The sequence below is a fragment of the Arthrobacter sp. Rue61a genome, from assembly GCF_000294695.2.
Lineage (GTDB): Bacteria > Actinomycetota > Actinomycetes > Actinomycetales > Micrococcaceae > Arthrobacter > Arthrobacter aurescens_A.
Map to the genome: position 1 here is coordinate 791,507 of NC_018531.1, position 115,343 is coordinate 906,849.

The window sequence follows — 115,343 nt, forward strand, 5'->3', positions numbered from 1 at the left end:
CATGGACGCGTAGCTGACCACTCCCACGGCAGAGCAAATGGCGACCAGCAGGGCCATGGCCACCAGGACCAATCTGGTGCGCAGGTGCCACGTGGAGGGGTTGAGCCAGCTGCGCTGTGTCTCTAAGGCCGCACCTGACCTTTTGGCCACTCCTGAAAGTGTGCTCAACGCCTAGTCCGCGGGCTTGATGACGTATCCGGCACCGCGGATGGTGTGGATCATGGGCGGGTGGTTCGCTTCGATCTTCTTGCGAAGGTAGGAAATGTAGAGCTCCACGATGTTGGCCTGGCCGCCGAAGTCGTAGTCCCACACGCGGTCCAGGATCTGGGCCTTGCTGACCACTCGTTTGGGGTTTTCCATGAGGTATCGCAGGAGCTCGAACTGGGTGGCGGTGAGGGAGATGTCCTCGCCGCCGCGGGTTACTTCCCGGGTGTCTACGTTGAGGGTGAGGTCACCCACCACCAGCTCGGCAGTGTCCATGGCGGCCACCCCGGAACGTTGGACGAGGCGGTGAAGGCGCAGGAGCACTTCCTCCATGCTGAAGGGCTTGGTGACGTAATCGTCCCCGCCGGCAGCCAAGCCGACAATGCGGTCCTGCACGGCGTCCTTGGCGGTAAGGAACAGGGCCGGAACTTCCGGCGCGAAGGTGCGGATGCGGTTGAGGACCTCCACGCCGTCGAAGCCGGGGAGCATGACGTCGAGGACCAGCACGTCCGGCCTGAAGTCCTTGGCCAGCTTTACTGCCCCCGGACCGTCGCCGGCTACCGCCACGGACCACCCCGCCATGCGCAGGCCCATGCTCATGAGCTCGGCAAGGCTGGGTTCGTCGTCCACCACCAGGGCGCGGATCGGTGAGCCGTCCGGGTGGGACAGCTGGGGAAGGTTGTTGGTCATGGAGTGCGAGGAGGCCATGAGACAACTCTCCGTTCTGCCGGTAAGCCAGCGCTATGCCCGTCCTGTGAGGACGCTGTGAACTCCACCCTAGCGAGGTGGGAGTGCAGGGCCACGTAAGTCGGCGGCGGAACTTTATCTCCCGATTCCCTCTGTTTTCTACAGCTTGTAGCAGATTTCGGCCAGAAAATCGGCGAGAAAAGCAGCCTGCGATTGGACAACAAGTGTTTCAGATCGTGAGATTCCGCCTGAGGGGAGTTCACTGCAACAGAGGTGCTCAAAATGCCAGAAGTGTCGAAGAAAATTCAGCAGAGGAGCAATAATCCCTACTTCACCCGAATGAAATGGCGTTCATTTATGACGCCTGCGGAATTGTGATTTGCAGCACAATAGACCTCTACGTCTCAAAATGTGGACGTTTCCGCGCTTTGTTACTTGCGTGTTGCCATTGTTACGTTGCACACTTCCAATGTGAACAAGAACTCAACAGCACCTGCAGCCGCAGCAACCTGGCCCAGCACACCCGCTGGCCATGATGACCGCTGTTGTCGAATGCAAGCCTAACTTTCCACCCCAAGAAGTTTCAGGCATTCGCCCCCTTGCCCAGCGTTGGGCGCCCCTCCCCAAACTCATTGCGGGGACAACCAGCATTCGAAGCCGCGATGACGGCTATTCACTTTTGAGGTAAGCACTCCATGTCAGTTGCATCTGGATACGTCCACATCTCCGTCCGTAACGCCAACAAGGCCGCGTCAAACGCAGGGCTTCGCCCCGGCTTCGGCAACCGTCCCGGCTACTCTCCCGCTCCACAAGGAGCCGGGCAGCAGGCTCCGGGATACGTGCCGCAGGGCTACAACCCCAACTCCTACGGCCAGTTGCGCGCAGTCCCCACAGCAGAGCCGGCGCCCATGACGGCGCCCACCCCTGTGATTGCCCAGTCGGACAAGCTCCGCCCCGTTGCCAACGACAACGTAGCCCGCGGGTTTGTCCTCTACATGGGCATTGACGAAGAAACCGCAGCCGCTGCAGGAACGTCCATCGCCAAACTCGCCCAGGAAATCCGGGCATACGCTCAGTCCCTCGTGACCGGCGCGGAGAGCTACGCCGCCGTCGCAGTTGCCCCCGCCGGGGCACCCGGCTCGGCACTCGACGTCGTGCGTTCCACCTTCGGTGACCCCACCGTTGCCGCACGCCAGCGCACCGAGGCCGCACGTCCGGCGCCGCAGCAGGAATCCCGTCCGTCCGGCGTGCTGATCGACCTCGCACGCCGCGAAGTGCACCTCGACGGCGAATCCCTGAACCTGACGTTCAAGGAATTCGAACTCCTCAACTACCTCGTCGAGAACGGCACCCGCACCGTGGGCCGCGACGAACTCCTTGAGGGCCTGTGGCGCAACGCCGAAGAGGTGCCCAACGAGCGCACCATCGACGTCCACATCCGCCGCCTCCGTTCCAAGCTCGGCCGCCTTGCCAACACCGTCCGCACGGTCCGAGGCCAGGGCTACCGCTTCTACGAGCACCCCGAAGTTATTGTTTGGGCAGCACCCGAATACTCGATCTAGTCTCAGCACATAGCGCCCGTCTCCCGTGAGGAGGCGGGCGCTTTCGCTTTGGCGGGACGATCCCGCGGCAGGGCTGCGTGCCGCCACCACCCACATTGGCCGCGGAACCCGCTCAACACACCCGCTGCGCCGCGTGTCTGGGGTGCTGGGAAGTCAAAGTTGGTTACGGCGGACCGGCTGCTCTCTTCCAAAGAAGGTCAGGAAGCCCCGGGCCGAAGAGAACGTGGGCGGATAGGGTTGGGGTATGAGTGACCATCACATTAAGCGCCTGGTGATCATGCGGCATGCCAAGGCAGATTGGCCCATGGGCGTGCCTGATCATGAGCGTCCCTTGGAGGAGCGCGGGCACCGGGAAGCTCCGCTGGCCGGAAAATGGTTGCTCAAGCACGGCGTGGTTCCCGATTTCATTCTGTGCTCGTCAGCGTTGAGGACCCGGCAGACCTGCACCTGGGTGTGCGATGAGTTGGGGGACAAAGCTCCGACGCCCAAACTCGAGGACGGCCTGTACTCCGCCTCGGCCAACCGCATGTTGACGGTCATCAACCATGTTCCGGACACCGTGACCACGCTGATGGTGATCTCGCACATGCCCGGAGTCCAGGATCTGGCCATGCATTTGGCTTCCCGCGATTCGGACCACGACGCTTACATGGACGCCGCTACCAGTTACCCAACGAGTGCGTTGACGGTCATGGAAACGGAAAAATCGTGGGCTGAGCTTGATGGGCAGGACGCGCGGCTGACGCACTTCAAGGTGCCCCGCCACTAACCCAAACTGGCTGGCATTAGTGGTTGTTTTCAGGGCTCAGAACAATCACTATTGCGAGTTGCTTGGGTCCCCGTAGGCCAGCTGCGGCATGCACATGCAGCGGATCTCGAACACCGGCAGGCCCGCCGCTTCTTCGCCGTGCCCTGTTGCGATCAGGTATTCGCCGTCGAACATGTACACCGGCAACTGCGGCGCCATGTACTCGTTGTAGCGGCTTGGGTACACCCACTGACCACGGATGTCGAAAGCGGGAAGCGCATAGGGATCCCGCCGGTTATGAGCGCTCGGATACAGTGCGTCGTCGATCATGATGTAGCTGACCAAGCCATACGTGTGATGGTGGTTCATGTCCGTGGGAAAGAGGATTGCTTCCACAGTTGGGCCCCTTCAAAGATTTCGACGACTGCACCCCGAGCGGCGCAGATAGCTAGGTAAGGTTAGCCTAAGCTAACGACTCTCCGGTCGTCGAATGTTCCACTGTGTGACCTTGATCGCTCCTGGTCAGCCCTGCGGCAGGGGTAATTCGGCCGCTATTTCGCGCAGCATGCTCACAGCTAAGCGAATGTTGGGGCTGGCCGTCATGGTTTTCCGGTACACCACGCCCACGGACCGTTGCTGCACAGGCCGGATCACCGGAATGGCAACCACGCCGGCGGGAAGCGGAGGCCTGCCGAGCCTCGGAACGAGTGCCACGGCCACGCCCTGTTCCACCATGGCGATGTGGGTGGAGAAATCGGGATCGTAAACGCGGATATCGGGGACCTTGCCCAGCCCGGCGAAGATCTGCAGCAATGCTTCGTTGCAGATGGCTCCTGCCGGGGTGCTGATCCAGGTTTCGTCCAGCAAATCTTCACGCTCGACGGCGGCGCGTCCGGAAAGTGCGTGGGTGCTGTTGACGAGGACATCGGCTTGGTCGATGCAGAGGTCCTCATGCACCAGGTTCTCCGGGATCACCAGGGGCACGGAGTTCCAGTTGTGGACCACCGCGAGTTCTGCTTCGCCTGAGGCCACCCTGTGGACCGCCTCGCGGGGGTCCTCGGCCAGAACGGTGACCTCCAGGGCGGAGTGGGCAGCGGCCATGCGCCTCAGCATGGGTCCCACCAAGCCGCGGCAAGCCGTGGAAAACGCAACGAGCCGCAGGAGTCCCGAAGGTTTCGCTGGGTCGGCGAGCAGGGTGGCCTGCAGCTCTTCAAGCTCGCCCATGATCCTCCGGCCATAGCCGGCCAAGGCCAAGCCCCGCTCGGTGAGGAGTACCCCGCGGCCATTGCGTTCCAGCACGGAGACGCCGGTTTGCTTCTCAAGTTTCTTGATTTGCTGCGAAATGGCCGAAGGGCTGAAACCCATCACGTCTGATGCTGCCACTACTGAGCCGTGCTGTTCCACGGCCACCAAGGCCCTCAGTGATGAAATATCGATCATGAAGCAAATCTACGCTGTTCCATGTCGAATTCAACGCTGGTGCTTCAACCAAAAGAAGGCCAGAGTGTACTTGTGAACCTTCGCCACTCTGCCCTAGCCGTCCTAGTCGCTGTCCTGTGGGGCATCAACTTCGTCGCGATCGACCTCGGCCTGCACACCAACGGCAGGGAGGTCCCGCCGCTGCTCTTCGTCGCCATGCGCTTCTTGTTGGTGGTCTTTCCCTTCATCCTGTTCATCCGCAAACCAGACGTCGGCTGGAAGGCGATTCTCGGCGTCGGGCTCTTCATGAGTGCCGGCCAATTCGGCCTCCTGTACCTGGGCATGGCCTTGGGGATGCCCGCAGGTTTGGCCTCCCTGGTGCTTCAGGCGCAAGTGTTGTTCACCATCTTGCTCGCGGCCAGATTTCTCGGAGAGCGGCCGAGCCGCCGCCAACTGGCAGGCGTGGCACTGGGTATCGGGGGCTTGGCAGTGGTGGCATGGGGGCGCAGTGCCGTGGCGCCGGTGCTGCCGCTCATGATCGTTCTGGCCGCGGCGTTGTCCTGGGCGATCGGCAACGTGGTGGCCCGGCACACGAAAGCGGCTTCCGGCTTGGGCCTGGTGGTGTGGTCCGGTGCCGTGGTGCCGGTCCCGTTGGCTGGCCTCTCACTGTTGGTGGATGGGCCGGGCGCCGTGTGGTCAACCATCATCGACCTGCAGCCGGCCACCATCCTGAGCGCAATCTACACGGCCGTGTTCGCGTCCCTGATCGGCTACGGCATCTGGAACCGTTTATTGTCGCTGTATCCGAGTTCCGACGTCGTGCCGTTCACGCTTCTTGTCCCTGTGGTGGGGATGACGGCCGCGTGGCTTGTCTTGAACGAGATTCCCACGCTGACCGAGATCCTGGGCGGATTGATCCTGCTCCTGGGAGTTGCCACCGCCGTCCTCGGAGCCGGACGCAAAATCCGCCCGGAAACTCCCGTTGTGAGGCCCGCTCTGCGCCTCTAAATCCCCCGAAGGCATGCAGAGCAGGCCACGCAACGCAAGGAATTAGCGCAGGTTGAAGATGGTCCGGTGCCAGTCCTTCTCGGTAACACCCTCCAGTTCGAACATCACATGCTTGACCTGGGTGTACTCCTCAAAGGAATAAGCGGACATGTCCTTGCCGAAACCGGATTGCTTGAAGCCGCCATGGGGCATCTCGGAGATGATCGGGATGTGGTCGTTGACCCACACGCAGCCGGCCTTGATCTCGCGGGTGGCGCGCAATGCCCGCTGGAGGTTGTTGGTCCAGGCAGAAGCGGCCAGCCCGTAGACGGTGTCGTTGGCCAACGCGATGGCTTCATCATCAGTTTCGAACGGGAGGACTACCAGGACGGGGCCGAACACCTCGTCCTTGACGATCTCCGAGTCCGGCGCCGCATCAACTACCAGTGTGGGCCGGTAGAAGGCGCCATTTTCCAGGCCCCCACCCGTGGGTGAGTAACCACCGGCCATCACCTTGCTGTAACTGCGGGCCCGGTCCACCATTCCGGCCACGTGGTCCCGCTGCTTGAAGGAAACCAAGGGGCCAAGGTCGGCGTCGGTATCCACGGGAGTGCCCAAGACGATCCCATCAAAGCGGGCGGCGACCTTGGCCACGAATTCCTCGTACACGCTGCGGTGCACGATTGCCCGGGTGGCTGCGGTGCAATCCTGGCCGGTGTTGATCAGCGAGCCGGCCACAGCGCCGTGCACAGCGGCGTCAAGGTTGGCGTCATCAAACACCACGAAAGGCGCCTTGCCGCCCAGTTCAAGGTGCACGCGCTTGGCATTGACGGCGGCGGCCTCCAGAACCGTGCGGCCAACCGTGGTGGAACCCGTGAAGGAGACCATGTCCACGTCCGGGTGACGCATGAGGGCTGCCCCGACTGTGGCGCCGTCGCCCACCACCACGTTCACCACGCCGTCGGGCAGTCCCGCGTCGGTGAGCGCCCGCGCGAACATCAGGGACGTCAGCGGCGTGATCTCGGCGGGCTTGAGAACTATGGTGTTGCCGGCGGCGATGGCCGGAAGAATCTTCCATGCGGCCATTTGCAGGGGGTAGTTCCACGGTGCGATGGACCCCACCACTCCGATGGATTCCCGGCGGATGGATGACGTGTGCTGGGGGGAATACTCTGCGGTGGCCTTGCCTTCGAGGTGCCGGGCGGCTCCTGCGAAGAAGTCGATGTTGTCGATGGTGCCGGGGACGTCGAACTCCCGGGTCAGCCGCAGTGGCTTACCCGTCTGCGAACTCTCAACGCTGGCGAACTCCTCCGCACGATCTTCGAGGATACGGGCGAATTTCTGCAGAATGCCTGCGCGTTCGCCGGGCGCGGTGCGGGACCATGCCGGGAAAGCGCCGCGGGCCGCTGTCACTGCCGACTCAAGGTCCGCCAGCGAAGCGAGTTCAACCGTTTCCACCACCTCTGAGGTGGCCGGATTGATGATGTCGAGACTGCTGCCGGAGGTTCCGGACAGCAGTTTTCCGTTGATGAACTGGTGCATGTGGGTACCGTGCTTTCCCTGCCGGGCGTCGCTGTCCGGGCAGTGCTGAGCGGACGACGCCGGATGGTGGCGTCGTGCGGGGAGGGTGGTTGCGTTGCTGGCCAAGCAGGCGGTCAGGCCTGCGTGCTTTCGCGTTCGGCGCTGTCCAGGATGGCTGCAAGGCCGGCTTGGAACGCTTTGAGAGAATCGAGGTTTTGCAGTGCAGCGTGGTGTTTTTCAAGGAGCGGGTGCCCGGTGATGCGCGTGAAAACTCCGGGGTTGAGCCAAGGATCGTGGCCCTCGGAATCAGGGAGCCGTTGGATTTCAACCGCAATCCCTGCGCCGAGTGCCAAGGTGTAGCTTTCCAGGGCTGCGTAGTAGTGCACCACGCGGTCCTCTTCCAGCCCGGCGTCGGTGAGGCATTGCAGGACGAACTCGATCGCTTTCAACTCACCGGGACCGTAGGTGTCCGTGGCGAACGACTCGCTGCCCAAGGAGGGGTGTTGCATGAAGGACCTGAGGAGTTCGTCGAGGTAGGCCTCCAGCCGGGCACGCCATCCCTGGTTGCGCGCCGTGGCCTGTGTTCGTTCCACGGACAGCATGAACAGCTGGTCCAGTGCTGCCCTGACGATCGCGTCCCGGTTCCGGAAATGCCGGTAGACGGCGGTGGCGTCCACGTCGAGTTCCTGTCCCAACCGGCGGACCGTCAGCCGTTCGCCGAGTTCCTGGCTGGAAATCCGCAGGACGGCGTCAATGATGGTGGCTGGGTCCAGGCGCGTGCGGCGGTCCGTCGACTGTGCTTGCTGCACCATCAGTTGTCCGCCTTCCATGCGATCCCGTTCCCTGTGATCCCGGGTTGATTATCAAACTACATGATTCATGGCGTCCTCCTTTCAATGATCAGTCAAAGACTTTGTCAGCAGTGATGTCAACACTGTTGACTTGAGTGTGACTTGGCTCATAGTGTGTCTCGCAGAGTTGATTTTCCCCACGAAAGGACTCGAACGTGCACGCAGAGATTTTGTTAGAGAACGGATGGGTGTACACCGGCAACGACGCCGGACCCGTCCAAGCAAATCTGGCCATAGCCGAAGGCCGGATCATCGCCATCGGAAAACCCGACGACGTCAACGGAACCGTCACGGCCGATACCCGCAGGGTGGACCTGCAGGGGCAGCTGGTGGTGCCTGGATTCCAGGACGCCCATATCCACCCCATCTTCGCCGGGATCGAGCTGCTCCAATGCGACCTGACGGAGGCCACCAGCGCTGAAGAGGCCGTGGCCAGTGTGGCCCGCTACGCAGCAGACAACCCCGACGAACCTTGGATCCTGGGCGCTGGATGGTCCATGGATTTCTTCCCGGGCGGCACCCCCACCCGGAGACTGCTGGACGCCGTAGTGCCGGACAGGCCCGTCTACCTCGTCAACAGGGACCACCACGGGGCATGGGCCAACACCGCCGCCTTTGAGGCGGCGGGCATCAGCGCAGAAACACCCGATCCCGAGGGCGGACGGCTGGAACGCGAAGAAGACGGGACACCGGCCGGGACCCTCCATGAGGGAGCCATGGATTTGTTCAACGCGGTCAAGCCGGCGGTGCCGTATGACCTGGCGTACCAAGGCTTGCTCGCCTCCCAGCAATTGCTGTTGTCGCAGGGCATCACCGCCTGGCAGGACGCCTGGGTTCCCATCCCGGAGGGCGACCATGCCGACCACTTGGACGTTTACATGGACGCAGCGAAGGCCGGAGACCTGAAAGTCCGGGTCACCGCATGCCAATGGTGGGACAGGACCGCTGGAATGTCCCAGCTGGACTTGATTACCAAGAGGCGCCAACGTGTAGCCGAAAACTTCGACCACCACCGGCTCAACGCCAACACGGTCAAAGTAATGGTGGACGGGGTGGCAGAAAATTACACAGCCGCCATGCACCACGTTTACCTGGACCACCACGGCCACCACACGGACAACCGCGGCATCGAATTTTTTGAACCTGATGAACTGAAGGAATACGTCACCGCGATTGACGCATCAGGCATGCAGGTCCACTTCCACGCACTTGGAGACCGTGCGGTGACCGACGCTTTGGATGCGCTGGAGGCAGCACGGGATAGCAACGGGGCCAACGACAACCGGCACCACTTGGCGCACCTTCAGGTGGTCCGCAGCGAGGATGTTGCCCGTTTCGCCGAGTTGAAAGCCGCAGCCAATGTGCAGGCTCTCTGGGCCTGCCACGAAGAACAGATGGACACCCTGACCCTCCCGTTCCTTGAACCGGGCGCCGAGGACAGGCACTACCCCTTTGGCGAACTTGCCTCCGCCGGCGCCCGCTTGGTGGCGGGAAGCGACTGGCCCGTCTCCACTGCGGACCCTCTCGCAGCCATCCACGTCGCAGTAAACCGGACAGCGCCCGGGGAGGACCAGCCCCCGCTCGGACCGGAATCACAGAAACTCAACCTTAAACAGATCCTGGATGCCTACACGCAGGGATCGGCGTGGATCAACCACCTGGAGGCGGAGACGGGAACGCTGGAACCGGGAAAACTTGCCGACCTCGCCGTTCTGGACACCAACGTTTTCCGCCTCCCGGCCGAGGAACTGTACCGGGCGGTGGTGACGCAAACGTGGATTGGGGGCGAATGCGTCTATGACCGCGCAACCGCCCGCCACACCGTGCCCGCCTCGGTGATGCCATGAAGCCGCCAACAGCCCCACCGCCTGCGCCTCCCACTGCGTACGGTGCCGTGCGTCTCAAACAGCGGACGACGCCGTCGCGTATCACAGCGGTTGGCGTCGCCGCCGTCGTGGCCGGCCTGGCCCTGGGCGGCTGCGGCGTCCGGCCCGCCGGCGTGACGGACGCCGCGGGCGGAGCCAAGTTCACCCTGTCCGACTCCACTCCGGCCCCCACCAGGGAAATCGACAACTTCAACTGGGCCATGTACGCGGAACCGTTCTCCTTGGACTACGCGTACGCCTTCGACTACCCGGACAACACTGTCCTGTCCAACGTGTGCGAGTCCTTGTTCCGCTGGAACTCTGACCTTTCCACATCGCCGGGCCTGGCCACGGGAGTGGAGAACCCGGATCCGCTGACGTGGATTTACACCATCCGGCAGGGTGTGAAGTTTCACGACGGCAGCGAGATGACAGCGGACGATGTTGTGGCCTCCCTGAGCCGGCACGTGGACCCCGAAGTAGGTTCCTTCTGGGCATCGGCCTACCAGAACGTGGAATCCATCGAGAAGACGGGTGACTTCGAGGTCACGGTCACCACCACCCGGCCGGACTATGTGTTCAACAGCTCCTTGGTGGGGGCCACGGGTGTGGTTGAGTCTGCCAAAACACTGGAAGCTGCGGGCAAGGACTACGGCAATTCAAGCACCGGCGTGAACTGCACCGGACCCTTCCAATTCGAACAATGGGAAGCCGGGGAAAGCATCACCCTCAAGCGCTTCGACGACTACTGGGATCCCGAACTCAAAGCGAAGTCCCAGCGGGTCACCTTCAAAATGCTGCCCGATGCCACCTCCCGGATCAACGCGTTCCAGACCGGCGAAATAGACGGTGGCTTCGCGATCCCGTCCAATGCCATGGACATCCTGAAAGCCAACAAAGACGCCGGATCGCTCTACTTCGGCGAGGACACCTCGGTGCAAAGCATGGTTTTCACCAACCTTGGCGGCACGTTCCAGGACGTCCGGGTTCGCAAGGCGCTGATGATGGCCATCAATCGTGAAGCCTTGATCAAGGCGGCCGAACAGGGCTATGCGAAGAAGACAGAAGCGTTGACCACAAAGAGTGTGTGGAAGGACGTGCCAGCCGCGACATCGGACGAGGCTTTTGACGGCCTGCTGTCCACACCCTACGACGTTGAAGAAGCCAAGAAGCTCGTCAAGGAAGCAGGGGCGGAGGGCAGCAAGTTCGTCTTCGCCACTGCCTCCCTCAATGCAGCCTTCGACATCACCGCAAGGGCCATCGCGTCCGCGGCCAAGGAGATCGGCCTGGACCCGGAAATCCAGACCATGTCCAACGACAAATACACCACGCTTTTCTCCGATCCCGAGGCCCGCAAGAACGTGGACCTCCTGGTGACGTCCTGGTACCTCTCCAGCACCGAGCCCTTGGAAATGTACAGCGTGCTGCGCACCGGGGATTTCAGCAACTACGGCGGCTGGAGCAACCCGGAATTCGATGACCTGGTCAATACCGCGTACACCATGCAGGACCCCGAGGCCCGGGGCAAACTCACGGGCCAAGCCGCCAAGCTGGCCGCGGATGACGTGGTGTGGGGTCCTCTCTATGAGACCGTCACGTCCATGTGGCTGGGCAAGCGCATCACCGGGGCGGACCCGTCCATCAACTACATGTACTTCCCGTGGGCAGCCCGGATAGGAGGTCTCTGACATGGCCGTTATGGATCAAGCGCAGGCACCCGCACCCCCACAGGGGCCGGCAGGCAAGCGGGCCAAAGGCAGGGCAGTCCGCCCTGCGGTCTTTATCGCCAAGAAAGTTCTGGCACTGGTGGCCACACTCTTTGTCGCCTCACTGGCCGTGTTCTTCTCACGCTTCCTGGTTCCCGGCGATCCCGCACGCTTCCTGCTGAGGGGCCGCAGCCCCAAACCCGAGGCTCTGGAAGAAATCACCCGGCAGTTCGGCCTGGATAAACCAGCCTGGGAACAATACCTCAACTGGCTCGGCGGCATTCTCCAAGGAGATTGGGGCCGGTCACTGACCTACCGCCAGGACGTCTCAGACGTCTTGCTCGGACGGTTGCCCACCACCCTCCAGCTCGTGGCGCTCGCCGCGGTTTTCATCACTGTGTTGGGATTGTTCGCCGGCATTGTGGCCAGCCTGAACAAGGGCTTCGGGGACCGCTTCATCCTCATCACCCTCACTGCAGCGGGCGCAGTGCCGCCGTTCGTCGCAGCCATTGCCCTGGTAGCGCTCTTCTCCGTGGGCTTGGGCTGGTTCCCTTCCTTTGGAAGCGGCGACGGCGGATGGGACCGAATCTGGCATCTCACCCTCCCGGCGCTCGCCTTGGGCATCACCTACATCGCCATGGTGGCCAGGGTGACCCGCTCATCCATGAACGAGCAACTGCTCCGCGAACACGTGGAAGTGGCGACGAGTCGCGGACTCACCCGCGGATCCGTGGTGGCACGCCACGTCCTCCGCAACGCTCTGGGGCCCATCCTTACCGTGAGCGGTGTTCTCGTGGCCGGACTCTTGGTTTCCAGTGCCATCATCGAGCGGACGTTCGGGCTCTCCGGCATAGGACAACTCCTGGTGCAGTCCATCGACCGGCTCGATTTCGGCGTCGTCCAAGCCATCGTCATGGTGGTGGTGGCGGCCTTCGTTCTGGTCAACACCGTGGTGGACCTCGTCCAACCCCTCATTGATCCGCGGATCGCGGCCGGAACGGAGTCCCGATGACGTTAGCCATCCAGCTGCCGCAGGCAGGCTTTCGCCGTTACGGAAGCCTCCTGTCACCGATGGCGTGGGGTGCGCTTGCCGTCGCTGCCGCCGTCGTACTTCTCTCACTTTTCGCCCCGGTCCTGGCGCCGTACGACCCCGACTATGTGGACCTCAACAACGTCCTGGCCGGTCCCAGCGGGCAACACCTGCTGGGGACCGACGCGCTGGGCCGTGATCTGCTCAGCCGGCTCATGCATGGCGGGCGGACCTCGCTGCTGGGGCCCACCATCGTGGTGATCGGATCTACTGTGCTCGGCCTGCTGCTTGGCTTGGTTGCCGGCTGGTCAGAGGGCTGGCTGGGCAAGGTCCTCGGCAGGCTTTTCGATCTGTTGTTCGCTTTCCCTGCACTGCTGATGGCCATGCTCGCCATCGCCTTGTTCGGCAAGGGGCTCTTCGCTCCCATCCTGGCGATGACCATCGCTTATGTGCCGTACGTGGCCAGGCTGGCCCAATCCCTGGTGGTTGCCGAGCGCAGCAGGCCCTACGTCCAGGCGTACCGGGTGCTCGGATTCCGGACGCCCTGGGTGGTGCTGGGACGGGTTCTCCCCAACCTGATTCCCACTGTTGGCGCGCAGTCAACACTGAACTTTGGCTATGTGCTGGCCGACCTCGCGGCGCTCTCCTTCATCGGGCTCGGCGTGCAACCGCCCACCAGCGACTGGGGCGCCATGATCGAGGAATCCCGTGGCGCCCTGCTGGGCGGCTACATCCTCCCTGCCTTCTGGCCCGCGTTGGTAGTGGTCCTGGTGGTGGTTGCCGTCAACGTCATTGGCGAGGAACTCTCAGACCGCATCGGAGGAAAACTTTCATGAGCCAGCTTTTGCAGATCGAAAACTTTACGCTCGGTTTTCCGGGCAGGCCGCCGCTGCTGGACAGCGTCTCCCTGCACGTGAACGACGGCGAAGCTGTCGCCTTGGTGGGGGAGTCCGGCTCAGGTAAATCGCTGACTACCCGGGCCGCGCTGGGGCTTTTTCCTGGTGGCTCGCAGTCTTCCGGCGTTGTGTCGGTTCAGGGCCTCGACACCCTGACGGCGAGCAATCAACGCCTCAGGGAGCTGCGGCGTGGCCACGCGTCCATGATTTTCCAGGACCCCAGGGCCGGTATCAACCCGGTCCGGACCGTGGGGGACTTCCTCACGGAAACCCTGCTGAGGCTCGACGGTTCATCCCGGGCCGAGGCCACTGAACGGGCCGTGAAGCAACTGGAGCAGGTGGGTCTCCGGCGGGCCAGCGAGCTCATGGACCAGCACCCACACCAGCTCTCGGGCGGCATGCTCCAACGCGTCATGATCGCAGCAGCACTCCTGAACTCACCGGATCTGTTGCTGTGTGACGAACCCACCACCGCCCTGGACGTCACTACCCAGGCGGGGATCGTGCGACTCCTCCGCGAAGAGCAACAATCGCGGGGAATGGGCATGCTGTTCATCACGCACGACCTCAACCTTGCCGCCAGCTTGTGCGAACGCGTCTACGTTCTTCGTCGGGGTGAAGTGGTGGAGCACGGATCAACCCGGACTGTTTTCCTGACTCCCCAGCAGGACTACACACGGCAGTTGGTGGAGGCTACCCCTGTCATTGAGGTGGGCGCTTTGGCTGCACCGGCGGTCCCGGGGTCACCCCTACTGAAGGTTTCAGGGCTATCCAAAACGTACCAACTGCCCCGCGGCGACACTATTACCGCCTTGGATGCCGCCGATTTCAGCCTGCCGGAGGGTGGGTCCTTGGGCATCGTGGGGGAGTCCGGTTCCGGAAAATCCACCCTGGCCCGGTTGGTGGTGGCACTGGAAACCGCTACCTCCGGTGAACTTACGCTGCGGGACATCCCCCGGCCGCGCCGGGCCCTGAAAGCCTCCGAACGGAAAGTCCTGGCCAAGGATGTCCAAATCGTTTTCCAGGATCCCTACCTTTCTTTGGACCCGCGCATCCCTGTGGGGAACGCTGTGGCCGATGTCTTCCGCCTGCATCAGAAACAAGGACGCAAGGAAGCCAAGGACAGCGCCCGCGAGCTGCTGGGGCGGGTGGGCATCGGACCCGAACGTTTCGATGCCCGGCCCCGAGCCCTCTCCGGTGGGCAGCGGCAACGCGTTGCGCTAGCCAAAGCGTTGGCTGCCCGCCCCCGGCTCCTGGTTTTGGACGAGGCCACCAGTGCCCTGGACGTCTCGGTCCAAGCCCAGGTTCTGGAGCTCGTGGAGGAACTGCGTGACCAGCTCGGACTGACCATCCTGTTTGTCACCCATGACTTGGCTGTGGTCTCGCGCCTGTGCTCCGACCTCTTGGTAATGCATCAGGGACGGATTGTGGAGCAAGGACCCACGGCTCGCATCCTTGAGGACCCCGGGGACGACTACACGCGGAACCTCATCGCCTCCCGTCCCCGGCCATTGTGGGACGCCGAAGCGGTCACTGCCTAGGGCAGACCGGCCACCAACTAGATTCCCGGCGCCTCCTCAGCGCGCCCAGAAACAGGAGAATTTCCCGTGAATACCACCGTTTTCGAACGGAACGTCCCGCAAGCCGCCGTCGTATCCCGTGCCTTGGCAGGTGCGGCCCACCGGCCGTTCTGGATCGACGACCTCAAGGACTCCGCCACGCGCTACCCTCAACTCGAGGGCGACGCTGCCGCAGATCTCGTGATTGTCGGCGGCGGCTATACCGGCCTGTGGACAGCGCTGCGGGCGAAGGAACGCGATCCTGGCCGAACAGTGATCCTGCTGGAAGGGGAGCGTGTGGCATGGGCAGCTTCGGGCCGCAATGGCGGCTTCTGCGAGGCGAGCCTCACCCACGGCCATGAGAACGGCAAGAACCGTTGGCCGGAAGAATTGGAGATTCTGGACCGCTTGGGCATGGAGAACCTGGACCGCATGCAGGAAGCCGTGGAGAAGTACGGCATGGACTGCGAGTGGGAGCGGACGGGCGAACTCAACGTTGCGGTAGAACCTCATCAGGTGTCCTGGCTCCAGGAGGACGACAGCCCCGGCAGCGTCTTCCTGGACCAGGAGGCTGTGAGGGCCGAGGTCAACTCACCAACCTACCTGGCGGGCCGCTGGCATAAGGATTCCGTGGCAATGGTCCATCCTTACAAACTGGGGCTCGAACTGGCGCGCGTGGCAACAGAGCTGGGCGTGGTGATTCACGAGGGCACACGCGTGCGCGAGCTGAAGGACCACGAGCAGGGCGTCACGGTGGTCACGGAGCGGGGCAACGTAGAGGCGGGACACGTGGTCCTGGGTACCAACGTGTTTCCGTCGCTGCTGAAGCGCAACCAGTTGATGACGGTGCCCGTGTACGACTACGCACTCATGACCGAGCCCCTCACTGCCGAACAGCTGGAGTCAATCGGCTGGGGCAAACGCCAAGGAATAGGGGATGTCGCCAACCAGTTCCACTACTACCGGATCACCAAGGACCACCGGATCCTGTTCGGTGGCTATGACGCCCTCTACTTCTGGGGCCGGCGCGTGGACCAGCGGCACGAACACCAGCCTGCGACGTGGGAGAAAATCGCCTCCCACTTCTTCACCACGTTCCCGCAATTGGAAGGCCTGAAGTTCACGCACAAGTGGGCCGGACCCATCGATTCGAGCACACAGTTCTGCGCGTTCTTCGGCACTGCGCGGAAGGGGCGGGTAGCGTACGCGGCTGGCTTCACGGGACTTGGGGTGGGCGCCACAGCCTTCGCTGCCGATGTTCTCCTGGACCTCCTGGCGGGCCTCGACACCGAACGAACGCGGGTTGAAATGGTCAGGAAACGGCCACTGCCCTTCCCGCCTGAGCCGCTGGCCTCCCTGGGCATCAACCTGACGCGTTGGTCCATGGACCGGGCCGACCACAACCAAGGGAAGCGGAACCTCATCCTCAAAGCCCTCGACGCCGTCGGGCTGGGCTTCGACTCCTGACCCCCTTCGTTGTGGGGCCTGCTTTGCACGTTTAGATCCCGCGTTAGCGTGCAGATCGGGCCTCGCAACGCAGGGGTGGGAAGGTGAGCTAGCGTTTGGGGGCCGGCTTGCGTTGAGTGGAAGCGCTCGACGCCGGACGCTTGGCTGCCGTGGTTGGCGTACGCGGTGCGGGACGCTTCACTGCAGGGGGCTTGGCTGCATTGGATGGACGTGGAGACGAAGCAGCCGGACGTTTGGCAGGGGTAGGCGGACGGGAAACTGGTTTGCGCGGCGCCGGGGTTCGCTTCGCAGACGTCGGGGGTCGTTTGGGAGGAGCCGCAGCCCGTGAACCGAACGATGGCACCACAGCACCTAGAAACAGCACGCCCAGCGTCCCAAACCCTGCCACGGCGGCCAAGTAGAAGTAGATGTCTGAATCCTGGGTGCTGGCCGGGCTGCCCAGCGCTGCACTGCCCAAAGCGTTGGCGTCCTGGTTGAAAGCAATTCCCCACATTCGCAGGAACGCGATGCTGCACCCGATGAACAAGCTCGTGCCCGCTGCACCAAGGAGGACCACCAAGTAGCGTCGCCGGTTGAAGACCTGCACGATGGACGCCAGGTAGCAGATCAGCACGGAACCCAGGAAAAGGTACAACACCAGTTCCTCAAGCACAACAGCGGCCAGAACCAATAGCCCGAGCGAGACGAATGCGGACACCACCGCAAGCTTCCCACTGTTCCCCATGTGACGCATGAGGTTAATCATCGCCGACCAAGTAGCCACGCCACGCCGTCGTACATTGCAGTTGGATACCGTTGCGGGGCCCGCTCTGCGCCCTAAAAGCCAAACATAACGCGCAGAGTGGGCCTCACAACGGGCTGCCCATACCTACTTGATGACGTACCCATGCATGATGGTCATCACGGCTGCCACGCTCTGCTCGCGAGTGCGTTCAGGGTTGTACGTCTGCCGGTCCAGGCCCACCACGAAGATGGCCCCGAAAATCGCTGCTTCCAAAGAGCCTCGGGCAATGCTCTGATCAACCTTGTAGCCGGACGCAACGCTCTCCACCGCCGAGCCGATCACAGCCAGAAGTTCAGCCCGGAGCTCGGCAAATACGGCACTCCACTCGCCGGGAGTGCGCCAGTTTTCACTGACCCACAGGCGGGCGAAGGAGGGGTAGTCGTCCATGAACTCCATAGCCTGTCCCACCATGTTGTTCATGGATTCCAGCGGATCACTGCTATTACCCCGAACGTCCTGCAGCCGCACCAGCATGATGTCCACACCGTGCCGCAGCAACTGCGCGATCAGATCGGATTTGCTGCCGAAGTTGTAGTAGACAGTTCCCTTGGACACCCCGGCGGCGGCCGCAATTTCATCCACGGTCACCCCCGCAGCGCCGCGCTCGCCGATCAGCTCCATGGAAGCCTCGAACAGGCGCTGCTTGGTGGCGTTGGTGCGGCCCGGGCGGAGTTTCTTCTCCGACAGGCCGGAGTCGGTTGCGGAAGGGAGCGGCTCGGTGGTGCTCATACTGCGATCTCCGGCTTCAGGGTCTTGAGGGTCCACACCTTGTGTTTGCGGACGGCGAGCGTGGACAGCGCCATTCCCAGCAAAGTGTATCCAAGCAGGCCAAGGACCGTGGGCCAGATCATGCTGAGCTCACCACCGTAGATCAGGTGACGCATGCCGGTCACCACGTATCCCATGGGCAGGACCTCGTGCACCACGTGCAGCGGCATGGGCGTGGTCTGCCACGGGAACGTACCGCCCGAGGAAACGAGCTGCAGGACCAACAGGATCAGCACCACGAACTTTCCGGGCGTCCCCATCAGCGCCACGATGCCTTGGATGATCGCGCTGAATGCCATCACCGCGGCCAACATGAACAGCCACATTCCGATGGGATGTGCGGGGTTCAAGCCGAGGCCAAGGTTCACTACCAAGGTGAGGATGGTGGCCTGCAGGACCGAGACCACGAAGAACGGCAGCCAGCCTCCGACGGCGATCTTCCAGGCGGGGGCGTTCGATGCCAGGGCCCGTTGGGTGATGGGTCGCATGGCCTGGACCAGCATGAACACGCCGATCCACAGGGCGAGCGTCAGGAAGAAGGGTGCCAGCCCGGCGCCATAGGATCCAGCCTTTGCCTGGGACACGTTGTCCACGGCCACCGGATCCGCGATCACCTTGGACACACTGTTTTTCTGCTCATCGTTCGGGTTGGGGATGTCTCCCGCGCCCTTGGCGAGCTCTGTGGCCAGGGTATGCGAACCATCGGATGCGGTCACTGCGCCGCTGGCGAGCTGGCCTGCACCGTCGTCCAACTGGTGGGCACCGTCGTCGAGTTTGGCGGCACCGTCCAAGGCGGTCTGCTGCCCGGCGGCCAACGTTGATGCACCAGCGTTCAGCTGCCCGGCCCCGTCGGCGGCCTTCGAGATGGCGTCGGTGAGTGCCGGTGTCGCGGCGGCGAGCTTGGATGCTCCGGCGCTCACAGCGGCTGAACCGTCGGAGAGCTGCTGGATCTTCGCAGCATCGCCTGTGATCTTGGTCTTCGCGTCCGTCACGGGGCTTGACGCTGCGGCGGCGTCGAAGTCCGCCAAAACCTTGTCGGCCTGTTCCTGCGTCAGGACACCGGCACTAACCAGCCGGGCGTTTGACTCGAGCACACGGGTTCGGAGGCCCTTGTCTGCCGCTTCGAGCTGCCCGACGACGTCCTGGACTTTCGTGTTCAGCTCGGCGTTCCCGGCGGCTACTTGGGCGGCGCCATCAGCGAGCTTTTGGGAGTCCGTTGGAAGGGTAGCGGTCTTGTTCTTGAGCTCTGTGAGGCCGGAACTGAGCTGGCTGGCGCCGGTGTTCAGCTGCACAGCGCCATCGCGCAATTGGGTTTGCCCGGCGACGAGTTGGTCCGCGCCGATGACCAGTTGCGTGGTGCCGTCGTGCAGGGTCGCGGCGCCATCACTGAGTTTCCCCACACCCGTGGCCAACTCCGAGGCACCATCGGCGGCTTTCACGATGGACGCATGGATGGTGCCAAAACCGGTGAGGAGCTGGTTGGCGGTTTCCTCGCCCACTTCCTTGGCGACAGTGGAGTGCACAGCCGTTGTGAGCTTGTCCACGATGGTGCTCAGAAGGTAGTTATTGGCATCGTTGGTGGTGACGTGCAGCATGGCCTGGTTGGCGGCGTCGAAACTGCCGGGGGAGACCAGGTTGGCCGAGAAATCCTTGGGTATGCGCAGGGCGAAAGCGTACTCACCCGTGCGGACACCGGCATCCGCATCCTCAGCGCTGGAGACCTGCTTCCAGTTGAAGACGTGACCGTCCACCAGGCTGTCTGCCACCTTCTTGCCGGCCTGCAGTTCCGTGCCGTCTTTTGAGGTGGCACCCGTGTCTTCTACCACCAGCGCGGCGTCGATCTGGTTCAGGTTGCCGTACGGATCCCAGTTCGCGTAAAGGTACACCGCGCCGTAGAGCAACGGAACCATGGTGAGGGCGAGGATGGTCAGCTTGGGCAGGAGCCCGCCGGTCATGCGCTTGAGTTCGGAGCGGGCCAGCCGCAGAACAGTCACTTTGCAGTCCTTTGAAGGTTTTCGGATTCAGCGTGGGCAGCCGATGTTGTTTCAGACGCCGGTTGGGCGGCATGCTTGGCTTTGGGCTCAGTTTCGGGCTCGGTTTTGGGCTCGACGACGGCCGCTGGCTTGGGCTGGGTGGGTGCGGCTTCAGCTTCCGGTTCAGGCGGGTGCGAGACGGAGTTGCCGATCACCGCAGCGGCGCCGGTCCAGTTGTCCGGGAGGGCACCCACGACGGCGACGACGGCAAGCGGCCGACCGGCGTCGGACGCCAATGCCTGAAGTCGGGGCAACCATGCCGAGGGGTCAGCGCTGTGGCGGTCCGGGGAGTCCACCACGAGGAGGTCCGTGGCCGGATCTGCCAGGGCCAGCGCGGTGAGGAGTTCCAAGCGGCGAGCGGCGGGAATTTGTTCTATCCAGAGACCAGCGATGTCTTCAAAGCTGTTGACCTTCAGCCACGGTTTGCTCAGCAGCGCGCCGCGGTAACGGCGGGGGATGAGGGAGAGGTCTTCGGTGACGAGGTCGCGGACGCTGAGGTGTTGCTCGGGTTCGTTGACGCCGGGGGAGTCCACCAAGGCGCTGGAGAGGCGGATCTTCTTGGTTTTGGTGGTGGCGTCCCAGCTGAGGATCCCGTTGCTTGGCTTCATGCGGCCGCTCAGAGCCAACGCCAAAGCGGTCCTCTGGTCCTGGCCCTCTCCAGCGACGAGCAGGAGTTCGCCGCGGCGGACTTGAAGTGACGTTGCCGGAAGGAGATCGTCCCGGCGGCCGTTGATCTGAAGTTGCTGTACGGACAGCACAATGAAGCCTTTCGCAGAAATGGTGTCTGCTGAAAGTCTAACTAAACTGACTGGTCAGTTCAAATAGAGGTTTAGAGGCCGTACTTCTCCAGAAGCCGCAGCCACACTTCGCTGACGGTGGGATACGACGGAACTGCATGCCAGAGCCGATCCAAGGGAACCTCACCCACAATGGCGATGGTCGCGGAGTGCAGTAGCTCGGCCACGCCCGGACCCACGAAAGTAGCTCCGAGGATGACCTTCCGGTCCTCGTCAACCACGATCTGCGCCCACCCCTTGTAGTCCGGGGAGTGCAGCTGGGAACCGGACACGTCGATGGGGAGCTCAACGCCCGTGACGTTCTTGCCCTGCAGCAGTGCCTGTTCCAGGCTCGGGCCTACAGATGCCACCTCGGGATCGGTGAAGACGACGCTGGGGATGGCGTGATCGTTGGCCGTGTGGGCCCACGGGCTCCACGGTTTGGGTGTCCCGGTGAGTTTGCCGTTGGCCCTGGCCACAATTGCGTCACCGGTTGCTCTGGCCTCGTACTTGCCCTGATGCGTCAGGAGCACCTTGCCGGCTGCATCCCCCGCGGCGTAGAGCCACAGTCCGCTGGTGCCGTCACTGGCAGGGCCTTCCACCAGGCCGCTGGCATCCGTTGTGAGTCGGAGGGGTTTGCCGTCCTGTGCTTCAACGCCCACGTTTTCCAAGCCCAGATTGACCAGGGCGGGGTGCCGTCCGGAGGCGACCAGGAGTTTATCGGCTGTGATGGTTTTGTCGTCGAACGTAACTGTCAATGAGCCGTCGTCGTTCTTCTCCACTTTCTCCACATCAGTGTGAAGATGAACAGCCACGCCGTCGGCACGAAGCCCGGCCAGCACCAGGTTCGCGGCTTCCTCCGTGTAGCTGCTCAGCAAGCGGCCACGGGCGATGAGCGTGACATCCGAGCCGAACCGGGCGAATGCTTGCGCCAATTCCACACCCGCCACCCCGCCGCCAAGGACCACAAAGCGCTTCGGAATTTCCTTGGCTGCCGTGGCGCCGCGGGTAGTCCAGAAAGGTACGTCCTTCAAACCGTCAATGTCCGGGATGGTGGGGGTTGAACCCGTCGCGACCACCACGGCATGGTGAGCTTTCAGAGCGTAATTGTTGCCGTCGAGTCCATCCACCTGGACCTCGCGAGGCCCTGTGATGCGGCCACGTCCTCGGATCAACTCGATCCCGGCGCTGTCCAGCCATTCAACCTGGCTGCCGTCCTGCCAATTATTGGTGAACCAGTCCCGGTGCTTCAGTGCGGCCTCGGCATCCATGGTTCCAGTGATCGCCTCTTTGGCGCCGGGCACCACTTGCGCGGCGTGAAGCACGCTGCCCGGACGAAGCAGCGCCTTGGAAGGAATGCACGCCCAGTAGGAGCACTCGCCGCCCACCAACTCGCTCTCGATAATCACCGCCGTCAGGCCGCCGCGAACCACCCGGTCCGCCACGTTTTCTCCCACGGCGCCAGCGCCGATCACGATTACGTCGAATTCCCGGGAGCTCTCGGCAGTCATGGGGAAAGCCTACGCCGCTCCCTGAGCGTTGTGAGGCCTGTTCTGCAGGGTTTGCGTGGGTTTTAGGGCGCAGAGGGGGCCTCGCAACCTGATCTCCCGTCCATATATTGGGATGAGTATCTCAAAATATGGAAGTCCTGTTTAGGCTTCGATGCATGGGAGATGAACTGAAGCCTTTTGTTGACTGGAATTGGTGTGCCCGCAACCTCGGGATCGTCGTCTTCGTGGACGCGCGCTGGTACTTGGACGGATCTTCGGGGAAGGACGCCTACGACGCCGGACATCTCCCGGGCGCAGTGTTCGTGGATATGGATCGTTGGCTGTCCGGGCCCGCTACACCCGAAGCCGGCAGGAACCCGCTACCCGAGCCGGAAGTGTTTGCCCAGGGGATGCGTGAAGCCGGTATTGGTGATTCTGACACCGTAGTGGCGTATGACGACGCCGGGGGAGTCATCGCGGCCCGGCTGGTCTGGATGCTCCGATCGACGGGACACCCTGCGGCGATCCTGGATGGGGGCATTGGCAACTATCCCGGGGATCTCTCCACAGAAACACCGCTACGCCGGACCGGGAGCTTCACCGCCAAAGCCTGGCCTGCAGACCTGCTGGCAGACATTTCGGAAGCTTCCTCTGACACCTTCCTCGCAGTGGATGCGAGGAATCGTGACCGTTTCGAAGGCCGCCAAGACCCCATCGACCCCCGCCCCGGACACATACCCGGCGCCGCGAACGTCCCCTGCCGTGAGAACCTCGATTCCACGGGAAACTTGCTCCCGGAGCCGCACATTCGCACGAACTTCGAGCGCGCCGGAGTCCTGTCCGCAGAGGGGACTATTGCCTACTGCGGATCCGGAGTGACTGCGTGCCACAACCTGTTGGTGATGGAGCAGTTGGGAATGGGCTCCGGCCGGTTGTTCGTTGGCGGATGGTCCCAGTACTCCCGCGCGAACGACAGGCCAGTGGAGACGAAAATCTAGCTTGTGAGGCCTGCTCTGCGGGCCTGCAGGGGGTTTTTGGGCGCAGAGCGGGCCTCGCAACGCAGGGCTACGCGTGCATCGCGCCCTTGAACCAGCCCGTAATCGACGCCGGGTGAGTGATGGCCGTGCCCACCACCACGGCGAATGCCCCGGCATCGAGGGCTTGGCGGGCGTGGGCCGGGGTGTGGATGCGGCCCTCCGCGATGAGTGGCTTGTCCAGGCCGGCGGAAGCGATGTGCTCCAGGAGTTCCAGGTCCGGGCCGTCGGTCTTGGAGCGCTCGCCCGTGTAACCGGCCAATGTCGTCCCAATCAGGTCCGCACCCGCTTCGACCGCAGCCACTGCGTCATCGAAGGACCCACAATCGGCCATGACCAGTGCATGCGAATCCGCGTGAATTCCCGCGACGGTCTCAGAAAGCGAAAGCCCATCCGGGCGGGAACGCCGCGTCCCGTCAATGGCCACAACATGCGCACCCGCATTCGCCACCGCCAAGGCGTGACGAAGGGTGGGGGTGATGAAGACGCCGTCGTGCCCGTCCTTCCAGAGGCCAATGACAGGAAGCTCGACGGCGGCACGAGTGAACTGCACGTCGGCCAACCCCTGGACGCGGATCGCCGCAGCGCCCCCGATGACGGCGGATGCCGCTACTTGGGCAGTGGTCCGGGGATCACGCATGGGCTCTCCGGGGTACGCCTGGCAAGAGACGATCAGCTGGGAACGGAGGGCTTCGAGGCCTTTGGGCGTGAGGATCATGACGTCTCCAATTACTTTCGGACTACTTAAGGACGAGTTTTGCGGCGCCAACAATGGCGGCGGTATTGCCGAGAGTCGCCCGCACCACGGGCACGGAAACCAAGGGAGCCAGCAGTTCCTGTCGCAAGGCAAACTCCATAGGCTTCCACCAGAGCTCGCCGGCGTCGGCCAAGCCACCGGAGATCACCACGGTTTCAGGGTCCAGGACGTTGATGAGACCGCCTACTGCTTGTCCGGCTGCTGCCGCGCCGACGCCGATGGCACGCAAAGCGGCGGCGCGGTCCCCAGCAGAGCCCGCGGCAGCACCGCCGTCGTGGTCTTCAGAAGCGGCCAGGGCAAACACGTCCCGCGTGTCCGCCGCATCCACAGCGGAACCGCCAAACCGCAGGAAAGACTCGTAAATCGCGGGCCCCGAAGCGATGGCCTCAACATGCCCGGAACCACCGCACACGCAGGGGAGCGGAGTCCCGTCAAAGGCGGCGTAAGGAGAAGCGAAGTGCCCCACATGCCCGCCAACAAAACGGTGACCCAAGACAGGAGCGCCGTCCAGCACAAAGCTTCCGCCGACTCCCGTTCCGAACGCCACCATGAGCGAACTTGAGGATCCGGCCGCAGCGCCGAGCCATGCTTCGCCGAGGGCGTGGGCATGGACGTCGTTGACGGCGCGCACGGCCGAAGGATGAAGCGACAGACGGGACGAAAGCCCGGAAACAAGCTCAGTCCCTGCCCAGCCAAGAATCGCATCCGTCGCAGACACCACGGTCCCGGAAGAAGCGTCAATGACCCCGGCGGAGCCGATACCGACGCTGGACACTGAATGTCCGGCGTCGGCAGCGCGCTCCACCAAGCCCGCAATCAGCGCAGCGGTGGCGTCGAGGATCGCTTCGCCACCAGCCCGGTTCAACGTCGGAATGGTCTCCGACATGAGCACTTCACCTGCAGGGGAAACAACCCCGGCGGCAGTCTTGGTGCCGCCGAGGTCAACGCCGATCACGTGGGTCATGAAGCTTAGACCAGCCCGTTCCGCTCCAGGATTTCGCGAATCGCGGCAGTCTCGGAATCGTTCAAGGAAAGCATCGGCGAGCTCATGGTGTTGGACTCGATGACACCCATCACCTGCAGTGCCGACTTGAACGCACCCAGACCAGCGGCGCCGCCGGAGACGCGGCCGTTGGGGGTGTAGACGATCTCGAAGACGTCGGCCAAGCGGTCCTGCTCCCTTGCCGCGAGAGCCCAGTCGCCGGCCTGTGCGGCGTCGAACAGGCGACGGTAACCGGCAGGGTCAACGTTGCCGAGGCCCGGGACAACACCTTGCGCGCCGCCCAGGAGCGCGCCGTCCACCACAACCTCGTGACCGGTGAAGATGTCGAAGTTGGGGATGTCCTTGGCTGCGAGGAGCAGTTGGCGGAAGGAAACGTCGTCGCCCGAGGAATCCTTGACACCGGCAATGACGCCGTCACGGCCGAGGCGAACCAACAAGTCGGTGGGCAGCTTGAAGTGCGTGCGAACCGGGACGTCGTACGCGAAGATCGGCTTCTCGATGGCGGCGTGGATGCTGCGGAAGTGGGTTTCGGTTTCCGCGGCGTTGCCGATCGCGTAGTACATGGAGGTGACCACGATCGCGTCGGCGCCAAGGTCAACCACCTTGCGGGCTTCCTCGATCACGCGGTTGGTGGTCTGCTCGTTGGCGCCCACGATCAGCGGAACTGCTCCGGCGTTGGCGTCGGCGATGGTGGAGACCACCAATTCACGCTCTTCGTTGATCAGGTAGGGGACTTCGCCGGAGGAGCCCAGGACGAAAAGGCCGGAGACACCACCGTCGATCAGGTGCTTGGTGACGTTCTTCAGCGACGCGGTGTCGATGCTGCCGTCTGCGTGGCGGGGAGTGATGACCGGGGGGATGACGCCTTGGAACTGAGTGGACACAGAATTCTCCGTTGTTTGTAGCTTGTGAAGGGAAAAACTAGATGTGAAGCAGGCTCGGCGCGGCGCCCAGGAGCTTCTTGGTGTAGTCGTTGCTCGGGTTGTCGAAGACTTGCGCGGCTGAGCCTTGCTCAACGATCTTGCCGAAGTACATGACGCAGATCCGATCCGAAACGTAGCGGACGGTCTGGATGTCGTGCGAGATGAACACCATGCCCAGGTTCAGCTGGGTCTTTAGATCGGACAGCAGGTTCAGGACCTGCGCCCGGACGGAAACGTCCAAGGCCGACGTCGGCTCGTCCGCCACGATGATGTCCGGGTCCAGAGCCAGTGCACGGGCGATGGCCACGCGCTGGCGCTGCCCGCCGGAAACCTGCGACGGCGTCACTTCGGCTGCCGATTGCGGCAAGCCGACCAGCGCCAACAGTTCCTTGACCTTGGCGGCTCGGGAGGCCGCGTTGCCGATGCCGTGGATCTGCAGCGGATCCGTGAGGATGTCCTGGATGGTCATGCGCGGGTTCAGTGCGGTTGCCGGATCCTGGAAGACCACGGAGACGGAGCGACCAAACTGCTTGCGCATGGCAGCGTTCCGCTTGATGGCGGGCTTTCCGTGGAACAAGACCTTGCCCGACGTCGGCGGCTGGAGTCCCACGAGCACTGACGCGAGTGTGGACTTGCCGCAGCCGGACTCACCGACGATGCCCACGGTTTCGCCGCGGCTGATGGTGAAGTCCACGCCGTCCACGGCTTTGACGATGTTCGGCCGGAACAAGCCGCCGGTCCGTGCATGGTGATAGACCTTGACGTCCTTGAGTTCGATGACCGGCTTGGAGCCTTGCTGTGTTGACTGGCTCATTTCGCGTCCTCCTTCAGGTGGCTCGCCCAGAAGTGGTCGGCATCGTCGCCGTTCGCCGAAGCAACGGTGGTGAGGACCAGCTTCTGGTGGGGATCGGCGCCGGGCCTCAACGAGCGGGCCGCGAAGCGGTCGCCCGTAGCGAAGTCGCGAGGCGACGGGACCGTGCCGGGAATCTGGTGCAGGCGGACGGCGTCGGCCTCGATGGAGAGGACCGCGCCCAGCAGGCCCCGGGTGTACTCGTGCTTGGGGTTCTGCAGGAGTTCGGATGCCTGTGCGGATTCCACCACCTGGCCGGCGTACATCACCGTGATGCGGTGTGCCAAGGATGCCACCAAGGCAAGGTCGTGGCTGACGAAGACCATGGCGAAGCCCAGCTGCTCGCGGAGTTCGTTGAGCAGGTCCACAACCTGCTTCTGGACAGTGACATCCAGGGCAGTAGTGGGTTCATCGGCAACAACAATCTTGGGCGAGCGGGACAAAGCCATGGCAATCAGCACGCGCTGGCGTTGGCCGCCGGAAAGCTCGTGCGGGTAGCTGGCGAGGGTCCGGACCGGGTCCAGTTTCACCATTTCCAGAAGCTCTGCCGGCGTCTTGCGGCCACCACGCTTGGTGAGCTGCTCCATCTGGTCCTTGATTTTCATGGACGGGTTCAGGGAGCTCAGGGCGTCCTGGTACACCATGGCAATCTGCTCGCCGCGGAGACCCTCGTAGGCCTTGGGGTTGCTGTGCTTGGTGTTGGCATCCAGGAGTTCCTTGCCATCGAACTTGATGGAGCCGGTGACCTGGGCTGTTTTGGGCAGCAGCCCCATGACGGCCAGCGAGGTGATGGACTTGCCGCAACCGGATTCGCCTACCAAGCCCATGGTTTCGCCTTCGCGGACCGTGAACGTGACGTTGTCCACGATCGCGATGTCGCCGAAGCGGCCCGGGAAACGGATGGACAGGTTTTTCACTTCAAGCACGTTGCGGGCTTCGGGAGAAACCTGCGGGAGTCGGTCCGTGCGCTTCGCTTCAATGGCTGCCAGCAGTTCCAACTCGCGGTCCAGCAGGAGATGCGGGTTGGCGGCGGCCAGCTTCACATCGGTCAGCACGGCTGAAGCGCCCACATCAGACGTGACGTCACCAACGGAAGCCGCGCGGACGCCGTCGAGCTCGTGTTCCTCCACCACGGAGGGCTGGGCCACAGATGTGGCAACTTCGGTGTCCACGGCGACAACTGCAGCGGAACCGTCGTCGTCCTTCACTACCGGCGCGCGCCGCAGCTTCGGATTGACCATGGCGTCGGTGAGGCCTTCGGCCAGGATGTTCAAGGACAGCACGGTCAGCAGAATGGTCACACCGGCGAAGGTGGTGGCCCACCAGCCGCCGGACAGGACCAGGTTGCGGCCGTAGGAAATGACGTTGCCCCATGACGGTGCAGGGTCCTGAACGCCAGCGCCCAGGAAGGAGAGGGAGGCTTCGAGGATGATGGCGTCGGCCACCATGACCGTGGCGAACACCAGCACGGGCGCGGCAGTGTTGCGGACAATGTGCTTGACCAGGATGTAGAAGCGGCCGGCACCGATCACGCGCTCGGCGCGGACGTAGTCTTCGCCGTACTGGGCCAGCACGTTGGCGCGGACGACGCGGGCCAGTTGCGGGGTGTAGATGATGGCGATCGCGATGATGATGGTGGGCACCGAGTTACCGAACGCGGCCAACAGCACGGCCGCCAGCGCGATGCCGGGGAATGCCATGAGGATGTCCATGAGCCGCATGATGATCTCGTTCACGGACTTGCTGGAGGTGGCCGCGAAGGAACCGAGGAGTGCACCGGCAAGGATGGCCAGGGCAACCGCTCCGAGGCCGATCATCAGCGACGACTGTGCACCGAAGAGGAGACGCGAGAAGATGTCACGGCCCAAGCGGTCGGTGCCGAAGAAGTGCTCTGCACCCGGCGGGGTGGCTGGAATGAACGTCTCCAGAGGATCGTGCGGTGCAATGACCGGGGCGAAAATGGCCGCCAGGACAATCACGATGAGGAAGAGCAGGGCGATACGGGAGCCCCAGGGCAGGGCTTTGAAACGAATGCCCGGGGCACTTAGCCGTTCTGCGAGCTTGCTGCGCATGAGCTATACCGTCCTGATTCGGGGGTTGATGAGCAGGTAGAGAAGGTCCACCACGATGTTCACCAGAACGAAGGTGACAGAGATGGTGAGCACCACGCCCTGGACCAGGTTGACGTCCAGGTTGGTGATGCCGTTGAGGATCAGTTGTCCCATACCGGGCAGGGCGAAGATCATTTCAATCACGACGGCGCCGCCCAGCAAGTAGCCGACGCGCAGTCCCAGCACGGTCACCGGGGTGACGAGGGCGTTGCGGAGGACGTTCTTGGAGACCACCTCGCGGTAGGGGACACCGTTGCCGATGGCTGTACGGACGTAGTCGCGGTCCAGTTCTTCCACCATCGACGTACGGACCACTCGGATCAGCGACGCTGACACAGGGATGCCGAGCGCCAAAGCCGGGAGGGCCATCGAGTTGAGCCAACCGCCGAAACCGGATTCCGGCGTCGCAATTCCGCCTGAGGGGAACATCGGGTTGGCACCGAGAGCGAACCACTGGATGAGGAGGATGCCCAGCCAAAACGACGGCGTGGCGATCGCGGCGATGGAGAAGACTCGGACCAGCTGGTCCTGCCATTTATCGCGGTACAGGGCGCCGAGGATGCCGAACGCGAGCGAGAGCACTATCGCGATAAGCACGCCCAGGAAGGTGAGCTGCAGCGTCAGGGGGAACGCCGAGCCGATCATGGAAGCCACCGATTTGGCCGGCGGGGTGGTGACGCCGAGGTCGAACTGCAGGAGCTTGCCGAGGAATCGGAAGTACTGCAGGACCAGGGAATCGTTGAGGCCATTTTCCTGGCGGTACTGCTGTTTCGCTTCTTCGCTGGCACCGTCGCCGAGGGCGGAGCTGGCCTGGTCGCCGGGGGCGGCCTGCAGAACGAGGAAGACGAGCAACGTGATGCCCAGGATCATCAATGGCAATGCTGCAAGCCTGCGGCCAAGCAGACGCAATATCGTGACCAATTTATTCTCCGGTTGGTTGGGTGCTGCTGGTTGTGGGGCCTGCTCTGCGGGCTATTTGGGGGATTTAGGCCGCAGAGCAGGCCTCACAACTCGAAGGGTGCTTAGGCAGTTCGTCCGACGTCGATGAACGACAGGCCGGTGGTGGGCAGGGGCTGGAAACCGTTGAGTTTCTTCTCGTCCCAGGCACTGGGGAGTTGGCGGTGGAAGACCGGGTACAGGGGAACTTCGTCTGAGACCATGTCCACGATTTCGCCCACGATCTTCTTGGCCTCGTCACCGGAAGCCTGCGAGCCCTTGTTCATGAGTTCCTGCAGCTTGGTGCGCTCCGGCGTGGTCCAGAAGGCACGCTTGTCCATCCAGGTCGCACCCGAGTAGAACCAGCTCAAAAGGAGGTCCGCGTCGTTACCGAAAACGGAGGGATCGCCGGGGGCAGCAACCACGGAGAAATCACCCTTGCCCACGCGGTCGCTGTACAAGGCGCCGGACTGGAGGCTCTTGACGGTGACCTTGACGCCGGGGATCTTGTTCCAGGATTCGAGGATCAGCGGTGCAACATCCTTGACCCAGGCGGTGTCCGTGGTGAGGAGTTCGAATTCGAGGCTGGTGACGCCTGCCTGCTTTAGCAGCTCCTCGGCTTTGGAGGTATCGAAGCCGTAGACATTCTTGGCCTTGACGTAGTCCGGGTGGCCTTCCTGGAAGTAGGACGTGGCAGCCTTGGCGTTGCCGAACAGGGCCTTCTTAATGATGGCTTCCTTGTCCATGCCGTAATGCAGGGCTTGGCGGACCAGCTTGTTGTCGAACGGGGCCTTGGCGCAGTTGAACATGAGGAACAGCAGGCCGAACGACTGGACGGATTCAACCTTGACCTTGGACTTCAGGCCGTCAACGTCCAGGTAGGGAACGTCTTCGATGGCTTGGACGCGGCCGGACTGGACTGCGGTAACACGGGCTGCTGCGTCGGACAGCAGCAGCCAGGTCATACCCTTGGCCAGTGCAGGCTTGGGGCCGTTGTAATCGGCGAAAGCTTCAAAAACGATCTTGTCGTCCTTGACCGCTGAGACGAGCTTGTAGGGGCCGGAGCCGACGGGCGCGGCGTCGAAGGCCTTCAGATCGGTGGCGAGTGCCTTCGGAACGATCTTCACCACGGAGATGCGTGGCCCGAAGCCCGGGAAGGCGTACTTCAGGGTGAACTCCACCGTCTTCGCGTCCAGAGGCTTGACGTCCTGGATGAAGGGAATGAACTGGGAGAACAGGGACTTGTTCGCCGGATCCATCACCCGGGTGAAGGAGAAAGCGACGTCTTCGGTGGTGACGGGGGAGCCGTCATGGAACTTCGCACCTTCGCGGATGGTCACCTGGTAGGTGGTGTCGTTGACCTTCTTGGGGTCCGACGCTGCGAGGGCGTTGTAAGGCTGGCGGGTTGCCGGGTGGAGTTCAAGGAGGCCCTCGAAGATGTGCAGGTTGGCTGCCATCGGTGTGGCGCCGGACGAGCTCAGGGGATCGAAGCCGGTGGACAGGGCGTAGGAAATGCCTGCCTCGATGATGAGGTCCTTGTTGACGGCCGCCGTGTTGGTGGTGGCGCCCGTGGTGGTGCTGGCAGCGCCGCCGCACGCAGAGAGGCTTGCCGTGAAGGCGGCTGCTGCACCAACTGCGCCGCTTAGCTTCAGGAAGTTCCGGCGGCTGGCGTCGTTGACCAGCGGCAGGCTGTGGATCGTCTTGCTCATAGGGTGCCTCACCATTCGCGTTTCGTGGGTTATCGGATGTAGGACGTCCGATGCTCGTATGGAAACTGTAAGGGCGGTCACAACGGAACGTCAAGTGAGAATTGGCGCCTGGGTCTCTGCCGCGCGCCTGGCGGTTTGCCGGCTGCGGCCGGTCCTGGTGGGAAATCTCAGGGAATTCCCGTACATAGCTATGACGGAGGTGGGACATCCGATATTGTATGTTGCGTGCCACTCGTTCTTGGGTGGGCACTAAGCTCGCCTCAATATTAACACCGCACTTGTTTCCAACGCTGGCTTTAGCCGGTGGCGGGGGGAGGTGCATCGGCAAGGAGAAAGCCATGACAACTTCCGGTGTAGTTCCGCAGGCGCGGTTCAGTGCACAGGCCCGGCTGCGTGCATTGCAGTCGGACATTATGGAATTGATCCTTGAGCGTGAGCTGGAGGCCGGCGATCCATTGCCCACGGAGAGTGAGCTCTCTGTCGCCTTGGGCGTGGGGCGCAATACGCTCCGTGAATCCCTCAAGGTGCTTCAGGCGCTGGGCGTCATAGAGATCCGGCACGGGTTCGGCATGTTCGTGGCACCTAGCAACTTCGACGCCCTCGCGGACGGACTTACGTTCCGTGGCAGGCTCTCCCTGCGTCACCAAGGACTTGAAGCCTTGCAATTGGTGGATGTCCGCCAGGCGTTGGAGTCCGGACTGATTGGCTCCTCCATTGACGTCATGACCAAGGAGCAACTCACCTCCATCGAAGAAGCCGTGAAGCAGATGGAAGAGCTGGCCGCCGAGGGCGAGAACTTCGTTGCCGCCGATGCCGAGTTCCACCGCCGACTCTTCGAACCCCTGAACAACGAACTCCTGATCAACCTCATGGGGGTCTTCTGGAAGGTCTACCGGAAGATTCATGTGGAGATCGGCCCAGGCAACGAGGATCTGGCAAAAACCGCCGCCATGCACCGCAACATCTATGCTGCCGTTGCCGCCGGCGACAAAGTTTCTGCCTCGGAGTTGCTCAACCGACACTTCGACGGCATCCGGCGCCGCATCGGCGAGGCCGTGGGGGACTGAGCCTCCGCGCCTAACGCAAGGGCCGCCGTCGTACTTCTATGAAAAGTACGACGGCGGCCCTTGCGTTTGCGGGGTGGCTCACCTCATCCGCGCAAAACAAAAGACCCGCACCGGCGAACCGGTGCGGGTCTTGATCTGTGCGCCCAAAGGGATTCGAACCCCTGACCTTCTGTTCCGTAGACAGACGCTCTATCCAGCTGAGCTATGGGCGCATTTCGTGTGATTCTCGGCGGTCTGTTTCTCTGACCCCCTCGAACCTCAATAAACTTTACAGAAGTTCATGTGAAGTTCCAAATCGAAAAGCTGTAATCTACGCAACTAGACCGGTCTACGTGACCTTCGTCACTTAAAATGAGCTTTGTCGATCCCGAATCCTTGATTTCTAGCGGTTTTCCCTCCACGCCTCTTTGGATGTCCGATGTCTGACAGCGGATTGGTCTGGTCCGCGGCCCCTATCGTTTAGGACACACCACTGAACCCGAGGAAGGGAACCGCAATGGGCGATCTGGCGCGACTGCCGCTGCTTGAGAAGGCACCTACTACGCATGCACGCCTGCTGGCCTGGGTTGAGGAAGTTGCCGAGCTGACTCAGCCGGACCGCATCCACTGGGTTGATGGCAGCGAAGCAGAAAACAAGAAGCTCACCGACGAACTCGTCGAAGCCGGCACGCTGAAGCGACTGAACCCGGAAACGTTCCCGAATTCCTTCGCGGCGTTCTCCGACCCCGCAGACGTTGCCCGTGTGGAAGAGCAGACCTTCATCTGCTCCGAAAACGAGCGCGACGCAGGCTTCACCAACAACTGGATGGCCCCGGCCGAGATGAAGCAGAAGCTGCGCGGACTATTCGCCGGCTCCATGCGCGGCCGCACCATGTACGTCATTCCGTTCGTCATGGGCCACCTGGATGCCGAGGATCCCAAGTTTGGCGTCGAGATCACCGACTCCGCCTACGTTGTCGCCTCCATGCGCATCATGGCCCGCATCGGCACTGACGTCCTGGATCGCATCACGCAGACTGACGCTTTCTTCGTACCGGCCCTCCACTCACTGGGCGCACCTCTGGAAGCCGGCCAGGCCGACGTCGCATGGCCGTGCAACACCGACAAGTGGATTGTGCACTTCCCCGAAGAGCGCTCCATCTGGTCCTTCGGCTCCGGCTACGGCGGAAACGCCCTCCTTGGAAAGAAGTGCTACGCGCTGCGCATCGCTTCGGTGATGGCCCGTGACGAAGGCTGGCTGGCCGAGCACATGCTCATCCTCAAGCTGACCTCCCCCGAGCAGAAGACCTACTACATCTCCGCCGCTTTCCCGTCCGCTTGCGGCAAGACCAACCTCGCGTTGCTCGACCCCACCATCAAGGGCTGGAAGGTTGAGACCCTGGGTGATGACATCACCTGGATGCGCTTCGGCAAGGAAGGCGAGCTCCGCGCCGTCAACCCCGAGGCCGGCCTGTTCGGCGTCGCTCCCGGCACCGGCTGGGGCACCAACCCCAACGCCATGCGTGCCATCGCGAAGGGCAACAGCATCTTCACCAACGTCGCCCTGACCGACGACGGTGGCGTCTGGTGGGAAGGCATGACCGAGGAAACTCCGGCACACCTGACCGACTGGCGCGGCGAGTCCTGGACTCCGGACTCTGACGCCCCGGCCGCGCACCCGAACTCCCGCTTCTGCACTCCGATCGACCAGATCGACATGCTGGCCGAAGAGTACTTCAGCCCGGAAGGCGTGGAACTGTCCGCGATCCTGTTCGGCGGCCGCCGCAAGACCACCATCCCGCTGGTCACTGAGGCTCGCAACTGGTCCAACGGCATCTTCATGGGCTCCACGCTGTCCTCCGAAACCACGGCTGCTGCCGCCGGTGCCGTTGGCGTCGTCCGTCGCGACCCCATGGCCATGCTGCCGTTCATCGGCTACGACGCAGGTGACTACCTGAACCACTGGGTGAACCTGTCCGCCAAGGCCAACCCGGAGCGTCTGCCCAAGATCTTCCTGGTCAACTGGTTCCGTCGCACGGCTGAAGGCGGCTTCGCCTGGCCTGGCTTCGGCGACAACGCCCGTGTGCTCAAGTGGGCCATCGAGCGCCTCGAAGGCAAGGCCGACGCCGTGGAGACCCCGATCGGTTTTGTACCGACCGGCGAATCCATCGACCTCGAAGGCCTGGACATGACCCCGGCTGAGGTTGAGTCGGCTGTTCGCGTTGACCCTGCCGAGTGGGCAACCGAGCTGGCGTCCATCGAGGAATGGTTCGCCAACTTCGGCGAATCCCTCCCGGCGGCACTTCAGTCCGAGCTGGACGGTCTCAAGACCCGTCTGGGCTAGACCTCTTAGGAACAACGGCGTTCTTAAGTGAACGACGACGGCCCGTCACCTTTCGATTGAAAGGTGACGGGCCGCCGTCGTGCTGCGCCTTAGTTGGCGAGCCACACGTCCGGACCAAAGACTTCGTAGTGGATGCGGGTAGCCGGAATGCCGGCATCGATGGCTTCGTCGCGGATCTTTTTCATGAAGGGGAGAGGGCCGCACAGATAGAGCGAGGCATCTGCGGGCATGTCGACTTCGCGCAGCGACATGAAGCCTTCCTTGGAACCTTGTTGGGGACTTTCAAGCCATAACTGCAGCTCGGCATCGATTTTGGCGGCGTCTGCAGTCATCTGGTCACTGAGTGCCCAGTTTTCCATGGTCTTTTCGGCATGAAGAACCATGACCTGCCGATCGGTGCCCGTCGCCGCGAGCGACCGCAGGATGGACGCCGTTGGAGTGCAACCGATACCCGCGGAGGCCAGGATGACGGGACCAGCGCCTTCCCTGAGGGTGATTTCGCCGTAGGGGTTTGAGATCTCGAGGATGTGGCCGGGTTCGACGCCGGCGTGCAGGGCGGTGGACACCTCGCCGCCGTCGTTGAGCTTGGTGGTGAACACGCGGCTGCTGCCTGCTGTGCCGGAAAGCGAATACTGGCGCACCTGGCGTAGTCCGTCGGGAAGTTGGACCTTGACGCTGACGAACTGACCGGGTTTTGCCGCCGTTACCGGGGTGTCGTCCGCCGGTTCCAAGGTGAATGTCATGGCATCCGTGCCTGCCGGCTCCTTGTTCACCACACGCCAGGGCATCCACATTCTGTGGTTTGCCTGGGATGCGTAGAGGTCCTTTTCAAGCTTGATCAGGGCATCTGCCATGAGCCAGTAGACCTCTGTCCATGCTTCGGCGATCTCCGGAGTGATGACCTCGGCCAAGTCCGCCGCGATGGCTGCGAAGAGATGCTCGTAGACCACTCCGTACTGATCCTCCGTGATCCCGAGGGACGCGTGCTTGTGGGCAATGCGGGAGAGTACTTTTTCGGGGAGGGTGTCCGGGTTGTTGATCAGGTGGGTCGCGAAGGCCGCGATACTCCCGGCGAGTGCCCGCTGCTGATCTCCTGAGCGTTGGTTGGAACGGCTGAAGAGTCCATCGAGCAATTCAGGATGCGCGGCGAAGAGCCGATTGTAGAAGTCGACGGTGATCGCGCTGATCCGTGACCCAACCAAAGGCAGGGTGGCTTCGACGATGGGGCGGGACTTTTCCGAGAGCATGGTTCTCCTGGGTGTAGGGGCCGGTTTGCCCGGCCGCATATATAAGCATTGAGAATGCGTATATTTATATTCCAATTTCTACACCGCGTAGAAGACTTCTGCAAACCGGGGAGGTGCAAACCGGAAAGGTGCGTAAACCGGAAAAGGCTGGCGCTCGTTCGGCGCATTGCTGGTGCCCGTGATGGCTACGACAGCGTGGCGGGGGTCCTGAACTCCGGCTTGAGCCCGATGGATTGGAACACCGGGATCATCTGGCGTGCATGGGGGAGGGAAGAGATCACCACGGTATCGAGCTCGCGGTAGAAAGCTTCCCTGGCCTTATTCATCGCGTGACGCAGTCCGCACTCATTGATGAGGGGGCAGGCCTTCGTGGGCGATTGGCACTCCGCTGGATCCTGCCGGCTGTCGAGATGCCGCAGGAGCTCACCAACGGTAGCCTTTCTTCCGGCTTCATTGAGCCGGGAACCGCCAAGCCGTCCGCGTTCGACGTCGATAAATCCGAGGGCTCGCAGGCGGACCATCGCCTTGCTGACATGGTTGTACGGCGTCCCCACAGCATCGGCCACCGCTTGTGTTGTCAGCAGTGTGCCTTCGGGAGCCGCGGCCAGCACCATGATGGCGCGGAGACTGACATCTGCGAAGGCGTTGATTTTCATGGGATCAGCTTACGGATTAGGTCTAGTCCACCCAGATGGATGGTTCGTGGGTATCAGGTTCCATGGCGCTAAAGGCGAATCCGTCCACTGTGGGCGTGTACGGAATAATGGCCGCACGGACTTCGCCATCCCTGTGCTCGGCTGCACCATGAATGCCGTCAGAACCATGGTCCGGCAGATTGACGTCGCTCACAACTGCTACAGCCTTAAAATCATCGCGGCCTTGGCGCAGCAGGTCATGGATGTCGGTCAACATCTGTCCTGCATCCACTTCGCCATTCTCGTCCGGCTCGCCCGGGGCAATCATCACTATGCGTAGTTCACCATCGTTGGACAGTGTGACTCCGAACGGGAAGAAGCCGCCGTTCTGCTGGATGTGCTCCTGCGCGGTCCCGAGTGCAGTGCCCAGTGTCTCGCGGAGTTCGCGGTCCTGGACTGATTCGGGGGCATCGGTGGAGGCGGTTTCGCTCATGCCAGCCAGTCCCTACGCCCGGACCAGCGCCAGGACGCGGTCGCGGATCTTTTCCATGGTGGCTTGGTCCTTGGCTTCTGCATTCAGGCGAAGGAAGGGCTCAGTGTTGGACGGGCGAAGGTTGAACCACCAGCTACCGTCCTTTGCTGTGAACGTGCTGCCGTCCATGTGGTCGATGTCGATGTCTTCGGTTTCGAAGTCGACGCGAACGCGCTCGACGGCGCCGGCCTTGTCTTCGATTTCGGAGTTGATCTCGCCGGAGGAGACGTAGGGCTCGTACTGGCGGCCCAGCTCCGAGAGAGGTCCGTCCTGCTCACCCAAGGCGGCAAGGACGTGCATTGCGGCAAGCATGCCCGTATCCGCGTTCCAGAAATCCCGGAAATAGAAGTGCGCCGAGTGCTCCCCGCCGAACACGGCGCCTTCCTCCGCCATGACAGCCTTGATGAAGGAGTGTCCTACGCGGGTACGGACGGCACGGCCGCCGTCCTTGGCTACGAGCTCTGGCACGGCCTTGGAGGTGAGGAGGTTGTGGATGATGACGGGGGTCTCTTCCCCTGCGGCCTGGGCCCGGGCGATCTCACGCCGGGCCACCATGCCCGTGATCGCTGACGGGGAAACGGGCTCGCCCTTTTCGTCGATGACAAAGCAGCGGTCCGCGTCGCCGTCGAACGCGAGGCCAATGTCGGCGCCGTGCTTGATGACAGCGGCCTGCAGGTCGCGCAGGTTTTCCGGCTCCAGAGGGTTGGCCGGGTGGTTGGGAAATGAACCGTCCAGTTCAAAGTAGAGCGGGATGATTTCAAAGGGCAGAGCCGGGAGCAATTTGTCGCCCAAGACAGCCGGGGTGGTCAAACCAGCCATGCCGTTCCCTGCATCCACCACGATCTTCAGCGGGCGGGACCCGGACAGGTCCACCAGTTTGCGCAAGTATTCGGAGTAGTCCTTCAGGACGTCGTGCACGCCAATCTCGCCGCGAGTGACCGCCGCAGGGATGGTGCCGGTGTTCAGGTACTGCTCAGCGAGGGCTTGGATTTCCTTGAGCCCACTCTCGGAAGAGATGGGCTGAGCGCCGGCCTTTGCCATCTTGATGCCGTTGTAGGCGGCCGGATTGTGGCTTGCCGTGAACGTGGCACCGGCAGCGTTGAGGGCGCCACATGCGTAGTAGAGCTCGTCGGTAGAGATGAGGTCGAGCAGTTGGACGTTCGCTCCGCGCGTTGCTGCACCGTTGGCAAAGGCGCGGCTGAACTCCGGCGATGAGGGACGCATGTCGCCGCCAACAAGGACCGTTTCGCCCTCGAGTCCCAAGACATCGATGAAGGCAGCGCCTACGGCCTCGACGATTTCAGCCGTGATGGACTCACCCACGATGCCCCGGACGTCGTACGCCTTGAAGGAAGCCGAGAGGTCGAATGTCTTGTTCTGCTCGATAGTCACGGGCTCAATCCTACTGTGGCAACGCAGTTGGGGTTGAACCTGAAGAGATGACCTGTGGATAGTGGTTGTCCACATAGCAGGACGGCCCGGTTCTGGCTGTCAGGGTCGGCTGGAATACTGGGTTGATGGCCAACAACTCCCCAAACGCTGCCGTTTCCGTGCAATCACCTACACATCAGCAGGCGCTGGCGTGCCTTCGTGAGTTGGTGGGCCACCCCGAAGCCCGGTTCCATAACGGGCAGTATGAAGCCATCGAGGCGTTGGTGGACGCGGGCCGCCGAGCGTTGGTAGTACAGCGGACAGGATGGGGAAAGTCAGCGGTTTACTTCGTGGCGTCATTGCTGTTGCGTCGGCGTGGCTCCGGTCCAACGCTGATTGTGTCGCCGTTGCTTGCGCTCATGCGTGACCAGGTAGCCGCAGCTGCCCGGGCGGGCGTGCGGGCCGTCGCCATAAACTCCGCCAATGCCTTGGAGTGGGACACGGTCCTTGCCCAGCTGGCCGCGGACGAGGTTGATGTCCTTCTGGTCTCCCCGGAGCGGCTCACCAACCCCTCTTTCAGGGAGAATCAGCTTCCGGAGCTCATTCGCCGAACCGGGCTACTGGTGATTGACGAGGCCCACTGTATATCGGACTGGGGCCACGACTTCCGCCCTGACTACCGCCGCATCGCGGACCTCATTGCACAGTTGCCTGAGTCTGTTCCGGTTTTGGCAACCACAGCCACCGCCAATTCCAGGGTGGTTCACGACATCGAAGAACAACTTGGCGCCGGAGTGTTGACCATACGAGGCGCACTGGGTCGCGAATCCCTTCGGCTCGGTGTCCTGACGCTGCCCGATTCCAGGGATCGGCTGGGGTGGCTGCTGACGCACCTTGCGGACATGCCCGGCAGCGGCATTATTTACACGCTCACGGTCTCGGCGGCCGAGGACACCGCACGGCTTCTTGCGGAGGCCGGGCACAACGTTTTGTCCTACACGGGAAGAACGGACCCGGCGGACCGGGAGCGTGCCGAACAACTCCTGAAGGACAACCAAGTGAAGGCCCTCGTGGCCACTTCCGCCCTGGGAATGGGATTCGACAAGCCGGACCTGGGCTTCGTGATCCACCTCGGCGCTCCGTCGTCACCGGTTGCCTACTACCAGCAGGTTGGCCGTGCGGGACGTGGAGCAGCCAACGCCGACGTCCTGCTCCTGCCGGGCTCCGAAGACCGCGAAATCTGGCAGTACTTCGCCACAGCATCCATGCCATCGGCAGAGAAAGCCGAGGCTGTGCTGGGCGTGCTGGGGGAGGCAGGCTCAGCCTTGTCCACCGTCGCGCTGGAAGCCAGGGTGGATCTTCGCCGTACGCCTTTGGAACTCCTCCTCAAAGTCCTGGCAGTCGATGGAGCAGTAGAACGCGTTGGGGGCGGTTGGCGATCAACCGGCCAGCCGTGGAACTATGACGCCGAACGCTACGCACGCATCGCCGAAGCCCGCGTGGATGAGCAGGATTCCATGGTGATCTACCAGGACACGGCTGGCTGCCGCATGGAATACATCACCTCGGTCCTGGATGACGAAACTGCAGCTTCCTGCGGACGCTGCGACAATTGCGCCGGCCGCTGGTTCCCGGTGGACGTGGCGGCGTCGGCAGCCGACGCCGCGGGACAAACCCTCCGGCGTGCCGGCATAGCCGTGGAACCCCGGCTACAGTGGCCCAGCGGCATGGACCGCCTCGGTGTTGCAGTCAAGGGAAAGATCAAGCCCGACGAGAGCGTTTCAGAAGGACGCATCCTGGCCAGGCTTACTGACCTGGGCTGGGGCGGAGCTTTGCGGGAGCTGTTCGCTGCCGGGGCTCCGGACCACGCCGTGGATCCTGCCATGCTGCAGGCCTGCGTCCAAGTACTGCGCGAGTGGTCTGGGGCCGAAGGCGGAACCCCGTGGAGCGGCGTCGGACGACCTGCGGCGGTTGTCAGCATCCCGTCGCGCAGCAAGCCACAGTTAGTGGAATCCCTGGCGCAGGGGATTGCCGGGATAGGGCGGATGCCGTACCTCGGGCAGCTGCAGCCCCAGTACGGAGGACCAACAGGAGCCCGCGGCGGCAACAGCGCATACAGGCTGGCCGGTGTCTGGGACAGGCTCGTTGTGGGCCCCGAGCTTGCCCAGGCCTTGGCGGGCACGGGCGGACAGCCCGTGTTGCTGGTGGACGACCTCATAGACAGCCGCTGGACCATGACCGTATCCGCCCGTGCCTTGCGACAAGCCGGCGTGAGCGCCGTTCTGCCACTGGCGCTGGCCCAAGCCGGATAAGGCAGGGTAGTTGGGCGTGGTCGAACTACGTCATGTTGTGATCGCTCCCACTGCACGTCTATAGGATCGAGCAAACACGCCTGCTTGCCTGCCCGGATCACGGGCCACCAGCCAGAACTTGGACCGGAGCCATGAGCACAAAACCCAACACCGACGTCGAAGCGGCCAACGAAACCAGTTGGCGGCCGCGGCTGGCCCTGTTGGTGGCGGCAACGTTCTTCATGGAGTTCCTCGACGGGACCATCCTCACCACGGCCATCCCCAGCATCGCCTCCGACTTCAGGGTGGCGCCGGCAGACATCAACATCACCATGACCGCATATCTGGTGACGGTGGCCATGGGCATCCCGCTGAGCAGTTGGCTTGCTGAGCGGTTCGGCGCTCGCCGGATCTTCTGCCTTGCGATATCGATATTCACCATTGCCTCCCTGCTCTGTGCGATCAGCACGGACCTGACCATGCTCACGCTCAGCCGTGTGGCCCAAGGCATGGGCGGGGCCATGATGGTTCCCGTCGGCACTCTGGTGGTGTTGCGGGGTACTCCCAAGTCCGAGCTTCTTCGCGCCACTGCGTACCTTGTGTGGCCAGGCCTGCTGGCTCCGGTCCTGGCTCCCATGGTGGGCGGTGCCCTGACCACCTTCCTGTCATGGCACTGGATCTTCATCATCAACGTCCCTCTCGGCCTGGCCGCATTCATTGCAGCTCTCAGGCTGGTGCCGCGAACACAGTTTGATGCCAAGCGCCGGCTCGACTGGTTCGGGCTACTGCTCACTACGCTGGGCGTGGGTGCCCTCGTAGTTGGGCTGGAGACCTTGGGAGGGCACGCGTCCAATGTGCTTGCCGTGGTGGTGGTCGCTGCCGGAGTGCTGTCCTTGGCTGGGGCAGTCTGGTGGATGAGGAAAGCCAGCGTTCCCCTGTTCAACCTCAGCGTCTTCGGCACCAGGACTTTCAGGGCGACTTCCACCGGCGGCTTCATTTACCGGCTGACCATCAGTTCCGTTCCGTTCTTGTTGCCCTTGATGTTCCAGGACGGATTTGGCTGGGATCCGCTGAAGGCCGGCGTGATGGTGGCGGCAGTCTTCGTGGGCAACATAGGGATCAAGCCGGCCACTACGCCGCTCATCAGGCGTTTTGGGTTCAAGCCCGTGCTTGTCTTTGCGTCATTCGCGTCAGCCGTGACGTTTGCGTTGTGCGCTTTCCTGGACGCCCAAACACCTGAGCCACTGATCTTTGCTTTGCTGCTGCTCAGCGGTGCGTTCCGCTCCATCGGCTTCTCTGCCTACGCTTCGGTGCAATACGCGGACATCGTCCCGGGTCAGTTGCCCTCAGCCAATGCCATCTCCGCGACGCTCGTTCAATTGGCGGCGGCTGCGGGCATCGCGGTGGGCGCCCTTTTCCTGCGCCTGTTCGAAACCACGCAGGTGTTCGGGGGGGAGCACGTGGCGGCCTACAAGGGGGCATTTGTTGCCATGGCCATCCTGATGCTGATCAGCACGGTGGACAGCCTGACCCTTCACCGTCACGCCGGGGCCGAAGTCAGCGGCGGAGCAAAGCGCGGCTGAGCAGCGGCTTCATGGAGAAGAGCCTTAAACGCAAAAGGTCCCGGTTCGAAAACCGGGACCAATTCGCGGAGACGGGGGGATTTGAACCCCCGGTGGAGTTGTGCCCCACACTTCATTAGCAGTGAAGCCCATTCGGCCGCTCTGGCACGTCTCCCTTTGCTATTGCTAGCCCACCAAGGATACGCAGAAGGTGCCTTCCAGCGCAAAACGCCCCGGCCAAGCCGCCCGTTTCGTTGGTTCCGTGCCAGCCATGCCGTTCGCACGGCACAGTTCGCAGGGAACCGTCGAATCGGGCTTCAGCGAACTGTTAGTTGCTCCCAGCCAGCGAACGCCACAGGAAGTGGTTGCTCCGGGCCTGAAGCGCTGCGGCCTGCCTGTTGTCGGAGGCCCCCGCATGGCCGCCTTCCAGGGCTTCATGGAACCATACGTTCGGGATGCCCATGGCTTGCATTCGCGCCGCCATTTTGCGGGCCTGGACGGGTCCCACACGATCATCGGACGTGGCGGTCCAAATGAAGGTCTCCGGGTATTCCACGCCGTCGTGAAGCAAATGGTACGGCGAGAAGGTGCGGATGAAATCCCATTGCGCGGGGACATCCGGGTCACCATATTCGGCGATCCACGAGTATCCGGCGGAGAGCTTGGTGTAGCGGCGCATGTCCAGGAGCGGCACTCCGCAGGACACAGCGCCGAACAGTTCCGGATATTGGGTCAGCATGTTGCCTACCAGGAGGCCGCCGTTGGAACCACCTACGCAACCGAGTCGACGGCGGCTGGTGACGCCTCGCGAGATGAGGTCCTTCGCCACGGCCGCGAAGTCCTCGTACGCGCGGTGCCGGTTTTCCTGGAGGGCTGCACGGTGCCAGGAGGGACCGTATTCGCCGCCGCCGCGGATGTTGGCAACAACGTAGACGCCGCCGCGTGAGTGCGCGGCAGCACCGTCGTCGGAGGATGCGCCCAAGGTGCGGCGCTCCAGCCAGGCCCGACCCATGGTTCCGCTGTATGCCGGAGTCCGCGAAACCTCGAACCCGCCATATCCGGAGAGCTGAGTGGGGTTTTGCCCGTCCAGCACCAGGTCCTTGGAAGCGACCTGGAAGTAGGGGACCTTGGTCCCGTCGTCAGACACCGCGAAGTGCTGCTGGACCTCGTAGTCGGCTTCGTTGAAGAACGACGGCGACCGCTTGACTTCGGCGTGCTGGCTCGCCACGCCACTGGCCTCCGAACCACCACCCGCCGAAGCACCACCCGACGAAGCACCACCCGACGACGCAGCACCGAGCGTCCCCCGGGTCAATGTGGTGGGTGTCGTGAAGCCGGTGGCCACCAGCCAAAAGTCGTTGCCTTCAGGGCCAGCGTCTTCGTCATCCACGGCGTAGGCGTTGACGTCGTGCAGGGGCGGGCACGCGTCCAGGACGGTGGACGTCCAGCCGCCTTCGGAGTCGGGACGGGATGGGTCCAGCACCCGGATCTCGGAGGACACATCGCGCAGGAGGTTCAGCAGGAGGTAGTCCTTGGTCCAGCTCCACGACTGCAGCGACGTGTGGGCATCCGGCGTGAACAGGACCAGCAGTGAACGGGTCCCTGCCAGATAGGACTCGAAGTCCGCGGCCAGCAAGGACCCGGCAGGGTAGAGAACACCGGCAACATCCCAGTCCTTCTGCGGACGGAACAGCAGCCAATCCCGGTGGGCGCTGATGTTCACATCCGTGGGAACGTCGATGACCACCCAGGAGTCGTCGCGCAGCAGCGATGTACTGCGGTTGTAGAAGTCGATGTAGTCCACGGCGAAAGTCCGCTCGTAGCCAGGCGTGGAGTCGTGGGCCACCATGGCCAGCATGTGGTCCTCGGGGATTTCGAAGAGGCGCTCGGCGTCGGCAAGGGACTGGCCACGGCGGAGCTTCACGCCGGTCCGCGCATAGGACGAGGTAGTTGCTGGCAGGCCTTCGGCTGTGCTGGATACGAGCAAAGTGTCGGCGTCCAGCCAGCTGACGTTGCCCTTGGCGGTGGGCAGATCAAAGCCACCCTCCACGAAGGTGCGGGATTCGACGTCGAACTCGCGGTGGCGGTCAGCGTCGCCGCCGTCGGGAGATAGCGAAACCATGGCCAGGCGGTACTCGGAGCCGTCGGCTGGACGGAGGAAGCCAACGCCGTGGAAGACCCACTCGACGCCTTCAGCGGCGGCGAGGGCGTCGATGTCCAGCAGAACGTCCCACTCGGGTTCTTCGGTGAGGTAGCTTTCCCAGGTGGTGCGGCGCCAGAGGCCCTTGGGGTGTTCCTGGTCTTTCCAGAAGTTGTAGTAGAAATCGCCTCGTTTGGAGACCATGGCGATGCGATCGGTGGAGTCGAGGACCTCCAGGATGCCGGCCTCAACGGCCTCATATTCGGCGTCCTCCAAGAGTTCCTCGGTGCGGGCGTTCTGCTCGCGGACCCACGCCAGCTGCTCTTCGCCGTGGATGTCCTCGAGCCAGACGTTTTCGTCCGTGGGTTCGGGCGCGACGTCCGCTGCGTGGCGGGGGCCGGAGGCCGGCGCAGCGTCATTCTCGGGGAGTGGCGTCGGATCAGCTTCTGTGGTGGTCATCGCCCCATCCAAGCAACACTGTTCAACGGTAAGCAAGTCACGCAGAAGTTAGGCTTGAGCGTGGCTAAATCCCAAACCAACCGTGTTGCCCTGATTGGGGCCGGCCCTCGGGGCACCAGTGTCCTTGAGCGGTTGCTCGCGAATTGGGCTGCGGACAGCCCGCACGGCACCACGTTGCACATCGACGTCGTGGATCCTTATCCGGCCGGTTCGGGTCATGTGTGGCAGCCGGAGCAGTCACGACTGTTCCTCATGAACACCCAGTCGTTCTATCCCACGCTTATTCCGGAGGACCCCCAGCTCGCACCGCCGCTCGCGGGTGGTTCGTTCGATCAATGGCGTGAGGCCCGTCGTCGTGATGGCATGGGACTGAACGACGCCGAAAAGGCGGAGCTTTCCACCCTCGAATCGCACAACTTTCCCAGCCGCGCGATCTACGGGCGCTACCTTCGCCAGACTCTGGACGGATTGCTGGAACGGCTGCCCGACGGCGTCAAGGTCACCTTCCATGAGACGCTCGCCGTTGCTGCGCGCCCCGTAGCGGACGGGTTCGACGTCGAACTCGCCAGCGGTGCGACGCTCACCGTCGGTTCCGTGGTCCTCGCCCTGGGTCACATCGAGTCCCGGCTGAACCCTGAGCAGCGGTCCTTCAAGAGTGCCGCGGACGAACAGGGCCTGCTGTACTTCCCGCCTGCTCCGCCGGCTGACGTTGATTGGCAGGCTGTGCCGGACAATGAGCCCGTGCTGGTCCGCGGCATGGGCTTGAACTTCTTCGATGTCATGGGCCAGTTGACGGAGGCCCGCGGCGGCAAGTTCGTTGAGGCTGGTTCGCCCGGCGCGGGCATCCTCGAGTACCGGGCATCGGGCAGGGAGCCCCGGATCATTGCTGCGTCCCGCAGGGGCACCCCGTATCGTGCCAAGGCGGGGCTGGCGGGCTACTACCCCAGCAGCATCACCATGCGCTACCTGACGGAAGATGCCGTGGACCGGTTCCGTGCAGCGGGTATCCAGCCGGGCTTCGATCATGACCTTTGGCCTCTGCTTCACCGTGATGCACTCTGGGCCTACTATTCAACGCTTGCACGGTCCCAGCCCGCCGCGATCAAGGACCCCGCACAGTTCCTGGCTGACCTGGAGGACGCGCTCCAACCACATGCGCACACCACGGCGAACTGGGAAATAAAGGTGGGAGACGTGGTGGAAAAGCACGTTGTTACCTCCCGCCGGCTGAACCTGAGAGGGCTCGCGGCGCCGCTCGCAGGCCGTACCTTTGCTTCCCGGAGCGAGTTGGATGCCGCAATCACGGCCTACCTTGACGATGATGCCCGACGATCTGCACTCGGCGAGGCGGACCCCGTCAAGATGGCCATCGGCGCCCTCCACACCGGCCGGGCCATCCTCAAATCCGTCGTGGCGGATGGCGGAATCACCGATGAGTCCTGGCTGGCGGGTTTGCGCGGCTGGTTCGAGTCGTTCGTGGAAGGCCTCGCCAGCGGAGCGCCAGCCCTGCGATCGGAGCAGTTGGCCGCTTTGGCGCGTGCCGGCGTCGTAAGTTTCGTGGGACCGGATCCGAAGTTCAGTGTGGACCGGGGTGTTAAGCTGTTCCGGGCGGTTTCGCCGTGGGTTCACGACGGTCCGGTTGAAGCGCGGACGCTTATCGAGGCGATGTCGCCGGCAAACAGGGTGGGCATCAACCTCTCGCCGCTGCTGGAACAGCTCATGTCCGACGGGCTGGTCCGCACCAAGATCATGATGAGTGTTGAGGGCACGCCCATGCAGACCACCGGCCTGGACGTGGAACCCCATCCTTACAGGCCTCTGGCTGCCAACGGATCCATCACCAGGAACTTGTATGTCCTGGGCCTGCAATTGTCCGCTTCGCAGTGGGGGACGGCCATCGCTGCCGAGGCCAGGCCGCGCACCGGACCCGCCTACGCGAGCGGCCAGCGGACGCTCCGCGATGCTGATGAGATTGCGCGTAGCATTCTGGGCCGCTAGGGACGTGGGGTTGCACCTCTACCCGACCTTGGCTACTGTGTGAGCTGCATCACCCACTTGGGTGTGCGCGCTTTTGATCTGCGGCGGGAGAGTCCTGCCGGTACATCCCGTCAGGCGCCGTAGGAGCAAACCCTCCCCAGGAATCTCTCAGGCCCATGTACCGCCGCGGCGAGGCAACTCTGGAAAGCAGTCCGGTCACCGGGCTCACCGAAGGTGCAAGCCTTCCTGCCCTGCAGGAAGGCGGAAACTCTCAGGTCCACGTACAGAGCGGGGAGGAACCCGAATCAATGTGGCACCCCGTGCCGCCTGAACGATGGAGTTCCTTTGACGATTCAGCGCCCGCCTTCCACCGGCACAGATTCACCCCACCTCGAGCGACAACTCAGCAACCGCCACATCCAGCTCATCGCCATCGGCGGAGCCATTGGCACCGGCCTCTTCATGGGATCCGGCAAGACCATTTCCGCTGCCGGCCCATCCGTCATCTTCGTGTACATGATCATCGGCTTCATGCTGTTCTTCGTTATGCGCGCCATGGGCGAACTGCTGCTCAGCAACCTCAATTACAAATCCTTCAGCGACTTCGCCGCCGACCTCCTGGGACCGTGGGCCGGCTTCTTCACCGGCTGGACGTACTGGTTCTGCTGGGTGATCACCGGGATCGCGGACGTGATCGCAATCGCGGGGTATTCCCAGGAACTTTGGCCCTCCCTGCCCCTCTGGGTGCCGGGCCTGATCACCATCGGCATCCTCCTGCTCCTGAACCTCGCCACCGTGAAAGCCTTCGGTGAGACGGAGTTCTGGTTCGCCCTCATCAAGATCGTGGCCATTGCGGCGCTCATCATCGTTGGCCTATTCATGATTTTCAGCGGCTTCCAGTCCGACGCCGGACCGGCCAGCTTCACCAACCTGTGGAGCCACGGCGGCTTCTTCCCGAATGAATTCATGGGCTTCGTGGCCGGCTTCCAGATCGCCGTCTTCGCGTTCGTGGGCATCGAACTCGTGGGCACAACAGCTGCCGAGGCCAAGGACCCCGAGAAGAACCTCCCCAAAGCCATCAACTCCATCCCCATCCGCGTGCTGCTCTTTTATGTGGGCGCGCTGATCATCCTCATGTCCGTCACCCCGTGGACCCAGTTTGCTGCCGGACATAGCCCCTTCATCGCCATGTTCTCGCTCGCTGGTCTCGGCGCAGCGGCCACCATCGTCAACCTGGTGGTGCTGACCTCGGCCATGTCGTCGGCCAACTCTGGCATCTACTCCACGTCCCGCATGGTGTTCGGACTCGCGCAGGAAGGCGACGCACCCAAGGTTTTCGGCGCGCTGTCCGGACGCAAAGTGCCCCGCAACGCCCTGTTCCTGTCCTGCATCCTGCTGCTGTCCGGCGTCGTCCTCATGTATGCCGGCTCGGACATCGGCAAGGCGTTCGACATGGTCACTACGGTGTCCGCTGTGTGTTTCGTCTTCGTCTGGTCCATCATCCTGGCGAGCTACCTTGCCTTCCGGAAGCGCCGCCCGCACTTGCACGAGTCCTCGGCGTTCAAGATGCCCGGTGGAGTGGTGATGGTGTGGGTGGTGTTCGCGTTCTTCGCCTTCGTCCTCTGGGCTCTGACCACGCAACCGGACACGCTCACGGCCCTGTTGGCCACGCCCGTGTGGTTCATCATTCTGGGTGTCGCCTGGTTGATTCTCCGGCGCCGTCCCGCGCACTTGGCCCGTTACGAGGAGTTCAAGGCTGAGCTCCAGCGGGATGCAGAAAGGGACCGGGAACCGGAACCCGTGAACAAGTAACCGCGCAGGCCCAAAAGGCCGCAAACCAAAGGCAGGACCCCTCACGAAGAAGATCGTGAGGGGTCCTGCCTTGTACCGGCCTCGCGGGTACTGGCCTCTCGGCCCTGTGGCTCAGGGGCGGCTAGCCCCTCAGGCACCTCTGGTACTCCAACCAGGCAAAGCCGTACCGGATCCATCCCACGATGTCGTACCACTTGGACGGCTTGACGGGTGCGGTGCACTGCGGCGGGTTGGTGCCGCTTTCCGCTACGTTCACCAGCGTTTTCACCACGGTTCCGCTCTCGACGGCGGTCAGCACCAACGTGCCGGTGCCTGCAGCTGCCGCGGCGGGAACCTTGAGGTCCACCGTGGCGGTGCCCGCGGTCACCGGGACCGAACCGAGTGCCGATTCCGAGCCCTTGCCATCGACGAACACTGCATTCAGCGTTGCGTTGGCCGGGCTGCCGATGGAGGTGAGGTTCAGCTTGGAGATGGCCAGCGTAATGGACTCTCCGGCCTTGACCTCAGCCGCCGTGGAGTTGGCCACGGCAACGGAACGGCGTGCGAAGTCGGGCGAAACAGGGTTGTGCTCGCGCAGGTACTTGATCCACGCATCGCGGTCCACCAAGCCCGTGTCTTTGGTGTTGGTCCCTTCCTTGAAGACCCGGAAGTTGTCACCGCCGGTAGCCAGGAAGCTGAACGTCCCGATCCTGTACTGCTTGGCAGGATCGAGCACAGCACCGTTCACCCAGATGCCGGTGATGCGGTCACCTGCGGCGCGGGCGGCGTCGTAGGTGTAGCTGACGTTCTTGGACACGCCCAGCTGCTGGTAGGGGCGGCTGGGAATGGTGCCGTCGGCGTTGGTCTGCCACTGCTGCTCCAGGAGCGTCTTGAACTGAGCGCCGGTCAGCGACGTGGTCCAGAGATTGTTCACGAACGGCAGGACCGCGTTGGCCTCGGCGTAGGTGATGGTCCCGTCCGGTGCGTAGTACAGCTCATTACGCAGGCCTCCGGGGTTCACGACGCCGATCTCCGCCGCACCCAGTTCGGGAGCCTTGAGTGTATCCACCAGGGAGTCCGCCACCAGGTTGCCGAGCGTGGATTCGTTCGCGCGATCGTCCCGCTTGGGGGCGCCGCCGGCGGGATCCGGGGTGAAGGCCGTGGTGATATCAGCTGTCACCGCGCCTACCGGCTGGTTGCCGATCTCGGCAGCCTGGGCGAGGGCCTTGTCCACGATGGTTTTCACTGCCGCCACACGCGGGTAGGTGGCAACGAGGCTTTCAGCGGTCTCGGTAGTCCGGTCCACGATGGCGGCCTTGTAAGAGGTCACGGACTTGCTTGCGGTGTCCACTGTGAGGGTCACGCTGCCTACGTTCTCGCCGTAGTTGCCAGTCTGCACAATGGGGCGGGTCTTGCCGGTGGGCTGGCCGTTGGCGTCCAGGATCGGAGCGTCCCAGGCGTATTCCTTGTGCGTGTGTCCTGTGAAGATCGCGGCGACGTCGGGAGTGGTTTCGTTGACCAGCTTGGCGAACGGCCCGCCGGCTGCAACTTCCTGCTCCAACGTGGCGCCCTCGGGTGTTCCGGAAGCAGCGCCGTCGTGGTTTTCCACGATGATGAGGTCTGCCAGGTTGTCGGCCTTGATCTTCGCGGCAACCCGGTTGATGGCTTCCACAGGATCGCCGAACTCCAGATCCGCGATTCCGGCCGGGGTCACCAGGGACGGAACTTCCTGCGTGACAGTACCGATCACTGCTACCCGCATGCCGTTCATGTCCATCACCTTGTACTCCGGCAGGACCGGGGTGCTGGTGCCCTTCTGGTAGACGTTCGCGCCCAGGTAGGCGAACTTCGCGTTGGTACCTCCAGCTGTGACGCGGTCGCGCAGGTCCGCCCAACCGCCGTCGAACTCGTGGTTGCCTACAGCGGAAGCCTGCAATTCGAGCGCGTTCAAGACGTCGATGGTGGGTTGGTCCTTCGCCACCGAAGAAGCGAAGAGGGAAGCACCGATGTTGTCACCGGCCGAAATGAAGGCCGTAGCGCCGGGAGCAGCTGCAGCGCGGAGCTTTTCCACCGTTCCGGCGAACAGGACGGTGTTTGAGTCGATCCGCCCGTGGAAATCGTTGATACCCAGGAACTGCAGGTCGACGGTTGCCGGTTGGTCCGCAGTCAGGTTCAGGCCCACCACCACAGGATCGTGGTCACTGGCCCGGAACTCGTCCTGGGCATAGTAGTTGGTCACATTGTTGTTATACCTGCTGTACTCCAGCGCGACGGACTCCACGGAGTTGATGTTCCAGATGTCTGTTCCGGTCACCACCTTGTGGGCGGCAGGAGAAGCGAGGATGTGGTCCAGCGAGCCAACCATGCCTCCGAAGAGGTACGAGTGCTTGCCTGTACCCACCTCAAGGTCGGTGTAACCGGCGCCGGTGAGGACGTTGATGGGATCTTCCTTGGCGTAGGCGTTGAAGTCGCCGATCAGGAAGACCTTGTCCGTGCCCTTGGACGCCTGGAGGTCCTTGGAGAAGGCGAGCAGGGATTCAGCCTGCTTTGTGCGTGCGATGTTCGACGCGCCCTGGCCCTTGTCCGTGTCATCCGGGGTCGCGGCGGAGCCCTTGGACTTGAAGTGGTTCACGATCGCGATGAACTTTTTGTCATCGTCCCCGCCAACCGGCTTGAAGAGCTGCGCGAGGGGCTTGCGGGCACTTGCGAAGGCCACGGTGTCGTTGTGGATGATGGACTCGCCCACGGGCTCGGCCGCTGCCTTCTTGTAGATGAATGCTGTGCGGATCATGTCCTCGTCGCTCAGCGGGGGAGCGTTGGCGGGTGTGCGCACGTAGTCCCAAACACCGGGTGTCTTGACGTTGAGGGCATCCACCAGCTTGGACAAGGCGTCGTCGCGGTTCTTGCCGAACTGCGCCGAGTTCTCGATCTCTTCAAGGGATACGACGTCGGCGCCGGACTTGGTGATGGCGGCAACGATCTTGCTCTGCTGGCGCTCGAAGTTCTCCGCGTTGGCAGCACCGCGGGCGTTGCAGCCTTCCTTGACCGTGATCGGGTTGCCCTCGCGGTCGGTGTAGAAGACGCAGCCGGCCAGCTGGTCACCGGTGGTGGGGAAGTAGTTCAGCACGTTGAAGGAAGCCAGCTTGAGGTTGCCCCCCACGTCGGCGGGACCTTCGGGCCGGGAGGCGGTGAAGCTCGCCGGCTGGACAGAGTCAGCGTTGGCCGGGCTCAGCGCAGTCAGGGGCTGGAACTTCCAGGAGTTGTTGCCGTAGCCCAGGATGACGTCAGTCCGGAACTGCGCCGGGGAACCGACGCGGACAGGATCGGACGTGGTCAGGTAGGGCAATTGCTGGGCCTTGGTGGTGGCGTCCTTCAAGAAGTTGGTGGACGCACCGTCGTCGAGCTTGATCCCGCGCAGCGCGTTGTCCGCTACCACAGCGGCATACTCCGGCGAACCGTAGGTGGCTACCGCCGTCGGCTGTACCAAAGGCGATGTGCCGGCCGCGAGGCCGATCTCGCCGTACTGGTTCAGGGAGTAGTTGTCCGAGACCGTAAAGTCACCTTGCGGGGCCAGGAGCATGCCTTCCAGGCTTTCCCGGGCGGCCTCATTGGCTGGCAGCGTGAACGGCGTGGACTTAACCTCCGGCGCGGCTTCGGTCAGCTTCTTTAACCCCGCCGCCTCAACGGTCAGCTGGGTTTGGCTGGCGAATTCGCTGACCACACCGGTGAGCTGCACGTAGTCGCCCGGTTGGACCGTTGGCGCCGTCGACGGCGAATAGACGAACAAAGCGTCCGACGCCGTCCTGGCCGCCCCCGCGTTGTCCCCGCCACTTCCGGCGGTTTGGACGTAGTAGCCGTTGAAACCGCCGGTCGCATAGACAGCGGTGACCTTGCCGCTGGTTGTCACGGTGCTGCCAACAAACGGGCTGGCTGTACCGGTTCCTTGAATCTCGGCGATGGTCTTGACCCCGGGCTCGGGCTGGGGGTCAACGGGCGGGGTTCCGCTGCCGTTGGAGGCGGTGGGGGTGATGGTGGCGCTGAGGCTGAAATCCGCCGCGTTGGAGTCGGTGTCCGCACCATTGGTGCGGTTGAGGCTCTTAACGTCCGAGTTGACGGTGGGTGCGGTGGCAACGGCGGTCTCAAAGGTGTTGGAGGTGCCGTAGCCCAGGAGGTCAGCGATGGCTGCGTTGCCCGTCACCGACCCCGTCGGAAGGGGAGTGACGGCAGTGGCCTGCTTGGCCAGGATCAGCGTCCCGGTAGTTCCGCTGGGGTTCAGCGTGCCGGCTGCCTGGACATCGGCTTTGGGTAGTTCCGGCGCCGTGGACGTTCCGCTGTTGGTGGCGCCTTGGACCAGGAAATATCCCTTCGCGGGGATGCTGCCGGTCAGGGGCGTGATCCCCGTGGGCGCTGTGCTGGTAGTGGCAGACCGGTACTGCAGCGACCAGCCCGCCAGGCTGACCGGTGCGTCCGAGGAATTGTAAAGCTCCACGAACTTGTTCTTGAAGGCCGCACCGTTGCTGCCACCGCTGAGGTAGGCCTCGTTGATCACCACGGGCGATGCGCCGGCTGCGAGCTCATCAGCTGCAAAGGCCGGTACTGCCGTCAGCGGGGCGGTAATCAGCCCAGCCGACAGGACAGTGCCCGCCAAGGATTTCCAATGCATAAATTTCATCCGCTTGAACTTTCATCAGTGAGCCCTGTGGAGCTCCATGAATGGCGCCCACTGTCTTGTGAAGTGGGCGAGTGCCGGAAGTTACTCCCGGGTAAAGCTGCCTCGGACCTAGCTGAACACGAACGGATGAATGGAGGGTTGACCTGGGGTCAACAATGAGGGACCGTGCAACGGCCCAATAGCCCGACGACTAGGCGGTCTGGCCCAAGTCCTGGATCACCTTGAAAACGGCGCCGGTCGGGTCCGATAACGTGGCCAAGCGCCCGAAGGGTGTGTCCTCGGCGGGCTGCATAATGGTGGCACCGAGGGACGCGGCTCGCTCAGCAGTGGCGTCCGTGTCTTCCACCGCGAAATACACACTCCACATGGAGGGGACCTGCTCGGGCAGGAAACCGGAGGCATCCATGATGCCCGCCTTGGCGTCGTCACCGGCACCCAGGGTTGTGTATCGGAATTCCGGAGTGTCGCTCATGACCTCCGTGTCCCAGCCGAAGACCTTCTGGTAGAAAGTGACCGCGGACTCGTAGTCCTTGGAAAGCAGTTCATGCCAGGCGGGAGCTCCGGCCTCAGCCGCCACCTCATAGCCCTTCATTTCACCGAACTGCCAGGCGCCGATTGCGGCGCCTGAGGCATCCCCGTACATGGCCATGCTGCCTTGCTCGGGGACCTCCATGGGTTCAAGGAGCACCCGGCCGCCGTTGGCGGCAGCGGCCTCGGTGGTTGCTTTGATGTCGTCGGTGCGAAGGTAGGTGGACCAAACGTCCGGCATGGCCCCCATGTCCGCCTGCTTCTCCATGATGCCCGCAACCATCCGGCCATCCTTGGAAGCCGTGATGTAGCCGCCGTACTTTTCCTGGTCTCCGGTTTCATAGGTCCAGCCGAAAAGTGCCGTGTAAAAGGCCTTGGCCTTCTCCGTATCGGACGTCACAAGGTCGATCCAGCAGGGGGAACCGGGAGTGATGTCAGGCTTGGGCATGGGTAAGGCTCCTGTGGTTGTGCCGCGGCCAAAACTGCGGCTGATGTCTGTGTGGTGTGGAGACAGACAGAACACTATGCGGGGCCTCTGACAGTTTCAATGATCTTCCGGTTGTGAGTTATCAGTTCCGCACGGGAACCCTGGCTCAGACGCAAGAATGCCCCGGGTCCTGGGACCCGGGGCACCTCATTCGCGGAAGGTAAGGGATTTGAACCCTTGGTACGGGGTTACCGCACACTGGTTTTCAAGACCAGCTCCTTAGGCCGCTCGGACAACCTTCCTCGCCTAGTAGTGTTTCATAGGGAGTTGGCTGTTCCAAAACATCACGTCTTCCGGCCCCTGCCCCGGGGTCTGGAGACAAGCAAGAAACCGGGAGTTCGTCATGAAAGCCGTCTACATCTCAGAGCCAGGCGGGCCCGAAGTCCTCGAAATCCGCGAGGTCCCCTCTCCGGTGCCCGGCGAGGGCGAGGTGCTGATCGACGTCGTGGCTGCGGGCCTGAACCGTGCGGACGTCCAGCAGCGGCGTGGCTTCTATCCGCCGCCCCCGGGCGCCTCGGAAGTTCCTGGCTTGGAGGTCTCCGGCCGCATCGCCGCTTTCGGCCCCGGCGTCACCAAGGCATTCTCTGTGGGGGACAAAGTAGTGGCACTGTTGTCCGGCGGTGGCTACGCCCAGCAGGTCGCCGTCCCGGCGGAGCAGGTTCTCCGGATTCCCGACGGCGTGGACCTGATTACGGCCGCCGCGCTGCCCGAAGTTGCCGCCACGGTGTACTCGAACCTGATCATGACCGCTCAGCTGCAACCCGGCGAGACTGTGCTCATCCACGGTGCAACCGGCGGCATCGGCACCATGGCCATCCAATTGGCCAAAGCCTATGGCGCAAAGGTGGCAACCACGGCGGGCACTGACGAGAAAGTAGGCACCGCCAAAGCCTTCCTGGGTGCCGATATCGCCATCAACTACACCGAAGAGGATTTCGCTGAAAGCCTCAAGGCGCATAACGGAGGCAAAGGCGCGGACGTGATCCTCGACGTCGTGGGTGCCAAATACCTGCAACAGAACATCGAGGCGCTCGCCGACTACGGACGACTCATCGTCATCGGCCTGCAAGGCGGAACAAAGGCCGAGATTAACCTCGGCCAGCTCCTCAGCAAACGGGCTGCCGTCATCGGAACAGCCCTCCGGCCGCGACCGGTTACTGAAAAGGGAATCATCATGTCCGCCGTGCGTGAGTCGGTGTGGCCCATGCTCACCGATGGCCGGATCAAGCCCCTTGTGGCCAAGTCCTTCCCCTTGGATCAAGTCCGGGAAGCGCATGAATACTTTGACTCCGGCGAGCACGTGGGCAAGGTCCTCCTGCTCCTCTGAATCGTCCAACCAACCGCAGCGAGGAGCCTCATGTCCATCCGGCACAGCTTGCTGGCCCTGCTTCAGGACCAGCCCCGGTACGGCTATGAGCTGCGCGTCGAATTCGAGGACAGGACCGGGGCAGCCTGGCCGTTGAACATCGGCCAGGTGTACACAACGCTGGACCGGCTGGAGCGCGACGGCCTGGTCAGCAAAGACGGCGACGACGGCGGCGGGCACGTCGTGTACAGCATCACCGACGCCGGGGCTGAGGAAGTCGAAGCGTGGTTCGCCGGCGCAGTGGACCGGGGCAATCCTCCGCGAAACGAAATTGCCATCAAGTTGGCGCTCGCGGTGTCGCTTCCGGACGTGGATACCTCTGCGGTGATCCAGTCCCAACGGGAAGTCTCGGTCAAGGCTCTGCAGGAACATACGCAGGCGAGAAAGGCGGTCTCCGCCAACCAACGATCGTCGGATACCGCCTGGCTCCTGGTGCTCGATTCACTGATTTTCCAGGCCGAAGCGGAAGTTCGATGGTTGGATCTCTGCGAGGCGCGCATGGTGCAAGTTCAGCGCCGGCCGGGAGAGTGAACTGACTCCGCTTGATGCGGGCGGGTGCCAGACCCGTTCGGCCAATACCGGTGGTTTTGGTCTTCTTGGAGGAGCCCGTAGGCGTCTTGAATACGCGTCGTCGCTCCATGCCGGAGTCTCCAGGCGCGACCTCACCCTCATCACACTGGTTGAGGCAGGCATATGGTCCAGCGCCGGTGGACTGGCCGCCTCAGCAGGCGTCCTCCTGGCAGCACGTTTTGGTGCGCCGATGATCGCCACCGCACTCTACGGCCAAATCCTCACCATAGGACTTGCAGGCACCCTCGGGGCCATCACAGGAAGCCTCCTCGCTGCCACTCTCAGCCGCGAATCCCGGCTCTTCAAATATTTCAAGGAACGGAACTAGGCACATGGTCGCATCGGCGAGCAGGGTTGGCCGTTCGTCGCACCCTCGCCGCCGTTCGGCGCCGGATGTATGATGCTCCGGTGCGTTCCACATTGCACCAGTAACCTCCTTGGTAGCATGCCGGTGACGCGTGACTGCCAGGGCGGGCGTCCACGGCGGCAGAGCAGTTCTCAAGGAGGAGATATGGGCAAGGTTCCTGACCAGACCGGACTCGCGGAAGGACTGGATCCCACACTGCCTGCACCGGCCGTGGATGATTCTGTTCGCGAAGCCGAAGAACGAAAGTGGACTCCGGCCAAGATCGGGCTTTGGGTGGCGATTTCGCTGCTGGGAGCCGTGGCATGGTTCATGCTTGCGCTGGTTCGCGGCGAGACCGTCAACGCGATCTGGTTTGTCTTCGCTGCAGTCTGTACCTATTTGATCGGCTACCGGTTCTACTCCAAGGTTATTGAGCGCTATCTGCTCAAGCCCGATGATCGCCGTGCCACCCCTGCCGAGTACAAGGCCGATGGCAAGGACTACGTCCGCACGGACCGCAATGTCCTTTTCGGGCACCACTTCGCGGCCATTGCGGGCGCCGGCCCGCTGGTGGGACCCGTCATCGCGGCCCAGATGGGTTACCTTCCCGGCACAATCTGGATCATCATCGGCGTCGTCCTCGCCGGGGCAGTGCAGGACTACCTGGTCATGTTCTTCTCCATGCGCCGCGGTGGACGTTCCCTGGGCCAGATGGCACGTGAAGAATTGGGCGTCATCGGCGGCACTGCTGCCCTCATCGCAACCCTGCTCATCATGATCATCATTGTGGCCATCCTCGCGCTGGTGGTGGTCAACGCCCTCGGCGAGAGCCCGTGGGGCGTGTTCTCCGTGGGCATGACCATCCCCATCGCGTTGTTCATGGGCGTCTACCTGCGCTTCATCCGGCCGGGCAAGGTGATGGAGGTGTCCATCATCGGCTTCGTGCTCCTGATGGCAGCCATCATCGGCGGCGGCGCCGTTGCCGGTACCGAGTGGGGTGCGGCCTTCTTCCACTTGGACAAGGTCACCATTGCCTGGGGCATCATCATTTACGGTTTCATCGCCGCAATCCTGCCCGTCTGGCTGCTCCTGGCTCCGCGCGATTACCTCTCCACGTTCATGAAGATCGGCGTGATCGTGATGCTCGCGCTCGCCATCATCGTGGTGCGGCCGGAGATCACCGTCCCGGCGTTCAGCGAGTTCGCCAGCCGGGAGAACGGCCCTGTGTTCTCCGGCGCACTGTTCCCGTTCCTGTTCGTCACCATCGCTTGTGGCGCCCTGTCCGGTTTCCATGCGCTCATTTCTTCGGGAACCACACCCAAGCTGATCGAGAAGGAACGGCAGACCCGCTTCATCGGTTACGGCGGCATGCTGATGGAGTCCTTCGTGGCCATCATGGCCTTGGTGGCCGCGATCTCGATCGACCGTGGCATCTACTTCGCCATGAACGCACCTCTGGCCCTTACCGGCGGCACTGTGGAATCCGCGGCGCAGTGGGTGAACAGCCTTGGCCTGGCCAATGTGAACATCACCCCGGACGTGCTGGCCCAGACCGCAAAGGACGTCGGCGAGGAAAGCATCATTTCCCGTTCCGGTGGCGCTCCCACGCTGGCAGTCGGTTTGGCGCACATCATGCAGCAGTTCATCGGCGGACCGGGGATGATGGCTTTCTGGTACCACTTCGCCATCATGTTCGAAGCCCTCTTCATCCTTACCGCCGTTGACGCAGGCACCCGTGTTGCCCGCTTCATGCTGCAGGACTCCATCGGCAACTTTGTTCCCAAGTTCAAGGAGGCCTCGTGGCGCCCCGGAGCCTGGCTGTGCACCGCCATCATGGTGGGTGCGTGGGGTGCCGTGCTCCTGATGGGCGTCACTGATCCGCTGGGTGGCATTAACACGCTCTTCCCGCTGTTCGGCATCGCCAACCAGCTTCTCGCTGCCATTGCGCTGGCGGTGTGCATGGCCATCACTGCCAAGCGTGGCGTGTTCAAATGGCTGTGGATCGTGGCAGCTCCGCTGGCATTCGCGGCGGTTGTGACCATCACTGCCAGCTTCCACAAGATCTTCTCGCCTGTCCCCGCAGTGGGCTACTTCGCGAACAACCAGGCCTTCTCCAAAGCACTCGCTGACGGCAAGACGGAGTTCGGCACGGCCAAGACCGTCGCTGCCATGGAGGCTGTGGTCCGCAACACCATGATCCAGGGCGTGCTTTCGGTCATCTTCGTGACGTTGAGCATCATCGTGATCGTTGCTGCGCTGATTGCCACCATCAGGGCCATCCGTGCCGGCGGCGGTCAGGACCACGAGGACCCACCGGTTCCTTCCAAGGTGTACGCACCGGCGGGGCTGTTCCCGACGGTTGCTGAGAAGAAGTTGCTCGCGGAGTGGAACGCCTTGCCTGCGGAGAAACGGACCCAGAAGGCCGGCCATCACTGATGAAGGCTACCAATGAACACCGTCGTTAAAGGCCTCCGGGGCTTCGCCACCTACATGGGCTCGCTCATGGGTGCTGACGCGTACCGGAAGTACCTTGAGCATTTCGAAGCAAGCGGCCATTCCGGTCCCGCCATGACTGAACGCGAGTTCTGGCGGGACCGGATGGACCGGCAGGACAGCAACCCGCAGGGCAGGTGCTGCTGAGGCAGCACCCGGAAGGGAGTTTCGCTACGAACGAAGTCCAAATTCAGGGCCTGGACAGTGGTTCGCGTAAAGCACATGAGAGTATGAACGAATGAGCGATCTGAACAACATTCAGCCCACGGATGAGGCTTCGGACGACACCCCCGTGGAAGGAACCACGCTGGACGAGGGTACGGCAAGCCCGGAGGAGCAACCAGCCCCGCAGGGGGAGTCCGCGAAGGAGTCAGCCAAGCCCAAGGGCGGGAACCTTCACGAACTCGTGGATGAGCCGGCCAAGGTGATGCGTATCGGCACCATGGTCCGCCAGCTCCTGGAGGAAGTTAAGGCTGCGCCCTTGGACGATGCTGCCCGGGGTCGACTGGCCGAGATCCACGAGCGGTCCATCAAGGAACTTGAAGATGGGCTGGCTCCGGAACTCATTGAGGAGCTGGAACGGATCAGCTTGCCTTTCCCTGACGAGAAAGCGCCCTCCGATGCGGAGCTTCGGATCGCGCAGGCACAACTCGTCGGCTGGCTGGAGGGCTTGTTCCATGGCATTCAGGCCGCGATCGCCGCTCAGCAGGCTGCCAAGGAACACGCGGCCGCGCAGATGCAACTCCGTCAACTTCCGCCGGGGACTGTCATTGCGCCGGGTATCGTCATTGGCGAGAATGGCCAACCGCAGCGGGCGGCTGCACCCGGTGCACCCGGCGCTGCTGCCCAGGGCCGCAGGGAAGACCCCGACCACGGCCCGGGCCAGTACCTCTGAGTTCCCAGGTGGGTTTCTTTGGGGCCGTCCGGCAAGGGCGGAAGGACGATCTGGAGCTGGGCAAGGGACTGTGGCGCCGTGCCCATGACCGTTTTCACCGGGGGCTGGACCGATACCACCAAGTCCTCGAGGGCGTTGATGATGAGCAGCTCTATAACGAGCTCGTTCAGATAGCTAACGAACTTGCCGAGCTATCGCCACGCGTGAGGACTGTCTGCGTCGAGGCGCAGAAGAGGTCTCCAAGCGATGGACTGGATGTCCCGGGAACACTGGCCGGCGTGCACCGAGCCCTGTCCAAAGCAGGAAACTCCCTGGCGACCACAGCCGAAGCCGCAGCCATGTTGAGGTTGGCCGTGGGACCCGTTCCAGTAGGCGCATTGTCCGTTCGGCGACGGGCCGAATCGGTCTTTGAGCAGGTTGCTGACGCGGAGCGCCAACTCAACGCCTAAGCAGCAGCACATTAAAGCCGCGCGTGCGCAACTACCCGCGCGCGCCCTTATTCCCTGTTTGCAAGAAGTTAAGCGCATAGCTGATCCGCGTAACATTCGGCCGTTTTGACAAACGTTTGCTGGCAGGATGGCAGACATGACTTCGTCACCAACACTTACTTTCAACGACGGCAACACCATCCCCCAGCTCGGCTACGGGGTGTGGCAAGTTGAAGACGATGTAGCCGAAAAGGTGGTGCGCCAGGCTTTCGAGGCCGGCTTCCGCCACATCGATACCGCCAAAATCTACGGCAACGAGGCTGGCGTCGGCCGTGCCATTGCTTCCTCCGGCCTCTCCGCCGAGGAAATCTTCATCACCACCAAGCTGTGGAACGCTGACCAGGGCTACGAATCCACACTCGCGGCTTTTGAAGAGTCCATGGACCGTCTCGGCCTCGAGACTCTGGATCTTTACCTGATTCACTGGCAGCAGCCCAAGCAGGAAAAGTACGTTGATACCTGGAAGGCCCTGATCGAGCTCAAGAAGCGCGGCCGGGTCAAGTCCATCGGCGTCTCCAACTTCACCAAGGAAGGCCTGCAGCACATCATCGATGAAACCGGCGTTGTTCCGGCCATCAACCAGGTAGAGCTGCACCCGTTCTTCAACCAGGCCGACCTTCGTGAGTTCAATGCTTCCAAGGGCATCCTGACGCAGGCTTGGTCCCCGCTGGGCCAGGGTGGCGAGCTCTTGGAGAGTGCCACCGTGGCTGAGATCGCGGCCAAGCACGGTGCAACTCCGGCCCAGGTCATCATCGCCTGGCACCTGGCCATCGGAAACGTGGTGATCCCCAAGTCCGTCACCGAGTCCCGCATTCAGGAGAACTTCGAGGCTCTCAACGTCACACTGGACGCCACCGACGTCGAGGCCATCAACGGCCTGGACCGCGGTGCTGAAGGCCGCATCGGCCCGGACCCGGCAGTCTCCGACTTCGCCTAACCCGACGCCTGACCACGGTGCCCCGTCCCCTTCCTTGGGGGCGGGGCACCTGCCGTTAACGCTCGACGGCGGCACTCGCCGTCGTGTCACAGCCCCCCGAGTCCGTGGTGAAATTGATCGACCCAGACGGACGGAGTTTGCATGGTGGTGTTTGACGCATTGGAGCGGCAGATCGTGGCTGCCCTCCAACAGGATCCCCGCTGCCCTTGGCGGAAGATGGCGGCCGTCCTCGGCGAAGCTGAGCGAACTGTTGCCCGCCGGGGATCGCTGTTGTTGGAGTCCGGCTCCGTGGCTGTGGTGGGTATCCGGCCCAGGCCCGCCGTGGTGCTGGTGGAGATGCGCTGCATGCCCGGAACGGTTCGGGCGGCGTCCAACGCCCTCGCGCAGCGTGCCGACACCACGTTTGTTTACACCACCACCGGCACCGGTGACTGCGTCGCGGAAATACTCACGGAACCGTCCCGGATGGGCGATGTTCTTTCCGATGAGTTGCCCTCCACCATCGGCTTGCGTGATTCCACCAGCTATCCCGTGCTCCGTTACTTCAGGACCATCCGAGGGTGGCGGCCGGAGGTTCTCGCCCCTGACAAAGCCGAAGCGCTCCGGTCGGATCTCACCAAGGATTCCGGAATCCTGGTGCCGCTGCAGGACCTGAGCCGCCAGGATAATGAACTCATCGATGCCCTGTGCGCCGATGGCCGGGCGAGCTTCGAAGCGCTTGGGCGCCGTGTTGGCGTTTCGGAAGCAACTGCCCGGCGACGCAGCGAATGGTTGCTGGCCAACAATCACATCCAATTGCGGGCGATCGTTGAACCGGCTGCCTTTGGACTTGGCGTTGAGGCCCTTCTCTGGATCCGCGCATCGCCGCAGCATGTTGAGCGCGTGGGACGGAGCCTCGCTGAGCTTCCCACGGTTCGCTATGCCGCGGCGATTGCCGGGGACTACCAGATCGTGGCTGACGTCACTGTGGAGGACATGTCGTCCCTCTACCGCTTCATCACCGACTCGGAGTGGGCGCAGGAGGCCACCGGAGTGGATGTGTCCATTCTTCTCGATGCGCGGAAGCGCGGCGGACGGATTATGCGCTCATCGTCGTAAGGGGTGCAGGCCTCGCCGTCATGACAGGAGCGACGGCGGCGTACCCCGTCTGCTGCTCAAAGGCGCGTCCGTAACGGAGCAGCTGCATATCCGTGTAGTGGTTGCCCGCGAGCTGGAGGCCTATGGGCAATCCGATGGAGCTGAAGCCCGCCGGCACGCTGAGCACAGGCAGTCCGGTGGCAGACAGCAGGCAGGCTGATCGCATCCAGTCCAGGTACGTCTCCGAAGGGACACCTGCCACGTCTGTGGGATACCGCAGCGTCGCGTCGAAGGGGAGCACTTGGGCGCAAGGGCTGGCGAAAAGGTCGTAGCGTCCAAAGAACTCCTGGACGCTGCGTTCAAGGCGGCTTCGGGCGGCCGCAGTTTCAATGAGGTCACGGGCAGTCAAAGCGAACCCCTTATTGACGTTCCAGTGCACTTCCGGCTTGACCACATCCCCGGCCCGCTCAAGGATAGGCCCGAGTCCCGCGGCGAAGTCCATGGCTCGGGTATTGCCGAACACCAGGTCTGCTTCGCTGAAATCCGGAGTGGCTTCCTCCACGATCGCCCCCAGGTCCTCAAAGATCGCCAGTTGCCGTTCCAGATGGTCCAGGATCTCCGCTTCTACGGGAACGCCGATGCCAAAGTCACGGGACCAGCCAATACGAACCCCACGCATGTCAGTCTCCAGGCTGGACCGAAAAACTTCCGGATCGAGCCCGGCCGGGTGCGGGATTCGGGGATCCTTGCCCGCGGTCACGGACATAAAAAGGGCAATGTCCTCAATGCTCCGTGCCATTGGTCCTGTCCGTCCCAGCCACGAGTAGGCGTTGATGTCGGACGGCATGGGGATGACCGCCGTCGACGGCCTGAAGCCCACCACATTGCAGAAGGAAGCCGGGATGCGGAGCGATCCGCCCATGTCGCTGCCGTCGCCGATGCTTTGGACGCGGGAGGCGACGACGGCGGCCGCCCCGCCGCTGCTGCCGCCTGCACTCAGGGTGGGTGCGTACGGGTTGGTGGTGGTTCCGAAGAGATCGTTGAACGTGTGCGATCCGGCTCCAAACTCGGGAACATTCGACTTTCCTGTGCTGATCACTCCGGCCGCTTTCAGCCGCGCAATGATGAGGTCGTCGGCGTCGGGAACAAAGTCGCGTAAGGCGAGGGAGCCTTGGGTGGTGCGCATTCCGGCAGTGTTGTTGGTGTCCTTATGCGTCATGGGAACGCCGTGGAGCGGAGGGAGCAGGGCGCCCGAGGCCGTCAGCTGGTCGGCGCGGTGCGCCACGGCCTGGGCTCCATCGGCATCGAGGGTCACCACGGCATTGATTACGGGGTTTACTTCGGAAATGCGATTGAGGTGTTCGGCCAAGACCTCGCGCGCGGAGACTTTCTTCTCACGGATCGCTGCGGAAAGTTCGACGGCGGACAGCTCGCCAATGGTGTCAGGCATGGTGCTCCTTTGCTGGATTGCTTCTCCCTGAAAGTGTGTCGGGTCACACTGTGCCGGGGTAGCTCTGTCGCCACCGCAGGCAGGCTTTGACTGATTCAGCCAGCAACGTGGCTGATTCCGTCAGCTATTGTGTGTGATCCGGCTCATAGCAGAGGGTGATGGTAACCCACTGGCCGATCTGGTCGATGGGAGAAGATTTGCCCCGCGGCGCCACATACCGCACAGCGTCGTCCGGATGCGGACTTGCCAAGGGGCCAACACCTGGGAGGTTCCCATGCACCAACCCCTGGCACTTCAACCACTCGCCCCCACTGATTCCACTGACATCACGGCAATTGCCAACAATCCCGTCCTCTGGATCTGCGTGGCGGGCGTCTTCGGCGTCATCATCATTCAGTCCGTCATCTTCATGAAGGCCGCCCGACGTGCTGCTCCCTCCGTGGACATGAGCACCCAAGACATCAAGACCTCGTTCCGGTCCGGGGCAGTCTCGGCCATCGGCCCCTCCCTGGCGGTATCGCTGGTGGCCATCGCCCTCCTAGGCCTTTTCGGCGCCCCGGCGGTCCTGTCCAGGATTGGCCTGATCGGCTCCGCTGCCTATGACGTTTCGGCCGCAGGCATCGCCGCCGGTTCCATGGGTGCCAAGCTGGGCGACGCCAGCTACACGCAGAGCGTCTTCGCCGTGGCGTTCTTCGCCATGAGCATCGGCGGAGCGATGTGGATGCTCGCCACCCTGATCCTGACCCCTCTGCTGCGCAAGGGAGACGCCAAGATCCGCTCTGTGAACCCCGCTGCCATGGCCATTGTTCCGGCAGCCGCCCTGATCGGCGCCTTCTCCTGCCTGGGGCTCACCGAACTGCCCAAATCCGCGATTCACGTGCTGTCCTTCGTTGTCTCCGCGGCGGTCATGGGCACCTGCCTGCTGCTGGCCAAGAAACTCGGCAAGAGCTGGCTGCGTGAATGGGGACTCGGCATCTCCATTGTCATCGGCCTGACCGCCGCCTACCTCGCCGTCGGTCCGGCCGTCGGCTCCTGACGACATCGCCCCTCACTCAATCGGCATCCGTCGTCATCCCCTGAGCTCGAAAGGAACACCCTTCATGTCTTCCATCACTTCCGCTCCCGCCACCACTAGCACCGCCATGGCGGACTTCAACCGCACCACCTCCCGCTGGGGCCAGATCACCATGATCGGCGGCCTGCTCATCTCCGTGGCCGGTCCCTTGTACCTGGTCTTCGCCACCGGCCTGGACATAGGCCCGGCCCAACTCTGGATCGCGTTCGCAGCCGTTGCTGCCACGTTCGGCATCATCTGGATCGTCGAGCCACTCACGTACTACCCCATCCTTGGACCTGCCGCGATGTACCAGGCGTTCATGATCGGCAACATCTCCAACAAGCTCCTGCCGGCGGCACTGATCGCCCAAACCAACATCGGCGCAAAGCCGGGCAGCAAGCGGGCGGAACTGGCCGCCGTCGTCGCCATTTGCGGAGCCGCCGTAGTCCACCTGATCTCGCTGGCGATCTTTGTTGGCCTGCTGGGTAGCTGGCTGATCAGTGTCATCCCACCGTCGGTATTGCTCGTCACCCGGCTTTACGTGCTGCCCACCGTTCTTGGCGCCGTACTGGTACAGGCGATCGTATCCATGAAGCAACCCCGCACCACCGTGTTCGCCTTGCTGGTCTCAGCCGTCGTCGTGTTCGTTGTGCTGCCGCTGGTGCCGTCGCTCGCGATGGTGTCAACCGCCATTGCCGTTCTGGGCACCATCCTGCTGGCGTGGTTCTTCCGAGGGAAAGCCGCCATCACTGAATCGAAGCCCATCCACATCGAATAGCAGTACCCGGAACAAGCCCGCATCCACCAGGAAGACAGGACCCATGACGTCAACAGCTACCGCCCTCCAGCTCGATTCCGAACAGACCACCAAGCTCCACAGCCTGTATCGGCACCTTCACGCACATCCGGAACTCTCCATGCAGGAGTTCGCCACAGCCAGCTTGATCGAGAAGCAACTGGACGGCTTGGGAATCGAGCACTTCCGCTGCGGCGGCACCGGAGTGGTGGGAATTCTGCGTAACGGCGACGGACCCGTGGTGGCCTTCCGCGCCGATTCCGATGGTCTGCCCATCGAGGAAGCTACCGGGTTGGACTACGCCAGCACGGATACAGGCACACTGCCGGACGGCACGGTAGTTCCGGTCATGCACGGCTGTGGCCATGACACCCATGTGGCCAGCCTGCTGGGTGCCGCCGAGGTGCTCGCCGGCAGCCTGGACGCTTGGTCGGGGACGCTGGTGTTGATCTTCCAACCCGGTGAAGAGACTGCGGCCGGCGCGCTCGCCATGCTCGACGACGGACTCTGGGATAGAGCACCGCGGCCGGAAGTGGTCTTCGGGCAGCACGTCATGCCCCGGCCGGTGGGAACGGTTGCGATTTCCAGCGGACCGGTATCCGCCATGGCAGACTCGCTCAGGGTCACGGTGCACGGCCAACAGTCGCACGGCTCCCAGCCACAGGATTCCATCGACCCCATCGTGATGGCCGCGCACATGGTCACGCGGCTGCAGGGGATCGTGTCCCGCGAGCTGGACCCGCGGAAGTCAGCCGTCGTGACGGTGGGGACATTCCATGCCGGCCTCAAGGAAAACATCATCCCGGCCTCCGCCGAGTTCACCCTCAATATCCGCACGTTCGATCAGGACGTCCGCGGCCAGGTCCTCGCCGCCGTCCGCCGCATCATCGAGGCAGAGGCCGTCGCGTCCGGGGCGCCGAAGCCGACCATCGAGGAAATGTACCGCTTCCCGCAATGCTTCAACGATCCCGACGCCGTTCCGTCCGTTATCGGGGCACTGCGGCTTGCGTTGGGGGATGAGGCAGTCGAAATCACCCCACCGATGATGGGCAGCGAGGACTTCGGGCACCTGGGTACCGCCATCGGAGTGCCGTCAGTGTTCTGGATGTTCGGCGGCACGCCCGCGGCCGGACACGAAGGACCTGGTCCCACTCCGGTTAACCATTCGCCGTTCTTCGCTCCCGAGCTGGAAGGGTCGCTGGCCGGGGGAGTCTCTGCCGCCGTCGCCGTCCTCCTTTCCCGGCTGGGCAACTGACGCCCTGGATGCGGGTCCAAGTATCCGGGCCCGCATCTGGATTGCCGTCACCGCTTTCCTACAAGACGGCCACGATTTCCCGTTTCTCATCTGCGGCTGCGATGCGTGTGACCAGACCGCTGAGAGCGAAGCGTCCCGCTTGGAGATGTTGGTCCTTGGCTGCCAAGTAAGATGCGGAGTACCCGCGGCTGATGTGATCGTGAGGACTTGGCGTGGGGGAACACTTGTGAAAATCGTGCTTTACGTAGTTTGGGCTCTCTTTGTCGTCGCCGTCGTATGGGCGCTTTGCCGCACCATCAAAGACATGAGGCGGCGAGAAACGTTGATGGCGGATTGGCCTAAAGTCCTCGCGACCGTGACAGGCAGCCGGCACGGCTGGACCACCGGCGTGGGCAACTCCAGCCGCAACCGCCGTTTCTGGCCGTACTACCAATTCAGCGACGCCCGCGGCGATGTTTTCCGCGGAGAGTCGGACATCTCCACGGCGGTCGAAACTGAACCAGGGTCGCCGCTGGCTGTGGCCTATAACCCGGCAGATCCCAGTGAGTCCTATCAAATGGTGACGCAGTCCAAAGTGGTGGGTGGCTGTTTGATTCCCGCTTTCGCCTTCTTTGCTGCGGGTTCATTGTGGTTTATCGGGATCTTCCCCGTGGGCTGATAGCGTGCAAGACAAAACCCCGCATCACATCACATGCCTACGGATTCGTCCAGCTCCCGTGTCACCAAGATCCCCATGCGGAGTTCTGTGGCCACGTCGCGCAATGATGCGACGGCTGCCTGAAGTCGTTCGTCACGTTCCTCACGACTATCGGCAATTACACTCACTGAATTTCGCTTCCCGTGTGCTTCTTGCATGCTGGGGTCTTTCTTGTCGGAAGGTTATGTGGCAGGCCCTGCTTCAATGGTGAGCGCCGAACCGCGCTGGCGAATTTCAGGTCAGGTATCTAAAAACTCCCCACCCTGGGGTGCAGACGACGCAACCTGGTCGGTGGCGTGCCCCGAACGTAGGTCTCCGCCTGGCCGAAGAGGACTGAAATGATGCCGGGGCGCCGCATCCGAGACAAATCAACGAGGGTCGCAGATTCTGTTGTAACTCCGGTTCCTGACGGTCAAACTCCTCAGCTTCCCACTCTCTGCCGTCCCGTTCGCTCTTTGCCCATCTCATCGCATCAGATCGGACGTGACTGCGGCCCATGGTCGCCCGGCAGCGCATCCACGGACCGCAGTCGTGCCACTATCGGACTTCCTAAGCCTCAGCCGGAACGGCGATGCCGACGTACTGGGTGGAAAGGTATTCTTCAATGCCCTCGAGTCCACCTTCGCGGCCGAGCCCGGATTGTTTCACTCCGCCAAAGGGTGCTGCTGCGTTGGAGATGATGCCTGCATTCAAGCCCAGCATTCCGGTATCAAGCTTCTCGCTCACCCTCAGCCCACGGTTCAGGTCCCTGGTGAAAACGTAGGCAGCAAGCCCGTACTCCGTGTTGTTGGCCAGCCGGACCGCTTCTTCCTCCGTTGAGAAAATCACGATAGGTGCGATAGGGCCGAATATTTCCTCGGAAAGAATGGGCGATCCTTCGGTGACTCCCGTGAGAATAGTTGGCGGGTAGAAGTAACCTGGCCCATCAACGGGGGTCCCACCCGTTATTACAGTGGCGCCGGCGGTTACCGCGTCCGTCACCAGTGAGTGAATTTTGTCCCTGCTCTTGGCATCGATCATGGGTCCGATCTGCGAGTCGGGCTCCGTACCTCGGGCGGTATTCAGCGAGGCCATGCGTGCGGCAAACTTCTCCGTGAACTCGTCAGCAATTGAGTCCTGGACGATGAACCTGTTCGCTGCGGTGCAGGCTTCGCCCATGTTGCGCAGCTTCGCAAGCATGGCGCCGTCTACCGCGGCATCAATATCCGCATCGCCGAAGACAACGAACGGCGCATTTCCACCCAATTCCATCGAGGTGCGCAGCACTGTCTCCGAGGCATCGGAAAGCAAACGCCTGCCGACTTCGGTTGAGCCGGTGAAGGAGAGTTTCCGCAACCTGGAGTCTTTGATCAGTGGCCCGGTGGTGGCGCCAGCCCTCGTGGATGGGACCACGTTGAGAACCCCGGCGGGAAGGCCGGCCTCCTGCAGGACCTGAGCGAATAGCTGGGACGTAAGGGGAGTCAATCTGGCGGGCTTGAGCACCATGGTGCACCCTGCGGCCACGGCGGGGGCGATCTTCCTCGTGGCCATCGCCAGCGGAAAATTCCACGGAGTAATCAGAAGGCAGGGACCCACCGGCTTCTTTTGAACCAGAAGCCGTGACTTCCCATCGGGAGACACCGAATAACGGCCCCATGTCCGGACTGCCTCTTCTGAAAACCAGCGCAAGAACTCGGCCCCATAGGCGACTTCGCCCTTGGCTTCGGCCAGCGGTTTGCCCATCTCGAGCGTCATCAGCAAGGCAAAGTCGTCCGCTCGCTCTGTGACCAGCTCGAACGCGCGGCGCAGGATTTCACCGCGTTCCCTCGGTGCCACGGCCCCCCATGTCTCCTGGGCGGCAGCGGCTGCATCGAGGGCGGCCAAGCTGTCTTCGGCGGCAGCGTCAGCGATGCTTACCAAGACCTTGCCAGTGGCGGGATCTTCAACGTCGAATGTCGCTCCGGAGGCGGCCTGACGCCATTCGCCGCCAATCAGAAGGCCAGTGGGTACTGAGGCGAGCAGCTCGCTCTCACGCAGCTCGCTCTCACTCAGGGCAAAAGTCATCTTGTTCTCCTTGCTATGTGGTGTGATCCCGATTCTATCGTTTGGTGGACAACATGTCTGCAGTGTGGGAAAAATAGTTTCCTGCAATATGAGTGAGAATGCGGAGGCTTCCGTCGGAGGAAAGGTCCGTTGACCAAGTCGGCTGCTGTTCTTAGAGCACTCGCCGAGCACTCGCCGCTTCGGGTGAGCACTGTCGGGCAGCCGCCTGAGGCGACGGGGGAGCCTATGAGTTCGCTATACAGGTTGCTTTCTTCGCTGGACGAAATTGGCGGGGTGGAACAAGGCACCCCACGAGGCAAGTTCCGGTTAGGCCTGGCATCCACCAGCAGGGCTGTGCTCGTGCTCGCTTCCCCTCCCGGCATGCTTGCCAGCCTGTCAGGCGTCCCCCTTGAAGGGTTGACGACCAAGCCCCTGACACCGGATGCCTGATGGGCGTGTGTCGTCGCACCTTTTGTCACCGGCAGCCTGCCCCCCTATCAATCAGCCTCATCGCACACCTCCATTCTGAATTCTCATGCCATAGACAAGATGTCCACTTAGCGGTAAATTGAATTCATACTTCGTTGAAAGAGGTTTATCCATGAACACGAAAACTGAGGTCCTCACGGACCTTGAATTGAGCGGCATCATCCAGGAAGCCCGGTGGCGGGTCATAGACACCGTTGCATCCAGCCGAGCCGGCCACATCGGTGGACCCTTGTCCGCCATGGACGTGCTTGTCTCCCTCTACTTCAGGCATCTGCGAATAGATCCACACAACCCCCAAGACCCGGACCGGGACCGATTCATCCTGTCGAAAGGCCACTGCGCCATCGGCCTCTACACCGTGCTTGCCCTGCGCGGGTACTTTCCGGTGGACGAGCTGGCCAGCTTTGATCACGGAAACTCCAGGCTTCAAGGCCACCCGGACATGCTCTTGACCCCCGGAGTGGATGCGTCCACCGGATCATTGGGCCAAGGTCTCTCCAGCGGTGCGGGTATGGCTCTCGGAGCTAAAAAGCTGGGAAAGGACTTCCATACCTGGGTCATGCTGGGCGACGGCGAGATCGAAGAAGGCATGGTGTGGGAGACGGTCCTCTCCGCGCCAAGGTTCGGGCTGGACAATCTCACCGCGATCGTGGACGTCAACGGACTCCAGCAATATGGCTGGCCAGCTGGTCCGGGGGACCGGTTCGACCGCAGCGAACCCGTGGGGCACGTGGACCTGGAGGCCGTGTTCACCGGCTTTGGATGGAACACGATCAGCATCAATGGGCACGACCTGAAAGAGATTTCCGACGCCCTCACTTTTGCGCAGTCGTTCCGCGGAGTCTCTGGCAAACCGACAGCGATAATTTCGAACACCACCAAAGGGTTCGGCGTCTCATTTACCCAAGGAACCTACAAGTGGCACAACGGTATAGCCACTGAAGAACAACTGCGGATCGCCCGCGAAGAACTCGGTCAGAACATGGAGGCAGCCAAGTGAGCACCAAAGCGCAGCGTCAGGTTTGGGGTGAGACATTATCTGAACTCTCGGATCTGGATGAGCGCATCCTCGTGTTGGATGGCGATCTTGCGACGTCAACCAGGGCAGATATCCTGGCTGAGTCCCACCCCGACAGGTTCATTCAAGTAGGTATTGCCGAGCAGAACATTGTTGGCATGGCTTTCGGCCTGAGCACCCTGGGATACCGACCTTGGTTGTCCTCGTTCGGCGTCTTTTTCACCCACCGGGCCCTTGACCAAGTGAGAATGCTGGTTTCACAAACCAAGGCCCCGGTCCGTATTGCTGCGGCCTACTCCGGCTTGTTGAACGGTTCCAGCGGCAAAACACACCAAGACATCGAAGACTTTGCCATTATGCGAGCCATGCCCAACATGACCGTCATCGCTCCCGCAGACGCAGTGGAAGCTCGCGCAGCGATCAAGTGGGCAGCGGAGCACGACGGACCCGTTTACATTCGCTTCGCGCGGGACGCCGTTCAGGCCGTCTTTGAAGAAGACTACGTCTTTACCCCGCAGAAGCCTGTGGTCCTGCGGGACGGCTCCGATCTCACTGTTGTTTCTACGGGGGTGCAAACCTCAAGGGTCGCGGAAGCCTTGGATTCCCTTGAGCTGGAAGGCATTCGGGCGAAGCACGTCCACGTCCCGATGTTGAAGCCCCTGGATGAGCAAGAGTTGCTGCATGAACTCCGCGGAGCACAGCTGATTGTCACGGTGGAAGAGCACAGCGTGCTGGGTGGACTGGGCGGACTCGTTTGCGAGCTTACTGCCGGCTCACAAGAACCCGCGCACGTGTCCCGGATCGGACTCGCGGATAGGTGGTCCGAGTCTGCACCCAACGATTTCCTTTTGGATAAGTACGGGTTGTCTCCGGCCAAGGTGGCCCAGCAGATCAAGGCCAGCCTGAACACGCGGAAGTGAATGAAGGCCACCATGTCCAAGCCACTCCAGACCCTGAGCCCCCGTGGCACAGTGAATCAAGCCACGCCGGCATCTGTGTCGCGTATCGTCACCCTCACTCCCGCCCCGGCGATAGACAGGGTTTACTTCCTTGACCGAATGGTCGAGGGCCACGTCAACAGAGCCACCAGGGTGGAAACGTACCTCGCAGGCAAGGGCATCAATGTTGCTCGCGCCCTCAGCCTCGCCGGGAATGTTGCCACTGCCGTGGTACCCATCAACGCCGAGGACCTCGAACTGGCCGAGGGGAGCGAAAGCGTTCGCAAGAAGGTCTTCAAAACCGTGGAGGTCACTGCACCCACACGGGTGAACGCCATTATTGTGGACACAGACGGTGCCACCACGAACTTCAATGAGAGTGCGGCACCGCTGTCCACCGCAAAGTGGCAGCAACTCTGCGCGGCAACGCTTCATGAAGTCGAACGGGTCAAGGCGGATTGGCTCGTCCTCGGAGGATCGCTCCCGGCGGACATCTCCACCGGCCGCGAAGTCGATCCCGGGAATCTGTTCAGGGCGGCACGACGGGCTGGTGCCTCAACCTGCCTGGACACCTCAGGCGACGCTCTCAAGGCCTGGGCATCCCCAGCAAATCCGGTGGACCTCGTGAAACCAAACAAAGAGGAACTCGCTGATATCACCGGTACCCAGTTGAGGACCATGCGGGATGTTGTCTACGCCGCAAACCTGCTCCGGAAAAGGGGAGTTCGGACAGTCTTGGCCAGCTTGGGCAGTGACGGACTCGTTGAGGTGAACGAGCACGAGGTTCTCTGGGCACGGGGACCCTCCGCCAAAGTCCTCAACACCACCGGGGCGGGTGACGCTGCCTTGGCTGGATATCTCAGCGCGCTGCCTCACGCCTCAGCTGCCCCCTACACACGTGAGGTGGTTCGTGAGGCACTTGCCCGAGCGGTTGCCTGGGGTGCGCTCGCCGTCCAGGAACCCACCACCATCCTCCCAAGAGTCGTTTTCTTTCCAGAGGGCATCTCCGTTTCCGCACCTGACCCCGACTACCTGCTCTCCCGGTAAGCCCGCTGTGACTTGCCGGCCACAAACCGCCAGGGCCCGAGCCTCGCAACCACGGGCCCTGGCTTCCCTTTTGCCAATGAATAGCGGCTAGGGGATGTAGCGGTTGCTGCGCAGGAAGCCCAAGTGGTTCAGGAGGCTCTGGTGGGTGTCTATGCAGTCGTGGAAGCCGGCCTGCCGGATCTTGATGGTGCTTTGAACCATGTCAAAGTCGGACGCCAGCCAGCCCTCGACAAATTGCCACGAGGCAATGGTCTCCCAAGAGCTTGGAAGGAGTCCGTGCGAGCTGACCATGGTTTGCCAGAGGTCATCCTTATCGCCCATGTGCTCAACCAGCGGCAGCGGCTGGGGCTCCGCCGTCGGCATATCGAAGAAGCCCGCCAGGTCCGCCCAAAGCTGGCTCCAACGGAAATTATCGCCGTTGGTGACATTAAAGATCTCTGCATGTGCGCTGTCAGCGGTCAGCGCCCACGAAATGGCGCGTGCCAGCAGCGCCGAGTCTGTGGCTTGATGCAGGGCGTTCCACGTTCCCGGGAGGCCAGGGAATCGTAACGGCACGCCCTGTTCCTTGCTGACTGCGGCGAAAACGGCCAATCCGTTAACGATGTTCATGGGAGATCCCCCGCTGAAGCCGAACACTCCATCGGGGCGCAGGACTGTCCAGGAGAAATGCCGGTCGATAGCGCGCTGTTTCAGGGCGTCTTCCTGGTTGTTGTAGAAAATGGGTCCGAGGAAGCGCGGATCCGATTCCTTCGCGGGTGTCTTGTAGTGGCCGAGGTGTTCGCCATAGGACTTTCCGCCTCCCACCATGACCACTCTCGTGAGGATGGCACCCAGGGACTGTAGGGCATCCAGTGTGTTCACCAGCATGGCGGTGTTCGGTGCCACGGCTGTCCGCATCGGCATGTCCAGGTAGGCGGCGTAGACCACGTGCGTGACTGCCGTCAGGGATGCGAAACGCTCCTTCACTGACTCCGGATCGAGGAGGTCTACGCTTACGTGCCGGACGTTGCTCCGTTCTTTCAATTCCGCCAAGGGTCCACGCCTGGCAACTGTCACCACATCCCACCCTGCGTCCGCGAGGTGCAAAGCCGCGGCCCGCCCTATGACTCCGTGCGCTCCAACCACCATGACCTGGCCTTGGCTCACGTTCCGAACTTCTTCCATCACATTCCATTCCACACTGCTGTTTTCATCTGAAATGGTTTGGGCCGGGCCATAGGCCCGGCCCAAACCGTTATGGACGCGTCGTGCGCGCGTTGTTGCTGTAGCGTTCGACGGCGGCCCCGCCCTTAGTGCGAGTCGACGCCTTCCAGCGCATCGTCGATCGCCACGGCCTGGACGTGATCGTGCGGGTCTCCCTTGTAAGCCCAGATCCGCTTGTATGAGCCGGATCCGAGATCGTCCAGGAGGTCAGGTCCTACGGGATTCCAACCCAGCTCCGTGCGAGCCTTCGCCGAGTCAACGCGGCTGTTGCTGGAAATTGCCACGTCCACCCAGCGCTGGCCCAATGCCTGGTACGCGACCTCGGGCGTGCACGATTCGGCGGCCTGGAGCCCAACCAGCCGGGCGATGGTTTCGGCTATGTCTCCCATGCGGGCTTCACCGGCCGCCAGGTTGTAGGCGCTGCCGGCCGGAGCCTTGTCCAAGGCCAGGAAGTAGGCTTCAGCCAGGTCAGCGATGTACACATTGGACCAACGGTTGTCACCCCGGCCTACGTAGAGGCTGCGTCCGGATGTGATGGCCTGGCGGATGAGCAATGGCAACTGTTCGCTGGCGCCATCGCCAAAGATCATGGAGGGACGCAGGACTACGGTGTGAATGCCTCTGCTGGCGGCGCCGATCACGGCAAGGTCCGTGGCATACCGCGTGGCAACAATCTCAGCAGGGGAATGCTGGACCTCTTCGGTGTAGATTGTCGGGTTCAGCTCGCCCTGTGCCAGGTCCGTGTAGATACCCGTTCCGCTGGTGCGGATGAATTTCTTGTTGGTTCCCTCCAACGCCGAGAGGAACACCTGGGTGGATTCAGCATGATCGGCCGTTGCCGTATCGACAACTGCATCTGCAGCCAAAGCTGCTTCCCGGAGGACCGCAGTATCGTCGAGCCCTCCGAGTACAGGAGCGATCCCGCGGGCACGCAGCGCCTTTGCGCCGCTTTCGCTCCGGACGAGGCCGCTGACCGTGTGGCCCGCTTGGAGCAGCCGTTGGGAAACGGCCTGTCCGATGTATCCAGTGGCTCCAGTGACGAAGATATGCATGGGGTTCCTTAGTGTTTGCGTAGTTTCTCTGGTGGGACTTTTCAGGCCAGTTGGCTTAGCTGCTCATCCTGCTGGCCCGAGGCCAGGATGCTGGGACGGTCGTCGTCCAGGAGGAGGCGTCGAATGCGTGAGCAGACGCTTTCGGCCAGGACTCCGATCGGGGCGTGATCGGGGTGTTCGAGGTACCGTTGGTAGTCCTCTTCCGAAGCGAAGACAGACACGTAACCGGTGACGTTGACATCGTCGAATGCGCGGATGACCCGTACGTCTTCCAGTTCCGGGATCTTTCCTGGAAGGCTTCGCAGAGCGTCCTCAAAGGAGGTCCGTGCTTCACTCGTGATGTCCTCGGGAAAGGTGAAGCTGACGAGTTGGTAGAACATCGTGTTTCCTGCGCCCTATCTCTGTTGTTGTTTCAGTTGTTCGGTATTGGATTTGTGTTCAACGGTGACGAAGACCAGCTGGGACTGGCCGATGTTCTCCAGATCGTGAAGTAGGTATTCGCCGGGTCCGAACTGAAAATGACGGGTATCACCCACTGCGTAGTCCACTTCCCTGGTGGTTCCATCGTCTTCGTGCTGCCTGCTGTGTCCGGCGCTGACAGCGGTCCAAAAGTAGTCCAGGACGTGGCGGTGGGCGGGGAGCCGGTGACCGGGATCCAGCCTGATCTCCCACACCCTCACGTCCTTCGTTTCGGAGACTATGCGCTGTCCCACCGTGTAGTTGTAGGCGTTGTCATGAAAGTCCTTGAGGGTTTCGGCGGACCAGCCATTGAAATTCCGGGCTACGACGATCCCTGCCCGCCGGCTTCCCTGCGGAAGGGTGGCTTGGTTTTCCTGGGTTGTCACGAAGTGTCCTCTCGATATGGGGCGAGGGAGGATCACACGAACGTCGTGACGCCTCCGTTGACGGTGTATTCGGCCCCGGTGATAAAGCCTGCGGCCGGTGAGGCGAGGAAGAGGATCACCGGTGCGACGTCGTCGGCTGTCCCCAGTCTCCCTACCGGGAGTCCTGAATCTTCCACGAAGGCCTGGATTGCTTCTTCCCGTGGCACATCGAATTTGCGGGCTTGGGAGTCAAGGAAACCTCCGGGCCGATCCCACATTGGTGTGTAGATATGCGCCGGAGCTACAACGTTGGACCGGATTCCTTTTGGCCCGAATTCCCGCGACAGGAGCTTGGACAAGGACAAAATTGCTGCCTTTGAAACGCTGTAATCCGGAGCGTCCACCAACGGGGTTCGTCCTGCTTCCGATCCAACGTGGATGATGGATCCGGAACCGGCTTCAAGCATGTGGGGAAGAACCTCCCGGCTCATCCTCACGTAGCCCATGAAGTTGAGCTCCATAGTGGATTCCCACATTTCATCGGTGGCATCCAGGAAGCCCTTCCGGACGGCTACAGCCCCGGCGTTGTTGACCAGGACGTCGATCCCGCCAAAGCGTTGCAAGGCCTGCCGCACTGCGGTCCCAGGGGTGCCGGGAAGGGATAGGTCCGCGGAGATATGGAGGAAATGGTCGGCATTCGTGCTGGTTGTGCTTGCCATGTCCGCAGGTTCGCGGCTGACTCCAACAACGTTCGCTCCTTCCTTGAGGAAATGTTCGGCGGCCGCGAGCCCGATTCCTTGGCTCGCACCTGTAATGAGGACAGTTTTGCCACTGAATGTTCTGTTCATGGGTCCAATTGCCTTCCTCTGTTCGTGCAAATCAGATGTTCGCAGAGGACACCGAGCCTAGCTGCCAAGTGGCGGCGGGTCTCGGGTTCGAGGGTCAGGGATCGGCTGTGAGTTCTTGCGTTAGTGGGAGTTGGAGAATCCTGAAGCCCTCGAATGGGGCTTGTCTCAATGGTTCCACGAAGGCGGGCGGGGCGTCCAAGACCAGAATGCAATGCCGGACCAAAGCGCTGCTTATGGCTTTGGTTCGCCGCTTTTGGGCGGCTGGCCTGGATTTCAGGACCACATCAGGGCGTATGATCCCTCGCGGAGTTCGTCCTGCAGGCCGGGACCTTTGGGCTGCCATCCAAGCTCGATTCTGGCCTTGGTTGCATCGACACGGCAGTTGCCGGCCAGGACGCCGTCGACGAATTTCACGCCGTACGCCTCGTAGGCAGCGTCCATGGTGCATGACTGTGCGTCCGGGTACCCCAGAATTGCGGCGATGTCCTGGGCAATGTCAGCGAGGGAAGATTCGCCGGCAGCAATGTTGTACAAACTCCCTGAGGGCGCCTTCTCTATAGCCAAGGCAAATGACTCCGCGAGATCCGCAAGGTACACGTGTGATTGCCTGTTGGCGCCAAGACCAACGTAGAGGCTTCGCCCTGCGGTGATGGCGCGCTTGATCAGCCCACCGATCACCGGCCCGCTGGCCTCTCCGTAGGGAATGGAAGGACGTAAGACGGTGGTGTGAATGCCTCTTTCGGAAGCCTGCTGGACCTGGGCATCCGTTTCGAGAATTTCAGCCAGTCCGCGAATGGGAGATACGGCCTTTCCCTCTTTGTGGACAATCCTGCTTAGTGAACCGAGCGAGGCGTCCACGTACACCCTGGCGGTGCTGTTTCGGATGTATCGTTTGCCGGTCCCCTCCAACGTGGCAAGGAATAGTTTGGCAGCTGGCAAGTGACCGGAGACGTCCACCACCGCATCAACCAGCTGGGTGACGTTCCGGATAGTTTCTCCGTCTTCAAGCGTGGCCAGAATCGGAGTTATGCCCCTGGACTCCAAGACTTTCGTCCCTGTCACGGTGTCGGTTAGCCCGAATGTTTCGTGGCCCGCCGCTTTGAGCCGCAACGCAATGGCCAGTCCGACGTATCCGGTTGAGCCGGTGACGAGTACAGACATTCTTGTTCCTTTCGGCTGAACGTCTACCAGACGCTTCGGATCCCGCACTGTACGCCCGCCAACATCGTTTCATGGTAAATGCCGGGCCTCTAATAGAACTCCGTTTTGGCCGCCATGAGCTTTTGTTATGGCTGATCGTGGCTTTGCCTGCGGCGATGGCTTTCGGGAGGCTCAAGAACGGCGGGAAGTTTCTGTAGAAGTTCCACGTATCTTTTGGCCGTGGGTGAGAGCTTGGTGCGGCTGTACACAGCCAGATCGCGGGTCAACGCCGGAAAAGGCTCCACAGCGACACCAGGACCGTCCATTGGCAGGGCATTTGCCGGGAGCAGGGCAACCCCGGCCCCTGCACCGGCCAGTTTCACAGCGCTGTCTATTTGACCTGTGTGGAACACGAAGTCCGGAGTCACATTGGCGGATTGCATGTATTCACGGATGAACTCGCCCAGTCCATGGTTGCCCTCGAAAGTGATCCACGAATGCGCATGGAGTGCGCTCACTGGAAGGACTCCCCGCGACTGCGGCGCACCCTTGGGCACCTCGCCTTCGTAGGGCTGGACTTTCTTCAGGATAGGGTCATCCGGAGCCAGGTACAGCACGAAAATTTCATGTCCGAGATCGATGACGGGTCCACCCCACTGCTTGGGAGTGGGCCCTACGGCGAGATCGCCGGCACCGGATGCCACGGACTCTTCCAGCGTTCTCCTGTGGGCGTATTCCAACAGTGTGACCGGGATTTTGGGATTGTCCGTGTGCCAACGGAGCAGGGACGGGGGAAGGATTCCGGCGGCGATGGAAAGTACGGTGGCGATCACCAGTTCCCCCGCTTCTCCGCTGAGGACCTCGCGGGCGGCCTTCCGCGCATCTTCGGCTGCCTTCAACGCGATCCGGGCGTGCTCGGCATAAGCCCGCCCGGCGGGGGTCAGGCGCACAGTTCCCGTAGTTCGCTCTATGAGCTCCCCACCTGCTGCACGCTCAAGCGCACGGATCTGTTGACTGAGTCCCGGCTGGGAAACGCGAAGGATTTCAGCGGCGCGCGTGAAGGATCCCTCCTCGGCCACTACCAGTAGATACTCCATCTGCCTCAAAGTCACGCTATAAGCATAGGTTATGTGAGCGGCTGGAAATAGCTCTTGGACTTTCCTGTGCGCCACGCCACAAGCTGGAGGCGTCAGATCATGCAAAGCGGCTTGGCGTCCGCAGTTCAACCGCCCGAGTGCCGAGTGCCGCCATTGCTGCAAGCTCTGCATCAATCCTTGGAGGAAAAACGATGAAAAACGGTATGTTCGTCTTCGACTGCGTGGTTCACACGCAGGACTTCACCGATCGGCAGGTACGGCCCGGCGGGGACGGCCGGCAGGTCCGGGCCCACCGCACCAACCAGGGACAGTTCAACAGGCTCATGGCAACCAAGGGCCCCGCCGACAAGCCGGACTTCTATGATCCAGTGGACGTTGACTGGGCCAACAAGACGCTTTTTGAAGAGTCCGACACCGATATTGCAATGGTGTGCACCGTGCCGCTTTTCGGGCAGTGGCAGAACTCTTTGGGCCCGGCAGAATTGAACTATCAGCTGGCTGCTTCGAACCCTTCCCGGTTCTACTTCACCGGCGGGGTTGATCCAGTGTGGCAGGGCCTGGACTTCGCGTTGGAAGAGATGGAGCGGCAGGTCAAGGAATGGGGAGCGGTCAGCTTCAAGTTCTACCAATACCACGACGAGAACCACCATTGGCGGGCAGACGACAAGGAGATCGCCTACCCGCTGTGGGAAAAAGCCATTGAGCTCGGAATCAAGATGGTTCAGTTTCACAAGGGATACCCCTTGGGCATGCAGCCAGTGGAAGCGTTCCGTCCCAACGATATCCAAATGGCAGCCTATGATTTCCCGGAATTGAACTTCGGCATCCACCACCTCGGCGATCCTTACGTTGATGAACTGGTTAGCATCGCGTCCCGCTTCCCCAACATCTACCTGATGCTTCCGCTGTGGCATAACCAGTACTACCTCCAGCCCTATCCCATGCTGCACCGCCTCGGCCAGACTCTGCTGTTCGTCGGAGCGGACAAGCTCTGCTACGGATCAGAGGGGTTCTTGTGGCCTCACATGCAGACGTACATCGACACGTGGGCCAACCTTGAGATGCCTGAGGAACTCCAGGACAAATATGGCTACCCGGAGCTGACCCCTGAGATCAAAGAGCAGGTCTTTGGCCTGAACTTCGCCCGGGGACTTGGGATCGATCTTGAGGTCAAGAAGAAGGAACTGGGGTTGCTGTGACGACCACCCAGAACGCGGGCCCTTTGGAAGAGGACCTTCAAGAGGCACTGTCCTATATTCGGCCCCTGCTTAAGGGCCACTCCGGCGACCTGACAATCGCAGCTGTTGACGACGGTGTGGTCACCGTTGACTTCCACAATGCCTGCCACTCATGCCCTGCTATTTCGGTGACGTTCGCCGGCCTCGTCCGGTCCCGCCTGATGCAGGTGGACGGCGTCAAAGATGTCAGGTCTTCGCAGGTCCATGCATCACGGCGGGCCTTGGACCGCATCGCAGCCACGCTGGGAGGCCCTGCGCACTACAGGCCTGCCCAGTCCACCTCCAGACCGTCGCTTCCGCTGCTACCCAAGCAGCCCTCTGCCTGCCAACCGTTGGCAATCGCCGACGCAGGAGGACGTTGAGATGAGCAAACTCTCGTTCAGGCTCGACGACGGCGTGGCGATGGTGACCGGTGGGGCGTCCGGCATAGGTAGTGCCATAGCCATAGCGTTAGCCGAAATGGGCAGTCATGTGGCATTGGTTGACCTGCCTTCCAGTGATGCTTCGGCAACTCTAAAAGCAATCGAAGCAGAGGGAAGAAGTGCTGAGTTTATTGCGGCCGACGTGACCAGCGCTGAGCAGATGGAGGCTGCCGTGCGACGGGCAGAGGGCTCATTGGGGCCCCTGACTACAGCAGTGAATTCCGCGGGAATAGCCCATGCGGTTCCAGCGGAGGATATGACTGCTGAGCAGTTCGAGCGCGTCTTTCGAGTGAATGTCACCGGGGTCTTCCTTAGCTGCCAGGCGCAAGCGCGGGCTATGCGGGAGAACGGAGGGGGTGCAATCGTCAATTTGGCTTCCATCTCCGGAATTGTTTCCCATCGAGAGATGCTGCAGTCGCACTACAACAGTTCCAAAGCCGCTGTTGCGCACCTGTCGAAATCGCTGGCTACCGAATGGGCGCAGTACGGCATACGCGTCAACTCCATCTCTCCCGGTTTTACGCGAACGCCTATGAACGATCGCGCCGAAGTGGCGAGCATTCTGGATGAGGCCGTAACCCGCAACACACCGCTGGGGCGCCCCGCGGATCCGTTCGAAATGGCAGGGCCAGCACTGTTTCTCCTGTCTCCTGCCGCCAGCTTTTGCACGGGCGCGGACCTCGTGGTGGATGGAGGGTTCACCGCTTGGTGAGCCTCTCTAGCCCCGGGGTCGATAACCCAGGGTTATCAGGTCCGAAGAAACTTTGACTTGGACTTATCGTGACGGTCCTCACAGACTGGAAATAACTTCGCAGGTTCCCGGCATAGTCGCCGGCACCGCGGTAAACCCCGCTACCAACCCACACTGCGAAGAGCCACACTCCCCAACCCTCATCACCGTTCGAGATTTTCTTACAGAGAGGTAAGGCCCATCGTGATGAACGAATCAAGCCGCGCAACCCAAACAGAACCAGTCCACCTTGGACAGCAGAGGAAGCCGCGTTCCCGCCGCCCCCTGGGCGTCGCCTTGGCAATGCTTGCCACAGCCGCTTTGGCTCTGACTGGTTGCAGCGCGGACAACGCCGCCAATGCAGGCGGGACGGGCAAGAAGACAATCGGTGTTTCGATGCCTGAATTTCATTCCCTCTTTTATGTCGCAGCTGTTGACGGCATGAAGAAGGCCGCTGCTGACGAGGGCTACGAGCTCGTGGTCCTCAATGCGAATGGCAATTCGTCGCAGCAGGTCAACCAGGTGCAGAACCTGGTGACACAGCAAGTCGGGGCAGTCATCTTTGCCATGCAGGATGCAACAGCCGGCGCAGCGGGAGTGGCGGAGGCGAAGGGCGCCAATATCCCCGTCATTGCCATCGACCAGCGCCCTCAAGGCGATGTGACCACGTTCATTGGCAGCGACAGCGTTAAGGCGTCCACCGAGTTGTGTGACTACCTGGCCAAGCAGATGGGCGGCAAGGGTAACCTCGCCATCATTAAGGGTGTTCTCGGGTCTTCTACGGAAATTGAGCGTTCCAAGGGATGCGGAAGCATTTTGGAGAAGAACCCGGACATCAAGGTGGTCTCCACTACCAACGCTGACTGGGACGAGAACAAGGCCTATAACGTGGCGCAGGACGTGCTGACTGCCAACCCGGAGCTGCAGGCAATCTTCGCGCAAAACGATGGAATGGCCCTCGGTGCTGCCAAGGCCGCAGCCCAAGCCGGCCGCTCCAACCTCAAGATCGTCAGCGTGGACGGTTTCCCACAGGTTTACGACGCCATCGAGTCCGGACAGGTTTTGGCCACGATGTCGCAGGAACCGTATCAAATGGGCGAGCTTGCCGTCCGCACTGCCATCAAAGCCATGAGCGGCGAGGCCGGGTCCATTCAGAAGGAACAGTTGCAGCCCACCGTCCTGGTCACTAAGGAAAACCTCGAAGAGGCCCGTTCCGCCGGATACTACGGCCCCGCGAAATAGCAGAAGTCCGGCCTGCCCGGAGCTCGGGCAGGCCGGACTCCACCAAACTAAGAAGGAAATCATGTCAATCCTGAGCACGGGACCGGCCCCTCTCAACGGAGGATCGCTGACCGAGGAGCCCAACGCCCTCAAGGGCATTGGCCTCACCAAACAGTACGGCGGCAACACTGTGCTGCATGGAGTGGACATCACCCTGAGAGCAGGCACGGTTCTTGGATTCATCGGGGAAAATGGCGCAGGTAAATCCACCCTGAGCTCCATACTGGCAGGCATCAAGTCTCCAGATGCCGGAGAGATGTTCCTGAATGGGCTTCCCTACGCCCCTACAGGCCCGGCTTCTGCGCTAAACAGCGGGGTGGCCATTATTCACCAGGAAATCAAGATGGTCCCGCGGCTAAGCGTTGCCGAAAACATGTTTCTGGGGCGGTGGCCGAAAAAACGGGGCCGCGTGGACACGACTTCCATGGCTGAGCAAGCCGAGGCAGCCTTGGCCGTTTTGGGAGCCAAGATCAACCCGCGTCGGGCAGTTGCCGGACTCTCCATGGCGGCGCAGCAGGAAATAGAGATCGCAAAAGCCATCCTGCGGGATCCGTCCTACGTGATCTTCGACGAACCATCAGCTTCTTTGGGACAGGAGGAAACGGAGAAGGTCCTCGATCAAATCCGGGTACTTCGTGACCGGGGTGCGGGCGTCATTTACATCAGCCATCGCCTGGATGAAATTTCGGCTATTGCTGACGAAATTCTTTGCCTCCGTGATGGGCACAGAGCTATGGCATGGGAGACGGGCGAAGTCAGCAAGGACCAGATGATCCGCGCCATGGTGGGCCGCGAGTTCGTTTACGCGCACGAAGCTCCGAAGCCGGCTGAGCCGGATGTCGTGTTGGAGGTCAAGAACCTGGCTCGTCAGGGAGTCTTCAGCGATATCTCTTTCTCTGTGCGCAAGGGGGAGATCCTTGGGCTGTCCGGCCTTGTAGGAGCAGGCCGCACCGAAGTTGTCAGGACCCTTGCCGGTGCCGATCGTGCCGACGCGGGCACCATCGCGGTGGACGGCAAGCCCGTGAAGATCAGCAACGTTGCCAGTGCCATTCGACAAGGCATTTTCATGGTTCCTGAGGACCGCAAAGGCCAAGGACTGAACTTGGGCAGGAGCGGAGGAGAGAACATGGTCCTGCCGTGGGAAAAAACGCTGACCCCCAGCGGATTCGTCTCCAACAGGACAGTGAAGCGCGTCGAGCGAGAGCAGGCCCAGGAGTTGGATATCCGAGGGAACCTGGACATTCCTGTCCTTTTTCTCTCTGGAGGAAACCAGCAGAAAGTCCTGTTGGCGAAGTGGCTGGTCCGGAAACCAAAGGTCCTCATCCTCGACGAGCCCACGCGTGGAGTGGATGTTGGTGCAAAAGCCGCCATCTATGAAATTGTCCGCAAGCTGGCCGCTTCCGGGGTGGCCATCATTGTTGTCTCTTCCGAACTCGAAGAGGTTCTCGGCCTCTCGCACCGTGTACTCGTCATGGCGGGAGGGCAGCAGCGCGGAATCCTCAACCGCGAGGAAGCCCTCCCGGACCGGGTCATGGAACTCTCAGTGCCCTAGCGCACCCACAACCTTCACAAAAGAAAGATAAGACTGTGCCCTCTACAAACACCGTCGGCCCCAAAGTCGAGCCAGGAGCCCGGGCGAATCTCGCCTCAGGTATTGGCCAGGAGTCAGTGCAAACGAGAATCAAACAGCTCGCCAAAAATATTCCGGGGCCAGTGGTAGGGCTTGTGGTCATCTGCATTGCAATGTCACTGCTCTCGCCCTACTTCCTGACGCCTAACAACCTCATCAACGTCCTTAGCCAGGTTTCGTACATTGGGATGATGGCAGTAGGCGCTGCCTTGGTCATCATCCTCGGTGGTATTGACCTTTCCGTGGGCTCCACCATGGCATTGTCGTTCATGGCCACCGCGTTCCTTTACAAGGAAATTGGCTTGCCGTTTTGGCTCGCCATGGTTTGCGGGCTCCTTTTGGGGGCTTTCATTGGCCTGGTGAACGGACTCTTGGTGACGTTCGGGCACGTCCAGCCATTTATCGCCACGCTGGCAACCATGTTCGCCGGGGCTGGGCTTGCTTTGTACATCACCAACGGAAACCCTGTTATCGGCTTCCCTGATTGGTTCCTCGGCCTGTCGCGGACTCGCATGCTCGGAATACCACTGCAGGTGTACCTGATGCTGCTGGTCTTTGTCCTCGCAGCGCTTTGGTTGCGGTATAGGCCCTCCGGAAGGCAGCTGTATGCCATTGGTGGCAATGAAGAGGTTGCCCGCCTTTCGGGCATCAGCGTGAGGCTTGCCCAAGCGCGCGTCTATGTCATTGCCGGCTTCCTGGCCGCCTTGGCGGGACTGGCGGTGGGAGCCCGGCTGGATTCAGCGCAGCCAACCGCGGGCAGTGCTTCAGATCTCCTGAGCGTGATCGCGGCGGTAGTCATCGGCGGGGCCAGCCTGTCGGGCGGTGTTGGTTCGATGTTCAGTACGTTCATAGGGCTGCTCATCATCGGAGTACTCAATAACGGGCTCACGCTCCTGAACGTGTCCCCGAATCTCCAGCCTGTGGTGATTGGAGTGGTCATTGTGCTGGCGGTGATCAGCGACCGCGGCAATCTCCCTCTCAAACGGACCTGATGCACCCACTTAACCGGCGAAGCTCCCTGCGCGAATTGTGCAGGGAGCTTTCGTTCGCTCACCCAACGGGCTGGGAGGCCTGCTTCCGGGCCGCCCGGAACCGTCCCGGAGAAACCAGGCGATTCCGGGGGCCGGCAACGCTTCTAAAGGTCGTTGGGATTGGGCTGGCCGTTCCAGGCCGTCACACCACCATCCGCCGCAAGGATGTGTCCGTTGATATACGAGGCATCGGACGAGGCCAGGAAGGTAAAGGCCGGTGCTATTTCCTCGGGTGCCGCTATGCGGCCCAAGGGGATGGAGCGTCCGAAAGCCTCCTTCAACCCCGCGGTGGAGTCGAGGTTCTTCTGCAGCAGGGGCGTGAGGACCGGTCCGGGGGCCACAGCATTGCAGCGCACACCCCGTTGGGCGTAGTCCACCGCAACGCTGCGCGTGAAGTTGATGACGGCACCCTTCGAGGCGTCGTAGGCGGCGTAGTTGTAATCCGCGCCGATGCCCGAGACGCTTGCCGTATTGACGATGTTGCCTTGGGACTGGATCAGGTGGGGAAGCGCCGCCCGTGTTGCGTAGAACAAACCGTCAACGTTGACCTTCATGACGGACCGCCACAGCTCGTTCGATGTAGTTGCTGCGGGGCCGGTCGGAGCGATTCCCGCGTTGTTAACCAAGACATCCAGCGCCCCTAGTTCTTCCACGCTTTCATTGATGATTGCCTCGATGGCATCGGGATCACCCACGTCGGCGACCTTGAGCGTTATCTGGCCGGACAACACGGAGTTCCGGTCACGGAACCGTGCCATCGAATCTTCGCTAAGGTCCACTCCGATGACGTTTGCTCCTTCGAGGAGGAACCTCTTGAAGACGGCGGCGCCCAACCCGGACCCCGCCCCGGTCACCATGACTGTTTTTCCCAAGAATCGATTCTGATCCATGTCCTACTCCATCTTTCATCGAGCCAAGCGCCGCAAAGTCAAGAAACCGCCGGGCATAATTATCGCAATGCAGACAGTTTGTCCGTAGCATAGAAAATAGAGTACTTTACTCGTCAGTCGTTTCGAAGGGATTTCGTTCACCATGAAGATTGATCTCAGCGGTAAGACAGCATTGGTTACTGGCTCTTCCCAAGGCATAGGCTTGGCCATTGCCAAGGAGCTGACAAAGTCGGGAGCAACAGTGGTGCTCAGTGGTCGCAGCCAGGATTCACTGGACAGTGCGGCTGCCGACATTTCCGCACTCGCTGATGTGCGCAAGCCCAGGACCGTCGCGGCGGACCTCGGCACCAAGCGGGGGGTTGCGGAACTCGTCAGCGAGGCAGGGCAGGTGGACATCCTGGTCAACAATCTCGGTATCTACGAGTCGAAGGATGCCTTGGACATTACGGACGAGGACTGGCAGGAGTACCTCGACGTCAACCTGCTCTCCGCTGTTCGACTGACGCGGGCCCTCCTGCCAGCCATGCTTCAGCAAAATTGGGGAAGGGTTCTTTACCTTGCCAGTGATGCGGCCATTGCCGTCCCCCACGACATGCTGCACTATGGCGTTTCCAAGACCGCCTTGGTAGCTGCGGCCAGGGGCTACGCCAAGGTTGCCGCAGGCTCTGGCGTCACGGTCAACTCTGTAATTGCCGGGCCAACCAGGACCGATGGTGCAGTCCGCTTCATCCGGGAGAAGTTCGGCCCGGATATGCCGTGGGAGGAGGCGGAGGGCAAATTCATGTCTACGGAGCGTTCTGCCTCCCTGATCAGGCGGCTTATCGACCCGCTGGAGATTGCCAACATGGTGGTCTACCTCAGTTCGCCCCAGGCCTCTGCCACCACGGGAGGCGCCTTGAGGGTCGACGGCGGATATGTCGACTCGATCTTCCCTTAGGAGAAGGCTGGAAGGACATGTTTCGCCACTTCTTCCAGGGCGTCTTCAATGGGGCGCGTGCTGGGCCGGAAGTTCAATGCCACATGGCCAACGCCGGACTCTTCCAGCTCTCCGAGGTAGCGGACAAGGGAATTGCGCCCTAAGCGGGCGCCGAAGCGGATCGGCTCGGGCGGCGCCCCGGGATCCTCGGCCAGGTCGACGAGCATGGTTGTCAACAAGGGCTTGCCCTGCCCGTCCGGGACTGCATGGTTCCATCGGTTCACAACTGGTTTCATGAGCCCCCCGGGCCGGTGGTAGGTCATGTAGCCATCCATGGTGGAGGCGATCCAGTCAGTGGTTTGTTGGGCGCGTCCCACTGCCACCAGCGGGATTGGGTTCTGGGCCGGCGGCGGCAGAACCTTCACGGTATCTTCGGGATCCGAACTGTCCCGCCACACCGTCCGGATGGTGTCCACTGACGAACGGAACCGCTCCCCGCGGGACTCGAAATCGGCGTCGAACGCTGGATATTCGATGGGCCGGTCGCCCGAAGCAACCCCGAGTATAAGGCGGCCTCCAGACAACTGATCGATGGAGGCAGCCATCTTGGCCACGTGCAGTGGATGCCGCAGCGGCAGGACCACTGCGGCCGTTCCCAACAGAATCGAATCTGTTACCCCGGCCAGATACCCGAGATAGGGGAACGGATCAAACACCTGGCCGGCGTCACCAAAAGCCGGAACCCAAAGGGGGACGTCGCGAAGCCAGAGGGCCCTGAAGCCCAACTGATCCGCCAGTTCGGCCCGGCGTCGATGGTGGGTCAGGTCCGGAATGCCGAACTGAGTGGAGGACTTTGCCCGGCCTTGCCGGGCAAAGTCGTTGTCCAAGGGAAACTCGACGCCGATACTCAAGCCGCTCCGACTGAGGGTCGCCAAGGCAGGTGATGGAGAGGTTAACGGGGCTGTTGCCAAGGTCATGACCGTCTTTCGTTCGGGGCTAGAGCGGAGATCCTGCGAGGGACTGCTTCTCGGATGTTGGCTGCACCATGGACTGCTCATCGCCGGACTGCGTCATTCGCTGAGCGGCGCGACGGGCGGCCGTTGCAGCGAACACCATGACGATGAGGCCAAGAAGTGTGATGGCAGCACCTGCCCAAATGGGGGATGTGTAGCCCAGGCCTGCCGTAATGGTGACGCCGCCTAGCCAGGCTCCCAGGGCGTTGCCCACGTTGAATGCGCCGATGTTGGCCCCGGACGCTAAGGTGGGGGCGCTCTTTGCGTACGTCATGACGCGCATCTGCAGCCCGGGGACGGTGGCAAAGCCGAAGCCGCCCATGAGTACCAACGACATGATTGCGAGGGGCTGGTTGTCCGCGGTCAAAGCGAACACCACCAGAACTACCAGCAGCACCGACAGGACAACCAGCAAGGCCCGGTCGACGTTGCGGTCAGCGGCCTTTCCTCCAAGGGCGTTACCCACGAAGAGTCCAACGCCGAAGAGGATCAGCAGCCAAGGTACGGTTGCGGCTGGGAAGTGCGAGATCTCGGTCAGCGTGAAGGCAATGTAAGTAAAGGCTCCGAACATTCCGCCGTATCCCAGGATGGTGACGGCGATGGACAGCCAAACCTGGCCCGACTTGAACGCGCTGAGTTCGCCGCGAAGACCTGAGGATGGAGTGGAATCGATGTTTGTGGTGCGCGGCACCAGGGTCAGGATTCCAATCAGGGCAAGAATGCCGATGACGCTGATGGCCCAGAAAGTGGAGCGCCAGCCCGCTGCTTGTCCCAGCATGGTGCCGAATGGCACTCCCAGGACGTTGGCAGCGGTCAGGCCGGTGAACATGATGGCAATGGCAGCGGCCTTCTTGGTGCGGTCCACCATGCCCGCCGCTACCACCGATCCGATACCAAAGAAGGCTCCGTGCGCGAGGGCTGCAATGATCCGTCCAGCCATCATGGTCCAGTAGTCCGGGGCCAGTGCCGACAGGACGTTTCCTATGACGAAGACTCCGAGGAGTAAGGCAAGGGCCGCCTTCCGGTCCATGCGTGACATTGCCAGGGTTAGCAGCAATGCCCCAACCACCACGGCCAGGGCGTATCCAGATATCAACCAGCCCGCGGTCGCCTCGCTCACGGCGAAATCTGATGCGACCTCGGGTAGAAGTCCCATGATGACGAACTCTGTAAGCCCGATGCCAAAGCCTCCCAAGGCCAAGGCTATTAGCCCAATGGGCATAAGAATCTCCTAAAAATACTATACGGAAGAGGATAGTGCGCGTAAGCTGTTAGTTGCAGACGCTGGCTAATATCCTTGCACAAGAAGATACAGCGCGCAAGCAACTACTTTGCCGTCGCATGGACGGCGCGAACGAAAGGTTGTCCCGTGAGCATCGAAGATGACGCCCTGGAAGTACGGGCCCGAGGTTGGCGAACCCTGGCCGCTTTGCACGGCCTCATTGAGGGTGAACTCGAGCAGGCACTCCAGGCAGAGGCAGGCTTGTCCGTGGTCGAATATACGGTTCTCGACGCACTTGCCAGGCAGGATGGCTGGCATATGAGAATGCAGCAATTGGCGCGGGCAACTGCGCTCTCGCCCAGCGCAACGACGCGCCTCGTGAATCGGCTGGAGGGCCGAGGGCTACTTCAGCGGATTCTGTGCTCAGACGACAGACGCGGTATCTACACCGAGCTCACAAGCGAGGGGAGCGAGCTGCTCATTTCAGCCCGCCCCGCTCACGACATCGCGCTTGAACAGGCGTTGGCAACGGCCGAGGAAACCGCAGAACTCGCTTCGCTCGTGCGGGCACTGCCTCAGCTGTCCACGGCTGTCCAAATCCGGTAAGGCAAAACCACAGTTGGGTGCCGGAAGCCTACCCGTGTCCGGGGGAGGGGATTACCGCAATGATTTCCTCAAGCTGGAGCGCCGCAGAAACCTGTGTCAACGCGGTCACGTTCGACAAGTCCAATCCCACCAGTTGCTCTATGAGATTTCGTCGTTGAGTGATCGTGGTCGTGTTTACGGTCAGGTGTTCGGCAGTCATTTGAGCGTCGAGGTTATTGTTCATCAGAACGGTCAGGGTCTGCAGGAGTGCTGCCCCATTGGTTGCGTCATAACGATGCAACGGTCCCAGGATTCGGTCGCAGAACGAACGGAGGCCCGCCGAGTCCTGCGTCTGCAGAAAGAGCCCCGCTATCCCGAGATCGGTCAGAAGCAGGGTCTGGCTCGGCGTTCCCTTGAGTCTGGCGAGTTCGACTGCGCCGCGGGCTATGGAAAACGCTTCTTCGTACGCGTTCGGATCAGTCACCGGGCCCGTCAGCGCGACAAGCTGGCTGGTCTCGGCTTCCGTCAGACTCTGACGGATCTGTTCGGCGATGTCGCGAACGGATTCCAAGGGCCGCCTCCCCAAAGGCCACAGGGCGACGACGTAGTCCTTATGTAAACCAACCAGGGGCTTTGGCACGTTGTCATGATTCCAACGGTTTACCTTGCCAGCGAGTCGTCGTAGAACCTCGTCCTCTGGAACCTGATCGTGTGGGGCAGCAATCAAGGCATGAGGTTGCAACAGGTCATACCCCAGTCGCTGGGTCTCCGCGAGGAGAACGGACGTGGAAGGGCGCGGGCCCCTGATTATGTGTGAGAGAAGTTCCCCTGTTCGGTACCACACCGATGCGGCCCCACTGCGAGTGTAAAGGAATTCCAATGCCATGACGGTTGCGGCGTGCTCGATCGCGCGTCGGTGTAATGGCGCCATTTTGGTCAATGGGCCAGTTGTCCAGATCCAGGCCACAACCTCTTCTTTGATGACAACTGGCGCTCGAACGGCAGAAACCGTGGACCCATTGTGGAGCGGCAACCGGATATCCGACGGCCCGCTGATGGCGTCGCTGTTTGGTGATTTGCCTTGGACTTGCTCAGCTTCTCCAGCCACTCCGTCCAAGAAGTCGTCGGCTCCATACGCAGAACCGCAAACCGCATTGCCCTGATCACTCTGAATGACCACAGGCCGTTCGAGCAGCTCGGCAAGTGCATTGCCCACTTCGGCAATGCCACCTCCCTCTAGCGTCAGCGACGTGAGGCGATTGTGAACCTCAGCCACTTTGCGTTGCAGCTCATATTGCTTCTCCAGCGACTCATTGAGGGACTTCTGCTCGGCAATTGTGCGTGCTTGATCCGCCCTGAGCTGAGCCGTGTTCATTGCGACAGCAGCTTGATCGGCTAAAACAGTCAGTAACGAAACTTCGTCATTCTCGAACGCGTGTGGAAGGCGAGTGAAGCAGTTCAGAGTCCCGAGGGTTCCGCCCGGGGCGTTCAAAGGTACGGCAATCATGGAAGTGAAACCCTGGTGACGTGCCGCCGCGGCCCAAGGAACAAACGACGGGTTCGTCGCCGTGTCTTCGACGCTTACGGGGATGCCCAATGTGAAGGCTTGAGTGGATGGTGAAGGCAACGACATACCCCGCAAGCGGATCGGGTGGAGGGCGTTGACCTCCTGGATATATTCGTCGGTTAGTCCATGTGAACCCTTGATCAGCAGCACGGAGTTGGATTGGTCTGGGACTGTAACCGAGCAAAAGTCGTAGCCCATCAGTTCACTGGATGTTCTGGCCACCATGTTCAGCAACTCGTCGAGGGAGACGCCTCGGTTTACGGCCGCGCCTACAGCTGCCAACGCCTTTAGCCAATTCTGGAGACGCTCGACCGTTCGATCTGACCGCTCTTTCACAGTCTCAGTATTCCGATTGTTTGGTTGTGGGGATAGGCCTGAACTGCTGCTCTCTGCTCTGGCATCTACGGCGCGGCATTCTCCGATGCGTGACGACGGCGACGCCCCTGACCGGTTGCGTCGCCGTCGTTTTGCTTCTCCTGTCGAAGGTCTACTCGGCGAGCGCCGCGACCACGGCTGCGGCGACGGCCTCGCTGGATTGCGGGTTCTGGCCGCTGATGAGGTTACGGTCGCGGACAACGTAGCTGCTCCAGGCCGGGGCCGCTTTCACGATGGCACCGCGCTCCGCGAGGGTGGTGGCAACCAGCCACGGGGTGTTCTCGCCGGTCCCGCCCGTGAGCTCTTCTTCATCCGTGAACACCGTCAGCTGGCGGCCGGCAAAGGCGAAGTTCCCGTCCGCGGTGGTGGCGCTGAGCAGGCCAGCGGGTCCGTGGCAGAAGGGAGCGATGATTGTTCCGTCTTGGTCAGCCGCGATAAGCAAGGCACCCAGGTTCGCGTCCGTGGCCAGATCCACCATAGGGCCGTGCCCACCCGGCAGGACGACAGCGTCGAATTGGGCCACATTGACGGAGGCCAAGGGCTCTGGCGTCTCAAGTTCGCCTGCGATGTCCTCAAGGTACTGCTTGAAGTCCTGGACCTTTTCCTCGTCGCCCACGATTTCCGGGTTCAACGAGCCAGGGTCCACGGTGGGCTTCTTTCCGCCGGGGCTGGCGATAGTAATTTCTGCGCCGGTGGCTTTGAGGGCGCGGTGGGCCACCACGAGTTCCTCGGCCCAGACGCCCGTGGGGTGTTGGGTGCCGTCGGCGAGTTCAAGGGAGTCTGCTGCTGATACGACCATGAGGATGCGGGCCATGGGATTTCCTTTCGTGAAATAGTTATTCGATGGTGCCCCGCCGGCGCACTTGGCCTGCATAGGAAAAGCTGTGGCCCCCCATCGGGAAACCTTGGACCGCCCCATGCGAGGATTGCACCGATGGCCACTCACAACCTTGAGCATTTGCGGACCTTCCTCACCGTCTACCGCGTGGGGTCCCTGACCGAGGCAGCAAGGTTGCTCGGCATTTCGCAGCCCACAGCCTCCACCCATGTTCATTCCCTCGAACAGAACCTGGGACTGCGCCTCTTTGAGCGAAGTCCTACGGGCGTCGCGCCGACCCCCAAGGCCGAGGGTTTGGCCCGGGACGTTGGCCCGCACATTGACGCTTTGGACGACCTCGCCTTCATATCCTCTTCGTCCGGTGCCAACGGGTCAATCCACTTGGGTGGTCCTGCGGAGTTCATAACCACCTTGCTCCTGCCCCACACCCCGGAGCTCACAGAGGCCATAGGGGCCAAGCTGCGAATCAGGTTCGGTTTGGTGGACGGCTTGCTCGATGAATTGCGGTCCGGCGACCTCGATATCGTGGTGAGTGCTGTCCGCCCACGAGTCCAAGGGGTCACGGGGATTCCACTCTTCGATGAGGAATTTGTCCTGGTGGCTGCTCCGCTCTGGAAAGCGAGCATCACGGGCGTTGACCCCGCCGATGTGGAGTTGTCCGCTATCCCGGTTGTGGCTTACGCGGAGAACCTGCCCATCGTTCGGCGCTACTGGCGGACCGTGTTCGATCGTCGCCCCGATGACCTCCGAACAAGCTGCATCGTGCCCGATCTTCGAGGCGTGCGTGCAGCCATCCTGGCTGGCGCGGGGATGTCTGTATTGCCCAGTTACCTTGTTGAAGACGATCTCTCCACCGGCGCCCTCACCACTCTGCATACTCCCGAGTTCGCACCCCTGAACACCGTGTATTTGGCAACCCGCACCGGCGACCTCGACCGCAACCGTCAGCTGCGGTCCCTCGCTTCCGCCATCCAGAGGCGGGCACGCTTCTGAAGGCCGTCATGCGACCATCTGTGCGCTGGAGAGTTCCCTGATGGTCCACGGCCAGGTCAGGGAAAACAAGAACCCCCGGAAATCCAAGATTTCCGGGGGTTCTTTACCGAGCTTCCTATCAGAATCGAACTGATGACCTTTTCATTACGAGTGAAACGCTCTACCGACTGAGCTAAGGAAGCACCGCGTCCATCACCGGTTTCGCGGGCGATCACGCAAGACATAACTGTAATAGAGGCAGCGCGCTCGGGTCAAAACGAGGGGGGCGGGCGGCCGTTGCGGGGATGTTCACCCGCCCGTCGGGCCGGGTTCAGACGGTGGTTTCCCGGCAGCCGGAAGCTGGGGAACTAGCTGTGGTGAGATCCAGCCGCCATGCACACAAGCCGAAGGAGCCGCTCCATGACCGGGGACGCATTGACCAGGGACGCCAGCCACACACCGAACCGGCTGAGGCTCGCCGTCGTGGATATGGTGGGGACCACCATCACCGACGATGGCCGCACGGAGCGGGCCATGTCCCGGGCGCTTGCGGAACACGGCATCGAACCGGGCAGCAGCCGGTTCGAGAGCATGCTCGGCTACGCCCGGGACACCATGGGCTTCTCTAAAATGACCGTTTTCAGCCACCTTTTCGAGGACTCCGCTGTGGCCGAAAGCGCCAATAAGGTTTTCGAGAACAGCTATGACGAGCTCATTGAAGACGGGGGTGTCCGCGCGATTGCCGGAGCGGAGGACGCCATTTTGTGGATGCGCGAGTCCGGCATGCAGATCTGCCTGGCCACGGGATTCGGCCGTCACACGCAAAACATGGTGCTGGAATCCCTGGGATGGATGGGCCTGGCGGACCTCAGTCTGTGCCCGGCCGACGCCGGACGTGGACGGCCTTACCCGGACATGATCCTGACGGCCGTGCTCGCATTGGATCTGGACGATGTGCGCGAGGTGGCGGTGGTGGGCGACACCAGCTCGGACATGCTCTCTGGCGTCCGTTCCGGCGCGTCCCTCGTGGCGGGCGTCCTGACCGGTTCGCATTCTGAGGCAACGCTACGCGCGGCCGGAGCCACCGTCGTCGTTGATTCCATCAAGCAGCTCCCGCTGTTGGTGGAGAAGCGGGAAGCCAGGCACCTCTAGCATTTGAGCCCGTCCTGCGGCAGCTTGCCGTCAACAAAGTAGTCGTCGACGGCGGTGCTGACGCACGTGTTCGCGCGGCCGTATGCTGTGTGCCCCTCACCTTCCCAGGTGACGAGTGACGCATTTTCCAGTTGCTTGCGCAGGGACTGGGACCATTCGAGCGGGGTGGCGGGATCGCCGGTGGTACCGACCACCACAATGGGTGCAGATCCGTTGTAGTCCACTGGTGCCGGGGTGCGGGTGTTGGCGTACGGCCAGTCCTTGCAGGTGACGCCGCCGTACGCGAAGAATGCACCGAACGTGGGGGAGTCCTGTATGAGGCGGACTTCCTCGGCCCGCATGCCGGCAGTGTCTGTAACCATCGGGTAGTCCAGGCAGTTGATGGCCTGGAACGCGAAAGCGGAGTTGGAGCTGTACGTGCCGTTGGGTTCGCGGTCGGCGCCCAGATCGGCAAGCCGCATCATCTGCGAGACGTCACCGGAGAAAGCTGTCTCCAGCGCTTGGGTCAGGGCCGGCCAGCTGAGGTCGTTGTACAGGGGCAGGATGAGCCCGTTGACGACGTCATTGACCGTCACCAAGCGGCCGTCCTTGGCTGTCTGGGGATTCTGGTCTACGGCATTGATGAGGTCCCGGATTTCCTGGACACCGTTGTCCACGGAGCCGCTGAGGGGGCAGTTTTGCTGTCCCTGGCAGTTGGCCACGTACGTGCGGAGGGCCTTTTCGAAAGCACGTGCCTGGCCGGCCGTCAGTTCCTCGTTGCTGTTGGCCGGGTCCACTGCGCCGTCAAGGACCATGCGGCCCACGTTGTCCGGGAAGAGCGATGCATAGGTTGAACCCAGGAGCGTGCCGTAGGAGAAGCCCAAGTAGTTGAGCTTGGCATCGTTCGCTACCGCGCGCAGGATGTCCAGGTCCTTGGCAGCGCTCACGGTATCGATGAGTCCCAAAACATCACCGGTCTGCTGGGCGCACTGATCAGCGAATGATTTGTTGAAGGCAAGCGCCGCAGCCAATCCTTCGTCAGTGTTCTTGCGGAACACCTTTTCGCGGGCGGCGTCACGTTCGGCGTCGGTCATGCAGGTCACCGGAGCGGAACGGCCCACTCCACGGGGATCAAAGCCAACAACATCGTAATTGGCCCGCAACTTCTCGGTGAAGTGGGTGCTGCCGGCGTCCTTGACGAAATCCACGCCGGAGCCGCCAGGTCCGCCGGGATTTATCAGCACGGAACCTTGCTTGTTGCCCGTGCTGGGCAGCTTAATGACGGAAAGCTCGATGTCCCCGGATGCCGGGTTTGCGTAGTCCTTAGGCACCTGGACCTTGCCGCAGTGCAGACCGTCCTCGCACGGGCTCCATTCAACAGACTGCGAGTAGTACTTCTCCAGGCCCTCAGGCGCTGATGCGGCGATGGACGGATCCACGGTGCTGGTGGACGGCTTGGCCTGTGGTGTTGGGAGGAGCGTGCACGCGCTGAGCACCAGCATGGATGCCAGAGCAACGCAGAGCGCAGCGACTCCGCGGCCACGCCTTACTGGCATTGCAACACCCCGGATTGCCGATCCACCACCCGCATCAACGTGGGCAGACCGGTCCCGTGAAGGGGTACCGGCGGACCGGCGGGGTGCGGACTTCATGCATTCTCCTATTGCTGAATGAGGCTCGTGGCCATGGACTCGACCGCCAACAGCGGCGCCACGTTGGTGGTGGTGATTCGGACACGGGCTTTGTTGATGGCGTCCATCCGGGCCAAGGTGGTTTCCGGGGTTGAATGGGCCGCGTATTCTTCCAATTCGCTCTTGAGTTCAACGTTGACCAGTTCCACTGCGTTCCCCAACTGGATGATGAGGACGTCCCGGTAAAAGGACAGCAGATCCGTCAGCGTGCGGTCCAGTGAGTCGGTGATGGAGCGCTTGGCACGCCGTTTCTGGTCATCCTCAAGCTGCCTGACTTGGCTGCGCATGGATGGTGGGAGGGTGCCGGATTCGGGAGCGCCCAAGCTTGCCAGCAGTGCGATTTTCTCCGCGGCGTCGCGTTCGTCGTTGGAGCTGTTGGCCTCGTCGGTGGCGATCTTGACCAGCTTTTCGGCCATCATCACGGCAGCAGTGACGCCGCGAAGGCCAAGCGGGATGCGAACGGTATCCATCCGACGTTGCCGCGCCTCGGCGTCGCGGGCCAACCGCCGGGCGATCCCGATATGGCTCTGAGCCGCGCGCGCCGCACGGTCCGCGAGTTGGCGGTCGACGCCGTCGCGCCTCACCAAAAGCTCGGCGACGTCGGAGGCCGGCGGCAGCCGCAGGCTCACAGGACGGCATCGCGACCGGATGGTGACCAGGACGTCGGCAGGTGAGGGGGCACACAGCATCCAGATGGTCCTGGGAGTGGGTTCCTCGATGGCTTTCAGCAAGACGTTGGTGGTGCGCTCGGCCATGCGGTCCGCGTCCTCCACCACGATGATGCGCCACCGTCCCGTGGCTGGCCGGTCGCCGGCCTTGGACACGAGTTCGCGTGCTTCGTCGATGGTGATGGTGACCTTTTCGGTGCGCACGAATGTCACATCCGAGTGCGTTTCACCGAGGATCGTGTGGCACGCCGCGCACTCGCCGCAGCCGCGCATGGTGACGTCGTCCTGCTCGCAGTTCAAGGCGGCGGCGAATGCCTTGGCTGCGTTGGAACGGCCGGATCCCGGGGGACCGGTGAAAAGCCACGCATGGGTGAGGCCGGTTTCGCCCTGCGCCGCTTGCCTTAGTTGCGCGACGACGGGCGCTTGCCCTTGGAGGTCGTCCCAGACGCTCACGGGCGGTCGCCCGAAACGGCTTCGCCCGCAGCGGTTTCGCCCGAAATCCGGTCACCCAACAACGTCTCCACTCGTTCCAGGATCTGTGCTGCCAATGTTTCAATGTCGGCACTGGCAGCCAGCACCAGATAGCTGGACGGTGCAGCCGCCGCGAGGTCCAGGAATGCGTGGCGGATGGCGGAATGGAAGTGGTCAGGCTCGGACTCCAGCCTGTCCTCGGTGGCGTCCCCGGCGGTCCGGCGTTGGCGGCCGTCGGAGGGGTCGACGTCGAGCAGTACCGTCAGGTCCGGATGCAGGCCTTCGGTGGCCCACTCATTGAGTGACAAAACGCCTTCGGCGCCGAGGCCGCGGCCGGCACCCTGATAGGCGACGGATGAATCGATGTAGCGGTCAGTGATGACCACTGTTCCGCCAGCCAGCGCGGGCCGGATCACTTGGCTGGCATGGGCTGCGCGGGCAGCGGCGAACATGAGGGCTTCCGTGCGGGGATCGATGGTGCCGTTTCCGTGGTCCAGGACCAAGGAGCGCAATTTCTCGCCGATGGGGGTGCCGCCTGGTTCGCGGGTGCGCAGCACGGAAAGGCCCCGTGACTCGAGGGCGTCGGAGAGCCGGGCGGCCTGGGTGGACTTGCCCGCTCCGTCCCCGCCTTCGAAGGCGATGAAAAGGCCTGGACTCTTAATACTCACTCGTCTAGCCTACCGATCACCGGCATGCGAGACGGCTTTCATCCACAGCATTGCCCGCGACTACGCTGAAACCATGAGCCTTTCCGATCAGCACGCCGCCGATTTGTCTCCGGAAACCGTTGTAGTTGCGGCCGGCCGCCCCGAGCGCGCCCACGACGAGCCCGTGAATCCGCCCATCGTCTTGTCCTCCACATACTTCGGAACTGGTTCGTTGGGCGATGGAGATCGCGGTTACGGACGCTACGCCAACCCCACCTGGGATCCCTTCGAGGATGCTCTGGCCAAACTTGAAGGCGCCACCCTGCCCGGCCTGCTCTACGCCTCAGGTCTGGCAGCGGTCAGCTCAGCGCTGTCCCTTGTTCCCGCGGGTGGTGTGGTGGTCATGCCCTCGCACAGCTACGCAGGTTCATTGGTCATGGCCACCGAGCTGGCGGAGAAGGGTTTCCTGGAACTTCGCACGGTAGACATCACGGACACGGACGCCGTGAAGGCCCTCATCAGCCCTGAAAGCGGCAAGAAGGCGAACCTGCTCTGGCTGGAAAGCCCCACCAACCCCATGCTCGGCATCGCCGACGTCCGCGCGCTTACTGACGCCGCACACGCGGCCGGCGCGATCGTGGTCACGGACAATACTTTCTCCACGCCTTTGGTGCAGCAGCCCCTCAGCCTGGGTTCCGACGTCGTCCTTCACTCCGTGACCAAGTACCTTGCCGGCCATTCGGACGTTGTCCTGGGCGCCTTGGTGACGTCCAACCCGGAACTGCGCGCCACCCTGCTCCACCACCGGATCATCCACGGCGGCATCGCCGGACCGTTCGAGGCCTGGCTGGCCCTTCGCGGCCTCCGCACCCTGGCGTTGCGGATCGAGCGTTCCCAGGCGTCCGCGGCTACGCTCGCCGAACGCCTCAGCGTCCACCCCCGCGTCGAAGCTATCCGCTATCCCGGCCTCGCCACGGATCCGGGCCACGAGCGCGCCAAGGCGCAGATGAAGGGCTTTGGCTCCATCCTGTGCATCCAGATCGCCGGCGATGAACAGCGCGGCGGTGCCGACGCAGCAGACCACTTGGTCCGCGCCTTGCAGCTCTGGCTTCCCGCCACGTCTTTGGGCGGGGTTGAGTCGCTGATTGAACGCCGACGCCGGCACACGGCTGAGCCGCTCAGCGTTCCGGAGAACCTGGTCCGGTTGAGCGTTGGAATCGAGAACGTGGAAGACCTCTGGTCCGACCTCGAGCAAGCGCTGAAGTCGCTGGACGGCTAGGCTAAAGAGCGTGGACGGAAAAATTTTGATCGCGTACGTTACCACCGGGGTTTACTGGATCCTTGGCTTGGTGGCCCTTGCCCTGGAACTGTGGGCCTTTGCGGACTGCCTGCGCCACAAGCCGACGCTCTTCGTAGCTGCCTCCAAGCGCACCAAGACCTTTTGGCTGGCCCTCACCGGAGTGGCACTTGCGATTGGCGCCTTGACCGTTCTGGCAGGCGGCAGCAGCCTGGGGTTGTTCGGGATCGCGGCCGTCACCGCAGCGTGCGTCTACCTGGCCGACGTCCGCCCCGCTCTGCGCGAGGCCGGCAGCGGCGGCAACCGCAACGTCGGTCCATACGGCCCCTGGTAGCCGGCGCGGTTCCTCTGGATCGGCCTTAGCGGGGAGCCACGGCGTCCCACGCCACCGTCACTTCACCCAAGCGCCACCGTGCCGGACCGTCCTGAAGCGGCCACCCGGCGTCGTGCAGTAAACGGCACATACCCGTCCAGCGTTGCCGGTTTCCGAACGACGCCAGAGGTGCCGCTTCCAACCATGCCTTGTCCATGGCTTGCAGGAACGCGTGGATCGCTTCGCCCGGGACATTTCGGTGAATCAGGGCCTTGGGCAGCCGCTCCGCTACCTCGGACGGCAACTCAAAACTGCCGAACCGCACGGAAAAACTCAGGCTCAACGGACGTTCTTTATCCAACGCCACCCACGTCACACGGCGCCCTATCTCGTCGCATGTGCCATCAATGAACAACCCGCCGGGCGCCAGCCGGGACTGCACCAGATTCCAGATCCCTGCGACGTCCGCTTCCTCGTATTGCCGCAGCACGTTGAAGGCCCGCACCAACACCGGTTCACCCGGAACCGGGATTTCGAAACCGCCAACGTGGAAGCTCAGCCCGGGCCGTTCAAGGGCTTTGGCGGTCCGCACGCGCTCCGGCTCAATCTCGATCCCGCAGACCCGCACATCGGGCCGTACGGCTTGAAGCCGTTCAAAAAGCTCGACGGCGGTGGTGGGCGAGGCGCCATAGCCAAGGTCCACCACAAGCGGGTCGACGGCGGCGCGCAGCCGCCACGCTTGGGGTCCCGCCAACCAGCGGTCCAAGCGGCGCATGCGATTGGGGTTCGTGGTGCCGCGAGTGACGTTGCCAACCGGCTTTCCGCCCCGACTACGGGGAGAGCCCACCCGTTCCGCTTTTTGCACCACGGCCCCCACTTTATCCTTGCCAGCATCGGTCCGCGGGGCTCGTTGCCGGACGTAACGACGGGCAGGGCACGTAACTGCTCGGCTAGGATGAAAACCATGACTTACAAGCTGATTCTGCTGCGCCATGGCCACAGCGAATGGAACGCCAAGAACCTGTTCACCGGTTGGGTGGACGTTGACCTGAACGATCAAGGCCGCGAAGAAGCAGTGCGCGGTGGAGAGCTCCTGGTTGAGAACGAGATCCTCCCGGACGTCCTCTACACCTCGCTCCTGAAGCGTGCCATCAACACGGCCAACATGGCCTTGGACAAGGCCGACCGCGGGTGGATCCCCGTCAAGCGCGACTGGCGCCTGAACGAGCGCCACTACGGCGCCCTGCAGGGCAAGGACAAGGCCCAAACCCTTGCCGAATTCGGCGAAGAGCAGTTCATGGAATGGCGCCGCAGCTACGACACCCCGCCGCCGCCCCTGTCGGACGACAGCGAATTCTCGCAGGCACACGACGTCCGCTACAAGGACCTCGGCGACGCACTGCCGCGCACCGAATGCCTCAAGGACGTTCTGGTCCGCCTGCTCCCTTACTGGGAATCGGACATCAAGGAAGACCTCAAGGCCGGCAAGACCGTTCTGGTTACCGCCCACGGCAACTCCCTGCGCGCCCTGGTGAAGCACCTGGATGGCATCAGCGATGACGCCATTGCCGGGCTGAACATCCCCACGGGCATCCCGCTGGTCTACGAACTGGATGAGGACTTCCAGCCCATCAACCCGGGCGGAACCTACCTGGATCCCGACGCAGCAGCCCAGGCCATCCTCGCGGTGGCCAACCAAGGCAAGAAATGACGTTGTAGTTAACGACGACGACGGCCGGTCACCTCAGGTGACCGGCCGCCGTCGTTAATGCTCCAGTGTTAGAAGCCCTCGGGCTGCCATTCGCCGGTCACCAAGTAGGTGACCTTGCGCGCGACCGAAACGCCGTGATCGGCGAAGCGTTCGAAGTAGCGGCTGGCCAGGGCGACGTCCACGGTGGTGGACGGGCTTTCAGTCCATTCGGGGGAGGCGATGGCCTTGAAGACGCTGAGGTGGAGGTCGTCTACGGCGATGTTGATCTTGAGGATGTCGCGGGCTACCTCAAGATCGCGGGTCTCCAGCAGTTCAATGACCTTGGCGGTGATCTCGATGTCGTGCTGGGCCATGGCCTTGAAGGTCTGGGTCAGCGACGACGGGATCACGGTGGCCGGGTAGCGCAGGCGCGCCAGCTGGGCAACGTGGCGGGCCAGGTCACCCATGCGTTCCAGCGACGCACTCATGCGCAGCGAACCTACAATCATGCGGAGGTCGCTCGCGACAGGACCCTGCAAGGCAAGGATGTCGATGGCACGCTCGTCGAGGCTGTTCTGCAGGAAGTCGATGCGGGCATCTGCCGCAATGACGTCCTGGGCAAGATCCACGTCGGCGCCTTCGAAGGACGTAGTAGCCTTCGTGATTGCTTCGTGAACCAGCTTGGAGATCTCGATGAGGTCGTCACCTACCTGGGTGAGCTCCTCCTGAAAAACCTTGCGCACTAAGGCGTCCTTTCCTTGGAAATCCTGTTCCCATGGTGGGGGTCGGATTTCAAAACCATTGACAGTCCAACCAGTAACTGTGTCAGGGACCAGTGAACTGTTTGGCTCCTTTAGATGAACGTTAGTTGAACCGTCCGCGTTTGGCGCCGGATCACAGCATTGCCGTGTTTCCACAGCATAAGCTGGACACGTGGATCCATTGCTCATAGGTGTCGTCGCTGGCCTCGTAGGCCTGTCGTTGGGCGTCTTTGGCATGCTCGCTTTCAGGATCAGCGAGCGGCAACGGAGCATCGTGGACCTGGACGTCAGCGAACCCCTGCTTCCTGAGGGTGCCGCGGAAGTGCTGTCCGTCGTCGGGCGTGCCTTTGTAGTAGTGGACGCGATCGACGGCGTGGTCCGTGCAAGTCCCGCAGCGTACGCGTACGGCCTGGTGCGCGGGCACACGGTGGTGCACAAGCAACTCCTGGACATGACCGCGAAGGTCCGCCGCGATGGCGTGATCCTTGAAGAGCAGTACGAGCTCCCGCGTGGTCCGTTGGGCAAGGGCACTATTGTGGTCCAGGTCCGGGCAGCCATGCTCGGTTGGGAATACATCGTGTTGCTGGCCGACGACCGTACCGAGATCACCCGCACCGAGGAGATCCGCAACGACTTCGTGGCCAACGTGTCCCACGAGCTCAAGACCCCCGTCGGCGCCATATCGCTCCTGGCCGAGGCCCTCGAAGCGTCGCCCGATGACGAGGAAGCAGTGCGCCGCTTCGCTAAGCGCATGCACAAGGAGTCCGGCCGCTTGGCAGCCCTGGTCCAGGACATCATTGAACTTTCCCGGCTGCAGGGCGCCAACGTCGCCCAGCAGGGGCACGCCGTGGACATCAATACCGTGATCACAGAAGCGGTGGACCGCTCGCAACTGCCTGCAGAGAGCAAGAACATCCAGATAGTGGTGGGTGGACACTCCGACTCGCTTGTTTTCGGTGACCGCGATCTCCTGGTGACCGCGCTCCGCAACCTGATCGACAACGCCATCCGCTATTCCCCCGAAAACACGAGGGTTGGTGTCGGCGTCCGGACCCGCGAGGGCGTCGTCGCCATCTCGGTCACGGACCAAGGCGAAGGCCTCACCGCCGAGGACCAGGAACGCGTGTTCGAGCGTTTCTACCGCGTGGACGCGGCGCGATCCCGCCACACCGGTGGCACGGGCCTCGGGCTCAGCATCGTCAAGCACGTGGTGTCCAACCACGGCGGCGAGGTGACCGTGTGGTCCCAGCCCGGCCAAGGGTCAACGTTTACTATTCGCTTGCCGGAGATGGAAGGCCAGGACGACGACGCCGGCCTCCAGACTTCCGCTGCCACGGCAGCCGCGTCTTCCGAACTTCCGGCGACCACCGCCGTCGAGCCTCATCACGCGATTGAACAACCCCATCACGTGAATCACCATAGGGGCGCCAGCGGCGCCCAAGAGCAAGGAGCCAGCGCTTGAGCCGGATTTTGATAGTGGAGGACGAGGAGTCCTTCAGCGACCCCTTGTCCTATCTTCTGGGCAAAGAGGGTTTCGACGTCGAGGTAGTGGATAACGGCAGCGACGCCTTGGTGGAATTTGACCGGAACGGTGCCGACCTCGTCCTTCTGGACTTGCAGTTGCCGGGAACGCCGGGAACGGAAGTGTGCCGGCAGCTCCGGCAACGTTCCAGTGTCCCCGTCATCATGCTGACGGCCAAAGACTCCGAGATCGACAAGGTTGTTGGGCTGGAGCTCGGCGCGGACGACTACGTCACCAAGCCGTATTCCTCCCGCGAGCTCGTGGCCCGAGTCCGAGCGGTGCTTCGCCGGCAGGGCGAGCCGGAGGAGCTCATCACGTCCACGGTGCAGGCCGGTCCTGTCCGCATGGACATCGAACGCCACGTGGTGAGCGTCAACGGTGAGCAGGTTTCCCTGCCGCTTAAGGAGTTCGAGCTGTTGGAGATGCTGCTCCGCAACTCAGGCCGGGTACTGACGCGTGGCCAGTTGATCGACCGTGTGTGGGGCTCGGACTACGTGGGTGACACCAAGACATTGGACGTCCATGTGAAGCGGCTCCGTAGCAAGATCGAGCCGGATCCCTCCGCTCCCCGATACCTGGTAACTGTGCGCGGCCTGGGCTACAAGTTCGAGCCGTAAAGATCGCTGCAACGGCGCTGTGCACAAACAAACAAGGAAGGGTCCCGCCGAGGCGGGACCCTTCCTTGTTTGTGTCGCTTGTGGCTTGCTGCCTGCTAGTGTCCGGCGGCCGGGGCCTCCGAGGACGTAGCTGTGGACGTCGGCGTTGCCGTCGGGGTCGGCGTGGTGGGCAGGTACTTGGCGTACTCGGGCAGGGTGCCGTCAACCACGGGGACGTTGACCGTAGCGGAGTCGGATCCACTGCGGATGGTGATCGGGGTCAGGCCGCCGGGGATGACACCCGCGGTGCTGAGGATCGCTGCATCCGCGGTGTCATTCAGGTACGTCTCCGCGTTGGCCTTGACCGGGATTTCGGTCTGGGCCCCGTTGGCACCGCTCATGGTGAGGGTGGCGTCGGTGCCGGAGGTGTTGAAGACGGCGCCGATGACGCGGCCGGGCTCGTTCTCGCCCGACGCAACAATCAGGATGTTGCGCAACTGCAGGGGACCGAGATCAGCTTTGATCCCGTCCGATGCCGAGTATTGGTGGGTAGTCTGCTGGGCGTTGACGAATCCACAGCCGGTGACGGACAGAAGACCGACGCCGATTGCAGCCGCCGCAATTGCCAGCTTGCCGCGCTGGACAGGGTTCATCGCAGTATTGCGCACGACACCTACTCCTCAAGAGTCATTGGAACACTTTTCAGCCATAGCCTATCGGCAAACCCGCCAAAATAAGGATTCGGGAAGGCTATGTGGCGCCATCAACGGAAGAGATCTTGCTCGCACTTTGATTGCCATGAGCACCTTTCCCCGAATACGTCAAGACCTTGGAGGAAGTCGTTTAAGGCCTTATTCCCTTTATTGGCGCGGCAGGAGGGCCTGTGTGATGCCAGTCGTATGCCTTAATCGTGATAGACTAATCTGCGGGAAAGGGGAAAGTCCACATGGTTTTTGAGGTCGGCGAGACAGTAGTTTACCCTCACCACGGTGCAGCAAAAATTGAGGAAATCAAGATGCGCACCATCAAGGGCGAAGAGAAGATGTATCTCAAGCTCAAGGTGGCTCAGGGTGATCTGACCATTGAAGTTCCAGCAGAGAACGTTGACCTTGTTGGGGTCCGGGACGTAGTGGGCAAAGAAGGCTTGGAGCACGTATTTGACGTTCTCCGCGCCGAGTTCACTGAAGAGCCTACCAACTGGTCGCGTCGTTACAAGGCGAACCTGGAGAAGCTTGCTTCGGGCGATGTCATCAAGGTGGCGGAGGTCGTTCGCGATCTTTGGCGTCGTGATCACGATCGCGGCCTTTCCGCAGGTGAGAAGCGGATGCTGGCCAAGGCGCGGCAGATTCTGATTTCAGAACTGGCCCTGGCTGAGAAGACAGACGAAGAGAAGGCTGCAAGCGTTCTCGACGAGGTCTTGGCTTCCTAAGAAAATTGAGCCCGGTGGTGCGAATGCGCCGCCGGGTTTCTTTTTGCCACGCGCCGGGTTTCATTTCTCACAAGTACTCTGGTGATCATGAGTACTCCTTCCAAGCGCGCCGTCACGGCCGTGATCGTGGTTGCTGCCGGCTCCGGTGAACGCCTCGGCTACGGCATGCCCAAAGCCCAGGTTCCGCTGGGTGGCGAAACCATTTTGATGCATGCCCTTCGCGGTGTGGTTGCCTCTGATGTTGCGCGCCAGATCTGCGTCGCCGTGCCCAAAGGGGACACTGCCCTGCGCGAGTCGATCTCCGAGTTCACTATTGACCTGGTGGACGGCGGCCCCGAGATTTCGGTTGTCGACGGCGGTTCCTCCCGCGCGGATTCCGTCCGGGCCGCCATGGCTGCTTTGGAGGACGGAACGGAACTTGTTTTGGTCCATGACGCCGCCCGCGCCCTGACCCCGGAACGGGTTTTCCAGCGTGTCTCCGACGCCTTGGCCTCCGGCGCGAAGGCCGTCATTCCCACCATGCCGGTGGTGGACACCATCAAGACCGTTGCCGAGACGAACGGCTCAGACGCTTCCATCGCCCCGGAAGTGGTCACGGGAACAGCTCCCCGCGAACAGCTCCGGGCCGTACAGACCCCGCAGGGCTTCGAGCTGGCCGTCCTGCGCAGGGCACACGAAGCGGCCGGGCTGTTCGACGACAAGCAATCCGCAGCTGTCACCGACGACGCCATGCTGGTGGAGCTCCTGGGCGTTCCCGTCCACGCTGTCCGCGGGGCCAGCCAGTCACTCAAGATCACCACGCCCCTGGATCTGATCATTGCCGAAGGCTTGTTGGAAGGTCCCCTGGGAATTCGTTGGGTGGAAGGCTGATGACACAGAACCAGAACATGGTGCTTCCCCGCACCGGCGTTGGCATAGACGTCCACGCGTTCGCCCCCGAAGACCACCCGCAGCCGCTGTGGCTGGGCGGGCTCTTCTGGGAAGGCGAGCAAGGACTTTCAGGGCATTCCGACGGCGATTGCGTCGCCCACGCCGCCGCCGACGCACTCTTCTCCGCATGCGGAATCGGTGACCTGGGCACGCACTTCGGCACGGACCGTCCTGAGTTCGCCGGAGCCTCCGGCGTCAAGCTCCTCAGTGAAGCGGCACGCATTGTGCGCGCCGCAGGCTTCGAGATCGGCAACGTCGCAGTGCAATTCGTGGCTAACCGCCCCAAATTCGGGCCGCGCCGGGAAGAATCCCAGCGGGTCCTCAGCGAGGCCGCAGGTGCGCCGGTCAGCGTCACGGCAACTACCAGCGATGGACTGGGATTCACGGGCCGGGGCGAAGGAATTTCCGCTGTTGCCACAGCCCTCGTTTACCCGGTTTCCGGACATGAGGTGGCGGCAGCCGAGCCGGGTCCCGCGAAAGGTGCGCCTCATGGTTAAGCCGGGCGCCGGCGTCGTGCGTTCCGCTGTGGTCTCTGCAGGCTTGGCCGCGTCTCTCCTGCTGAGCGGTTGCGGAGGGACGCCAAAGATGGATGTAACAGCCAGCTGCGAATTCCTGAACAACGACACCTTCAAGCCCGAAGGCAACCAGCAGCAGCAATCCAAGCAAATCGCCGCCCACTATCACGAGATCGCGGACAAACTCGCTCCGGAGATCGGAAATCCCATCAAGGAAATGGCCGCGATCATGGACGAAGCAGCGGGTTCATCGCTCGGGGCAGCCACCCAAGACCAGCAGGAGAAGCTCAAGGTGCAGTTCAACAAGATCGGCGAATACTGCAAGTAGGCAGGTCACGCCGCGTCATCGGCTAATCTGGAGCGGTGACCCTGCGCTTCTATGACACCGCCTCCGCCGAAGTCCGCGACTTCGTTCCCCTCGAAGACGGCAAGGCCAGCGTGTACTACTGCGGGGCCACTGTCCAAGGAATGCCGCATGTGGGCCACGTCAGGTCGGCCATCGCCTTCGACCAACTGACCCGCTGGCTCGAATTCCGCGGCCTCCGGGTTACCGTGGTGCGCAACGTCACGGACATCGACGACAAGATACTGGCCAAGTCCGCCCAATCCTTCGGGCCGGACTGGGACGCGGAACCGTCAGCGCGCCAAGCCGAAGAGTGGTGGGCCCTGGCGTACCGCTACGAGCAGGAATTCGAGAATGCCTACGAGTCCCTGGGCGTCCAACGGCCCACGTACGAGCCCCGTGCCACTGGCCACATCCCGGAAATGCATACGCTCATCCAGCGGCTCATCGACCGCGGCCATGCCTACCCCGCACTTGACGATTCCGGCGACGTCTACTTCGACGTCCGCTCTTGGAGCAAATACGGCTCGCTGACGCGGCAGAATATTGACGACATGCAGGGCGCGCCCGACGCCGACCCTCGCGGCAAGCGCGATCCGCGCGACTTCGCGTTGTGGAAGGGCTTCAAAGACGGTGAGCCCGTCACTGCCAAGTGGGAGTCCCCATGGGGCGCCGGTCGTCCCGGATGGCACCTCGAGTGCTCCGCCATGGTCACCAAGTACCTGGGCCCACGGTTCGATATCCACGGTGGGGGACTGGACCTTCGCTTCCCGCACCACGAGAACGAGATGGCCCAATCCCAGGCCGCCGGCGACGAGTTCGCCAACTTCTGGATGCACAACGGCATGGTCACCTACGAGGGTGAAAAGATGTCCAAATCCATCGGCAATACGGTGAGCCCGGCCGAGATGCTCGAACTCGCCTCACCCCGCGTGGTTCGCTACTACCTCGGCCAGGCACATTACCGCTCCATCCTCGACTACCGGCCCACCTCGCTGCAGGAGGCCGCCGCCGCCGTCGAGCGCATTGACGGCTTCATCCACAAGGCATCTTCCAAGGTAGGCACGGGCGCGCCAGACGTTTCCCCGCAGGCCAACATGCCCGCGGCTTTCATCGCAGCCATGGACGACGACCTCAACGTTCCCCAAGCCCTGGGTGTGCTGCACGAAACTGTGCGGGCCGGCAACACCGCCCTGGCTTCCGGTGACCTTGAAGGCGCCAAAGCGGCCCTCTACAGTGTTCTTTCCATGACCGAGGTGCTCGGCCTGGATTCAGTCAAGCGTCCAGAAGCTGTCCAAGGACGCGAGCACGCCGCCTTGGAAGTGCTGATCGAAGCTCAACTCGAAGCCCGAGCCGCCGCCCGGGCCAACAAGGACTGGGCCGCGTCCGACGCAATCCGCGACACACTCGCCGCCGCCGGCGTCGTCGTCGAAGATGGTGCGGACGGCGCCACCTGGAGCCTCAAGCGCGACTGACAAACCGGCGCGACGGCCGAATTGCATCGGGTCAGTAGACTTGATTCCAGACTTACTCACAAAATCAAGGATGGAATCTCATGGCCAATAATGGTCGCCGGTCGGTCAAGCAGAAGAAGGGCCCCACCACCGGAACCGGTGGCCACGGCCGCAAGGCCCTGGAGGGCAAGGGTCCCACGCCCAAGGCGGAGGAACGCACCTACCACAAGGCATACAAGAACAAGCAGCTGGCTGAGCGCTCCGCTGCCAAGCGCGGATCGGGCACCCGTCCCGGTGGCGCCGGCGCCCGCTCGGGTCCCAAGGGCCGTGCAACTGAAGAGCTGGTGACGGGCCGTAACTCGGTGGTCGAGGCTCTCCGCGCCGGGATCCCGGCCAAGGCTTTGCACGTCGCCATCCGCATCGAGATGGACGACCGCGTCAAAGAATCCCTCAAACTCGCTGCCGAGCGCGGTATCCCGCTGCTCGAAACGGGCAAGGTTGAGCTGGACCGCATGACCGAGGACGCCGTTCACCAGGGTCTCGTACTGCAAATCCCGCCGTACGAATACGAGGACGCTTACGACCTCGCCGAGGAAACCCTCGCCAAGTGGAAGAAGGGGCACATCTCCAACGCCCCCATCTTCGTTGCACTGGACGGCATCACCGACCCCCGCAACCTCGGCGCGATCATCCGCTCCGTCTCCGCGTTCAGCGGCCACGGCGTCATCGTCCCCGAGCGTCGCTCCGTCGGCGTCACGGCGTCCGCATGGAAGACCAGTGCCGGTGCTGCTGTCCGCGTCCCGGTAGCACGTGCCGCGAACCTCAACAACGCACTCAAACAGTTCAAGAACATGGGCATCTACGTTCTTGGCCTGGACGGCGACGGCGATGTCTCACTGCCTGACCTTACTGTTGCAACCGAGCCCGTCTGCATCGTGGTCGGTTCCGAAGGCAAGGGCCTGAGCAGGCTCGTCCGCGAAAACTGCGACCAGATCGTCTCGATCCCCATCGACTCCGCCATGGAGTCGCTCAATGCCTCCATGGCCGTTGGAATCTCGCTGTACGAAGTGTCGAGGCAGCGGGCCGTTAAGTAACCCTTGCCAAGGCGCCGCAAGCGCCAAGCAGTCCTCATGAAGGCGCCGCAAGCGCCATCCTCCGCGTGCTCGCTCGTTCTTCGCTTAGACGCACGCTTCCGGATGGCCCTTGCGGCGCCTTTTCGCATGCCCAGCACGGTGTCCCGACGCTCTCTCACATCCCTCGGGTTTGGGCGGGTCGCTCTCTCATGTCCCTCGGGTTTGGGCGGGTCGCTCTCTCATGTCCCTCGGGTTTGGGCCGGACGCTCTCTCACGTCCCTCGGGTTTGGGCCGGACGTTCTCTCACGTCCCTCGGGTTTGGGCCGGACGCTCTCTCACGTCCCTCGGGTTTGGGCGGGTCGCTCTCTCACGTCGCTCTTGGAAGTCCTCTACTTTCCCAGGAACTCGACCTCGGCTTTTCAGCCGCACGCTCTCGGCCAGCGCCTACTGATGCTACTCCCATGCCAAGGGCCCACGAACGGGCACCGGGGCCAGCGCCGGACCGCCAGAAGAACGCTTCCGGGCCCGCGAGAGCCAGTTTCCCAGGGCGCTTTCCGCGACCGCGATCGCCTCACCGAGAGGGATGGCTGGGAGGGCTGGGGATGTGAGAGAGGGATGGCTGGAGGGCTGGGGATGTGAGAGAGGGATGGCTGGGAGGGCTGGGGATGTGAGAGAGGGATGGCTGGGAGGGCTGGGGATGTGAGAGAGGGAGGGCTGGGGATGTGAGAGAGGGATGGCTGGGAGGGCTGGGGATGTGAGAGAGGGATGGCTGGGAGGGCTGGGGATGTGAGAGAGGGATGGCTGGAAGGGCTGGGGATGTGAGAGAGCGTTAGAAGTCGCGGCGGTTGGCAAGGACCGGGAGTTTTTGGCGGGCGTCTTCCACCACAGCAGGATCGAGGTCGTAGAAAATGAGGCCCGGCTCGCCTTCGAGGGCTTCCAGTACCTGTCCGAACGGGGATACGACGGCGGAGTACCCCACGCCCGTGGGTGCGGCACCTTTGGCCTCTACACCTTGGGTGGCAGGATCGCCTTGGCCGCAGGCGAGCACGAACGTGGTGGTGTCCACGGCGCGGGCGCGGGCCAGGAGCTGCCACTGATCGGCCTTGCCCGGCCCGGAACCCCAGGACGCGGACACGATATTCACCACGGCTCCGCGCTGGGCATTGGCCGTGAACAAGGCGGGGAAACGGATGTCGTAGCAGGTAGCCAAAGCAAAGGTGAGGCCACCGGCGTCGAACGTTACCGGATCCGTACCCGCCTCAACGGTGTCCGATTCCGCGAAACCAAACGCATCAAAGAGGTGGATTTTGTCGTAGCTCGTTTCCACGCCAGGTCCCGTGGCCAGAAGCGTGTTCCGCACCCGCGGGGATCCGGACTCGGAGGGGCTGCCCGGGGTGAACATGCCGGCCACGATCACCAGCTGAAGTTCCTCGGCGAGGGATCGCACCCGGCTGGCCCACGGCCCGTCCAAGGGCTCAGCGATGTCCAGCAGCGAATTTCCGAACGCGCGCATCATCGCCTCGGGGAAAACCACCAATTCGGCGCCGCCGTCCTTGGCCCGGCGGGCGTTCTCCTCCAGGAGCCGCAGGTTGTCGGCCAGATCCCGGCCGGTGATGACTTGGGCAAGTGCTACTCGCACGATAAAACCTCCAGTTGTCTCCGTCCCAGTATGCCAAGCGGGTGGCCCGGAGGCGGCGGGTCGCGACACAATCGGGGCCTGAGACCTCAAACGAGCACGCCCCGAGGGAGCGTTCCAGCACGTGAGCGGCTGTTCAAATCCCGCCATATTAGGGCAAGTAATGAAATCGAGATGCTGAACGTCGTCACATGGCGGGCCCGCGCGGTACATACTTTGCGTGGAACTAAACTTGCAAGCAATGGTTATGCCGATTTTTGACACAGCAGCTGCCCTGGATGCGTCGCAGCCCAGGCCCCTCGGACTGAGCGCGCCCCAGCCCGGAGTTTTCGACGCCCAAACCGCACCCAACGATTCGGTGAACGTGGCCGTCTTCGCACCGGATCTGGACCGCGTGGAGGTGGTGTTCCAAGCACCCGGCGAACCGTGGCAGTCCCACATTCTGTCCAACGTTGAGAACGGCGTCCACTTCAGCCTCGTCAACGGCATGCCGCCGGGCACCCGCTATGGCTTCCGTGAGGCCCCCGGTGAGGGCGGGCTTCCGCTGTCCATCCCGGCTGTGGACCTGGACGACGACGGCGGCCAGCCACTGCTGCTCGATCCTTACGGCCGCGCCGTGGACCAGCGGGGCGAGTTCCTCACAAGCGTCCACGTGGATACAGGCTTTGATTGGGGCGACGACCGCCCGCCACGAACGCCCATGCGCACCTCGGTGATCTATGAGGCACACGTTCGTGGCCAAACCATGCTGCACCCGGACATCCCTGAGCACCTCCGCGGGACCTACGCGGGCATGGCGCATCCTGTGATGATCCAGCACCTCACTGAACTGGGCATCACGGCCGTCCAGCTTCTGCCCATTCATTTCCACTTGGATGAGTCCCACCTCCAGGACTTGGGCATGACCAATTACTGGGGCTACAACACGGCCGCCTTCTTTGCTCCCCACGCTGACTACGCCACGGAGGCGGCTCGCAATGCCGGGCCCCACGCGGTGCAGGATGAGCTCAAGGGCATGATCAAACTGCTCCATGCGGCGGGGATCGAAGTCATTCTCGACGTCGTGTATAACCACACGGCAGAAGCGGGGCCGGACGGACCCCCACTGAGCTTCCGCGGTTTGGCGGAGAAGCGTTACTACCGGCACGATGCCCATGGACGCTACTTGGACACCACCGGCTGCGGCAACACCTTGGATTTCAGTGATCCCGTAGTGGTTGATCTCGCCCTGGATTCCTTGCGTTACTGGGTGAACGATTTCCATGTGGACGGGTTCCGCTTCGACCTCGCGGTGACGCTGTGCCGGGATGCCAGTAACACCTTCGATCCCCAGCACCCTTTCCTGCAGGCGATTGCCGAGGACCCCGTACTCTCAGCGGTCAAGCTGATCGCCGAGCCTTGGGATGTTGGCTATGGAGGGTGGCAGACGGGGCGGTTCCCGCACGGATGGTCGGACTGGAATGACCACTTCCGCGACGGCGTCCGCAGCTTCTGGCTCTCGGACAGGGCTGCCATGGAGTCTGGAGGCCAAGGCGGCTCGGTGGCGTCGTTGGCTGAGCTGATGGCGGGCTCTGCCAATCTCTTCGCATCATCGGGCCGCACCCGCCTGGCCAGCGTCAACTTCATCACCGCCCACGACGGTTTCACCCTCAAGGACCTGGTCAGCTACGACCGCAAACACAACGAGGCCAACGGGGAGCAGAACCGCGACGGCCACGGAGACAACCGGAGCTACAACCACGGCGTGGAGGGCAGGAGCGAAAACGAGGCAATCGTCGCCGCCCGCGCCCTGTCGGTCCGCAACCTGATGGCCACCTTGCTCCTGTCTTTCGGCGTTCCCATGATCACTGCCGGCGACGAGATCGGGCGCACCCAACAAGGCAACAACAACGCCTACTGCCAGGACAATCCCACGGCCTGGCTTGACTGGAGCCGGACCCAGGAAGCCAACGCCATGTTCAGGACCACGCGTGAACTGGTCAGGCTGCGCCGTTGGTTCTTGAGGCACCAGCCTGAAAGTTTCCCCGGCAACGCGAACGATTCCAGCCTGCAATGGTTTGACGACAAGGGAAAGCGGATGACTCCGGCGCGCTGGAACGATCCCAGTGTCCGCTCCGTCCAGCTCCTGATGGGTCACGAGGACAGTGAGATCCGCGGGTTGATCTCAGTGAACGGCAGCAACCAAGACGTAAAAATGGTCCTGCCGGAGATCTTGAGCGAGTCAGGCATCGGAAAGCGCATGTTTGAACTTCGCTTCACCACCTCGGTGCTGCATGAGCGAAGGAAGGGCGCGTTGGTGGCGTCGGGCGAGCGGGATATCCTGCAAGCCAACACCATCAACATCTACCGCACATAGTCGCTGCCTAGAAGCGCCAACTAACAGGAGTCTCTCAGCATGAACCGCAGCCGCAGCAAACTGGTGGCATTCGCGGGTCTGGTGATCGCCGTCGTCGTGCTGGTGGTTGCCATGGTGGGTGGAGGCTCACTGACCGCGCAAACCACGACGCCGGAACCTGGCTCCACATCGACGTCACCAACGGCGGCAGCCACCGCAGGTGCCACTCCCGCCGTCGCCAACCCCTCTTCGCTCCCCGCCATCAACG

Annotated in this window: 103 protein-coding genes, 4 tRNA genes and 1 riboswitch (2 of these 108 running past the window's edge); of the genes, 56 read left to right on the forward strand and 51 right to left on the reverse strand. The window is 62.4% G+C overall.

Annotated features, from left to right (window positions below; translation table 11 throughout):
- Positions 1-150: the start of a sensor histidine kinase gene (locus ARUE_RS03815; RefSeq protein WP_014920785.1), read on the reverse strand. 1,347 nt of this gene lie to the left of the window's left edge; 150 of the gene's 1,497 nt are visible here — the first part of the coding sequence; the start codon lies at positions 148-150; the stop codon falls past the left edge of the window.
- Positions 151-171: 21 nt separating this feature from the next.
- A complete protein-coding gene (locus ARUE_RS03820; protein WP_011773550.1) occupies positions 172-912 on the reverse strand; it encodes a response regulator transcription factor in 741 nt (246 codons plus the stop codon).
- A 674-nt stretch (positions 913-1,586) separates the two neighbouring features.
- On the opposite strand from ARUE_RS03820, the gene ARUE_RS03825 reads away from it, so the two are divergent.
- Positions 1,587-2,453, forward strand: coding sequence for a winged helix-turn-helix domain-containing protein (locus ARUE_RS03825; protein WP_014920786.1), 867 nt, complete (start codon positions 1,587-1,589; stop codon positions 2,451-2,453).
- A 244-nt stretch (positions 2,454-2,697) separates the two neighbouring features.
- Positions 2,698-3,222: a SixA phosphatase family protein gene (locus ARUE_RS03830; protein WP_011773552.1), complete on the forward strand. Its 525-nt coding sequence runs from the start codon at positions 2,698-2,700 to the stop codon at positions 3,220-3,222.
- Between the two features lie 48 nt (positions 3,223-3,270).
- Here the strand turns inward: ARUE_RS03830 and ARUE_RS03835 are convergent, their stop codons facing one another.
- Positions 3,271-3,597 (reverse strand): hypothetical protein, encoded by a 327-nt coding sequence (locus ARUE_RS03835; RefSeq protein WP_014920787.1) that lies wholly within the window; start codon positions 3,595-3,597, stop codon positions 3,271-3,273.
- Positions 3,598-3,723: 126 nt separating this feature from the next.
- Complete coding sequence (locus ARUE_RS03840) at positions 3,724-4,641, reverse strand: LysR substrate-binding domain-containing protein (protein ID WP_014920788.1); 918 nt, start codon at positions 4,639-4,641, stop codon at positions 3,724-3,726.
- Positions 4,642-4,713: 72 nt separating this feature from the next.
- Here ARUE_RS03840 and ARUE_RS03845 point away from each other — a divergent pair, with 72 nt between their 5' ends.
- Positions 4,714-5,628: an EamA family transporter gene (locus ARUE_RS03845; protein WP_502691437.1), complete on the forward strand. Its 915-nt coding sequence runs from the start codon at positions 4,714-4,716 to the stop codon at positions 5,626-5,628.
- A 42-nt stretch (positions 5,629-5,670) separates the two neighbouring features.
- On the opposite strand, the gene ARUE_RS03850 is transcribed toward ARUE_RS03845, so the two are convergent.
- Complete coding sequence (locus tag ARUE_RS03850; protein ID WP_014920790.1) at positions 5,671-7,149, reverse strand: gamma-aminobutyraldehyde dehydrogenase; 1,479 nt, start codon at positions 7,147-7,149, stop codon at positions 5,671-5,673.
- Between the two features lie 113 nt (positions 7,150-7,262).
- Complete coding sequence (locus ARUE_RS03855) at positions 7,263-7,940, reverse strand: TetR/AcrR family transcriptional regulator (RefSeq protein WP_011773557.1); 678 nt, start codon at positions 7,938-7,940, stop codon at positions 7,263-7,265.
- A gap of 194 nt (positions 7,941-8,134) precedes the next feature.
- Between ARUE_RS03855 and ARUE_RS03860 the strand changes: the two genes are divergently transcribed.
- The 6 genes from ARUE_RS03860 to ARUE_RS03885 all read left to right on the forward strand — a co-directional run bounded on the left by ARUE_RS03860 (position 8,135) and on the right by ARUE_RS03885 (position 16,502).
- Positions 8,135-9,826, forward strand: coding sequence for an amidohydrolase (locus ARUE_RS03860; protein ID WP_043469780.1), 1,692 nt, complete (start codon positions 8,135-8,137; stop codon positions 9,824-9,826).
- Positions 9,823-11,532 carry an ABC transporter substrate-binding protein gene (locus ARUE_RS03865; protein WP_014920793.1) on the forward strand — a complete coding sequence of 570 codons (1,710 nt, stop codon included), beginning with the start codon at positions 9,823-9,825 and terminating at the stop codon, positions 11,530-11,532. The genes ARUE_RS03860 and ARUE_RS03865 overlap by 4 nt, the downstream gene beginning before the upstream one ends.
- Position 11,533: 1 nt before the next feature.
- Entirely contained in the window at positions 11,534-12,562 is a 1,029-nt protein-coding gene (locus ARUE_RS03870; protein WP_011773560.1) for an ABC transporter permease, read from the forward strand.
- On the forward strand, positions 12,559-13,416 hold the full coding sequence (locus ARUE_RS03875) for an ABC transporter permease (protein WP_011773561.1): 858 nt from the start codon (positions 12,559-12,561) through the stop codon (positions 13,414-13,416). The genes ARUE_RS03870 and ARUE_RS03875 overlap by 4 nt, the downstream gene beginning before the upstream one ends.
- Entirely contained in the window at positions 13,413-15,017 is a 1,605-nt protein-coding gene (locus ARUE_RS03880) for a dipeptide ABC transporter ATP-binding protein (protein ID WP_014920794.1), read from the forward strand. The genes ARUE_RS03875 and ARUE_RS03880 overlap by 4 nt, the downstream gene beginning before the upstream one ends.
- A gap of 66 nt (positions 15,018-15,083) precedes the next feature.
- Complete coding sequence (locus ARUE_RS03885) at positions 15,084-16,502, forward strand: NAD(P)/FAD-dependent oxidoreductase (protein WP_014920795.1); 1,419 nt, start codon at positions 15,084-15,086, stop codon at positions 16,500-16,502.
- 88 nt (positions 16,503-16,590) lie between these two features.
- On the opposite strand, the gene ARUE_RS03890 is transcribed toward ARUE_RS03885, so the two are convergent.
- The 5 genes from ARUE_RS03890 to ARUE_RS03910 form a co-directional block, all read right to left on the reverse strand.
- Positions 16,591-17,226 carry a hypothetical protein gene (locus tag ARUE_RS03890; protein WP_286140254.1) on the reverse strand — a complete coding sequence of 212 codons (636 nt, stop codon included), beginning with the start codon at positions 17,224-17,226 and terminating at the stop codon, positions 16,591-16,593.
- A gap of 144 nt (positions 17,227-17,370) precedes the next feature.
- Positions 17,371-18,015: a TetR/AcrR family transcriptional regulator gene (locus tag ARUE_RS03895; protein WP_014920797.1), complete on the reverse strand. Its 645-nt coding sequence runs from the start codon at positions 18,013-18,015 to the stop codon at positions 17,371-17,373.
- The gene (locus ARUE_RS03900) at positions 18,012-20,048 is read right to left on the reverse strand and encodes a YhgE/Pip domain-containing protein (RefSeq protein WP_014920798.1); all 2,037 of its coding nucleotides are present in this window, start codon (positions 20,046-20,048) and stop codon (positions 18,012-18,014) included. Before ARUE_RS03900 ends, ARUE_RS03895 begins: the two co-directional genes overlap by 4 nt.
- Positions 20,045-20,845 carry a P-loop NTPase family protein gene (locus ARUE_RS03905; RefSeq protein ID WP_011773566.1) on the reverse strand — a complete coding sequence of 267 codons (801 nt, stop codon included), beginning with the start codon at positions 20,843-20,845 and terminating at the stop codon, positions 20,045-20,047. The genes ARUE_RS03900 and ARUE_RS03905 overlap by 4 nt, the downstream gene beginning before the upstream one ends.
- A 71-nt stretch (positions 20,846-20,916) precedes the next feature.
- Positions 20,917-22,374 (reverse strand): dihydrolipoyl dehydrogenase family protein, encoded by a 1,458-nt coding sequence (locus ARUE_RS03910; protein ID WP_014920799.1) that lies wholly within the window; start codon positions 22,372-22,374, stop codon positions 20,917-20,919.
- A gap of 155 nt (positions 22,375-22,529) precedes the next feature.
- Here ARUE_RS03910 and ARUE_RS03915 point away from each other — a divergent pair, with 155 nt between their 5' ends.
- Positions 22,530-23,351 carry a sulfurtransferase gene (locus ARUE_RS03915; RefSeq protein WP_014920800.1) on the forward strand — a complete coding sequence of 274 codons (822 nt, stop codon included), beginning with the start codon at positions 22,530-22,532 and terminating at the stop codon, positions 23,349-23,351.
- Between the two features lie 67 nt (positions 23,352-23,418).
- Here the strand turns inward: ARUE_RS03915 and ARUE_RS03920 are convergent, their stop codons facing one another.
- The 7 genes from ARUE_RS03920 to ARUE_RS03950 all read right to left on the reverse strand — a co-directional run bounded on the left by ARUE_RS03920 (position 23,419) and on the right by ARUE_RS03950 (position 31,691).
- Positions 23,419-24,105 (reverse strand): N-acetylmannosamine-6-phosphate 2-epimerase, encoded by a 687-nt coding sequence (locus ARUE_RS03920; RefSeq protein WP_014920801.1) that lies wholly within the window; start codon positions 24,103-24,105, stop codon positions 23,419-23,421.
- Between the two features lie 22 nt (positions 24,106-24,127).
- Positions 24,128-25,108: an ROK family protein gene (locus tag ARUE_RS03925; RefSeq protein WP_014920802.1), complete on the reverse strand. Its 981-nt coding sequence runs from the start codon at positions 25,106-25,108 to the stop codon at positions 24,128-24,130.
- A 5-nt stretch (positions 25,109-25,113) separates the two neighbouring features.
- Positions 25,114-26,031, reverse strand: coding sequence for a dihydrodipicolinate synthase family protein (locus ARUE_RS03930; RefSeq protein ID WP_014920803.1), 918 nt, complete (start codon positions 26,029-26,031; stop codon positions 25,114-25,116).
- 37 nt (positions 26,032-26,068) lie between these two features.
- Positions 26,069-26,884: an ATP-binding cassette domain-containing protein gene (locus ARUE_RS03935; protein WP_011773572.1), complete on the reverse strand. Its 816-nt coding sequence runs from the start codon at positions 26,882-26,884 to the stop codon at positions 26,069-26,071.
- Positions 26,881-28,992: a dipeptide/oligopeptide/nickel ABC transporter permease/ATP-binding protein gene (locus ARUE_RS03940; RefSeq protein WP_014920804.1), complete on the reverse strand. Its 2,112-nt coding sequence runs from the start codon at positions 28,990-28,992 to the stop codon at positions 26,881-26,883. The genes ARUE_RS03935 and ARUE_RS03940 overlap by 4 nt, the downstream gene beginning before the upstream one ends.
- A gap of 3 nt (positions 28,993-28,995) precedes the next feature.
- A complete protein-coding gene (locus ARUE_RS03945; protein ID WP_011773574.1) occupies positions 28,996-29,952 on the reverse strand; it encodes an ABC transporter permease in 957 nt (318 codons plus the stop codon).
- Between the two features lie 101 nt (positions 29,953-30,053).
- Complete coding sequence (locus ARUE_RS03950) at positions 30,054-31,691, reverse strand: ABC transporter substrate-binding protein (RefSeq protein ID WP_014920806.1); 1,638 nt, start codon at positions 31,689-31,691, stop codon at positions 30,054-30,056.
- 323 nt (positions 31,692-32,014) lie between these two features.
- Between ARUE_RS03950 and ARUE_RS03955 the strand changes: the two genes are divergently transcribed.
- Entirely contained in the window at positions 32,015-32,743 is a 729-nt protein-coding gene (locus ARUE_RS03955; RefSeq protein WP_011773576.1) for a FadR/GntR family transcriptional regulator, read from the forward strand.
- A 138-nt stretch (positions 32,744-32,881) separates the two neighbouring features.
- Here the strand turns inward: ARUE_RS03955 and ARUE_RS03960 are convergent.
- Positions 32,882-32,955: transfer RNA gene (locus ARUE_RS03960), tRNA-Arg, on the reverse strand.
- 284 nt (positions 32,956-33,239) lie between these two features.
- Here ARUE_RS03960 and ARUE_RS03965 point away from each other — a divergent pair.
- Positions 33,240-35,066 (forward strand): phosphoenolpyruvate carboxykinase (GTP), encoded by a 1,827-nt coding sequence (locus ARUE_RS03965; RefSeq protein ID WP_011773577.1) that lies wholly within the window; start codon positions 33,240-33,242, stop codon positions 35,064-35,066.
- 89 nt (positions 35,067-35,155) lie between these two features.
- Here the strand turns inward: ARUE_RS03965 and ARUE_RS03970 are convergent, their stop codons facing one another.
- The 4 genes from ARUE_RS03970 to ARUE_RS03985 form a co-directional block, all read right to left on the reverse strand.
- Entirely contained in the window at positions 35,156-36,313 is a 1,158-nt protein-coding gene (locus tag ARUE_RS03970) for a globin domain-containing protein (RefSeq protein WP_011773578.1), read from the reverse strand.
- A 185-nt stretch (positions 36,314-36,498) separates the two neighbouring features.
- Entirely contained in the window at positions 36,499-36,969 is a 471-nt protein-coding gene (locus ARUE_RS03975; protein WP_011773579.1) for an RrF2 family transcriptional regulator, read from the reverse strand.
- Between the two features lie 22 nt (positions 36,970-36,991).
- A complete protein-coding gene (locus ARUE_RS03980) occupies positions 36,992-37,441 on the reverse strand; it encodes a hypothetical protein (RefSeq protein WP_014920807.1) in 450 nt (149 codons plus the stop codon).
- A gap of 12 nt (positions 37,442-37,453) precedes the next feature.
- The gene (locus tag ARUE_RS03985) at positions 37,454-38,872 is read right to left on the reverse strand and encodes a phosphomannomutase/phosphoglucomutase (protein WP_011773581.1); all 1,419 of its coding nucleotides are present in this window, start codon (positions 38,870-38,872) and stop codon (positions 37,454-37,456) included.
- Between the two features lie 125 nt (positions 38,873-38,997).
- Between ARUE_RS03985 and ARUE_RS03990 the strand changes: the two genes are divergently transcribed.
- Both ARUE_RS03990 and ARUE_RS03995 read left to right on the forward strand, forming a co-directional pair.
- Positions 38,998-41,163 carry a RecQ family ATP-dependent DNA helicase gene (locus ARUE_RS03990; protein ID WP_014920808.1) on the forward strand — a complete coding sequence of 722 codons (2,166 nt, stop codon included), beginning with the start codon at positions 38,998-39,000 and terminating at the stop codon, positions 41,161-41,163.
- Positions 41,164-41,294: 131 nt separating this feature from the next.
- Complete coding sequence (locus ARUE_RS03995; RefSeq protein WP_011773583.1) at positions 41,295-42,725, forward strand: MFS transporter; 1,431 nt, start codon at positions 41,295-41,297, stop codon at positions 42,723-42,725.
- A gap of 66 nt (positions 42,726-42,791) precedes the next feature.
- On the opposite strand, the gene ARUE_RS04000 is transcribed toward ARUE_RS03995, so the two are convergent.
- Positions 42,792-42,879, reverse strand: a tRNA-Ser gene (locus ARUE_RS04000).
- Positions 42,880-43,032: 153 nt separating this feature from the next.
- Positions 43,033-45,303: a prolyl oligopeptidase family serine peptidase gene (locus tag ARUE_RS04005; protein WP_014920809.1), complete on the reverse strand. Its 2,271-nt coding sequence runs from the start codon at positions 45,301-45,303 to the stop codon at positions 43,033-43,035.
- Positions 45,304-45,363: 60 nt separating this feature from the next.
- Here ARUE_RS04005 and ARUE_RS04010 point away from each other — a divergent pair, with 60 nt between their 5' ends.
- Entirely contained in the window at positions 45,364-47,301 is a 1,938-nt protein-coding gene (locus ARUE_RS04010; RefSeq protein WP_014920810.1) for an FAD/NAD(P)-binding protein, read from the forward strand.
- A 74-nt stretch (positions 47,302-47,375) separates the two neighbouring features.
- Positions 47,376-47,474, forward strand: a riboswitch (glycine riboswitch).
- A 151-nt stretch (positions 47,475-47,625) separates the two neighbouring features.
- Positions 47,626-49,092, forward strand: a complete 1,467-nt coding sequence (gene cycA / locus ARUE_RS04015; RefSeq protein ID WP_014920811.1) for a D-serine/D-alanine/glycine transporter — start codon at positions 47,626-47,628, stop codon at positions 49,090-49,092.
- Between the two features lie 121 nt (positions 49,093-49,213).
- Here the strand turns inward: cycA and ARUE_RS04020 are convergent, their stop codons facing one another.
- From ARUE_RS04020 to ARUE_RS04030, 3 genes are all read right to left on the reverse strand, one after another.
- Positions 49,214-53,743 carry an ExeM/NucH family extracellular endonuclease gene (locus ARUE_RS04020; protein WP_502691438.1) on the reverse strand — a complete coding sequence of 1,510 codons (4,530 nt, stop codon included), beginning with the start codon at positions 53,741-53,743 and terminating at the stop codon, positions 49,214-49,216.
- A gap of 190 nt (positions 53,744-53,933) precedes the next feature.
- On the reverse strand, positions 53,934-54,719 hold the full coding sequence (locus ARUE_RS04025; RefSeq protein WP_014920813.1) for a VOC family protein: 786 nt from the start codon (positions 54,717-54,719) through the stop codon (positions 53,934-53,936).
- 193 nt (positions 54,720-54,912) lie between these two features.
- Positions 54,913-55,000: transfer RNA gene (locus ARUE_RS04030), tRNA-Ser, on the reverse strand.
- Between the two features lie 101 nt (positions 55,001-55,101).
- Between ARUE_RS04030 and ARUE_RS04035 the strand changes: the two genes are divergently transcribed.
- From ARUE_RS04035 to ARUE_RS04070, 9 genes are all read left to right on the forward strand, one after another.
- Positions 55,102-56,085, forward strand: a complete 984-nt coding sequence (locus ARUE_RS04035) for an NAD(P)H-quinone oxidoreductase (RefSeq protein WP_014920814.1) — start codon at positions 55,102-55,104, stop codon at positions 56,083-56,085.
- 30 nt (positions 56,086-56,115) lie between these two features.
- Positions 56,116-56,655 carry a PadR family transcriptional regulator gene (locus ARUE_RS04040; protein ID WP_011773590.1) on the forward strand — a complete coding sequence of 180 codons (540 nt, stop codon included), beginning with the start codon at positions 56,116-56,118 and terminating at the stop codon, positions 56,653-56,655.
- Positions 56,656-56,884: 229 nt separating this feature from the next.
- Positions 56,885-57,022, forward strand: a complete 138-nt coding sequence (locus tag ARUE_RS24025) for a hypothetical protein (protein ID WP_162486109.1) — start codon at positions 56,885-56,887, stop codon at positions 57,020-57,022.
- 183 nt (positions 57,023-57,205) lie between these two features.
- Positions 57,206-59,476 (forward strand): carbon starvation CstA family protein, encoded by a 2,271-nt coding sequence (locus ARUE_RS04045; RefSeq protein WP_011773591.1) that lies wholly within the window; start codon positions 57,206-57,208, stop codon positions 59,474-59,476.
- 12 nt (positions 59,477-59,488) lie between these two features.
- Positions 59,489-59,680, forward strand: coding sequence for a YbdD/YjiX family protein (locus ARUE_RS04050; RefSeq protein WP_011773592.1), 192 nt, complete (start codon positions 59,489-59,491; stop codon positions 59,678-59,680).
- Positions 59,681-59,771: 91 nt separating this feature from the next.
- Positions 59,772-60,428: a bacterial proteasome activator family protein gene (locus ARUE_RS04055; protein WP_011773593.1), complete on the forward strand. Its 657-nt coding sequence runs from the start codon at positions 59,772-59,774 to the stop codon at positions 60,426-60,428.
- Between the two features lie 8 nt (positions 60,429-60,436).
- Positions 60,437-60,877 carry a hypothetical protein gene (locus ARUE_RS04060; protein WP_011773594.1) on the forward strand — a complete coding sequence of 147 codons (441 nt, stop codon included), beginning with the start codon at positions 60,437-60,439 and terminating at the stop codon, positions 60,875-60,877.
- 136 nt (positions 60,878-61,013) lie between these two features.
- Positions 61,014-61,853, forward strand: a complete 840-nt coding sequence (locus ARUE_RS04065; protein ID WP_043469787.1) for an aldo/keto reductase — start codon at positions 61,014-61,016, stop codon at positions 61,851-61,853.
- A gap of 141 nt (positions 61,854-61,994) precedes the next feature.
- Positions 61,995-62,951: an AsnC family transcriptional regulator gene (locus tag ARUE_RS04070; protein WP_011773596.1), complete on the forward strand. Its 957-nt coding sequence runs from the start codon at positions 61,995-61,997 to the stop codon at positions 62,949-62,951.
- Here ARUE_RS04070 and ARUE_RS04075 read toward each other — a convergent pair.
- On the reverse strand, positions 62,932-64,380 hold the full coding sequence (locus ARUE_RS04075; RefSeq protein ID WP_014920816.1) for an amidase: 1,449 nt from the start codon (positions 64,378-64,380) through the stop codon (positions 62,932-62,934). The genes ARUE_RS04070 and ARUE_RS04075 overlap by 20 nt on opposite strands.
- 274 nt (positions 64,381-64,654) lie before the next feature.
- Here ARUE_RS04075 and ARUE_RS04080 point away from each other — a divergent pair, with 274 nt between their 5' ends.
- From ARUE_RS04080 to ARUE_RS04095, 4 genes are all read left to right on the forward strand, one after another.
- Positions 64,655-65,416, forward strand: a complete 762-nt coding sequence (locus ARUE_RS04080) for a DUF5058 family protein (protein WP_011773598.1) — start codon at positions 64,655-64,657, stop codon at positions 65,414-65,416.
- A gap of 64 nt (positions 65,417-65,480) precedes the next feature.
- Positions 65,481-66,215, forward strand: coding sequence for a hypothetical protein (locus ARUE_RS04085; protein ID WP_011773599.1), 735 nt, complete (start codon positions 65,481-65,483; stop codon positions 66,213-66,215).
- A 43-nt stretch (positions 66,216-66,258) separates the two neighbouring features.
- On the forward strand, positions 66,259-67,488 hold the full coding sequence (locus ARUE_RS04090; RefSeq protein WP_014920817.1) for an amidohydrolase: 1,230 nt from the start codon (positions 66,259-66,261) through the stop codon (positions 67,486-67,488).
- A 40-nt stretch (positions 67,489-67,528) separates the two neighbouring features.
- Positions 67,529-68,146 carry a DUF3592 domain-containing protein gene (locus ARUE_RS04095; protein ID WP_502691470.1) on the forward strand — a complete coding sequence of 206 codons (618 nt, stop codon included), beginning with the start codon at positions 67,529-67,531 and terminating at the stop codon, positions 68,144-68,146.
- Between the two features lie 29 nt (positions 68,147-68,175).
- Here ARUE_RS04095 and ARUE_RS24030 read toward each other — a convergent pair whose 3' ends face one another.
- Positions 68,176-68,313, reverse strand: a complete 138-nt coding sequence (locus ARUE_RS24030; protein ID WP_162486110.1) for a hypothetical protein — start codon at positions 68,311-68,313, stop codon at positions 68,176-68,178.
- Between the two features lie 421 nt (positions 68,314-68,734).
- Positions 68,735-70,228, reverse strand: a complete 1,494-nt coding sequence (locus tag ARUE_RS04100; protein WP_011773602.1) for an NAD-dependent succinate-semialdehyde dehydrogenase — start codon at positions 70,226-70,228, stop codon at positions 68,735-68,737.
- Between the two features lie 183 nt (positions 70,229-70,411).
- Between ARUE_RS04100 and ARUE_RS04105 the strand changes: the two genes are divergently transcribed.
- The 4 genes from ARUE_RS04105 (at position 70,412) to ARUE_RS04120 (ending at position 73,699) form a co-directional block, all read left to right on the forward strand.
- A complete protein-coding gene (locus ARUE_RS04105; protein WP_286140373.1) occupies positions 70,412-70,657 on the forward strand; it encodes a hypothetical protein in 246 nt (81 codons plus the stop codon).
- Between the two features lie 151 nt (positions 70,658-70,808).
- Entirely contained in the window at positions 70,809-71,696 is an 888-nt protein-coding gene (locus ARUE_RS04110; RefSeq protein WP_011773603.1) for a transketolase, read from the forward strand.
- The gene (locus ARUE_RS04115) at positions 71,693-72,634 is read left to right on the forward strand and encodes a transketolase family protein (protein WP_014920821.1); all 942 of its coding nucleotides are present in this window, start codon (positions 71,693-71,695) and stop codon (positions 72,632-72,634) included. Before ARUE_RS04110 ends, ARUE_RS04115 begins: the two co-directional genes overlap by 4 nt.
- 12 nt (positions 72,635-72,646) lie before the next feature.
- On the forward strand, positions 72,647-73,699 hold the full coding sequence (locus ARUE_RS04120; RefSeq protein ID WP_286140255.1) for a 1-phosphofructokinase family hexose kinase: 1,053 nt from the start codon (positions 72,647-72,649) through the stop codon (positions 73,697-73,699).
- 87 nt (positions 73,700-73,786) lie between these two features.
- Here ARUE_RS04120 and ARUE_RS04125 read toward each other — a convergent pair whose 3' ends face one another.
- The 7 genes from ARUE_RS04125 to ARUE_RS04155 all read right to left on the reverse strand — a co-directional run bounded on the left by ARUE_RS04125 (position 73,787) and on the right by ARUE_RS04155 (position 79,878).
- Positions 73,787-74,863 carry an SDR family oxidoreductase gene (locus tag ARUE_RS04125; protein WP_014920823.1) on the reverse strand — a complete coding sequence of 359 codons (1,077 nt, stop codon included), beginning with the start codon at positions 74,861-74,863 and terminating at the stop codon, positions 73,787-73,789.
- A gap of 125 nt (positions 74,864-74,988) precedes the next feature.
- Entirely contained in the window at positions 74,989-75,954 is a 966-nt protein-coding gene (locus ARUE_RS04130; protein ID WP_014920824.1) for an NAD-dependent epimerase/dehydratase family protein, read from the reverse strand.
- A 41-nt stretch (positions 75,955-75,995) separates the two neighbouring features.
- Positions 75,996-76,334, reverse strand: coding sequence for a Dabb family protein (locus tag ARUE_RS04135; RefSeq protein WP_011773608.1), 339 nt, complete (start codon positions 76,332-76,334; stop codon positions 75,996-75,998).
- A gap of 15 nt (positions 76,335-76,349) precedes the next feature.
- Positions 76,350-76,799, reverse strand: coding sequence for a cupin domain-containing protein (locus ARUE_RS04140; RefSeq protein WP_187329919.1), 450 nt, complete (start codon positions 76,797-76,799; stop codon positions 76,350-76,352).
- A gap of 32 nt (positions 76,800-76,831) precedes the next feature.
- A complete protein-coding gene (locus tag ARUE_RS04145; RefSeq protein WP_011773610.1) occupies positions 76,832-77,626 on the reverse strand; it encodes an SDR family NAD(P)-dependent oxidoreductase in 795 nt (264 codons plus the stop codon).
- Between the two features lie 273 nt (positions 77,627-77,899).
- The gene (locus ARUE_RS04150) at positions 77,900-78,787 is read right to left on the reverse strand and encodes an NAD-dependent epimerase/dehydratase family protein (RefSeq protein ID WP_011773611.1); all 888 of its coding nucleotides are present in this window, start codon (positions 78,785-78,787) and stop codon (positions 77,900-77,902) included.
- Positions 78,788-78,912: 125 nt separating this feature from the next.
- The gene (locus ARUE_RS04155) at positions 78,913-79,878 is read right to left on the reverse strand and encodes a LysR family transcriptional regulator (protein WP_286140256.1); all 966 of its coding nucleotides are present in this window, start codon (positions 79,876-79,878) and stop codon (positions 78,913-78,915) included.
- Positions 79,879-80,054: 176 nt separating this feature from the next.
- Here ARUE_RS04155 and ARUE_RS04160 point away from each other — a divergent pair, with 176 nt between their 5' ends.
- The 6 genes from ARUE_RS04160 to ARUE_RS04185 all read left to right on the forward strand — a co-directional run bounded on the left by ARUE_RS04160 (position 80,055) and on the right by ARUE_RS04185 (position 86,156).
- Positions 80,055-81,062 carry an amidohydrolase family protein gene (locus tag ARUE_RS04160; protein ID WP_011773613.1) on the forward strand — a complete coding sequence of 336 codons (1,008 nt, stop codon included), beginning with the start codon at positions 80,055-80,057 and terminating at the stop codon, positions 81,060-81,062.
- The gene (locus ARUE_RS04165; RefSeq protein WP_014920827.1) at positions 81,059-81,463 is read left to right on the forward strand and encodes a NifU family protein; all 405 of its coding nucleotides are present in this window, start codon (positions 81,059-81,061) and stop codon (positions 81,461-81,463) included. Before ARUE_RS04160 ends, ARUE_RS04165 begins: the two co-directional genes overlap by 4 nt.
- Before the next feature lies 1 nt (position 81,464).
- Positions 81,465-82,235 carry an SDR family oxidoreductase gene (locus ARUE_RS04170; RefSeq protein WP_011773615.1) on the forward strand — a complete coding sequence of 257 codons (771 nt, stop codon included), beginning with the start codon at positions 81,465-81,467 and terminating at the stop codon, positions 82,233-82,235.
- Between the two features lie 225 nt (positions 82,236-82,460).
- Positions 82,461-83,495, forward strand: coding sequence for a substrate-binding domain-containing protein (locus ARUE_RS04175; protein WP_014920828.1), 1,035 nt, complete (start codon positions 82,461-82,463; stop codon positions 83,493-83,495).
- A 61-nt stretch (positions 83,496-83,556) separates the two neighbouring features.
- Positions 83,557-85,086: a sugar ABC transporter ATP-binding protein gene (locus ARUE_RS04180; RefSeq protein ID WP_011773617.1), complete on the forward strand. Its 1,530-nt coding sequence runs from the start codon at positions 83,557-83,559 to the stop codon at positions 85,084-85,086.
- 35 nt (positions 85,087-85,121) lie between these two features.
- Positions 85,122-86,156: an ABC transporter permease gene (locus ARUE_RS04185; RefSeq protein ID WP_014920829.1), complete on the forward strand. Its 1,035-nt coding sequence runs from the start codon at positions 85,122-85,124 to the stop codon at positions 86,154-86,156.
- 143 nt (positions 86,157-86,299) lie between these two features.
- Here the strand turns inward: ARUE_RS04185 and budC are convergent, their stop codons facing one another.
- On the reverse strand, positions 86,300-87,085 hold the full coding sequence (gene budC, locus ARUE_RS04190; protein WP_011773619.1) for a meso-2,3-butanediol dehydrogenase: 786 nt from the start codon (positions 87,083-87,085) through the stop codon (positions 86,300-86,302).
- Positions 87,086-87,227: 142 nt separating this feature from the next.
- On the opposite strand from budC, the gene ARUE_RS04195 reads away from it, so the two are divergent.
- Positions 87,228-88,022 carry an SDR family NAD(P)-dependent oxidoreductase gene (locus ARUE_RS04195; RefSeq protein ID WP_011773620.1) on the forward strand — a complete coding sequence of 265 codons (795 nt, stop codon included), beginning with the start codon at positions 87,228-87,230 and terminating at the stop codon, positions 88,020-88,022.
- Here ARUE_RS04195 and ARUE_RS04200 read toward each other — a convergent pair.
- Both ARUE_RS04200 and ARUE_RS04205 read right to left on the reverse strand, forming a co-directional pair.
- Entirely contained in the window at positions 88,019-88,912 is an 894-nt protein-coding gene (locus tag ARUE_RS04200; protein WP_286140257.1) for an LLM class oxidoreductase, read from the reverse strand. The genes ARUE_RS04195 and ARUE_RS04200 overlap by 4 nt on opposite strands.
- Positions 88,913-88,997: 85 nt before the next feature.
- Positions 88,998-90,236, reverse strand: a complete 1,239-nt coding sequence (locus ARUE_RS04205; protein WP_014920831.1) for an MFS transporter — start codon at positions 90,234-90,236, stop codon at positions 88,998-89,000.
- Between the two features lie 147 nt (positions 90,237-90,383).
- Here ARUE_RS04205 and ARUE_RS04210 point away from each other — a divergent pair, with 147 nt between their 5' ends.
- Positions 90,384-90,842, forward strand: a complete 459-nt coding sequence (locus ARUE_RS04210) for a MarR family winged helix-turn-helix transcriptional regulator (protein ID WP_011773623.1) — start codon at positions 90,384-90,386, stop codon at positions 90,840-90,842.
- A 28-nt stretch (positions 90,843-90,870) separates the two neighbouring features.
- Here ARUE_RS04210 and ARUE_RS04215 read toward each other — a convergent pair whose 3' ends face one another.
- Together ARUE_RS04215 and ARUE_RS04220 are read right to left on the reverse strand one after the other, a co-directional pair.
- Entirely contained in the window at positions 90,871-92,724 is a 1,854-nt protein-coding gene (locus ARUE_RS04215; RefSeq protein ID WP_081589112.1) for a helix-turn-helix domain-containing protein, read from the reverse strand.
- Between the two features lie 151 nt (positions 92,725-92,875).
- The gene (locus tag ARUE_RS04220; protein WP_043469797.1) at positions 92,876-93,577 is read right to left on the reverse strand and encodes a type 1 glutamine amidotransferase domain-containing protein; all 702 of its coding nucleotides are present in this window, start codon (positions 93,575-93,577) and stop codon (positions 92,876-92,878) included.
- A 120-nt stretch (positions 93,578-93,697) separates the two neighbouring features.
- Here ARUE_RS04220 and ARUE_RS04225 point away from each other — a divergent pair, with 120 nt between their 5' ends.
- Complete coding sequence (locus ARUE_RS04225) at positions 93,698-94,594, forward strand: LysR family transcriptional regulator (RefSeq protein ID WP_014920834.1); 897 nt, start codon at positions 93,698-93,700, stop codon at positions 94,592-94,594.
- A 109-nt stretch (positions 94,595-94,703) separates the two neighbouring features.
- On the opposite strand, the gene ARUE_RS04230 is transcribed toward ARUE_RS04225, so the two are convergent.
- Positions 94,704-94,776: transfer RNA gene (locus tag ARUE_RS04230), tRNA-Thr, on the reverse strand.
- 217 nt (positions 94,777-94,993) lie between these two features.
- Between ARUE_RS04230 and ARUE_RS04235 the strand changes: the two genes are divergently transcribed.
- On the forward strand, positions 94,994-95,725 hold the full coding sequence (locus tag ARUE_RS04235) for an HAD family hydrolase (protein ID WP_014920835.1): 732 nt from the start codon (positions 94,994-94,996) through the stop codon (positions 95,723-95,725).
- Here ARUE_RS04235 and ARUE_RS04240 read toward each other — a convergent pair.
- The 3 genes from ARUE_RS04240 to tmk are packed head-to-tail and all read right to left on the reverse strand — an operon-like array spanning position 95,722 to position 99,202.
- Positions 95,722-97,356: an alpha/beta hydrolase gene (locus tag ARUE_RS04240; RefSeq protein ID WP_014920836.1), complete on the reverse strand. Its 1,635-nt coding sequence runs from the start codon at positions 97,354-97,356 to the stop codon at positions 95,722-95,724. The two genes, ARUE_RS04235 and ARUE_RS04240, sit on opposite strands and share 4 nt — an antisense overlap.
- A gap of 8 nt (positions 97,357-97,364) precedes the next feature.
- Entirely contained in the window at positions 97,365-98,516 is a 1,152-nt protein-coding gene (locus ARUE_RS04245; RefSeq protein WP_011773629.1) for a DNA polymerase III subunit delta', read from the reverse strand.
- Positions 98,513-99,202, reverse strand: a complete 690-nt coding sequence (tmk, locus tag ARUE_RS04250) for a dTMP kinase (RefSeq protein ID WP_014920837.1) — start codon at positions 99,200-99,202, stop codon at positions 98,513-98,515. Before tmk ends, ARUE_RS04245 begins: the two co-directional genes overlap by 4 nt.
- Positions 99,203-99,275: 73 nt before the next feature.
- Here tmk and ARUE_RS04255 point away from each other — a divergent pair, with 73 nt between their 5' ends.
- Both ARUE_RS04255 and ARUE_RS04260 read left to right on the forward strand, forming a co-directional pair.
- Positions 99,276-100,460, forward strand: coding sequence for a trans-sulfuration enzyme family protein (locus ARUE_RS04255; RefSeq protein ID WP_014920838.1), 1,185 nt, complete (start codon positions 99,276-99,278; stop codon positions 100,458-100,460).
- Positions 100,461-100,470: 10 nt separating this feature from the next.
- Positions 100,471-100,812, forward strand: a complete 342-nt coding sequence (locus ARUE_RS04260) for a DUF2516 family protein (protein WP_011773632.1) — start codon at positions 100,471-100,473, stop codon at positions 100,810-100,812.
- 25 nt (positions 100,813-100,837) lie between these two features.
- Here ARUE_RS04260 and ARUE_RS24610 read toward each other — a convergent pair whose 3' ends face one another.
- The gene (locus tag ARUE_RS24610; protein WP_238324513.1) at positions 100,838-101,659 is read right to left on the reverse strand and encodes a class I SAM-dependent methyltransferase; all 822 of its coding nucleotides are present in this window, start codon (positions 101,657-101,659) and stop codon (positions 100,838-100,840) included.
- A 96-nt stretch (positions 101,660-101,755) separates the two neighbouring features.
- Between ARUE_RS24610 and ARUE_RS04270 the strand changes: the two genes are divergently transcribed.
- Positions 101,756-102,502: a phosphoglyceromutase gene (locus tag ARUE_RS04270; protein ID WP_043469799.1), complete on the forward strand. Its 747-nt coding sequence runs from the start codon at positions 101,756-101,758 to the stop codon at positions 102,500-102,502.
- Positions 102,503-102,570: 68 nt separating this feature from the next.
- Here ARUE_RS04270 and phoU read toward each other — a convergent pair whose 3' ends face one another.
- The gene (gene phoU, locus ARUE_RS04275) at positions 102,571-103,224 is read right to left on the reverse strand and encodes a phosphate signaling complex protein PhoU (RefSeq protein WP_011773635.1); all 654 of its coding nucleotides are present in this window, start codon (positions 103,222-103,224) and stop codon (positions 102,571-102,573) included.
- A gap of 199 nt (positions 103,225-103,423) precedes the next feature.
- Between phoU and ARUE_RS04280 the strand changes: the two genes are divergently transcribed.
- Both ARUE_RS04280 and ARUE_RS04285 read left to right on the forward strand, forming a co-directional pair.
- On the forward strand, positions 103,424-104,704 hold the full coding sequence (locus ARUE_RS04280; RefSeq protein ID WP_238324625.1) for a sensor histidine kinase: 1,281 nt from the start codon (positions 103,424-103,426) through the stop codon (positions 104,702-104,704).
- Positions 104,701-105,381, forward strand: a complete 681-nt coding sequence (locus tag ARUE_RS04285; protein WP_020608526.1) for a winged helix-turn-helix domain-containing protein — start codon at positions 104,701-104,703, stop codon at positions 105,379-105,381. Before ARUE_RS04280 ends, ARUE_RS04285 begins: the two co-directional genes overlap by 4 nt.
- A 95-nt stretch (positions 105,382-105,476) precedes the next feature.
- On the opposite strand, the gene ARUE_RS04290 is transcribed toward ARUE_RS04285, so the two are convergent.
- Positions 105,477-106,013 carry a hypothetical protein gene (locus ARUE_RS04290; protein WP_011773638.1) on the reverse strand — a complete coding sequence of 179 codons (537 nt, stop codon included), beginning with the start codon at positions 106,011-106,013 and terminating at the stop codon, positions 105,477-105,479.
- 293 nt (positions 106,014-106,306) lie between these two features.
- Between ARUE_RS04290 and ARUE_RS04295 the strand changes: the two genes are divergently transcribed.
- The 6 genes from ARUE_RS04295 (at position 106,307) to rlmB (ending at position 111,125) form a co-directional block, all read left to right on the forward strand.
- The gene (locus ARUE_RS04295; RefSeq protein WP_011690592.1) at positions 106,307-106,789 is read left to right on the forward strand and encodes a CarD family transcriptional regulator; all 483 of its coding nucleotides are present in this window, start codon (positions 106,307-106,309) and stop codon (positions 106,787-106,789) included.
- 87 nt (positions 106,790-106,876) lie between these two features.
- Positions 106,877-107,659 carry a 2-C-methyl-D-erythritol 4-phosphate cytidylyltransferase gene (gene ispD, locus ARUE_RS04300; RefSeq protein ID WP_043469801.1) on the forward strand — a complete coding sequence of 261 codons (783 nt, stop codon included), beginning with the start codon at positions 106,877-106,879 and terminating at the stop codon, positions 107,657-107,659.
- Positions 107,659-108,216, forward strand: coding sequence for a 2-C-methyl-D-erythritol 2,4-cyclodiphosphate synthase (gene ispF / locus ARUE_RS04305; RefSeq protein WP_014920840.1), 558 nt, complete (start codon positions 107,659-107,661; stop codon positions 108,214-108,216). The genes ispD and ispF overlap by 1 nt, the downstream gene beginning before the upstream one ends.
- On the forward strand, positions 108,209-108,562 hold the full coding sequence (locus tag ARUE_RS04310) for a hypothetical protein (protein WP_011773641.1): 354 nt from the start codon (positions 108,209-108,211) through the stop codon (positions 108,560-108,562). The genes ispF and ARUE_RS04310 overlap by 8 nt, the downstream gene beginning before the upstream one ends.
- Positions 108,563-108,597: 35 nt before the next feature.
- Complete coding sequence (cysS, locus tag ARUE_RS04315) at positions 108,598-110,052, forward strand: cysteine--tRNA ligase (protein WP_014920842.1); 1,455 nt, start codon at positions 108,598-108,600, stop codon at positions 110,050-110,052.
- Between the two features lie 80 nt (positions 110,053-110,132).
- Positions 110,133-111,125, forward strand: coding sequence for a 23S rRNA (guanosine(2251)-2'-O)-methyltransferase RlmB (gene rlmB / locus ARUE_RS04320; RefSeq protein WP_011773643.1), 993 nt, complete (start codon positions 110,133-110,135; stop codon positions 111,123-111,125).
- A gap of 808 nt (positions 111,126-111,933) precedes the next feature.
- On the opposite strand, the gene ARUE_RS04325 is transcribed toward rlmB, so the two are convergent.
- Complete coding sequence (locus ARUE_RS04325) at positions 111,934-112,743, reverse strand: carbon-nitrogen hydrolase family protein (protein ID WP_011773644.1); 810 nt, start codon at positions 112,741-112,743, stop codon at positions 111,934-111,936.
- Between the two features lie 238 nt (positions 112,744-112,981).
- On the opposite strand from ARUE_RS04325, the gene glgX reads away from it, so the two are divergent.
- Together glgX and ARUE_RS04335 are read left to right on the forward strand one after the other, a co-directional pair.
- The gene (glgX, locus tag ARUE_RS04330) at positions 112,982-115,096 is read left to right on the forward strand and encodes a glycogen debranching protein GlgX (RefSeq protein WP_014920843.1); all 2,115 of its coding nucleotides are present in this window, start codon (positions 112,982-112,984) and stop codon (positions 115,094-115,096) included.
- Positions 115,097-115,135: 39 nt separating this feature from the next.
- On the forward strand, positions 115,136-115,343 hold the 5' portion of the coding sequence (locus ARUE_RS04335) for a guanyl-specific ribonuclease (protein ID WP_014920844.1). It continues 266 nt past the right edge of the window; only the first 208 of its 474 coding nucleotides appear in the window; the start codon lies at positions 115,136-115,138; its stop codon lies beyond the right edge, outside the window.

Coding starts and splice junctions, on each gene's coding strand:
- ARUE_RS03820 (WP_011773550.1), bottom strand. CDS start 912: ATGGCCTCCTCGCACTCCATGACCAACAACCTTCCCCAGCTGTCCCAC.
- ARUE_RS03825 (WP_014920786.1), top strand. CDS start 1,587: ATGTCAGTTGCATCTGGATACGTCCACATCTCCGTCCGTAACGCCAAC.
- ARUE_RS03830 (WP_011773552.1), top strand. CDS start 2,698: ATGAGTGACCATCACATTAAGCGCCTGGTGATCATGCGGCATGCCAAG.
- ARUE_RS03840 (WP_014920788.1), bottom strand. CDS start 4,641: ATGATCGATATTTCATCACTGAGGGCCTTGGTGGCCGTGGAACAGCAC.
- ARUE_RS03850 (WP_014920790.1), bottom strand. CDS start 7,149: ATGCACCAGTTCATCAACGGAAAACTGCTGTCCGGAACCTCCGGCAGC.
- ARUE_RS03855 (WP_011773557.1), bottom strand. CDS start 7,940: ATGGTGCAGCAAGCACAGTCGACGGACCGCCGCACGCGCCTGGACCCA.
- ARUE_RS03865 (WP_014920793.1), top strand. CDS start 9,823: ATGAAGCCGCCAACAGCCCCACCGCCTGCGCCTCCCACTGCGTACGGT.
- ARUE_RS03870 (WP_011773560.1), top strand. CDS start 11,534: ATGGCCGTTATGGATCAAGCGCAGGCACCCGCACCCCCACAGGGGCCG.
- ARUE_RS03875 (WP_011773561.1), top strand. CDS start 12,559: ATGACGTTAGCCATCCAGCTGCCGCAGGCAGGCTTTCGCCGTTACGGA.
- ARUE_RS03880 (WP_014920794.1), top strand. CDS start 13,413: ATGAGCCAGCTTTTGCAGATCGAAAACTTTACGCTCGGTTTTCCGGGC.
- ARUE_RS03890 (WP_286140254.1), bottom strand. CDS start 17,226: ATGGGGAACAGTGGGAAGCTTGCGGTGGTGTCCGCATTCGTCTCGCTC.
- ARUE_RS03895 (WP_014920797.1), bottom strand. CDS start 18,015: ATGAGCACCACCGAGCCGCTCCCTTCCGCAACCGACTCCGGCCTGTCG.
- ARUE_RS03910 (WP_014920799.1), bottom strand. CDS start 22,374: ATGACTGCCGAGAGCTCCCGGGAATTCGACGTAATCGTGATCGGCGCT.
- ARUE_RS03915 (WP_014920800.1), top strand. CDS start 22,530: ATGGGAGATGAACTGAAGCCTTTTGTTGACTGGAATTGGTGTGCCCGC.
- ARUE_RS03920 (WP_014920801.1), bottom strand. CDS start 24,105: ATGATCCTCACGCCCAAAGGCCTCGAAGCCCTCCGTTCCCAGCTGATC.
- ARUE_RS03925 (WP_014920802.1), bottom strand. CDS start 25,108: ATGACCCACGTGATCGGCGTTGACCTCGGCGGCACCAAGACTGCCGCC.
- ARUE_RS03935 (WP_011773572.1), bottom strand. CDS start 26,884: ATGAGCCAGTCAACACAGCAAGGCTCCAAGCCGGTCATCGAACTCAAG.
- ARUE_RS03940 (WP_014920804.1), bottom strand. CDS start 28,992: ATGCGCAGCAAGCTCGCAGAACGGCTAAGTGCCCCGGGCATTCGTTTC.
- ARUE_RS03950 (WP_014920806.1), bottom strand. CDS start 31,691: ATGGTGAGGCACCCTATGAGCAAGACGATCCACAGCCTGCCGCTGGTC.
- ARUE_RS03955 (WP_011773576.1), top strand. CDS start 32,015: ATGACAACTTCCGGTGTAGTTCCGCAGGCGCGGTTCAGTGCACAGGCC.
- ARUE_RS03965 (WP_011773577.1), top strand. CDS start 33,240: ATGGGCGATCTGGCGCGACTGCCGCTGCTTGAGAAGGCACCTACTACG.
- ARUE_RS03970 (WP_011773578.1), bottom strand. CDS start 36,313: ATGCTCTCGGAAAAGTCCCGCCCCATCGTCGAAGCCACCCTGCCTTTG.
- ARUE_RS03975 (WP_011773579.1), bottom strand. CDS start 36,969: ATGAAAATCAACGCCTTCGCAGATGTCAGTCTCCGCGCCATCATGGTG.
- ARUE_RS03980 (WP_014920807.1), bottom strand. CDS start 37,441: ATGAGCGAAACCGCCTCCACCGATGCCCCCGAATCAGTCCAGGACCGC.
- ARUE_RS03990 (WP_014920808.1), top strand. CDS start 38,998: ATGGCCAACAACTCCCCAAACGCTGCCGTTTCCGTGCAATCACCTACA.
- ARUE_RS03995 (WP_011773583.1), top strand. CDS start 41,295: ATGAGCACAAAACCCAACACCGACGTCGAAGCGGCCAACGAAACCAGT.
- ARUE_RS04005 (WP_014920809.1), bottom strand. CDS start 45,303: ATGACCACCACAGAAGCTGATCCGACGCCACTCCCCGAGAATGACGCT.
- ARUE_RS04020 (WP_502691438.1), bottom strand. CDS start 53,743: ATGAAATTTATGCATTGGAAATCCTTGGCGGGCACTGTCCTGTCGGCT.
- ARUE_RS04025 (WP_014920813.1), bottom strand. CDS start 54,719: ATGCCCAAGCCTGACATCACTCCCGGTTCCCCCTGCTGGATCGACCTT.
- ARUE_RS04035 (WP_014920814.1), top strand. CDS start 55,102: ATGAAAGCCGTCTACATCTCAGAGCCAGGCGGGCCCGAAGTCCTCGAA.
- ARUE_RS04040 (WP_011773590.1), top strand. CDS start 56,116: ATGTCCATCCGGCACAGCTTGCTGGCCCTGCTTCAGGACCAGCCCCGG.
- ARUE_RS24025 (WP_162486109.1), top strand. CDS start 56,885: ATGATCGCCACCGCACTCTACGGCCAAATCCTCACCATAGGACTTGCA.
- ARUE_RS04045 (WP_011773591.1), top strand. CDS start 57,206: ATGGGCAAGGTTCCTGACCAGACCGGACTCGCGGAAGGACTGGATCCC.
- ARUE_RS04050 (WP_011773592.1), top strand. CDS start 59,489: ATGAACACCGTCGTTAAAGGCCTCCGGGGCTTCGCCACCTACATGGGC.
- ARUE_RS04055 (WP_011773593.1), top strand. CDS start 59,772: ATGAGCGATCTGAACAACATTCAGCCCACGGATGAGGCTTCGGACGAC.
- ARUE_RS04065 (WP_043469787.1), top strand. CDS start 61,014: ATGACTTCGTCACCAACACTTACTTTCAACGACGGCAACACCATCCCC.
- ARUE_RS04070 (WP_011773596.1), top strand. CDS start 61,995: ATGGTGGTGTTTGACGCATTGGAGCGGCAGATCGTGGCTGCCCTCCAA.
- ARUE_RS04075 (WP_014920816.1), bottom strand. CDS start 64,380: ATGCCTGACACCATTGGCGAGCTGTCCGCCGTCGAACTTTCCGCAGCG.
- ARUE_RS04080 (WP_011773598.1), top strand. CDS start 64,655: ATGCACCAACCCCTGGCACTTCAACCACTCGCCCCCACTGATTCCACT.
- ARUE_RS04085 (WP_011773599.1), top strand. CDS start 65,481: ATGTCTTCCATCACTTCCGCTCCCGCCACCACTAGCACCGCCATGGCG.
- ARUE_RS04090 (WP_014920817.1), top strand. CDS start 66,259: ATGACGTCAACAGCTACCGCCCTCCAGCTCGATTCCGAACAGACCACC.
- ARUE_RS04100 (WP_011773602.1), bottom strand. CDS start 70,228: ATGACTTTTGCCCTGAGTGAGAGCGAGCTGCGTGAGAGCGAGCTGCTC.
- ARUE_RS04110 (WP_011773603.1), top strand. CDS start 70,809: ATGAACACGAAAACTGAGGTCCTCACGGACCTTGAATTGAGCGGCATC.
- ARUE_RS04120 (WP_286140255.1), top strand. CDS start 72,647: ATGTCCAAGCCACTCCAGACCCTGAGCCCCCGTGGCACAGTGAATCAA.
- ARUE_RS04125 (WP_014920823.1), bottom strand. CDS start 74,863: ATGGAAGAAGTTCGGAACGTGAGCCAAGGCCAGGTCATGGTGGTTGGA.
- ARUE_RS04130 (WP_014920824.1), bottom strand. CDS start 75,954: ATGCATATCTTCGTCACTGGAGCCACTGGATACATCGGACAGGCCGTT.
- ARUE_RS04135 (WP_011773608.1), bottom strand. CDS start 76,334: ATGTTCTACCAACTCGTCAGCTTCACCTTTCCCGAGGACATCACGAGT.
- ARUE_RS04145 (WP_011773610.1), bottom strand. CDS start 77,626: ATGAACAGAACATTCAGTGGCAAAACTGTCCTCATTACAGGTGCGAGC.
- ARUE_RS04150 (WP_011773611.1), bottom strand. CDS start 78,787: ATGTCTGTACTCGTCACCGGCTCAACCGGATACGTCGGACTGGCCATT.
- ARUE_RS04160 (WP_011773613.1), top strand. CDS start 80,055: ATGAAAAACGGTATGTTCGTCTTCGACTGCGTGGTTCACACGCAGGAC.
- ARUE_RS04170 (WP_011773615.1), top strand. CDS start 81,465: ATGAGCAAACTCTCGTTCAGGCTCGACGACGGCGTGGCGATGGTGACC.
- ARUE_RS04175 (WP_014920828.1), top strand. CDS start 82,461: ATGAACGAATCAAGCCGCGCAACCCAAACAGAACCAGTCCACCTTGGA.
- ARUE_RS04180 (WP_011773617.1), top strand. CDS start 83,557: ATGTCAATCCTGAGCACGGGACCGGCCCCTCTCAACGGAGGATCGCTG.
- budC (WP_011773619.1), bottom strand. CDS start 87,085: ATGGATCAGAATCGATTCTTGGGAAAAACAGTCATGGTGACCGGGGCG.
- ARUE_RS04195 (WP_011773620.1), top strand. CDS start 87,228: ATGAAGATTGATCTCAGCGGTAAGACAGCATTGGTTACTGGCTCTTCC.
- ARUE_RS04205 (WP_014920831.1), bottom strand. CDS start 90,236: ATGCCCATTGGGCTAATAGCCTTGGCCTTGGGAGGCTTTGGCATCGGG.
- ARUE_RS04220 (WP_043469797.1), bottom strand. CDS start 93,577: ATGGCCCGCATCCTCATGGTCGTATCAGCAGCAGACTCCCTTGAACTC.
- ARUE_RS04225 (WP_014920834.1), top strand. CDS start 93,698: ATGGCCACTCACAACCTTGAGCATTTGCGGACCTTCCTCACCGTCTAC.
- ARUE_RS04235 (WP_014920835.1), top strand. CDS start 94,994: ATGACCGGGGACGCATTGACCAGGGACGCCAGCCACACACCGAACCGG.
- ARUE_RS04240 (WP_014920836.1), bottom strand. CDS start 97,356: ATGAAGTCCGCACCCCGCCGGTCCGCCGGTACCCCTTCACGGGACCGG.
- ARUE_RS04255 (WP_014920838.1), top strand. CDS start 99,276: ATGAGCCTTTCCGATCAGCACGCCGCCGATTTGTCTCCGGAAACCGTT.
- ARUE_RS04270 (WP_043469799.1), top strand. CDS start 101,756: ATGACTTACAAGCTGATTCTGCTGCGCCATGGCCACAGCGAATGGAAC.
- ARUE_RS04290 (WP_011773638.1), bottom strand. CDS start 106,013: ATGAACCCTGTCCAGCGCGGCAAGCTGGCAATTGCGGCGGCTGCAATC.
- ARUE_RS04295 (WP_011690592.1), top strand. CDS start 106,307: ATGGTTTTTGAGGTCGGCGAGACAGTAGTTTACCCTCACCACGGTGCA.
- ispD (WP_043469801.1), top strand. CDS start 106,877: ATGAGTACTCCTTCCAAGCGCGCCGTCACGGCCGTGATCGTGGTTGCT.
- ispF (WP_014920840.1), top strand. CDS start 107,659: ATGACACAGAACCAGAACATGGTGCTTCCCCGCACCGGCGTTGGCATA.
- ARUE_RS04310 (WP_011773641.1), top strand. CDS start 108,209: ATGGTTAAGCCGGGCGCCGGCGTCGTGCGTTCCGCTGTGGTCTCTGCA.
- rlmB (WP_011773643.1), top strand. CDS start 110,133: ATGGCCAATAATGGTCGCCGGTCGGTCAAGCAGAAGAAGGGCCCCACC.
- glgX (WP_014920843.1), top strand. CDS start 112,982: ATGGTTATGCCGATTTTTGACACAGCAGCTGCCCTGGATGCGTCGCAG.